The organism is Ralstonia flaminis (assembly GCF_958415495.1).
GTDB lineage: Bacteria > Pseudomonadota > Gammaproteobacteria > Burkholderiales > Burkholderiaceae > Ralstonia > Ralstonia flaminis.
In genome coordinates this window covers 113,546-197,893 of record NZ_CATZLL010000012.1, presented here as the reverse complement: position 1 = coordinate 197,893, position 84,348 = coordinate 113,546, and the positions used below count along the sequence as shown (strand labels likewise).

The 84,348-nt window shown below is 63.8% G+C and carries 77 protein-coding genes and 6 tRNA genes (1 of these 83 running past the window's edge); 26 read left to right on the top strand and 57 right to left on the bottom strand.

The genetic code is table 11. The annotated features are described in order from the left end of the window. A partial coding sequence (locus tag R2N11_RS18785; RefSeq protein WP_316681960.1) for a YadA family autotransporter adhesin occupies nt 1-1,376 on the top strand: 1,376 nt, incomplete at its 5' end. A gap of 120 nt (nt 1,377-1,496) precedes the next feature. Here R2N11_RS18785 and R2N11_RS18780 read toward each other — a convergent pair. After that, nucleotides 1,497-3,305 (bottom strand): methyl-accepting chemotaxis protein, encoded by a 1,809-nt coding sequence (locus R2N11_RS18780; RefSeq protein WP_316681959.1) that lies wholly within the window; start codon nt 3,303-3,305, stop codon nt 1,497-1,499. 89 nt (nt 3,306-3,394) lie between these two features. Continuing rightward, a complete protein-coding gene (locus R2N11_RS18775; RefSeq protein WP_316681958.1) occupies nt 3,395-5,236 on the bottom strand; it encodes a methyl-accepting chemotaxis protein in 1,842 nt (613 codons plus the stop codon). A 208-nt stretch (nt 5,237-5,444) separates the two neighbouring features. Between R2N11_RS18775 and R2N11_RS18770 the strand changes: the two genes are divergently transcribed. Then, entirely contained in the window at nt 5,445-6,335 is an 891-nt protein-coding gene (locus tag R2N11_RS18770; protein ID WP_199027126.1) for a LysR family transcriptional regulator, read from the top strand. A 12-nt stretch (nt 6,336-6,347) separates the two neighbouring features. Here R2N11_RS18770 and R2N11_RS18765 read toward each other — a convergent pair whose 3' ends face one another. Then, complete coding sequence (locus tag R2N11_RS18765) at nt 6,348-6,521, bottom strand: hypothetical protein (RefSeq protein ID WP_316681957.1); 174 nt, start codon at nt 6,519-6,521, stop codon at nt 6,348-6,350. A 325-nt stretch (nt 6,522-6,846) separates the two neighbouring features. Between R2N11_RS18765 and mutS the strand changes: the two genes are divergently transcribed. Continuing rightward, nucleotides 6,847-9,498 carry a DNA mismatch repair protein MutS gene (mutS, locus tag R2N11_RS18760; protein ID WP_316681956.1) on the top strand — a complete coding sequence of 884 codons (2,652 nt, stop codon included), beginning with the start codon at nt 6,847-6,849 and terminating at the stop codon, nt 9,496-9,498. After that, a complete protein-coding gene (locus tag R2N11_RS18755; protein ID WP_316681955.1) occupies nt 9,498-10,580 on the top strand; it encodes a metallophosphoesterase family protein in 1,083 nt (360 codons plus the stop codon). The genes mutS and R2N11_RS18755 overlap by 1 nt, the downstream gene beginning before the upstream one ends. A 51-nt stretch (nt 10,581-10,631) precedes the next feature. Here the strand turns inward: R2N11_RS18755 and R2N11_RS18750 are convergent, their stop codons facing one another. After that, nucleotides 10,632-11,156, bottom strand: coding sequence for an FKBP-type peptidyl-prolyl cis-trans isomerase (locus tag R2N11_RS18750; RefSeq protein WP_199027132.1), 525 nt, complete (start codon nt 11,154-11,156; stop codon nt 10,632-10,634). Nucleotides 11,157-11,167: 11 nt separating this feature from the next. On the opposite strand from R2N11_RS18750, the gene R2N11_RS18745 reads away from it, so the two are divergent. Together R2N11_RS18745 and R2N11_RS18740 are read left to right on the top strand one after the other, a co-directional pair. Next, the gene (locus R2N11_RS18745) at nt 11,168-12,397 is read left to right on the top strand and encodes a ribosomal protein uL16 3-hydroxylase (protein ID WP_316681954.1); all 1,230 of its coding nucleotides are present in this window, start codon (nt 11,168-11,170) and stop codon (nt 12,395-12,397) included. A gap of 238 nt (nt 12,398-12,635) precedes the next feature. Then, a complete protein-coding gene (locus R2N11_RS18740) occupies nt 12,636-12,893 on the top strand; it encodes a hypothetical protein (protein WP_316681953.1) in 258 nt (85 codons plus the stop codon). 135 nt (nt 12,894-13,028) lie between these two features. Here R2N11_RS18740 and R2N11_RS18735 read toward each other — a convergent pair whose 3' ends face one another. The 8 genes from R2N11_RS18735 to R2N11_RS18700 all read right to left on the bottom strand — a co-directional run bounded on the left by R2N11_RS18735 (nt 13,029) and on the right by R2N11_RS18700 (nt 20,171). Next, a complete protein-coding gene (locus tag R2N11_RS18735) occupies nt 13,029-13,814 on the bottom strand; it encodes an MBL fold metallo-hydrolase (RefSeq protein ID WP_316681952.1) in 786 nt (261 codons plus the stop codon). Nucleotides 13,815-13,848: 34 nt separating this feature from the next. Continuing rightward, nucleotides 13,849-15,057 carry an NlpB/DapX family lipoprotein gene (bamC, locus tag R2N11_RS18730; RefSeq protein ID WP_316681951.1) on the bottom strand — a complete coding sequence of 403 codons (1,209 nt, stop codon included), beginning with the start codon at nt 15,055-15,057 and terminating at the stop codon, nt 13,849-13,851. Between the two features lie 49 nt (nt 15,058-15,106). After that, nucleotides 15,107-15,991: a 4-hydroxy-tetrahydrodipicolinate synthase gene (gene dapA / locus R2N11_RS18725; protein ID WP_199033177.1), complete on the bottom strand. Its 885-nt coding sequence runs from the start codon at nt 15,989-15,991 to the stop codon at nt 15,107-15,109. Nucleotides 15,992-16,120: 129 nt separating this feature from the next. Then, the gene (locus tag R2N11_RS18720; RefSeq protein WP_316681950.1) at nt 16,121-16,687 is read right to left on the bottom strand and encodes a class I SAM-dependent methyltransferase; all 567 of its coding nucleotides are present in this window, start codon (nt 16,685-16,687) and stop codon (nt 16,121-16,123) included. An 8-nt stretch (nt 16,688-16,695) separates the two neighbouring features. Next, nucleotides 16,696-17,898 carry a tryptophan--tRNA ligase gene (locus R2N11_RS18715; RefSeq protein ID WP_316681949.1) on the bottom strand — a complete coding sequence of 401 codons (1,203 nt, stop codon included), beginning with the start codon at nt 17,896-17,898 and terminating at the stop codon, nt 16,696-16,698. 21 nt (nt 17,899-17,919) lie between these two features. Continuing rightward, nucleotides 17,920-18,585 carry a site-2 protease family protein gene (locus R2N11_RS18710; protein ID WP_199033109.1) on the bottom strand — a complete coding sequence of 222 codons (666 nt, stop codon included), beginning with the start codon at nt 18,583-18,585 and terminating at the stop codon, nt 17,920-17,922. 65 nt (nt 18,586-18,650) lie between these two features. Further along, nucleotides 18,651-19,274 carry an L-threonylcarbamoyladenylate synthase gene (locus tag R2N11_RS18705; RefSeq protein ID WP_199033110.1) on the bottom strand — a complete coding sequence of 208 codons (624 nt, stop codon included), beginning with the start codon at nt 19,272-19,274 and terminating at the stop codon, nt 18,651-18,653. 36 nt (nt 19,275-19,310) lie between these two features. Beyond that, nucleotides 19,311-20,171 (bottom strand): 3',5'-nucleoside bisphosphate phosphatase, encoded by an 861-nt coding sequence (locus R2N11_RS18700; RefSeq protein ID WP_199033111.1) that lies wholly within the window; start codon nt 20,169-20,171, stop codon nt 19,311-19,313. Between the two features lie 162 nt (nt 20,172-20,333). Between R2N11_RS18700 and R2N11_RS18695 the strand changes: the two genes are divergently transcribed. Genes R2N11_RS18695 through R2N11_RS18680 form a run of 4 tightly spaced genes read left to right on the top strand, consistent with a single transcriptional unit; the run spans nt 20,334 to nt 22,833 of the window. After that, nucleotides 20,334-21,413 (top strand): NAD(P)/FAD-dependent oxidoreductase, encoded by a 1,080-nt coding sequence (locus R2N11_RS18695; protein WP_316681948.1) that lies wholly within the window; start codon nt 20,334-20,336, stop codon nt 21,411-21,413. Continuing rightward, nucleotides 21,414-21,908: a hypothetical protein gene (locus R2N11_RS18690; protein ID WP_316681947.1), complete on the top strand. Its 495-nt coding sequence runs from the start codon at nt 21,414-21,416 to the stop codon at nt 21,906-21,908. Then, entirely contained in the window at nt 21,905-22,447 is a 543-nt protein-coding gene (locus R2N11_RS18685) for a DUF4166 domain-containing protein (RefSeq protein WP_316681946.1), read from the top strand. The genes R2N11_RS18690 and R2N11_RS18685 overlap by 4 nt, the downstream gene beginning before the upstream one ends. Continuing rightward, nucleotides 22,444-22,833, top strand: a complete 390-nt coding sequence (locus R2N11_RS18680) for a thiol-disulfide oxidoreductase DCC family protein (protein WP_199031779.1) — start codon at nt 22,444-22,446, stop codon at nt 22,831-22,833. Before R2N11_RS18685 ends, R2N11_RS18680 begins: the two co-directional genes overlap by 4 nt. Nucleotides 22,834-22,845: 12 nt before the next feature. On the opposite strand, the gene R2N11_RS18675 is transcribed toward R2N11_RS18680, so the two are convergent. Together R2N11_RS18675 and R2N11_RS18670 are read right to left on the bottom strand one after the other, a co-directional pair. Beyond that, complete coding sequence (locus R2N11_RS18675; RefSeq protein WP_316681945.1) at nt 22,846-23,763, bottom strand: alpha/beta fold hydrolase; 918 nt, start codon at nt 23,761-23,763, stop codon at nt 22,846-22,848. Between the two features lie 84 nt (nt 23,764-23,847). Beyond that, nucleotides 23,848-24,717, bottom strand: a complete 870-nt coding sequence (locus tag R2N11_RS18670) for a ferritin-like domain-containing protein (RefSeq protein ID WP_430715453.1) — start codon at nt 24,715-24,717, stop codon at nt 23,848-23,850. A 100-nt stretch (nt 24,718-24,817) separates the two neighbouring features. On the opposite strand from R2N11_RS18670, the gene R2N11_RS18665 reads away from it, so the two are divergent. The 3 genes from R2N11_RS18665 (at nt 24,818) to R2N11_RS18655 (ending at nt 26,870) form a co-directional block, all read left to right on the top strand. Beyond that, complete coding sequence (locus tag R2N11_RS18665) at nt 24,818-25,345, top strand: gamma carbonic anhydrase family protein (protein WP_021194083.1); 528 nt, start codon at nt 24,818-24,820, stop codon at nt 25,343-25,345. After that, complete coding sequence (gene hslO / locus R2N11_RS18660; RefSeq protein ID WP_199031781.1) at nt 25,342-26,355, top strand: Hsp33 family molecular chaperone HslO; 1,014 nt, start codon at nt 25,342-25,344, stop codon at nt 26,353-26,355. Before R2N11_RS18665 ends, hslO begins: the two co-directional genes overlap by 4 nt. Nucleotides 26,356-26,459: 104 nt before the next feature. Beyond that, nucleotides 26,460-26,870, top strand: a complete 411-nt coding sequence (locus tag R2N11_RS18655) for a hypothetical protein (protein ID WP_316681943.1) — start codon at nt 26,460-26,462, stop codon at nt 26,868-26,870. A 57-nt stretch (nt 26,871-26,927) separates the two neighbouring features. On the opposite strand, the gene ftsB is transcribed toward R2N11_RS18655, so the two are convergent. The 12 genes from ftsB to R2N11_RS18595 all read right to left on the bottom strand — a co-directional run bounded on the left by ftsB (nt 26,928) and on the right by R2N11_RS18595 (nt 40,377). Then, nucleotides 26,928-27,263, bottom strand: a complete 336-nt coding sequence (gene ftsB / locus R2N11_RS18650) for a cell division protein FtsB (RefSeq protein ID WP_199031783.1) — start codon at nt 27,261-27,263, stop codon at nt 26,928-26,930. Between the two features lie 98 nt (nt 27,264-27,361). Next, nucleotides 27,362-28,645: a phosphopyruvate hydratase gene (gene eno, locus R2N11_RS18645; protein ID WP_004626133.1), complete on the bottom strand. Its 1,284-nt coding sequence runs from the start codon at nt 28,643-28,645 to the stop codon at nt 27,362-27,364. Between the two features lie 54 nt (nt 28,646-28,699). Further along, nucleotides 28,700-28,990, bottom strand: coding sequence for a DUF1330 domain-containing protein (locus tag R2N11_RS18640; protein WP_316681942.1), 291 nt, complete (start codon nt 28,988-28,990; stop codon nt 28,700-28,702). A gap of 81 nt (nt 28,991-29,071) precedes the next feature. Further along, the gene (kdsA, locus tag R2N11_RS18635; RefSeq protein ID WP_316681941.1) at nt 29,072-29,926 is read right to left on the bottom strand and encodes a 3-deoxy-8-phosphooctulonate synthase; all 855 of its coding nucleotides are present in this window, start codon (nt 29,924-29,926) and stop codon (nt 29,072-29,074) included. Nucleotides 29,927-29,949: 23 nt separating this feature from the next. Further along, the gene (pyrG, locus tag R2N11_RS18630; protein ID WP_199031786.1) at nt 29,950-31,614 is read right to left on the bottom strand and encodes a CTP synthase; all 1,665 of its coding nucleotides are present in this window, start codon (nt 31,612-31,614) and stop codon (nt 29,950-29,952) included. Nucleotides 31,615-31,705: 91 nt separating this feature from the next. Further along, nucleotides 31,706-32,527 (bottom strand): alpha/beta fold hydrolase, encoded by an 822-nt coding sequence (locus R2N11_RS18625; RefSeq protein WP_199031787.1) that lies wholly within the window; start codon nt 32,525-32,527, stop codon nt 31,706-31,708. 28 nt (nt 32,528-32,555) lie between these two features. Next, a complete protein-coding gene (locus tag R2N11_RS18620) occupies nt 32,556-33,455 on the bottom strand; it encodes a proteasome-type protease (protein WP_199031788.1) in 900 nt (299 codons plus the stop codon). A gap of 92 nt (nt 33,456-33,547) precedes the next feature. Next, nucleotides 33,548-34,384, bottom strand: a complete 837-nt coding sequence (locus tag R2N11_RS18615) for a transglutaminase family protein (protein WP_199031789.1) — start codon at nt 34,382-34,384, stop codon at nt 33,548-33,550. 57 nt (nt 34,385-34,441) lie between these two features. Then, nucleotides 34,442-35,392 carry an alpha-E domain-containing protein gene (locus R2N11_RS18610; protein WP_199031790.1) on the bottom strand — a complete coding sequence of 317 codons (951 nt, stop codon included), beginning with the start codon at nt 35,390-35,392 and terminating at the stop codon, nt 34,442-34,444. Between the two features lie 49 nt (nt 35,393-35,441). After that, nucleotides 35,442-36,923, bottom strand: a complete 1,482-nt coding sequence (locus R2N11_RS18605) for a circularly permuted type 2 ATP-grasp protein (RefSeq protein ID WP_199031791.1) — start codon at nt 36,921-36,923, stop codon at nt 35,442-35,444. Nucleotides 36,924-37,032: 109 nt separating this feature from the next. Further along, nucleotides 37,033-39,555 (bottom strand): DNA internalization-related competence protein ComEC/Rec2, encoded by a 2,523-nt coding sequence (locus tag R2N11_RS18600; protein WP_316681939.1) that lies wholly within the window; start codon nt 39,553-39,555, stop codon nt 37,033-37,035. A gap of 9 nt (nt 39,556-39,564) precedes the next feature. Then, nucleotides 39,565-40,377: a TatD family hydrolase gene (locus R2N11_RS18595; RefSeq protein ID WP_316681938.1), complete on the bottom strand. Its 813-nt coding sequence runs from the start codon at nt 40,375-40,377 to the stop codon at nt 39,565-39,567. A gap of 99 nt (nt 40,378-40,476) precedes the next feature. On the opposite strand from R2N11_RS18595, the gene R2N11_RS18590 reads away from it, so the two are divergent. Further along, entirely contained in the window at nt 40,477-40,803 is a 327-nt protein-coding gene (locus R2N11_RS18590) for a DUF2845 domain-containing protein (protein ID WP_316681937.1), read from the top strand. Nucleotides 40,804-40,823: 20 nt separating this feature from the next. On the opposite strand, the gene lolD is transcribed toward R2N11_RS18590, so the two are convergent. Together lolD and R2N11_RS18580 are read right to left on the bottom strand one after the other, a co-directional pair. Then, complete coding sequence (lolD, locus tag R2N11_RS18585; protein ID WP_316681936.1) at nt 40,824-41,552, bottom strand: lipoprotein-releasing ABC transporter ATP-binding protein LolD; 729 nt, start codon at nt 41,550-41,552, stop codon at nt 40,824-40,826. Then, complete coding sequence (locus tag R2N11_RS18580) at nt 41,545-42,795, bottom strand: lipoprotein-releasing ABC transporter permease subunit (RefSeq protein WP_316681935.1); 1,251 nt, start codon at nt 42,793-42,795, stop codon at nt 41,545-41,547. The genes lolD and R2N11_RS18580 overlap by 8 nt, the downstream gene beginning before the upstream one ends. 98 nt (nt 42,796-42,893) lie before the next feature. Here R2N11_RS18580 and R2N11_RS18575 point away from each other — a divergent pair, with 98 nt between their 5' ends. The 5 genes from R2N11_RS18575 (at nt 42,894) to R2N11_RS18555 (ending at nt 46,517) form a co-directional block, all read left to right on the top strand. Further along, a complete protein-coding gene (locus R2N11_RS18575) occupies nt 42,894-43,973 on the top strand; it encodes a hypothetical protein (protein ID WP_316681934.1) in 1,080 nt (359 codons plus the stop codon). Continuing rightward, the gene (gene recJ, locus R2N11_RS18570; RefSeq protein ID WP_316681933.1) at nt 43,974-45,668 is read left to right on the top strand and encodes a single-stranded-DNA-specific exonuclease RecJ; all 1,695 of its coding nucleotides are present in this window, start codon (nt 43,974-43,976) and stop codon (nt 45,666-45,668) included. It begins immediately after the preceding gene. A 170-nt stretch (nt 45,669-45,838) separates the two neighbouring features. Further along, nucleotides 45,839-46,165 carry a ferredoxin FdxA gene (gene fdxA, locus R2N11_RS18565; protein ID WP_021194063.1) on the top strand — a complete coding sequence of 109 codons (327 nt, stop codon included), beginning with the start codon at nt 45,839-45,841 and terminating at the stop codon, nt 46,163-46,165. Nucleotides 46,166-46,254: 89 nt separating this feature from the next. Next, nucleotides 46,255-46,330, top strand: a tRNA-Asn gene (locus R2N11_RS18560). Between the two features lie 96 nt (nt 46,331-46,426). Then, nucleotides 46,427-46,517: transfer RNA gene (locus R2N11_RS18555), tRNA-Leu, on the top strand. A 34-nt stretch (nt 46,518-46,551) separates the two neighbouring features. Here R2N11_RS18555 and R2N11_RS18550 read toward each other — a convergent pair. Further along, complete coding sequence (locus R2N11_RS18550; RefSeq protein ID WP_316681965.1) at nt 46,552-47,286, bottom strand: DUF899 domain-containing protein; 735 nt, start codon at nt 47,284-47,286, stop codon at nt 46,552-46,554. Nucleotides 47,287-47,441: 155 nt separating this feature from the next. Next, a complete protein-coding gene (locus tag R2N11_RS18545; RefSeq protein WP_316681932.1) occupies nt 47,442-48,548 on the bottom strand; it encodes a YeiH family protein in 1,107 nt (368 codons plus the stop codon). 92 nt (nt 48,549-48,640) lie between these two features. On the opposite strand from R2N11_RS18545, the gene R2N11_RS18540 reads away from it, so the two are divergent. Then, nucleotides 48,641-49,552 (top strand): LysR family transcriptional regulator, encoded by a 912-nt coding sequence (locus R2N11_RS18540; RefSeq protein ID WP_316681931.1) that lies wholly within the window; start codon nt 48,641-48,643, stop codon nt 49,550-49,552. A gap of 62 nt (nt 49,553-49,614) precedes the next feature. Beyond that, nucleotides 49,615-49,690, top strand: a tRNA-Lys gene (locus R2N11_RS18535). 103 nt (nt 49,691-49,793) lie between these two features. On the opposite strand, the gene R2N11_RS18530 is transcribed toward R2N11_RS18535, so the two are convergent. From R2N11_RS18530 to gudD, 7 genes are all read right to left on the bottom strand, one after another. Continuing rightward, nucleotides 49,794-52,202: a hypothetical protein gene (locus R2N11_RS18530; protein WP_316681930.1), complete on the bottom strand. Its 2,409-nt coding sequence runs from the start codon at nt 52,200-52,202 to the stop codon at nt 49,794-49,796. A 12-nt stretch (nt 52,203-52,214) separates the two neighbouring features. Continuing rightward, the gene (locus R2N11_RS18525; protein WP_199032323.1) at nt 52,215-53,744 is read right to left on the bottom strand and encodes an SLC13 family permease; all 1,530 of its coding nucleotides are present in this window, start codon (nt 53,742-53,744) and stop codon (nt 52,215-52,217) included. Between the two features lie 225 nt (nt 53,745-53,969). Next, nucleotides 53,970-54,911 carry an aldose 1-epimerase gene (locus R2N11_RS18520; protein ID WP_316681929.1) on the bottom strand — a complete coding sequence of 314 codons (942 nt, stop codon included), beginning with the start codon at nt 54,909-54,911 and terminating at the stop codon, nt 53,970-53,972. Beyond that, the gene (locus tag R2N11_RS18515) at nt 54,911-56,110 is read right to left on the bottom strand and encodes a porin (protein ID WP_316681928.1); all 1,200 of its coding nucleotides are present in this window, start codon (nt 56,108-56,110) and stop codon (nt 54,911-54,913) included. Before R2N11_RS18515 ends, R2N11_RS18520 begins: the two co-directional genes overlap by 1 nt. 96 nt (nt 56,111-56,206) lie before the next feature. Continuing rightward, nucleotides 56,207-58,618 carry a glycoside hydrolase family 31 protein gene (locus tag R2N11_RS18510; RefSeq protein ID WP_316681927.1) on the bottom strand — a complete coding sequence of 804 codons (2,412 nt, stop codon included), beginning with the start codon at nt 58,616-58,618 and terminating at the stop codon, nt 56,207-56,209. 10 nt (nt 58,619-58,628) lie between these two features. Continuing rightward, nucleotides 58,629-59,921, bottom strand: a complete 1,293-nt coding sequence (locus R2N11_RS18505) for an MFS transporter (protein WP_199032327.1) — start codon at nt 59,919-59,921, stop codon at nt 58,629-58,631. Between the two features lie 65 nt (nt 59,922-59,986). Then, entirely contained in the window at nt 59,987-61,339 is a 1,353-nt protein-coding gene (gene gudD, locus R2N11_RS18500) for a glucarate dehydratase (RefSeq protein ID WP_316681926.1), read from the bottom strand. Nucleotides 61,340-61,444: 105 nt separating this feature from the next. On the opposite strand from gudD, the gene R2N11_RS18495 reads away from it, so the two are divergent. Then, complete coding sequence (locus R2N11_RS18495; protein ID WP_316681925.1) at nt 61,445-62,200, top strand: FadR/GntR family transcriptional regulator; 756 nt, start codon at nt 61,445-61,447, stop codon at nt 62,198-62,200. A gap of 326 nt (nt 62,201-62,526) precedes the next feature. On the opposite strand, the gene R2N11_RS18490 is transcribed toward R2N11_RS18495, so the two are convergent. Further along, the gene (locus tag R2N11_RS18490) at nt 62,527-63,228 is read right to left on the bottom strand and encodes a response regulator transcription factor (protein ID WP_316681924.1); all 702 of its coding nucleotides are present in this window, start codon (nt 63,226-63,228) and stop codon (nt 62,527-62,529) included. Between R2N11_RS18490 and R2N11_RS18485 the strand changes: the two genes are divergently transcribed. After that, nucleotides 63,202-63,492, top strand: coding sequence for a hypothetical protein (locus R2N11_RS18485; RefSeq protein ID WP_199030046.1), 291 nt, complete (start codon nt 63,202-63,204; stop codon nt 63,490-63,492). The two genes, R2N11_RS18490 and R2N11_RS18485, sit on opposite strands and share 27 nt — an antisense overlap. 225 nt (nt 63,493-63,717) lie before the next feature. Here the strand turns inward: R2N11_RS18485 and R2N11_RS18480 are convergent, their stop codons facing one another. From R2N11_RS18480 to R2N11_RS18465, 4 genes are all read right to left on the bottom strand, one after another. Then, on the bottom strand, nt 63,718-66,033 hold the full coding sequence (locus tag R2N11_RS18480) for a CHASE2 domain-containing protein (protein WP_316681923.1): 2,316 nt from the start codon (nt 66,031-66,033) through the stop codon (nt 63,718-63,720). Between the two features lie 4 nt (nt 66,034-66,037). Further along, nucleotides 66,038-67,744, bottom strand: a complete 1,707-nt coding sequence (locus R2N11_RS18475) for a FecR family protein (protein ID WP_430715454.1) — start codon at nt 67,742-67,744, stop codon at nt 66,038-66,040. Next, nucleotides 67,728-68,441 (bottom strand): response regulator transcription factor, encoded by a 714-nt coding sequence (locus R2N11_RS18470; protein WP_316681921.1) that lies wholly within the window; start codon nt 68,439-68,441, stop codon nt 67,728-67,730. The genes R2N11_RS18475 and R2N11_RS18470 overlap by 17 nt, the downstream gene beginning before the upstream one ends. A 414-nt stretch (nt 68,442-68,855) precedes the next feature. Next, the gene (locus R2N11_RS18465) at nt 68,856-70,097 is read right to left on the bottom strand and encodes an MFS transporter (RefSeq protein WP_316681920.1); all 1,242 of its coding nucleotides are present in this window, start codon (nt 70,095-70,097) and stop codon (nt 68,856-68,858) included. Between the two features lie 101 nt (nt 70,098-70,198). Here R2N11_RS18465 and R2N11_RS18460 point away from each other — a divergent pair, with 101 nt between their 5' ends. Next, on the top strand, nt 70,199-70,660 hold the full coding sequence (locus R2N11_RS18460; RefSeq protein ID WP_199030049.1) for a winged helix-turn-helix transcriptional regulator: 462 nt from the start codon (nt 70,199-70,201) through the stop codon (nt 70,658-70,660). A gap of 50 nt (nt 70,661-70,710) precedes the next feature. Here R2N11_RS18460 and R2N11_RS18455 read toward each other — a convergent pair. From R2N11_RS18455 to uvrC, 5 genes are all read right to left on the bottom strand, one after another. Then, nucleotides 70,711-70,784: transfer RNA gene (locus R2N11_RS18455), tRNA-Cys, on the bottom strand. A gap of 91 nt (nt 70,785-70,875) precedes the next feature. Then, nucleotides 70,876-70,951, bottom strand: a tRNA-Gly gene (locus tag R2N11_RS18450). A gap of 52 nt (nt 70,952-71,003) precedes the next feature. Then, nucleotides 71,004-71,079 (bottom strand) — tRNA-Gly (locus R2N11_RS18445). A gap of 132 nt (nt 71,080-71,211) precedes the next feature. After that, on the bottom strand, nt 71,212-71,787 hold the full coding sequence (gene pgsA, locus R2N11_RS18440) for a CDP-diacylglycerol--glycerol-3-phosphate 3-phosphatidyltransferase (protein WP_199030050.1): 576 nt from the start codon (nt 71,785-71,787) through the stop codon (nt 71,212-71,214). A gap of 69 nt (nt 71,788-71,856) precedes the next feature. Then, nucleotides 71,857-73,830, bottom strand: a complete 1,974-nt coding sequence (uvrC, locus tag R2N11_RS18435) for an excinuclease ABC subunit UvrC (RefSeq protein ID WP_316681919.1) — start codon at nt 73,828-73,830, stop codon at nt 71,857-71,859. 97 nt (nt 73,831-73,927) lie between these two features. On the opposite strand from uvrC, the gene earP reads away from it, so the two are divergent. After that, complete coding sequence (gene earP / locus R2N11_RS18430; protein WP_316681964.1) at nt 73,928-75,121, top strand: elongation factor P maturation arginine rhamnosyltransferase EarP; 1,194 nt, start codon at nt 73,928-73,930, stop codon at nt 75,119-75,121. A gap of 121 nt (nt 75,122-75,242) precedes the next feature. Continuing rightward, nucleotides 75,243-75,827 (top strand): elongation factor P, encoded by a 585-nt coding sequence (gene efp, locus R2N11_RS18425; RefSeq protein ID WP_199030085.1) that lies wholly within the window; start codon nt 75,243-75,245, stop codon nt 75,825-75,827. A 101-nt stretch (nt 75,828-75,928) separates the two neighbouring features. Here efp and nagZ read toward each other — a convergent pair whose 3' ends face one another. The 10 genes from nagZ to R2N11_RS18375 form a co-directional block, all read right to left on the bottom strand. Next, entirely contained in the window at nt 75,929-76,981 is a 1,053-nt protein-coding gene (gene nagZ, locus R2N11_RS18420) for a beta-N-acetylhexosaminidase (protein ID WP_199030053.1), read from the bottom strand. Then, nucleotides 76,978-77,421 (bottom strand): holo-ACP synthase, encoded by a 444-nt coding sequence (gene acpS, locus R2N11_RS18415; RefSeq protein ID WP_316681918.1) that lies wholly within the window; start codon nt 77,419-77,421, stop codon nt 76,978-76,980. The genes nagZ and acpS overlap by 4 nt, the downstream gene beginning before the upstream one ends. Next, nucleotides 77,418-78,209 carry a pyridoxine 5'-phosphate synthase gene (gene pdxJ / locus R2N11_RS18410; protein WP_199030055.1) on the bottom strand — a complete coding sequence of 264 codons (792 nt, stop codon included), beginning with the start codon at nt 78,207-78,209 and terminating at the stop codon, nt 77,418-77,420. Before pdxJ ends, acpS begins: the two co-directional genes overlap by 4 nt. Then, nucleotides 78,206-79,027: a DNA repair protein RecO gene (gene recO / locus R2N11_RS18405; RefSeq protein WP_199030056.1), complete on the bottom strand. Its 822-nt coding sequence runs from the start codon at nt 79,025-79,027 to the stop codon at nt 78,206-78,208. The genes pdxJ and recO overlap by 4 nt, the downstream gene beginning before the upstream one ends. Nucleotides 79,028-79,071: 44 nt before the next feature. Further along, complete coding sequence (gene era / locus R2N11_RS18400; RefSeq protein WP_199030057.1) at nt 79,072-80,010, bottom strand: GTPase Era; 939 nt, start codon at nt 80,008-80,010, stop codon at nt 79,072-79,074. Between the two features lie 8 nt (nt 80,011-80,018). Continuing rightward, a complete protein-coding gene (gene rnc / locus R2N11_RS18395; protein WP_199030058.1) occupies nt 80,019-80,789 on the bottom strand; it encodes a ribonuclease III in 771 nt (256 codons plus the stop codon). Between the two features lies 1 nt (nt 80,790). Next, the gene (locus tag R2N11_RS18390; RefSeq protein WP_199030059.1) at nt 80,791-81,159 is read right to left on the bottom strand and encodes a DUF4845 domain-containing protein; all 369 of its coding nucleotides are present in this window, start codon (nt 81,157-81,159) and stop codon (nt 80,791-80,793) included. 62 nt (nt 81,160-81,221) lie between these two features. Then, nucleotides 81,222-82,115 carry a signal peptidase I gene (gene lepB, locus R2N11_RS18385; protein ID WP_199030060.1) on the bottom strand — a complete coding sequence of 298 codons (894 nt, stop codon included), beginning with the start codon at nt 82,113-82,115 and terminating at the stop codon, nt 81,222-81,224. A 21-nt stretch (nt 82,116-82,136) separates the two neighbouring features. Further along, on the bottom strand, nt 82,137-83,936 hold the full coding sequence (lepA, locus tag R2N11_RS18380; protein WP_199030061.1) for a translation elongation factor 4: 1,800 nt from the start codon (nt 83,934-83,936) through the stop codon (nt 82,137-82,139). Nucleotides 83,937-84,152: 216 nt separating this feature from the next. Then, nucleotides 84,153-84,348, bottom strand: partial view of a glutaredoxin family protein gene (locus R2N11_RS18375; RefSeq protein ID WP_199030062.1) — the 3' portion only. It continues 80 nt past the right edge of the window; the window shows 196 of its 276 coding nt (coding positions 81-276); its start codon lies off the right edge, out of view; the stop codon is at nt 84,153-84,155.

Here is an 84,348-nt window from a genome sequence, read left to right as displayed (position 1 = left end):
CCATCACGGACATCCGCAACGAAATGAGCAGCGGCACGATCGGTCTGGTGCAGCAAGCAGGTGCCGGTGCAAACCTGACGGTGGGCAAGAACACCGATGGCGCTGCCGTCGACCTCACCAACAACGCGGGCGAACAGCGCAAGCTGATCGGCGTGGCCGATGGTGCGGTGTCGACCATCAGCAAGGAAGCGATCAATGGTTCGCAACTGCGTACCGTGTCTGACAGCGTGGCTTCGGTCATCGGCTCGGGCTCGACGGTCAACCCCGATGGTTCGATCTCGGCCCCGAGCTTTACGGTGGGGGACGGCCACGGCGGCACGACCACCGTCGGCACCGTGGGCGGTGCGGTGGACAACCTTAATACCCGCGTGACAGGCAACGAAACGTCCATCACGGACATCCGCAACGACATGAACAGCGGGTCGATCGGGCTGGTGCAGCAAGCGGGCGCAGGTGCTGAGCTGACCGTGGGCAAGAACACCGACGGCACAACCGTGAACTTTGCTGGCACGGGCGGCGCACGTGTCCTCGCCGGCGTGGCCAACGGCACGGCCGACAGCGATGGCGTCAACTACGGCCAGTTGCGCTCCGCCGTGGGCACCATTGATGACCGCCTGCTGAGCGCCGTCATGTACGACACCGGCACGCCAGACCTGAGCAGCATCACGCTGGTGGGCGGTACCGGCGGCACGTACATCAACAACCTGGCGGCCGGTTTGATCGCTCGTGACAGCATGCAAGCCGTCAACGGCGGCCAGTTGTTCGACCTGAAGGCTGACTTCGACCAGCGCCTTGGCAATCTGTCTGGCCGCGTGGACAACATTGAAGCAGGCGGTGGTTCGGGCGGTGGCGGTGGCGGGTCGGGCAGCGACTACATCGGCACGGGCAAGGGCGAGAACTCGCTCGTGGTGGGTGAAGGTTCGTCGGCCACCGGCAGCGGCTCGGTAGCCATCGGCAACGGCTCGGTTGCAGACCGCGATGACGCCGTGTCGGTCGGCTCGGCTGGCAAGGAACGTCAGATCACCAACGTGGCAGACGGCACGGAAGCCACCGATGCGGTCAACAAGCGCCAGCTTGACGGCGCGGTCAGCGGCCTGCAAAACCAGATCGGCAACCTGCAGAACCAGGTCGAAAGCAACCGTCGTGACGCCGCAGGCGGTACGGCTACCGCTGTTGCCATCGCCAACCTGCCGCAGGCATCGCTGCCGGGCGAAAGCGTGATGGCCCTGGCGGCCGGCTCGTACGACGGTGAATCGGCCATGGCCATTGGCGTGTCCACCGCGCTGAAAAACGGCAAGTGGCTGCTGAAAGCGTCGGGCTCGACCAACACCCGTGGCACGGCTGCCGTGGGTGCGGGCGTGGGCTTCCGCTGGTAAGCGCAAGCGGCGGCGCGCCGATGGTGCGCCGCCAGCCGTCTCGCGTTGCATGAATACACCCTCGCCTTGCGCGAGGGTTTTGTGCCTGCGCGCCCGCCGTGCCGGTGCCGGGCTAGCGCCTTAGAAGGTTTCCCAATCCGCATCGGAGCCACCGCCCGCCACGGCCAACGGCGGCTTACTGGCCGACGAGGTAGCGGCAGGCGCCATGGCGGCCGGTGTGCTAGCCGCGATCTTCGGTTCGCGCTTGCTGGCAGCGATGCGCGTGGGCTTGGCCGGTTTTGCGGTGGCCGTCACTGCGGCCTTGAGAGTCTTGTGGGCCTTGGGCGCTTTCTCGACCTTCGGGGCCGCCTGGGCAAGAAGCTCGGCGCCATCCAGGCGGAACTGCGACACCACCTGCGTGAGGTTCTTCGCCTGCTCTTCGAGCGACTGCGCGGCGGCCGCTGCCTCTTCCACCAGCGCGGCGTTCTGCTGCGTCACCTGCTCCATTTCCGACACCGCCTGGCCGATCTGCATGATGCCCTGCGTCTGCTCAGCCGATGCGGCGGCAATGTCTTCAACGATGTTGGCGACGCGGCGTACGGCTTCCACCGTCTCGGTAATGGTCTCCCCCGCCTGCGCCACCTGCGTATGGCCGGCCTGCACGCGCGAAACCGAATCGTCGATCAGCGTCTTGATTTCCTTGGCCGCGGCCGCGCTGCGCTGAGCCAGCGCTCGCACTTCACCCGCCACCACGGCAAACCCACGGCCCTGCTCACCAGCGCGCGCGGCTTCCACAGCCGCGTTGAGCGCGAGGATGTTGGTCTGGAAGGCGATGCCGTCAATCACGCCGATGATGTCAGCCATCTTGCGTGAGCCCGCGCTGATGTCATCCATGGTGGCCACCACGCCGCGCACGACCTCGCCGCCACGCGATGCCAGATCTGCAGCATTCGACGCCAGTGCACTGGCCTGGCGGGCGCTCTCAGAGTTGTTGCTGACCGTGGACGTCATCTGCTCCATGCTGGCCGCCGTCTTCTCCAGCGATGCCGATTGCTGCTCCGTGCGCGTGGACAGATCCAGGTTGCCGCTGGCAATTTCATGCGCGCCGGTGTTGACCGAATCGGAACTGCTGCGCACCTGGCGCACGGTGTTCACGAGGCTCTCACGCATGCGCGCCACTGCCGCCAACAGGCGACCGAGTTCATTGCGGCCACCGGTTTCGACATGGACGGCCAGATCCCCCTCGGCCACGCGCGAGAGCACCGTCACCGCTTCATTGAGCGGCGTGATCACGAACGCCCTGAGCGCATAGAACACGGCCACGATCAGCGCCAGCGCCATCGCAATACCCAGCGCGACGAACTTGAGGATCGTTTCGTAGCGCGCGCGGCCATCATCGGTCTGGTCCTTTGCCAACTGCTTGACGAGTTGCTGGAAGCGTTCGATCTGCGCCGACCACGCTGCGCCCGTATCCGTCACATCCTTGTAGTTGAGGGGCGCATAGGCTGCGGCATCGCCGGCGCGCAAGACTGCCAGGGCGCGCTGCACGGCTTCGATGTGCGTCTGCGCAGCCTGGACGATGGACTGGCGCAACGCATCGTCGACACCCTCGATGGGCGGCGCGTTCTTGAACGCCTCCACCTGCGCGATGGACTTCTTCAGGCCCTTCTCCGAGCTCTCAAGCGCGGCAGCCTTGGCTGCTTCGTCCATGTTCTCGCGCAGGACGCTGTACAAGCGCGACATGCCGGTGCGCGCGCGCTGCATGTCCTTGTAAGCGTCGTTCAGGAGCATGCTGCGATCCGAGATGTCATGCACACGCGCGGTTGCAGCATTGGTCGTGCGCAGTGCGAGCACACCCACCGCCGCGCCAACCACGATCATCAGCGCGAACGTGATCAGAATCGCCAGCAGGCCAGCGCGCACGCTGGTGTTCTTCAGAACGCGGTCCATCTTTGTCTCCGGGGTCCGGTCAGCACGCGATTGCGCCGCGCCGGAAGCAGGCGTGCAATGCCGCCCGCAGGGTCAGCAAGGTGAATAGGTCAGAAGGTTTCCCAGTCTGCATCGTCGCCGGCAGCCACCAGGGGCTTGGGCTTCGTCAGGCTGGCAGGCACGGCAACCGGTGCGGCAACCACCGGCTTGTCGACTGGTTTGTCAGCCGATTTGCGCAGCAGCGGTGCCTTGCGTGGCGTCAGCTTGGGCTTGGCGGCTTCGGTACTCGGCTTGGCGGGTTCGCGGCGCGGGGCTTCGGCCTTGGGCGCTGCCGGCGCCGCCGGTGAAACCGGTGCAATGGTTGGCTCAATCTTGGCAACCATGGCCGGCGCGCGCAGTGCATGGGCATCGAGGCGGAACTGCGCAACCACTTGCGTCAGGCTCGCCGCCTGCTCTTCGAGCGATTGCGCGGCAGCGGCCGCCTCTTCCACCAGCGCAGCGTTCTGCTGCGTCGCGTCGTCAAGCTGCGTGACCGCATGGCTCACTTCTTCGATGCCCGAGCGCTGCTCCTGGCTCGCGGAGGAAATCTCGCCCACGATATCGGTCACGCGCTTCACGCTGGCGACGATTTCGCGCATGGTGGTGCCGGCTTCTTCCACCAGCGCGCTGCCTGCATCCACGTTGTTGACGGAGTCGTCAATCAACGCCTTGATCTCCTTGGCCGCAGCCGCGCTGCGTTGTGCGAGGCTGCGCACCTCACCTGCCACGACCGCAAAACCACGGCCCTGCTCACCTGCGCGTGCGGCTTCCACGGCGGCATTGAGCGCGAGAATGTTGGTCTGGAAGGCAATGCCATCAATCACACCGATGATGTCGACGATCTTGCGCGACGAGGCGTTGATCGAGCCCATCGTCTCCACCACGCGCGTCACCACATCGCCGCCGCGCACCGCTACGTCCGATGCGGACACGGCAAGCTGGTTAGCCTGCTGCGCGTTGTCGGCATTCTGCTGCACGGTCGACATCAACTCTTCCATGGCCGACGCCGTCTCCTCCAAGGAGCTGGCCTGCTGCTCGGTGCGCGACGACAAATCCAGGTTGCCGCTGGCGATCTCGCGCGTGGCCGTGCCGATGGTGTCCGAAGCGCCCTTGATGCGGCTGATGGTCTGCACCAGCGCGCCGCGCATGCGCCCCATGGCGTAAAGCAGGCTGTGTTGGTCGTCGGCGCGGGTGTTGATCTCAACAGTCAGGTCACCGCCGGCAATGCGGTTGGCCACCTCGGCCGCATAGGTGGGATCGCCCCCCAGCGTGCGCTGCAGGCTGCGGTTGGCGACACCTGCAAGTGCCACCAGCGCCAGTGCCACGAGCACCAGCAGGCCGCCCGTCTGGTACAGCGAGTTCATGAACGCGGCGTTGATGTCGTCCATGTAGACGCCGGTCGAAAACACCCAGTCCCACGGCTCGTAGCGCATGGCGAAGGCGGTCTTGGGCACCGGCTCCGTGCCGCCGACCTTCGGCCACACGTAACTGGTGAAGCCGCCTTTCGGATCCTTTGCGGCGTTGGACAGGCCAACGTAGACGGCATTGCCCTGCGCATCTTTGAAACCGGATTGGTCTTTGCCGATGAACTCGGCCTTGATCGGGTGCATCACCACCACGTTGGTGGAGTTGGTGATGGTGAAATAGCCATCCTTGTCGTAGCGCAGCGCCTTGAAGCGGTCCAGCGCCTGCTTCTGCGCCTCGTCCTTGGTCAGCGCGCCGCTCTTGGCCAGGTCGTCGTATTGCTTGACCAGGTTCATGGCCATGGTGGTCACGCTGACGAGGTTGTTCTTGCGTTCCTCGACGCGGATCTCGCGCGACTGATAGGCGTTGAACACCGAGATCAGGGTCAACGCGATCAGGCTGATGACCAGCGGCAGCCAAAGCTTTTGGCGGAAGCTGAGCTTGCTCATTCCAGAGTCTCCGTAGCGGGAATCGATCGCGTCATGTGCGCAATGCGTCTCCCCATGGTTTTAGCGTTCCGGATGGTCTATCGGCAACATGTTCACCAATCTTGAGCAGCACGCTCAGGCAAGTACTCAGCAAGCCCAAGGCGAGCGCGACTTTGCAAGAAGGTCTGCCTTGGGCAGAATATTCTTGACTGAAAATCGATAATCGACGATGAAGACCACGCTTGAAGAACTGCTCGCCTTCCGCACGGTGGTGGATACCGGCTCCGTGACGGCTGCCGCCGAGCAGCTCGGCCAGACGGTTTCGGGCGTGAGCCGTGCGTTGCGCCGGCTGGAAGAAAAGCTGGAGACCACGCTGCTGTCGCGGACCACGCGCCGCCTCTCACTCACCGACGAAGGCACCGTATTTCTGGCGCAGGCGCGGCAGATTCTGTCAGCCGTGGATGAAGCCGAGGAGCAAATCGCCCTGCGCCGCCAGCAACCCGCCGGGCGCCTGCGCGTGAACGCCGCCATGCCGTTCATGCTGCACGTGATCGCGCCGCTGGTGCCCGACTTTCGTGCGCAGTATCCGCAGATCGAGCTGGAGTTGAACACCAACGACCTGATCATCGACCTGCTGGAAGAAGACACCGACGTCGCCATCCGCATCGGTACGCTGCGCGATTCCACGCTGCGCGCGCGGCTGCTCGGTACACGCCGGCTGCGGGTGCTGGCAAGCCCCGCGTATCTCAAGGCACATGGCCGGCCACGCTCGGTGGCCGATCTGCAGAAACACACGCTGCTTGGTTTCGTTCAGCCCGAATCGCTCAACCAATGGCCCCTGCGCGGCCCGCACGGCGATCATCTGCGTATCGAACCCGCGCTCAAGGCATCCAGCGGCGAGACCTTGCGCCAGCTCGCCCTGCAAGGCGCCGGCATTGTCTGCCTGGCCGACTTCATGACCGCCGAAGACCGCCGCAAAGGCGATCTCGCCCAAATCCTGCCCGATGCCACTGTTGAGGTGCTGCAACCCATTCACGCGGTCTACTACCGCAACACACAACTGGCCTCACGCATTGCGTGCTTTCTGGATTTTCTGGAAGCGCGACTGGCCTCCTCCTGACCCCAGACTTCTTCACATGTGCTGATCCGCCCCGAAGCCCACGCCGACATATCGACCATCGAAGCCGTCACTATTGCCGCCTTCCGCGATGCAGAGCACACAAGCCACAACGAGCCGGACATCGTCCGCGCGCTGCGTGAGGCGGGCGCGCTCGCCGTTTCGCTGGCTGCCGAACGCGATGGGCATTGGCGCGGGCCTGATGCGCGCCGCGCTGGACCCATTACGCACAACACTCGGTGCGGCAGGCTACGTTGTGCTCGGCGACCCGGCCTACTACGGCCGTGCCGGCTGAGTACTTCCAGGCCCTGATCTTCCGGGGCGCGCTGCCCAGCAGCGCAGTCACCTACCACCCGGTGTTCTACACCTGACATTTCGGCCCCGCTTGCTGCGGACAATTCGCCAGGAAGCGGCTGCCCACCTGTGCAACAATTGCGCGATTCAACACCTTCCGCGCGCGATTCCATCGAGTCACATCGGATCGCGCGCCGCGCCTTAGTACTCATTGCACCGCATGGCTGAACACTCCGCTCCAGCTCTGGAGATCGACCCGAAATACGGCCCCTTCGACAAGCACACCCCGATGATGCAGCAATACTTGCGGCTCAAATCGGGACATCCGCACACGCTTGTCTTCTATCGCATGGGCGATTTCTACGAGCTCTTCTTTGAAGACGCCGAGAAAGCCTCGCGCCTGCTCGACATCACGCTCACCGCGCGCGGCAGCTCCAACGGACACCCGATCCGCATGGCCGGCATTCCGTTCCACGCCGCCGAGCAATACCTCGCCAAGCTGGTCAAACTGGGTGAATCGGTCGCCATCTGCGAGCAGATCGGTGACCCAGCCACCACCAAGGGCCCGGTCGAACGCAAAGTTGTGCGCGTGGTCACGCCCGGCACGCTCACCGATGCGGCGTTGCTTTCAGACAAGGTCAACAACCACCTGCTGGCCATCGCACACCTGCCAGGCAAGCGCGGCGCCGCGCCGCTGATCGGCCTGGCGTGGCTCAACCTCGTCGGCGGTGAGCTGCGCATGATGGAATGCAGCCCCGACCAGCTCGAGCGCGAACTCGAACGCATTCGCCCTGCCGAAGTGCTGGCCGATGACGCCACGCTCAACGCCATCGCCTTCGACGTTGCCCGCACGCGCCTGCCCGATTGGCACTTCGACGTGGAAGCCGGCGCACGCCGTCTGCGTGAGCAATTGGGCGTGGCAAGCCTCGTCGCCTTCGGCGCGGAAACGTTGACGGCTGCACTGGCCGCCGCTGGCGCGCTGCTGAACTACGCGGCGGCCACGCAGGGCCAGTCGCTGCGGCACGTGATCGGCCTGACCGTCGAGCACGAGAGCGAATTCATCGGCCTGGACACCGCCACGCGCCGCAATCTGGAACTGACGGAAACGCTGCGCGGGCAGGAGTCGCCCACGTTGTTCTCGCTACTCGACACCTGCGCCACCAGCATGGGCAGCCGCCTGCTGCGCCACTGGCTGCATCACCCGCTGCGTGAGCGCGCGGTGCCGCAGGCGCGTCAACAGGCCATCGAAGTGCTGCTCGGCAGCGATTGGCAGACGCTGCGTGCAACGCTGCGCACGCTGTCGGATGTGGAACGCATTACCGGGCGACTGGCATTGCTGAGCGCCCGCCCACGCGATCTGTCTTCGCTGCGCGACACGCTTGCGCGGCTACCGGAAATCCGCGAGGAGTTGCCGCAAAGCGATGCTGCCCCGTTGCTGGCCGAGTTGTATGCCGCGCTCACCCTGCCCGAAGATGCGCACGCCCTGCTCCAGCGCGCCGTCATGGCCGAGCCCGCGGCGATGGTGCGCGACGGCGGCGTCATCGCCCGTGGCTATGATGCCGACCTCGACGAGTTGCGCGACATCTCCGAGAACTGCGGCCAGTTCCTTGTCGACCTGGAAACACGGGAGCGCGAGCGCACCGGCATTGCCAACCTGCGCGTCGAGTACAACCGCGTGCACGGCTTCTACATCGAAGTCACCAACGGCCAGGCCGCCAAGGTGCCCGATGACTACCGCCGCCGCCAAACGCTCAAGAACGCCGAGCGCTACATCACGCCCGAACTGAAAGCGTTTGAAGACAAGGCACTCTCCGCGCAGGACCGCGCCCTGTCGCGTGAAAAACTCCTCTACGAAGAGCTGCTGCAGAAGCTGCTGCCGCACCTGGCCGAGTTCAAGCGCATCGCTGCCGCGCTGGCGCAGGCCGACGTACTGGCCACGCTAGCCGAACGTGCACACGCGCTGTCATGGTCGCGCCCAACGTTGACGGAGGCCCCCGGCATCGAGCTGGTGCGTGCGCGCCATCCGGTGGTTGAACAGCAGGTCGAACAGTTCGTCGCCAATGACTGCGTATTGCAGGAAGCACGCAAGCTGCTGCTCATCACCGGCCCGAACATGGGCGGTAAATCAACCTTCATGCGCCAGACCGCGCTGGTCGTACTGCTCGCCTACGTAGGCGCCTTTGTGCCGGCGGAGAGCGCCACCATCGGCCCGATCGACCGCATCTTCACGCGTATCGGCGCAGCAGACGATCTGGCGGGCGGGCGCTCGACCTTCATGGTCGAGATGACCGAAGCCGCTGCCATCCTGCACCGCGCCACGGCCAACAGCCTGGTGCTGATGGATGAGATCGGGCGTGGCACGAGTACCTTCGATGGCCTGGCGCTTGCCTGGGCGATCGCGCGCCATCTGCTGTCGCACAACCGCAGCCACACGCTGTTCGCCACGCACTATTTCGAGCTGACGCAACTGCCGCAGGAGTTTGCACAGGCCGCCAACGTGCACCTCTCGGCCGTAGAACATGGCGATGGCATCGTCTTCCTGCACGCTGTGCAAGAAGGCCCGGCCAGCCAGAGCTATGGTTTGCAGGTTGCACAGCTGGCAGGCGTGCCGCAGCCGGTCATCCGTGCCGCGCGCAAGCGACTGGCTTGGCTGGAGCAGCATTCCGCCGACACTGGCGCAACACCACAGCTTGACCTGTTCGCGCTTACTGCAGATACGCCTATCGACGGCGACGACGATGATGCGGATGCCCAAGCACCCAATAACGCATTGACTGATGCGTTGGCAGGCATCGACCCCGACGACATGACGCCGCGTGAAGCGCTTGACGCACTGTACCGGCTCAAGGCGCTGTCCACCCCATCTGCCTGATGACCCGGCCCTGCTCGGTTTCTTGCACACTCAAAGGCATCGCCATCGTGTTGGCGATGCTGGTGCCGGCCGCCGGAGCAGCAGCCGCGCCCAAGGATTCAAAGCCCACCGCACCGCCCGGTTTCACCTTTGCGGTCATCGGCAACGTGCCCGAGCGCGCCGACGAGGAAGGCCCGGCACGCACACTGCTCGATGCGATCGACGCTGAGCATCCGGCCTTTGTGGTTCATCTGGGCAACCTGAAAGGCCGCGATGAGTCTTGTGCCGATCCCCTGCTCGAAGCGCGCCACGATCTGCTCGACAGCCGGAGCGCGCCGCTCATCTACATTCCGGGTGACCACGACTGGAGCGACTGCCAGCGCCCCGCCGCCGGCCGCTTCGACCCGATCGAACGCCTGCTGCGCCTACGCGAGTTGTTCTACCCTGACGACAACACGCTCGGTCAGCGCGCCATGACGATCATGCGCCAGTCCGATCAGGCCAAGTTCCGCAGCTACCGCGAGAACACCCGCTGGGAAACCGGCGGCGTGCTGTTCGTCACCCTCAACGTGCCCGGCGACAACAACAACTACAAGAACGCCGGTGGCCGCAACGGCGAATACGAAGACCGCCTCGAAGCCAATCGCCAGTGGCTGGCACGCGCCTTCGCCGTTGCCCGACAGCGCAAGGCGCCCGGCGTAGTCATCATGATGCAGGCCGACCCGCTGTTCGAAGACGGCTGGGAGCGGCGCCGCGCGCCAAACCTGCTCGACGGCCTGCTGCGCCGCCGCCCGCACGATGGCTATCTGGCACTCAAGCGCCAGTTGCGCACCCTTACGCGCGACTACGACGGCGCCGTCCTGCTCATCCACGGCGCCAGCCAGACCTTCCTGCTCGACCGTCCGCTCAAGGATGAAGACGGTCGCCCAGACCCGCATGTCATGCGCGCGCGCACGTATGGCTCGCCCACGCTCGATCAATGGCTGGAAGTCTCGGTCACGCCGGGCCGCGCGCCGCTATTTCATGTGCGCGGCCGCCGTATCGCCAGCGAACCGCCGCCGGACGCAGTACCCACGCCAGTGCAGCCCATACCAGCGCAATAAAAAACGGGAGCCAAGGCTCCCGTTTCGTATGTGTGCTGCAGAATCAGGCGATCAGTGCAGCGTGTGCGGCTTGTCGTCTTCGTCCTCGTCGACCACTTCAAGGCCGGTCTCGCCATGCACGTGGCCGTGCTCGACCTCTTCGGCAGTGGCTTCACGCACGTCCGTCACCTTCAGATCGAAGCGCAGCGCCATGCCGGCCAGCGGATGGTTACCATCCAGCACAACCTTGTCTTCCGCCACGTCCGTGACGGTGTAGACGACGGCGTCTTCCTCGTCGCCGTCTTCAGGCACGCCTTCGAACTGCATGCCGACTTCGAGCGGCTCCGGAAAGCGATCACGCGGCTCGATCTTGATCAGCTCCTGGTCGTACTCGCCAAAAGCGTCGTCCGGTTCCAGCTGCAGCTTCGTCTCGAAGCCTTGCTCATGGCCGTCCAGCGCTTCCTCGATTTTGGGGAACGTGCCATCATAGCCGCCGTGCAAGTACACCATCGGCTCATCGGACTCCTCGATGACGTTACCCTGCGCGTCGGACAGTTTGTAAGCCACCGACACCACCGTATTCTTCGCGATTTTCAATTGCGCACTCCATGAACGAAGTCTCATTATACGCTGCCGATGGCGGCGTCCAACCCGCTCTTCCGGCGGGGCGTCCGGCACAGTTGCTGGGTGGTCTGTCACCGCGCGATTTCATGCGCACGCACTGGCAAAGGAAACCCCTACTGATCCGCCAGGCGCTCTCGCCTGACGAGATGCGTGCACTGCACTTTCCACTGTCACCCGAACGGGTGCTGGCGCTGGCGCAACGTCCGGACGTCGAGTCCCGGCTGATCGCACAATCACGCGGGCGCTGGTCCTTCACGCAAGGCCCGTTTGACGAGCGCCCCCTTCCCTCGCGCAAGACGCGCAACTGGTCAGTGCTCGTGCAGGGTGCGAACCTCGTGGAACCGGCGGTTGAAGCGCTGATGCAGCGTTTCCGCTTTATTCCCGACGCACGGCTCGACGACGTGATGATCAGCTTCGCGACTGACGGCGGCGGTGTCGGCCCGCATTTCGATTCGTACGACGTGTTCCTGCTGCAAGCCCATGGCAAGCGCCGCTGGCGCATTTCGGCACAGGACGATCTAACCCTCGTGCCGGACCTGCCGCTCAAGATCCTCGCCAACTTCCAGCCCGAAGAAGAGTTTGTGCTCGAACCCGGTGACATGCTGTACCTGCCCCCGCACTACGCGCACGACGGTGTGGCCGAGGGCGACTGCATGACGTATTCGATCGGCTTTCGCTCGCCGTCGTACCGGGAACTTGCCGGCCACTTTCTCGGCTTCCTCTCTCAAACGCTGGAAGACGATCCTAACTTTGAAGGTCGCTACACCGACCCCGAACAGAAGCCCACGGAGCATCCCGGCGAACTGCCTGCCGCCATGGTCAAAGCGCTCACACAGAAGCTCAACGCGCTGCGCTGGACACCCGAGCTTGTCGGCGAATTCCTCGGCGCCTATCTGTCGGAACCAAAAGACCACGTCGACTTCATCACCCAGCCGCGCCTGCCGCTCGCACGCTTCACCGCCCGAGCACGCAAGGAAGGCATCGTGCTGGATGCGCGCACGCAGGCGCTCTACAGCAGTCAGCACTTCTGGATCAACGGTGACACGTTCGAGCCGGCGGGTACGCTGCTTGCGTGGCTGTCCGCGTTGGCGGACCAGCGCGGCGCAAGCGGAGCATCCGTCGATGCAGCGGCCGATCTGCCCGACCTCATGGACACGTTGCATGCCTGGTACGAAGAAGGTTGGCTGCGTCTGGCAGGGCCTGGAGCGCGCTGATTCGCGCTGAAACAGATCGTTACAAAAGCGCATGAATCCCGCCTGCTGTAGGCCGGACTCGGCTACACAGGGTGTGTAAAGGTCGCTATAATCCGACGCTAGCTTGCTGGCCGGGGTTGCTTTTGTGCAGCTCGGCTGGAAGCACAGAAGAAGGTGTAGTTCTAGAGCGATAATTACCGGTAATTATTCATCGCCCTTTCTGTTGTCCGCTTTCCATATTCAGTTTAAGGATCGAAAAATGAAAAAGTCTCTCCTGATCGCCTCGCTGATGGCTGCTGTGGCTCTGGCTGCTTGCGGTAAGAAGGAAGAAGCTGCTGCTCCGGCTGCTGCTCCGGAAGCTTCGGCTCCGGCTGCTGCTCCGGCCGCTCCGGCTGCTTCGGACGCCGCTGCTGCTCCGGCTGCTTCGGACGCTGCTGCTCCGATGGCCCCGGCTGCTTCGGACGCCGCCGCTTCGGCTCCGGCTGCAGAAGCTTCGGCTCCGGCTGCCAAGCAATAATCGCGTTTCTCGCGAGACAAAAAAGCCGACCTTCGGGTCGGCTTTTTTCATGGGCGCGTAACCAGGCAATATCGCTGCCAACTCCACCCGCCACTCAAAGTTGTATCTGAATCTTACAAGGCGCAGTTTTCGACACTAAACCGCGTGCCAGGGTAACCCTTCCTCCTGATCCGCGATCGGCACGTCGCCGGCATCAATACCCAGCGCCACAGCAATCGCCTGACCCGCCAACAAGGGCGTGTTGTTCTGCCTGGACAAATGCGCAGCCACTACGGTCTGCAAGGCAGCATGCCTTACGCGCGTAAGAATCGCGCTGGCGATATCGTTGGCCAAATGACCAAAATCCCCACCGATACGCTGCTTCAATGACCACGGATACGCCGAATTGGCGAGCATCTCCCGGTCGTGATTGCATTCCAGCACAAGCGCGTGCATGTTTTCTAGATGCGCGCACAAGTACTCGGTTGACATGCCAGCGTCTGTCAGCACGCCAAGGTAGCGCGCCCCGTCATTGAAGACGAACTGCAGCGGCTCACGCGCATCGTGCGGCACGGTGTACGGCAGTATCTGCAGGTCACCTACGCTGAAAACGTCGTCGGCACGGCAGAAGCGCACCGCTGCACGATCTGCACCGCGCAAGTTCACGGTGGCGCGATAGGTGCCGTGGCTAGTCCAGACGGGGATGTTGTATTTGGCAGCAACCGCGTAGGCGCTACCAACATGATCACCATGCTCGTGCGTGACGAGAATGGCGTTGAGGGTCTCCGGCGCGCAGCCAAGGCGTTCGAGCCGGCGCACGGTTTCGCGGATACCGAATCCGCAGTCGAGCAGGATGCGCGTGCTCGTCGTTCCATCCGTGGATTCGACAAGCAGCGCATTGCCTTCACTGCCGCTGCCGAGGCTGGCGAATCTCAGTGTCATCGCCCACCCAGGCAGCCGTACCGCATGAAGCCGATTACCGCAGTTGCTCGTCGAGCAGCGACAGAATGCGCTTGCCGATGTCGCCAGTCTGCGCCGAGCCGTCGTCGTTCTGAACCAGCACCGTCGACGAAGCACCGCCGTCCTTGACCACCACGCGATAGCGCTTGGCACGCTTGAGGTCTTCAATCTTCGTTCCCGAGAACAGGCGCGAGAAGAAGCCCGGCGCATTCGCTTCGGCCTTGGTGTCCGCATAGCGGACGAAGTACACGCCTTGCGTGCGGTCGCGGTCATCCACGGTGAAGTTCACGCGATCCAGCGCCAGACCCACGGTGCGCCACGCGCGATCGAAGGGTTCCGGTACGTTCAACACCGGTTGACCATTTGCCTGCGCCAGCAGCGACGGTCCGGCAGTGCGTGCAGCCTGCACACCCTCAGTCGCCTTCGCGCCCGCTTCCACCGGGTGGGCAGCCTGTGTCTGCACGAGCTTCTGCTGCGCAGCTTCCTTGCTGGCGCCCAGACGCTGCATCAGGCGCGAGAGGAACTCAGCTTCCAGCTCAGGATCTGCCGGACGCGGCGTCCATACGGTCTGATCCTTGGAGGAGCCGACCAGTTGTTCCTGCGCGCCACGGTGCGAGATGTAGACCTCGACCGTACCGCTCGGGCCCTTCTCAATGCGCGTGCGGAACTTGTCGCGCTCACCCGTCGAATACAGGCCATCGAACACCTTGCCGACCGTGCGACGGATGATGTCCTGCGGAATCTTCGCGCGATTCTCGGCCCAGTCGGTTTCCATGATGCCGGTCTCGGGCGAGTCGATCACCAGCAGGAAGCCCAGCTCTTGCCAGAACGTGCGCAGTTGCGGCCACAGGGCGTCCGGCGTGGTCTTCACAACCAGCCAGCGTTGATTGCCGTCGCGCTCGATGCGCATGTCCGACACGGCGGGCAGCACGTTGTCGGCGCCCGAGCCGGGCGTCGTAACCTTCGGGGCCGTCGACGTGTAGGCCGACAGCGTGGTCGTACCCGTATCCGGCGCAGCATAACGACGGTCAGCCTGGACGCTGGTCAGGTCAGGCGGGACTTCCAGCGTCGGGCCCTTCTTGGCCTGCGACTTGTAATCGATGCGGTCCGGCTGCATCACCTCATTGACGGTATCGCAACCGGAAATCATGGCAACCGACAGCGCGGCCAGCAACAGTTGAGCGGACGTCGCCACAGCCCCGCGACGGGTTTGGAGCAGTTTCATTGACTTGCGATCCTTCAAACGAGAACGATGGCTTGTAAGCCGGTGAACATCAGGAGAGCAGCCCGGCATCCTTCAGGGATGCACGCACCACTTCGTGATACTGGGGAGCCAGCGGCGTCAACGGCAGGCGGATACCGCCTTCCATCATGCCCATGGCTTGCAGGGCCCACTTGACGGGAATCGGATTCGATTCAACGAACAAGTTCTTATGCACCGACAGCAGTTGCATGTGGATGCGGCGTGCCGTCTCCACGTCGCCGCGCATGGCGGCAGCGCACAACTCGTGCATGGCGCGCGGCGCCACGTTAGCGGTGACGGAGATGTTGCCATGACCGCCCAGCAGCATCAGCGCGATGGCAGTCGGATCATCCCCGCTGTAGATCTTGAACGAAGCCGGAGCACCCTTGATGAGCTGCGCAGCACGGTCGATGTTGCCGGTGGCTTCCTTCACGCCGATGATGCCAGGCACTTCGGCCAGACGCAGCATGGTCTCGACCGTCATATCGGCCACGGTACGGCCCGGCACGTTGTACAGGATGACCGGCAGATCGACCGACTCGGCCACCTTGCGGAAGTGCAAGACCATGCCTTCCTGCGTCGGCTTGTTGTAATACGGCACGACCTGCAACGAAGCATCGGCGCCCACCTGCTTAGCGTAGGCCGTCAGTTCGATGGCCTCCACGGTGGAGTTGCCACCGGTACCGGCGATGATGGGGATGCGCTTGTTGGCCTGCTCGACCGCCACGCGGATCAGCTCACGGTGCTCTTCCACCGACACCGTCGGGGATTCGCCGCTGGTGCCGACGATGACGATGCCGTCGGTGCCTTCAGCGATGTGCCAGTCGATGAGCTTGCGCAGGGACGGGAAATCAAGGCTGCCGTCCTCGTGCATGGGCGTGACGATGGCGACGAGACTGCCGGAAATCTGGGTCATGGTTTCGAAAACAAACAAAAGCGTCAACGTAAACAGTCGGATTGTACCGGAAGGTCAAAACGAATTCGCCACATCGAATGCTGCCAAGAGACGCTCAGGTGACAAATTGGGCCCCTGTACTCAGCAACTTCAAAGTGCATATCGGGGTGCCGCATCCCCTGAGCGCTCGCGTACCGCGCAAACCCGCTGCAAGTAAGCCTCTCGGGGCGACGAGACAAAACCGTCTTCGTAACCGATCACACGCAATTGACCCTGCACGGCACTCAGCAATTCGCCGGGTAGCAGCAGGAATGCCGGATTGGACGGTTTCCCGACAGTTTCGTTTCCGATGGCAAAAGTTTCGTAGATCAGGCGCCCGCCCGGCGCAACCGCCGCCAGCAGCTGCGGCCACAGCGGCCGATGCAGGTAGTTGGTGACAACCACCGCGTCGAATGCGGCATCGGCCGGCAATGGCCAAGGACCACCCTCGATGTCTGCGACCACGGTTTCAGCGATGCCCGCAAGCCCGGCAAGTGCTGCGGCATCCCGGTCAACACCGGTCACGCGCAGACCACGCGCCATGAGCCAACGTGCATGCCGGCCACTGCCACAGGCCACATCCAGCACAGACGCGCCAGCCGGCAATTCAGCCGCCCATCGCGCCACCCAAGCGGACGGCGCGGCGAGCGTATGCGGATCGAGCGCAGCAGTGGTCATCAGCGGCGTCAGCTGTAGGCCAGGCCCATCGCCTCGCGCACCTCACGCATCGTCTCTTGCGTGACCTTGCGGGCATTGTCGCAACCGTCGGCGATGATGGCGCGCAGCAGGGACGGATCGTCCATGTACTTCTGGGCGCGTTCGAGCATCGGCTGCTGCTCGCGCAGGATGCCTTCGATCACGGGCTGCTTGCACTCCAGGCAACCGATGCCGGCGCTGCGGCAGCCCTTCTGCACCCACTCCTTCGTGTCTGCGTCAGAGTAGACCTGGTGCAGTTGCCAGACCGGGCACTTGTCCGGATCGCCCGGGTCAGTGCGGCGCACACGGGCCGGGTCGGTCGGCATGGTGCGAACCTTTTTCTCGACGCTTTCCTTATCCTCGCGCATACGGATCGTGTTGCCGTAAGACTTGGACATCTTCTGGCCGTCGAGGCCAGGCATGCGCGATGCCTCCGTCAGCAGCACCTGCGGTTCGGGCAGGATGATCTTGCGTGCGCCTTCCAGATAGCCGAACAAGCGCTCGCGGTCGCCCATCGAGAGGCTCTGCGATTCGGCCAGCAGTGCGCGGGCCTGTTCCAGCGCTTCGTCTTCGCCGCGCTCCTGATAGGCGGTACGCAGTTCGAGATACAGCTTGGCGCGCTTGCCGCCGAGCTTCTTGGCCGCCTCCAGCGCCTTCTCTTCGAAGCCGGGCTCGCGGCCGTACAGGTAGTTGAAGCGGCGGGCGACTTCGCGCGTCATTTCGACGTGCGGCACCTGGTCTTCGCCCACCGGCACGAAGCCGGCGCGGTAGATCAGGATATCGGCGGCCTGCAGCAGCGGATAACCGAGGAAGCCGTAGGTGGAGAGGTCCTTCTCCTTGAGCTTCTCGATCTGGTCCTTGTAGGTCGGCACGCGTTCGAGCCAGCCCAGCGGCGTGCCCATCGACAGCAGCAGGAACAACTCGGCGTGCTCCGGCACACGGCTCTGGATGAACAGCGTCGCCTGCGACGGGTCAACGCCGGCGGCCAGCCAGTCGATCAGCATTTCCCACACGGACGCCTCGATCACCTCGGGCGATTCGTAGTGCGTGGTCAGCGCGTGCCAGTCGGCGACGAAGAAGAAGCACGGGTATTCGGCCTGCAGCCGGACCCAGTTTTTCAGAACGCCGTGGTAGTGCCCCAGGTGCAGAGCACCGGTCGGACGCATGCCGGAGAGTACGCGGTCAGGAAACATGTGGGAAATGGATTGGGAGACTTAAGAAAACAGCATCTGCAGTGGGCTCAGGATCCACTGCAGCAGTTGAAACAGCAGCGCCATGATCGGGCGCATCCAGACGTTGGTGATGACGTTGGAGATGATCAGCGCCATCACGATAAAGAAGCCGAACGGCTCGATGCGCGACAGGCCCAGCGCCATCCGCGGCGGCAGTAACGCCGCCAGCACGCGCCCGCCATCGAGCGGGGGCAGTGGAAACATGTTGAACGCTGCCATCACCATATTGACCAGAATGCCCGCGCGCGCCATGCCGATCAGGAATGGCTCGTTCACACCGCCCACGGCAAACAGCACCGCCAACACGCCCCAGACAATCGCCTGGATAAAGTTGGAGGCCGGCCCGGCCAGCGCCACCCACATGCCATGCCAACGCGGATCACGCAGGCGGCCGAAGCGCACAGGCACTGGCTTTGCATAGCCGAATACGAACGCACCCTTGGTGGCGAAATACAGTAGCAGCGGCATCGCAATCGTGCCGATGGGATCAATGTGCCGCAGCGGGTTGATGCTGATGCGGCCCATCACATAGGCCGTGTCGTCGCCAAAGTGCTTGGCGACATAGCCGTGCGCCGCCTCATGCAACGTGATGGCGAACAGGACGGGGATCGCGTAAACCGCGATGTTCTGGATCAGTGTGGGGTCCATAGGCGGGCTATTGTAGCAAGCGCGCGCGGCGGCACGCCGGCCGCACATAGCGCATCGGCACGTGCCTACAGGCCAACGCGGGCCGGATCGCCCCGCCCAAGACGCACAAGCTCCGGCTCGCCACTGGTCAAGTCGATAACGGTGGTGGGCTCGGCCGGGGCTGGCCCGCCGTCGATGACGAGTTCGAGCTGCTTCTCCAGCCGCTCGCGGATGGTCTCGGCCTCGTTCAGCGGCGCATCGTCGCCGGGCAATTGCAGCGTGGAGGTGAGCAGCGGCTCGCCCAGTTCGGCCATCAGCGCCAGGGGAATCGCGTGTTCCGGTACACGCAGGCCGATGGTCTTGCGCGACGGGTGCGAGAGCCGGCGTGGCACCTCCTTGGTCGCTTCGAGCAGGAACACGAACGGCCCCGGCGTGGCCGCCTTCACCACGCGGTACTGCTTGTTGTCGACGCGTGCAAATGTGGCCAGCTCAGAAAGGTCCCGGCACATCAGCGCGAGGTGTTGCTTCTCGTCGATGCCGCGTACGCGGCGCAGGCGCTCCACGGCCGACTTGTCGTCCAGATGGCAGGCCAGTGCGTAGCAGGAATCGGTGGGCAGCGCGACCAGGCCCCCCGCGCGGATGATTTCCGCCGCCTGGCGAATCAAGCGCCCTTGCGGCGTGGTCGGGTGAATCTGGAAGAACTGGGACATGCGGGGTGCTGGGGATGGGTTGGGTGGACGATGGGGTTAAGACATCCACCGGCTCCACACCGGCGTCAGGTTGTCGGGCAGCGGCGGAAGCTCGCCCAGTTCAATGCGGCCTTCGCCCGGGCCGTGGAAATCCGAGCCACGCGAGGCCAGCAAGCCATAGCGGCGTGCCACATCGGCGTACAGCGCATATTGATCGGGCGTATGGCTGCCGGTAATGACTTCAACGCCCTCACCACCCAGATCCTTGAATTCGTCGAACAGCGCGCTGTGCTCGACCAGCGAGAGCGTGTAACGGCCCGGATGCGCCATCACCGCGACACCGCCGGCGCCCTTGATCCACCCGATTGCCTCAGTCAGACGTGACCAGCGGTGCGGCACGTAGCCCGGTTTGCCTTCGCCAAGGTAGCGACTGAACACTTCCTGAATATCGCGGCAGTGGCCATGCTCGACCAGGAAGCGCGCGAAGTGGGTGCGCGAGATCATGTCCGGGTTGCCGGCGTAGCCCAGCGCGCCCTCATAGGCATCTTGGATACCCAGCTTGGCAAGCGCCTCACTCATGTCTTCCGCGCGGGCGCAGCGGCCCGAGCGTGTGCGCTCCAGCCCCTGCACCAGCTCGGCGTTGTCCGGGTCGATGCCCAAACCAACGATGTGCAGTGTGCGCCCAGCCCAGGTGACGGAAATCTCCACGCCCGACAGATAGGCCATGCCAAGCGACTCGGCCGCCTCTCGCGCGGCCGCTTGTCCGCCCACTTCGTCGTGATCGGTCAGCGCCCACAGCGTCACACCATGCGCAGCGGCACGCGCAGCCACGTCTTGCGGCGCAAGCAGACCGTCCGACACCGTGGAGTGACAGTGCAGATCAGCGTTGCGGGTGGAGGCAGTAGAAAGATTAGGCATTCCGTCATTTTACTGCTGCGACGCGGAATCGGGGGGCCGCCCGCACCACTCGGCGTCGATCGGGAAAAGACCGGGAAGACCCGACTACTCGTGGCGGTGTTGGCGGCCCATGGCCCGCCGCACGCTATAGTGGCCGCATTGTTTCGTTCTCTTCGCTTTGCCATGACCACCCCAGCCACCCTCCCCGCCAATTCCGCTCAGTCGGTCGAACAGCGCGTCGACGTGCTCGTGGTGGGTGCCGGGCCGGTTGGCCTGTTCGCGGCGTTCCAGGCGGGCGTCCTGGGGCTGTCGTGCGTCCTGGTGGATGCACTGGACCGCCCGGGCGGCCAGTGCACCGAGCTGTATCCGGAAAAGCCGATCTACGACATCCCCGCGCTGGTGTCTTGCACCGCGCAGGAACTCGTCGACCGGCTGATGGCCCAGTGCGCGCCGTTCAACTACCCCATCCTGTGTGGCCGGCGCGCTGAAACGGTGGAAACCATCCAAGGCGAGCACGGCCAGCGGTTCCGCGTCACCACCAGTGCCGGCGACGTCTTCGACTGTGCAGCCGTGCTTATCACGGCTGGCAATGGCGCCTTTGCCCCGCAACGCGTGTCCCTGCCCGAGGCTGCGGCATTGGAAGGTCGCCACGTGCACTACGCCGTGCGCGACACCGCCCGCTTTGCAGGCAAGCGGGTCGTGATTGCCGGCGGCGGAGATTCCGCGCTCGACTGGGCACTGGCGCTGCGCAAGACTGCCGCGCGCGTCACGCTCGTGCACCGGCGTGAAGGCTTCCGCGCTGCCGATGCCTCCGTTGCCGAGATGCGCGCCGCCGTTGCTGCGGGTGAGATGGACTTCGTGCTCGGCATGCTCTCGCGGCTGGACAGTACGCCCGATGGCACGCTCACCGGCGTCGCAGTCCGCGGGCGCGAGGGCGAAGTCACCTTGCCCTGCGATGAGGTGATTGCACTGTATGGACTGGTTTCCGAGCCCGGCCCGATCGCCAACTGGGGCGTGGAAATGCGTGCCGGCCGCATCGCAGTGGAAACCACCGCGTATGAAACTTCACGGCCCGGCGTCTTTGCCGCTGGCGATATCGCGCTGTATCCGAACAAGCAAAAGCTGATCCTCTCGGGCTTCCACGAGGTGGCGATGGCGCTGCGCCGCGCATACCGCTACGCGAACCCTGACAAGGCGCTGGTGCACACACACTCAAGCAACGACGCTGGACTACAAACCAAGCTGCATGTGACGGCGGGTTGAATGGTCGCGCCCCTGCGTGCAGCGCACGTCGTTGTCATCGGCGGCTACGGCTTTTTCGGGCAGCGGCTGGTCGAGCGCCTGTCCGTCCACGCGTCGCTGACGGTGACGATTGCCGGGCGATCACTGACGCAGGCACAGGCCCTGACCGCACTGGTGCGGGCTGGCATCGTCAACGATTGGTCGCGACACACGCGCTGGCTGAAAGCCGTATCCGACTGGTTCCTGCACTGGGGCTCAGATGTGGGCGGCATGCACCTGCGTGTCGAAGGCGGGGATGCCGACGGCACCTTGCACTCGCGCCTGTGGCACCTGCTAGCCGTTCGCGGCGACGGCCCTTACGTGCCGACACTCGCTGCCGCAGCGCTGGTCCGTCGGCTCCTGGAAGGCAAACTGCCGCAGTGTGGAGCAATGCCGTGCGTCGGCTTGCTGACGCTGGACGACTTTGCGCGCGAAACCGATGGCCTGGCGATCACGATGCGTGAGGCGCGGGCATGACCGCCTCGCTCTATGAAACGGTGCTCGGCACACAGTACGCGCAGCTTGCGCCCGCCGTGCAGGCCTTTCATCGGATGGCCGGGCTGGTGACACTGCGCGGCGAGGTCGAGACAGAGCCGCCCGCTACCTGCATGGCACGCGGCCTAGCCTGGTGCATTCGCACACCACGCACACCGACGCGCGGCCCAATCCGTTTCACACTCGACGCCACCGCCACCCAAGAGACCTGGACACGCCATTTCCCGCGCCAGACGATGCGCTCCACGCTGTCGCTGCATCAGGGGCGCATCATGGAGCGGCTGGGCGCAGTACGTCTCTTCTTTGCGCTGGAAGCGGAGCACGGCATGCTGCGGATGCGCCTGGAGGGCTTGCGCTTCCTCGGCATCCCCTGCCCTGCGTGGCTGCGGCCGGCCGTCGTGGCCGAAGAAACCGGCAACGGTGACCGCCTCCACTTCAACGTGCGCGCCAGCGTGCCATTGCTCGGTGTGGTTGCTGCGTACCGCGGCTACCTGGATCTGACAACGAGGGAGCCCGCATGATCGTTGTCTATGACGCGCACTGCCTGCTGTGCAGCGGCTTCACACAATTCCTGCTTCGACACGATCGACAAGGTGTGCTGCGCTTTGCATCGATGCAGGGAGCGACCGGGCGACAACTGCTCGCGCAGGCAGGCGTCGATCCGGACGATGTTGATACGGTGCTCTTCGTGCGCGATGGCCATGCATGGCGCGAAAGTGCCGCCGTACTGCGCATCCTGCATGAGCTTGGCTGGCCGTGGCGGCTGGCGTGGGCGGGTTGGCTGATCCCGGTGCCGCTGCGTGACGCGCTCTATCGCTGCGTCGCGCGCAACCGTTACCGGTGGTTTGGACGTTCAGATACCTGCATCCTGCCGCCACCCGGCGCAGTACAGCGTTTTCTCGACTGAGGCCGGCGCGGTTCAGCCATGCTGACAGAACTCCTCGATCAACATGGCCACCTGTTCCGGCTGATCGTGGTGCAGCATATGGCCCGCCTCGGCGATCAACACTTCGCGGAAATCCGGAAACGCCGCAAAGCGCGTCTTGAATTCCGGCAGCGGTGTCTCGCCCGCAATCGCCTTGAGCGTGGGTGAGTCGACGGCCTCGACGTGCAGCACAGGCGCGGTCACGCGGCGCCAGATTTCCATCACCTCATCCAAGCGATAGAGCTGCGGGTTGATGATCTTGTGCGCAGGATCACCAAGGATTTCCCAGCGGCCGTCGGCGCCCTGATGCGACCAGTGCTGCGCGAGAAATGCGGCCTTGTCCGCCGGCAGGCGCGGGTTGGTCTTCTGCAGGCGCGCGGCAACGTCTTCGACGGTGGCGTATGTGTTCAGGCGCGGCTTGTCCTTCAGTTCATCCAGCCAGCGCGCATACCGGCGCGGCGCCTGCGAAGCCTTGGAAGCCGTCATGCCGAAGCCCTCCAGATCGACCACGCGGCGCACGCGCTCGGGCCGGATGCCGGCGTACAGGCACACCACGTTGGCGCCCAGGCTGTGGCCGACCAGCGTCACCTGCCCCTCCGGCTGGTAGTGATCGACAATGGCTTCCAGATCCGCCAGGTAGTCGGCAAACCAGTAGCACTCGACGCCGGGAGCATCCGTGGGCCGGGCGGTCTCGCCATAGCCGCGCCAATCCGGCGCCACGATGTGCCAGCGCTCGCGCAGCGCATCCACCAGAAACTGGAACGACGCCGACACATCCATCCAGCCGTGGAACAGGAACAGGATGGGCGCGCCCGGCTCGCCCCATTCGCGCACGTGATAGCGCAGGCCGCGTACATCCAGGTAGGTCGAACGGGAAGCTTGGCGCGTAGCCGGCGGCGTGGTCGAGGTCATGGTTTCCGTCATCGAATCAGCAAATAATCGAACGATCGTTCTTTTTCCGATGATTATAGCGATGACTGCCCGACCAGGTGCCGCTTAGAACGAGGCTTCCAGCGCAGCGATCTCGTCGTCGTCAAAACCAGCCTGGCGACGCGCATCGAGGTTGAATGGTCCGCGCAGGCGCGGTGCGCCGTACTGTTCGGCCAGCTTGCGATACGTCGGCAGCGGATCAAGCCCCGCTCGCTCGCACAGATGACGATACCAGCGGTTACCCACGGCCACGTGGCCGATCTCGTCGCGCAGGATGATGTCGAGGATGCCGGCGGCCTCCAGATCACCCGCCTGCGCCAGTTTGGCGCGTATGGGCGGCGAGGCATCAAGCCCGCGCGCCTCCAGCGTGCGTGGCACCAGCGCCATGCGCGCGAGCGGGTCGGCGGCGGTCTTTTCGGTCATCTGCCACAAGCCGTCGTGGGCAGGGTGATCGCCATACCGGCAATCGAGTGTGGCCAGATGCGCCGACAGCAGCGAGAAATGTGTCGCCTCCTCCGCCGCAACGCGCATCCAGTCCTGATAGAACACAATGGGCAAACCTGCGAAGCGCCAGACGGCATCAAGCGCGAGGTTGATGGCGTTGAACTCGATGTGCGCCAACGCATGCAGCAGCGCGGCACGTCCACGCGGCGTATCGATCGCGCGGCGGCGCGGCACCTCGGAGGGCGGCACAAGAACCGGTGCGTCGGGGCGACCAGGGATACCCGTGGCCGGCGCGGCAATCACCTCGTCGGCGCCCCAGGCGGCGGCTTCGGCACGTTGCGCGCGTTCGCCCAGGCGCAAGGTGGCGTCAACTTTGCTTGCAGGATCGGTGAGACACAACGCGGCCAGAGCGGCGTGGCGCAGGCTATCCGTGGGCGATTGGGCGGGGGACTGAAAAACGTTCATCAGCGTACAATTCGGGCTTTCCGCCATTTTAATTCGACGTGTCCGGCCTGCCCCTCTGGCAGGCTTGAAGACGCGCGCTTTTTCCCCACTTATTGGCCCACTGAGGCAGATTCTGGAGACCGATCGCATGGCCCTCTACCAACTCGGCGACGTTGCCCCGACCATTGACGAAAACGCCTACGTGGCCCCCGAAGCGACCGTCATCGGCCGCGTGGAGCTCAAGGCACGCGCAAGCGTCTGGCCCGGCGCCGTCATCCGCGGCGATAACGAGCCGATTACCGTGGGTGAGGCCAGCAACGTGCAGGAGGGCTCGGTGCTGCATACCGACCCGGGCTGCCCGCTGAACATCGGCGACCGCGTAACGATTGGCCACCAAGCCATGCTGCATGGCTGCACCATCGGCGAAGGCTCGCTGATCGGCATCCAGGCGGTGGTGCTTAATCGCGCGGTGATCGGCAAGAACTGCCTGGTGGGTGCGGGTGCGATCGTCACCGAAGGCAAGGTCTTCGAAGACGGCACGCTGATCCTGGGCGCGCCCGCCAAGGCCGTGCGCAAACTGACGGAAGACGACATCGCCAAGATGCACCTGAACACCGAAACTTATGCGGTGCGGCAGGCGATGTACAAGCAGCAACTGAAACGGATCGATGGATGACTGACGAGCTGAAGAAATTCGTATTTGACGCCGCGCCGGTGCGCGGTGAACTGGTGCGCCTGGAAGCAACCTGGCAAGAAATCCTGCGCCGCCGTCGCTACCCCGCCCCGGTCAGCACGCTGCTGGGCGAGATGATGGCAGCAGCCGCGCTGCTGTCGGCCAACCTCAAGTTCAACGGCGCGCTGGTCATGCAACTGCACGGTGATGGCCCAGTGCGCATGCTGGTGGTGGAGTGCAACTCTGACATGTCGATGCGCGCGACCGCCAAGATTGCCGAAGACGCCGAGATTGCCGACGATGCCACGCTGGCCTCGATGGTCAACGTGCACGGCCGCGGCCGCTTTGCCATCACGCTCGATCCGCACGACAAGCTGCCGGGCCAGCAGCCATACCAAGGCATCGTGCCGCTGTCAGACGAAACCGGACCGCTTTCCAACATGACCGAGGTGCTTGAGCAGTATATGCAGGCATCTGAGCAGCTCGACACGCGCCTCTGGCTGGCTGCCGACAATAAAGTCGCTTCGGGCATGCTGCTGCAGCGCCTGCCCTCGTACGGCGGCACCATGGAAGGCCGCCCCGACCGCGAGCCAGCACGGGTCGGAGAGACGGGCCAGCCGCTGCACAAGGACGTGCAGAAGCAGGATCTCGACACGTGGGAACGCGTCTGCCAGCTCGGCAACACGCTGCGCCGCGAAGAATTGCTCGAAGCGTCGATCGACACGCTCATCAAGCGGCTGTACTGGGAAGAGATGGAAGCTGCCGGCATCCGTATGTTCGAGCCATTGGCGCCGCACTTCCGCTGCTCGTGCTCGCGCCTGCGCGTGGGCGCCATGTTGCGCACGCTCGGCCAGCCCGAGATCGAGAGCATCCTGGAAGAGCGCGGCAAGGTGGAGATCGACTGCGAGTTCTGCGGTCAGCACTACAGCTTCGATGCGGTCGATTGTGCGCAGCTCTTCGCGCAGGAGACCGTCGCACAAGCCGTTCAAGGTGCATCCGGCCAACGCCATTGAGCACAGCGACATAGTATGAAGAAGCGTGGCGCGCGGCACTTATGGGTGCCGCCCACGCTCTAAGTCGCCAGTTCCCTCATCTGCCGCCTGCTGCGGAGCGCATCATGTCCAAGCCCATCACCCAGTCATTGAACCTGCCCAGCGCTGGCGCGCTCGTGCTGCCCGTGGTGGCAGCTTTGCTGGCATCGGCATGCGTTGCGGTTCCGCGCGGCCCGGGTGGTACGCCCTACACCGCGCGACTGCCGGCAGACGCCCAAACGCCTGCGCCCGCGGTACTGTCGGCGGAAGATCGCAAGAAACTGGATGATTTGAACGCCAAGGCGCTGCGCGAATCCGACCAGGCAGTCAAGCGCGATGCCGAGGCGCGCGCCTACGCGGCCACCCCCTACTACGCCCCTTATCCGTACCCATACTACGGTGGCTATTCGGTCTACTACGGCAGTGGATGGCGCCACCGTGGTGGCTGGGGAGTCAGCTACGGCGCGCCCGTCTGGGGCTATCCGTACTACTGGTAATTCCGGAAATCGGTTGGAAAGCAAACGCGGCACGAACGGCGCGTTCGCTCTGCACGTTCAATGCCGTTTCTGCTGCCCGGCCGGAGGCGGCGGAGGCGGTGGGGTTTCGCTGGTCTTGGGGGCCGGTGCCACGAACTGCACAAAACCTTCGTCGTCCTTGACCATCCCCAGTTCATAGCGCGCGCGCTCTTCGATAGCGCCCGTGCCCTCCCTCAGGTCCTTCACTTCGCCTTCCAGCTTGGTATTGCGCTGCTTGAGATCAACGTTGTGCTGATTCTGCGCGGTCACCTGCTTCTGCATGTCCCAGACACGTAGCCAACCGCCCTTACCCAACCAGAGCGGGTATTGGATGGCAAGCAACAACAGCAGCAGGAACAGCGTGATCAGGCGCATACAGTCAGGCGTTGGCGGCGGTACAACTCGCAGCCCCAAATACCACGCGACCGCCACAGCGGCGGTCGCACGGCCATCCGAGGCGAAACTGCGAAGGATTATCGCAGGTTATAGAACGCCGACTTGCCCGGGTAGCTGGCGATATCACCGAGGTCTTCTTCGATGCGCAGCAATTGGTTGTACTTGGCCATACGGTCCGAGCGCGACAGCGAGCCAGTCTTGATTTGACCGGCGTTCGTGCCAACGGCGATGTCAGCGATGGTGCTGTCCTCCGTTTCGCCTGAGCGGTGCGAGATCACGGCGGTGTAGCCGGCGCGCTTGGCCATCTCGATGGCAGCGAACGTCTCGGTCAGCGTACCGATCTGGTTGATCTTGATGAGGATCGAATTGGCGATGCCCTTCTCGATGCCTTCCTTCAGGATCTTGGTGTTGGTGACGAACAGATCGTCGCCCACCAGTTGCACCTTCTTGCCGAGCTTGTCGGTCAGGGCCTTCCAGCCGGCCCAGTCGCTCTCGTGCATGCCGTCTTCGATCGACACGATCGGGAACTTGTCAGCCAGGTTCGCCAGGTAGTTGGCGAAGTCTTCCGACGACAGTTGCAGGCCTTCGCCTTCCAGGTGGTACTTGCCGTCTTTGTAGAACTCGGAAGCAGCGCAATCCAGCGCCAGCAGCACGTCTTCTCCGGCCTTGTAGCCAGCCTGCTCGATGGCCGACAGGATGGTGTTCAGGCACTCTTCGTTGCTGGCGAAGTTCGGTGCGAAGCCACCTTCGTCGCCCACGGCCGTGCTCATGCCCTTGTCTGCCAGGATCTTCTTCAGCGCGTGGAAGATCTCAGCGCCGCAGCGCAGGGCTTCGCGGAAGCTCGACTGGCCAACCGGCATCACCATGAATTCCTGGATGTCCAGGCTGTTGTTGGCGTGCGCGCCACCGTTGACGATATTCATCATCGGCACCGGCATCTGCATCGCGCCCGAACCACCGAAGTAGCGGTACAGTGGCAGGCCCGCTTCTTCGGCTGCGGCCTTGGCCACGGCCATCGACACGGCCAGCATGGCGTTGGCGCCCAGGCGGCTCTTGTTCTCGGTGCCGTCCAGGTCGATCAGGGTGCGGTCCAGGAACGCCTGTTCCGACGCGTCCAGGCCCATGATGGCCTCGGAGATTTCGGTGTTGATATGCTCGACCGCCTTGAGCACGCCCTTGCCCAGGTAGCGCGACTTGTCGCCGTCACGCAGTTCGATGGCTTCGCGCGAGCCGGTGGAGGCGCCCGAGGGCACCGCGGCGCGACCCATCACGCCCGATTCCAGCAGCACGTCGCATTCGACGGTGGGGTTGCCGCGCGAGTCCAGCACTTCGCGACCGATGATATCTACGATGGCACTCATGAAAATCCCTCTTGGTGTCTTAAAGCAGGTAACGCTACGAAGTCGGCAGGCGGCTTAGACGCCTTCGACCACGATCATGTTCATGTTGGCAGCCTTGGAGCGCGCTTCGCGGGCAGCGCGATACTCCTCGCTGTCATGGAAGGCCTTGGCCGCGTCGTAGCTCGGGAACTTGAGCACGACGATGCGGGTGGGGCTCCACTCGCCTTCCAGTGATTCGGTCTTGCCGCCACGCACCAGCGGCTCGGCGCCATGAACCTGCATGGCCTTGGTCGACAGCACCTTGTATTGCTCGTATTGCACGGGGTCCGTCACGTCCACGTACGCGAGGATGTAGCCAGCGGCCATGTGTCTCTCTCCGGAAGCTGAATCGAAAACTGAATTGGAAACGACAGCGGCGGCTGGTGGAGCCGCCGGTCGTCGGAAAAATCAGTCGAACTGATTTTCCTGGAAACCGCTGCGCTTGGTGAGCGCATCCAGTTCTTTCAGTACTGACAGCAAGTCTTTCATGCGGCGCAGCGGCACAGCATTCGGGCCGTCTGATTTTGCGCATGCGGGGTCCGGGTGCGTTTCCATGAACACGCCCGCCACACCCGTGGCGATGGCAGCACGCGCCAGCACCGGCACAAATTCACGCTGACCGCCGGAGCTGGTGCCTTGGCCGCCCGGCAGTTGCACCGAGTGCGTAGCGTCAAACACCACCGGCGCGCCCGTCTCGCGCATGATCGCCAGGGAGCGCATGTCCGACACGAGGTTGTTGTAGCCGAACGAGGCGCCGCGCTCACAGGCCATGAAGTTGTCTTCCGGCAGGCCGGCATCACGGGCCGCGTGACGCGCCTTGTCGATGACGTTCTTCATGTCGTGCGGCGCGAGGAACTGGCCCTTCTTGATATTGACGGGCTTGCCGCTCTGCGCACAGGCGCGGATGAAATCGGTCTGGCGGCACAGGAATGCCGGCGTCTGGAGCACGTCCACAACGCTGGCCACCGGTTTGATCTCATCGATCTCATGGATGTCGGTCAGCACCGGCACGCCCACCTGGCGGCGGACTTCTGCCAGGATACGCAGCCCCTCTTCCATGCCCAGACCGCGGAACGAGGCGTCCGACGAGCGGTTCGCCTTGTCGAACGACGACTTGTAGATGAACGGAATGCCCAGGGCACCCGTGATCTCCTTGAGCGTACCGGCGGTGTCGATCGCCATCTGCTCGGACTCGATCACGCAGGTGCCGGCAATCAGGAAGAACGGTTTGTCGAGGCCGACTTCGAAATCGCAGAGTTTCATGATGTTCCCGTGCGCCAGGCGCTTTAAGCGACAGCGCGTTGCGTGTTCTGCTGGTGATGCGCCAATGCGGCTTCCACGTAGGCCTTGAACAGCGGGTGACCGTCGCGCGGCGTCGAGGTGAATTCCGGGTGGAACTGCACGCCGACGAACCACGGGTGCATCGAACTCGGCAGCTCCATCATTTCCGGCAGGTTTTCCGACGGCGTGCGCGCCGAGATGATCATCCCGGCCTTTTCCAGCTGCGGTACGTAGTGGTTGTTCACCTCGTAGCGGTGACGATGGCGCTCGTTGACTTCCGCGCCGTAGATCGTCGCCGCCTTGGTGCCCGATTGCACCGGCACGCGCTGCGAACCCAGGCGCATGGTGCCGCCCATGTCCGAATCGGCCGAGCGCTTTTCCACCGCGCCGTCACGATCCAGCCACTCGGTGATGAGGGCCACCACCGGGTGTTGGGTCTCGTCGTTGAATTCCGTGCTGTTGGCGTCCGTCATGCCGGCCAGGTGGCGGGCAAATTCGATCACAGCCAGCTGCATCCCCAGGCAGATGCCCAGGTATGGCACACCCTTTTCACGGGCGTACTGGATCGCGCGGATCTTGCCTTCCGTACCGCGCTTGCCGAAGCCGCCCGGCACCAGGATCGCGTCCAGCGAATCCAGCACCTGCATGTGGCCCGACTCCAGCTCTTCGGAATCGATGTACTCGATGTTGACGCGCGTCGAGGTGTGCAGGCCAGCGTGGCGCAGCGCTTCAATGAGCGACTTGTACGACTCGGTCAGGTCGACATACTTGCCGACCATGCCGATGGTGATTTCGTGCTGCGGGTTCTCCAGCGTGTGCACCATGTGTGCCCACACCGACAGATCCGCCGGCGGCGCGTCGATACGCAGCTCTTCGCAGATGATGCGATCCAGCCCCTGCTCGTTGAGCATCTGCGGGATCTTGTAGATGGTGTCGACATCCCACACCGAGATGACCGCGTCCTGCGGCATGTTGGCGAAGAGCGAAATCTTCGCGCGCTCGTCGTCAGGAATCGGGCGGTCCGCGCGGCACAGCAGCGCGGTCGGCTGCACACCGATTTCACGCAGCTTCTGCACCGAGTGCTGGGTCGGCTTGGTCTTGAGTTCGCCAGCGCTGGCAATGAATGGCACCAGCGTCAGGTGAATGAACGCCGCCTGGTTGCGGCCCAGGCGCAGGCTCATCTGACGCGCGGCTTCCAGGAACGGCAGCGATTCAATATCACCCACCGTACCGCCGATTTCCACGATCGCCACGTCGGCCTTACCGTCGTGCGAGGCTGCTGCGCCGCGCTCGATGAACGCTTGAATCTCGTTGGTGATATGCGGAATGACCTGCACCGTCTTGCCGAGGTACTCGCCGCGACGCTCCTTGCGGATCACGGATTCATAGACTTGGCCGGTGGTGAAGTTGTTCGACTTGCGCATCTTGGCCGAGACGAAGCGCTCGTAGTGGCCAAGATCGAGGTCGGTTTCTGCGCCGTCCTCCGTCACAAACACCTCGCCGTGCTGCAGCGGGCTCATGGTGCCCGGGTCGACGTTGATGTAGGGATCGAGTTTGAGGAGGGTGACTTTGAGGCCGCGCGACTCAAGAATGGCCGCGAGCGAGGCGGCGGCGATGCCCTTGCCGAGTGAGGACACTACGCCACCGGTAACGAATACGAACTTGGTCATGACCTAGCTTGCCGGGGAAAGCCGGATTATAGCAAAGGTGCCTTGCCCGATCCGTGACAGAACGGTGGAATTTGCCCGAGCGAAGCCTCGCTTATGCCGCGTGCCGCATGGCGCCTGCGTTGGCGCGCATTTCATTGATCAACTGGCGGATCAACTCGGCCGTTTCCAACGGCTTTTCCATCGGATACAGGTGACTGCCTTCGATCCAGCGCAGCTTGCTTCCGACGATGCGCCGGGTTGCACCCAGGCCCACCTGGCGGATTTCCCGCGAACGCGTGCCGGCCACGAAGCTCACCGGAAACGGCGTGCCGCCAGCGACCTTGCGGCCCATGTTGGTCGGCAAAGTACGGTAGATCTGATACTCGATCTCGCGCGAGAAACGTAGCGTGCGCTCGCGCTCGCGGCCAGTCGGCTCGGTGCCGTGCTCGACGTAATCACGCAGCACATCTTCATCCCAGCGATCGAATTTGCGCTTGGCCTTAAAGTGGCTCCAGACGGAATCCAGATCCGGCCAAACGTTGCGGCGATTCTTGGTGGCGGCAGCCGGCGACTGGCTCTCGTCAATGTCCAGCCACTGCGCAACGCGCAGCAGCTTGGCGCGCCAGCCCGCGATGATGGGCGAATCGAGCATCAGCACGCCGCGCACGTGCTCAGGCCGACGCAGCGCCGCCATCAAGCTCAAGAAACCGCCCAGCGAATGACCGACCAGCCAGACAGGCTCAGGTTGCGCATCGATCTCTGCAAGCAACTCCTTGACCAGCCCCGGCCACGACCGCGTCACCGGAAAGCGCGGGTCATGCCCGAATCGCTCAACAGCGTGGATATCGTAGTCGTCACCCAGCACGCCGAGCATCTTGCGATACGTGCCGACTGGAAAACCGTTTGCATGTGAAAAAAGGATCACGTCGCGCATCGAACCCGCTCCCGCCCCGCGCTCAGTGTCATTCCTTCGAAGCGCTACCAGCCACGCGCTGGAGCGTCGACACCTGCTCGAACACCGGGCCGGGCGCACGTTGCGGTGTGGCCGGAGCATCCGCGGCGGGCGGCGCGATGCGCACGGGCCCCACCTCGGTCGACGGATGCCCTTCACGGCGCAGCGGATACGACGGGCTGGTGTCCGTCTCCCAATCCGGGTCATCGATCTCGGCAAACACTTGACGCAGGCGCTTACCCCAGGTGCCGCGGATCATCGCGAAATACGGATTCTCTTCGTCAATTGCCACGAAACGCGTCACGCGCAGCGAATCGGTTTCATAGACCAGCAGATCGAGCGGCAGCCCCACCGAAATATTCGACTTCAGCGTCGAATCCATCGAGATCAGCGCGCATTTTGCGGCCTCGTCCAGCGGCAGCCCCGGGGAGACCACTCGGTCGATGATTGGCTTGCCATACTTGGCCTCGCCGATCTGGAAATAGCAGTTCTCGGGGGTGGCCTCGATGAAGTTACCGGCGGCATAGACGTTAAACAAGCGCGGACGTTCTGTGCCGATCTGCCCGCCAAGGATGATGCTGACGTTGAAATCAATCTTGGCCTTGGCCAGCGCCGCTGCATCCCGGTCGTACACCTCGCGCACGGCTTCACCAACAATGGTGGCCGCCTCAAACATATCGCGGGCGGTCCACAGTGAGCGCGGCTTGTCGCGCGCCTCCGTCAACACTTGGCGCACGGTCTGGCTGATGGCGAGGTTGCCGGCGGTCAGCAGCACCATGACACGATCGCCTTCGCGCTCGAAGACGGTCATCTTGCGGAACGTGGAAATGGCATCGACGCCCGCGTTGGTGCGGGAATCCGACAGGAAGACCAAGCCAGCGTCCAGGCGCATGGCAACGCAATAAGTCATGGGAGCAGCGACAAACGAAATCTATGAGTTAAGAGCATTCTAGCGTGTCGATCGCAACGCATTGACACGCTTGGAAGCGGCGTTCAGTGCACTCAGGCGGCCTCGGCGGGCAACGGTTCGATCGAGATGCTGACGTTCAGGGTCTCGGCGCCGCCCCCCTGGCGGATGCCGCGGATCGGTGCGGCAGATTGGTAGTCGCGACCGACTGCCAGGCGAATGTGACGCTCGTCGGTGAAGCACTGGTGCGTCACGTCGATGCTGCACCAGGTATGCGTTTCAGCATCGAGACAAACATCGGCCCAGGCATGGCTGGCGAGATCTTCCTCGCCAACGGCATGGAAGTAGCCGCTGACATAGCGGGCCGGCACACCGAGCGCGCGGCAGCACGCCACCATCACCTGCGCTTGGTCCTGGCAGACGCCAGCACCCAGGTTGAATGCCTCGGCGGCCGTCGTGCCCACATCGGTGGTATTGGGCTTGTAGCGCACACGCTGCGCAATGGCTCCGGCAAGGCTCAGTGCCGAATCCGCATCACCATGCACCAGCGCATGCTTGCGTGCGAAGTCGACCATCTCAGGCGGCGCAGAAGTCAGCGGCGTGGTGCTCAGGAAGTACAGCGGCGACACACGGTAGCGCCCTTCCCCTGGGGCATCGGTAAAGCTGCGGCTACCCGGTACGGCGCACGGGAAGGCCTCGACAATGCCGCGGGCGTCGATGGTGACGTCGTCCGTGCGGTTGCGCAGGGTGAAGTGGTGCACCACGTTGCCGAAGCCGTCGGTGGCGCGGGTCAGGTTGCCGGGGGCATGGATCTGCCAGCTGTCCACCTGTTGCAGCGGCCCGCTGCGCGGGGTCAATCGCAGCTCATGCACGCTGTGGCGCAGCGGCTCGGCATAACGGTAGACCGTCGTATGTCGAATTTGGTATTTCACGATGGCGCGGACGCCGCCCGTAGGCAACGCCCTGGTAGATACAAAATGCCCCGCGCGTCACACTGCATCGAGCGGCACCAGGAAGTCCTGGCTGATGCCGTTGCCCAGATCGCCAATGCGCTCCAGGAAATTGGTCAGCCACGGGTGCAGGCCAACCGCAAAAATGTCTTCGATGCGGGCATACCGCAGGTCGGCGTGCAGTTTACCAGCGCGTCGCTCCGTCTCCGCGGACTGGCTGTTACGCACGGTGGAGAGAATCGCCACGACTTCGTCCATGCTGGCCAGCAGCGAGCGCGGCATGTCGCTGCGCAGGATCAGCAACTCGGCCACGCGCGTCGGCGTAATCACGTTGCGATAAATCTTGCGGTAGACCTCGAAACCCGACACCGAACGCAGCGTGGCAGCCCAGTGATAGAAGTCGCCCTGCTCGGCCGCCGTTTCATCGCGCGTGGGCGTGGACTGGAATTTCACGTCGAGCAATCGCGCGGTGTTGTCGGCGCGCTCCAGGAAGGTGCCCAGACGCATGAAATGGAAGGCGTCGTCCGTGAGCATGGTGCCGACCTGCACGCCGCGCGACAGGTGCGAGCGGAATTTAACCCACTCGAAGAACTGCGACGGATCATCGCGCAACATGCCCTCGGCCATCAGGCGCTGCACGTCCAGCCAGGTGGTGTTGATGGTCTCCCACACTTCGGTCGTGATGGAGCCGCGTACGGCCCGTGCGTTCTCGCGCGCGCCGCGCAGGCAGCTCATGATCGACGACGGATTGGTCATGTCGCGGACCATGAAGTCGATCACGTCATCGCGCGAGAGCAGGCCGTAGCGCTCATCAAATACCTGCGTGAGTTCAGAGATGTCGAGCATCGCCCACCAGCCCTGCTCGGCCACTTCCGCCGATTGCGGCAGCAGCGAGGTCTGGTAATTGACGTCGAGCATGCGGGCGGTGTTCTCGGCCCGTTCGGTGTAGCGCGCCATCCAGAAGAGGTGGTCTGCGGTGCGGCTGAGCATGGCGTTCCCTGTCCGTATTCGGTTATGTCGGTTGCGAGATATCGACGCGTTAGCGCTCCAGCACCCACGTGTCCTTCGTCCCGCCGCCCTGCGACGAGTTGACCACCAGCGAGCCCGCCCGCAACGCCACGCGCGTCAGGCCGCCCGGCACCATGCGCACGTCCTTGCCAGACAGCACAAAGGGCCGCAGATCAATATGGCGCGGCGCGATGCCAGCTTCCACATAGGTCGGGCAGGTCGACAGCGCGAGCGTCGGCTGGGCGATGTACTGATCGGGGCGCGCCTTCACCACCTCGCGGAACGCCGCGATCTCGTCCTTAGTAGCCGCGGGGCCGACCAGCATGCCGTAGCCGCCCGCACCGTGCGTCTCCTTGACCACCAGTTCGCCCATGTGGTCGAGCACGTACTGCAGGTCGTCCGGTCGGCGGCACATGTAGGTCGGCACGTTATTCAGGATCGGCTCTTCGCCGAGGTAGAAGCGGATCATGTCGGGCACATACGGGTAGATCGACTTGTCATCCGCCACACCGGTACCGATGGCATTGCAGATGGTGACGTTGCCCGCGCGGTAGACCGACAGCAGCCCCGCCGCACCCAGCGAAGAATCCGGGCGGAATACCAGTGGATCGAGGAAATCGTCATCGACGCGGCGGTAGATCACGTCAATGCGCTGCGGGCCCTGCGTAGTGCGCATATAGAGGTGGTCGTCCTGCACGAACAGGTCGTGCCCTTCCACCAACTCCACGCCCATCTGCTGGGCCAGGAATGCGTGCTCAAAGTAGGCCGAGTTGTACATGCCCGGCGTAAGCACCACCACGGTCGGATCGGCAATGTTCTGCGGCGACACACTGCGCAGCATGTCCAGCAGCAAGTCTGGATAATGCGCGACCGGCGCCACACGATTGCGTGCGAACAGTTCGGGAAACAACCGCATCATCATCTTGCGGTTTTCCAGCATGTAAGACACACCCGACGGCACGCGCAGGTTGTCTTCCAGCACGTAGAACTCGCCCTCACCGGCACGCACGATGTCGATGCCGGCCACGTGCGCGTAGATGTCGCGCGGCACGTTCACACCGAGCATGTCGGGGCGGTATTGAGCATTGTTGTAGATCTGGTCGGGCGGAATGACACCGGCGCGCAGGATGTTCTGCTCGTGATAGATGTCGTGCAGGAAGCGGTTAAGCGCGTCGACCCGCTGGCGCAGGCCGCGCTCGAGCGTGGCCCACTCACTGGCCGGGAAAATGCGCGGAATGATGTCGAACGGAATCGTGCGCTCGGTACCGCTATTCGATTCGTCCTTGTCACCGTACACCGCAAAGGTGATACCCACGCGTCGGAAGATGAGATCGGCCTCGGCGCGCTTGTTCTGCAGCGTGGTGGCGGACTGCGCGCCCAGCCATTCGGCGAAGCGTCCATAGTGACTGCGCACCTCGCCCTGCTGGACGAGCGCTGCTGGGGCCGGTTCGGCAGCATGCGAGCTGCGCTCGCCATGCCAGTTGAGCATTTCATCGTAGAACCGGACTGCCATGCTTTTCTCCCCTGACGGACTGTCATGCACGCGACGGCACGACGTGTGGTTTTTATAGCACGCCGGTTTCGGGCACCACAATGGGGCCAACCCGCGATGCAACCAAGTTTTACGGCAGCGCATCAATCCCGTCTGCGGCTGTCGCCAGGGCTTCCACTTCCAGCGCGGAGGACCAGTAACGCGGCCGCATCGACCGCGCCGTCTGCACTTCCAGCGCATCGCCGTTCGTCGCGATGACGACGGCACCCGTCTCGTCGGTCCGCAGTCGCTCAATGTCGCGCGCCACATAGCGTTGCCACACTTGGCGGTGCGGATGCCCGTACCGGTTGCGGTAGCCGACCTGGAAAACTGCCACCTGCGGTGACACTGCGTCCAAGAACGCACCGCTGGAGCTTGTCTTGCTGCCGTGATGGGGTACTAGCAAGATGTCTGCCATCAGCCGCTCCGGCGCCTCCCTGGCGACGAGCGCCGCCTCCTGCGCGGCTTCGATATCGCCGGTCAACAGCGCGGCATGCCGGCCGTTGCCGACGCGCAGCACGCAACTGCGGGCGTTGCTCGACACGCGCGCACCGTCGGCGGGCTGCTGCATCGGGTGAAGCATCTCGAACGTCACACCATCCCAAGTCCATGCTTGCCCAGCCAAGCAACCGGTCAAACCAACATCGTGTGCAGCGGCCACCTTGTATAGCGCATGCCCGCTTGGCAGAGACGCCAACATGGTGCGTACCGGCATCGCGTCGATCACCGTTTCGGTGCCGCCAGCGTGGTCGCTGTCTTCGTGACTGACGACCAGCGCGTCCAGGGCTTCGATTCCGTGCCCTCGCAGATAGGGTGTGATGACGCGGGCAGCCGCATCGGCGTGGTCGCCGTAGCGTGGGCCTGTATCGAACAGGAGGCGGTGGTTAGCCGTTTCGACCAGCGTGGCGGCACCCTGGCCGATGTCGAACGCAACGACGCGAAACTCGCCCGGCAACGGCACCGGGACACGTGCCAGCAGCATCGGCACGAGCAGCAATGCGCCCTGCACGCGCCATGCCCAAGCGCGATGCGCCCCCGGCACCAGCAGCAGCGCCACCCCACCAATCGCCAGCAGCAACGCCCATGTGGGAGCGGCAGGCGCCACCCAGATCGACCAGCTCGGCCGGGCCAGCCAGTCCAACCAGACGACCAACCAGCCGAAGCTCATCTCCGACAGGGACAGCACCGGTTGTGCGAACGGCGTTGGCAGCGCCGCGCCAATCAACGCCAGCGGTGTGGTCACAAAGCTGACGACTGGAATTGCCAGCCCGTTGGCCGCAATCGAAACAACCGATGTCTGCTGGAACAGCAGCAACGTCAACGGCAGCAGCCCAAACGTGACGGCAAATTGAATGCGCGTCGAGCTGGCAAACCCGCGTTGGTAACGCCACCACCACCTTTCCGACTCACGATTGCGCGGCCCGTTGAGCGCCATCTGCGCCGCCAGAAAAATGATCGCCACCGCGCCAAACGACAGCCAGAACCCCGCTGACATGACGGACCAAGGATCGACCACTGCCACCACGGCCGCCGCCCAGCACAGCGACAGGCTCGCCGGCACATTGCGATCGGTCAGCCGCGCAATCGCAACAGTCGACAGCATCAGCAGCGTGCGCTGCGCCGGCACGCCCATCCCGGCAAGCAGGCAGTAGGCGAAAGCGCCAAGCATGGCGGCAATCGCGCCCGCTCGCGGCGTCGGCATCCGCAGTGGCAACGGCGTGCGCAACCAGCGCGCCAGCCCGAACGAGCGGCGCCATAGCGCCATCGACAACGCAGCAAACAATCCGGCAATCATCGTAATGTGCAGGCCGGAAATGCTGACAAGGTGGCTGATGCCGGTGCGGCGGAACAGCGCCCAATCTTCACGGGCGATGCCGCTCTGATCGCCCACCACGAGTGCGACAACAACGGGGGCATAGCGCGCGTTGGGCAACACAGCGAGGATGTGGCGCCGCACGGCAGTACGCCAACGCTCTACGTTGACCGCCAAGCCGGCGTCGGCCTCGCCCAGTGCGATGTTTTGCACACGCTTGCCGGTGCGCACGTAGCCGGTGGCGCGAATGTCGTCGGCGAGCATCGCGTACTCGCCATCGAAACCGCCAGGGTTGATCAGGCTATGCGGACGTTTGACGCGCAACGTCAGTTGCCAGCGTTGGCCGGGCTGCAGGTCGGGGATGCCAGCACGGCGATCCGGGCCAGCGCCCTCCTCGTCCTGCCCGCCCCAATTGCGTGTGCCGTACCAAGACAGGCGTACGCGCGAGGGCGCAGCGTCGCCGGCATCGCTGGATTCGATCTGGAAAAGAAAGCGCGTGGCATCTTCGGTGACCTGCGGAAGTTCAGCCACGACGCCTGTCGCAATGATGTCCTGACCTTCCCACGCTGGACTGAGCACGACAGACAATCGCTGTTGCGCACGCCAGTCGCTCCAGCCAAAGCCAGCAACGAAAGCACTGGTGACCAGCAAGACGGAAAGCAGGATCGGCGTGCGACGCGCCACAAGGGCGAGCAGCAGACACAGCACCAGCACTACAACCGTTTGCCACGCAGGCATGAGCGCGGCCTGCATCTGCAGCGCCATGCACCCGACAACGAACCCAACCAAGCCCAACCGCATGGGTGGACTTCAGGATGCCAACAGCGCAGCCAGACGAGGAATGGCTTCGATACTGTTCCGGCGCGCCTGAGCGGCCAACGCTTCGATGGAGATGCCGCGCAGTTCCGCCATGGCGGCGGCAATGCCTGCGACCTCGGCCGGCGCATTGCGCGTACCGACCTGCTCGCTGAACTGATCGTCGGCCAGCCATGCCGGGGCGAGGTCTGGGGCGTCGGTTTCCAGCACGATCGATTCGATCGGCATGTCGGCAGCGAGCCTGCGGACACGGTTGGCGCGCGAGAAGGTGAACACACCGCCGAAGCCAAGCTTGAAGCCCGAATCCACGTAGCTACGCGCCTGATCGGGGCTACCGTTGAATGCATGCGCGATGCCGCGCACGCCTGCCTTGGCGGCTGCGCTGCGCACTTGGTCCTGCGACTTGCGCACGTGCATCAGCACCGGCAGATCAAACTCGCGCGCGATGCGCAGCTGCTCCTGGTAGACGGCGTTCTGCCGCTCGACATTCGGATCGGGGATGAAGAAATCGAGCCCGATCTCGCCAATCGCAACAAAACGCGGATCGTCCATCGACGCTGCGACTTGGCGTCGCAGTTCGGCCAGATCCTCATCGCTGGCCTGGGCGGCGCACATCGGGTGAATGCCGAGCGCATAGCTGCAGCCCATGTGCCGATGCGCCAGTGTGCGCACCGTGTCGAAATTCCAGCGGGCCACGGCTGGCACGACGATGTGGTTCACGCCCGCCGCGTGCGCCTGTGCGACGACCGTGTCACGGTCTGCGTCGAATTCGCGGGCGTCGAGATGGCAATGGGTGTCAATCCACATGATCGGCTCAGGGCTATCGAAAAGCGGCAACGTACCGGAAAGACAGGCGTTCTAGAATCCGCTTTTTCTGATACTGGGTGCCTCCGCCCGCACAATGCAATGAAAACAGCCTACCTGACTTGCGCCGTACTCACCGCACTCCTGACCGCCCTGCCCGCCAGCGCTGAAACGATGCGCTGCGGCAGCGGCTACATCGTCCGCATCGGCGACAACAAGTCAGACGTCCTGCAGAACTGCGGCGAGCCCGTGATGCGCGACACCTTCTGTGCCACCACAGGCACCGGCAGCACGCAGCCCGCCATCAACGGTGCCTGCAGCAATGTCGACGAGTGGACCTACAACCCCGGCACCGGCCAGTTCATGACGACGCTGCGCTTTGTCGAGGGCCGGCTGCAGTCCATCCGTTACGGCAGCCGGGCCCGCTAACACGCGGCGTCGCGCGGGCATCAACGCTCTATATGCAGGTGGCCGTCGCGCAGGCGCAGGATGCGATCGCAACGGCCGGCCAGCTCGATATCGTGCGTGACGATGACGAAGCTGGTGCCCAGCGTGCGCGTGAGTTCCAGCATCAGGTTGAAAACTTCACCGGCGGTGTGGTCGTCGAGGTTGCCGGTGGGCTCATCGGCGAGCACGCAAGCGGGTGAGCCGACCAGCGCGCGCGCAATGGCCACACGCTGACGCTCGCCGCCGGACAGCTCGCCCGGACGGTGCGCCGTGCGCGGGCCCAGCCCCACGCGTTCGAGCGTCATCTGGGCGGTGTGGCGTGCCTGTGCCTCGTTCACGCCGCGAATGCGCAGCGGCATCGCCACATTGTCCAGCGCGGTGAACTCCGGCAGCAGGTGGTGGAACTGGTAGACAAAGCCCAGCGCTTGGTTGCGCAGCGTGTTGCGCTCACGCTCCTTCATGTCGGTAAAGGGCTTGCCGAGCAACGAGACGCGACCTGAACTCGGCTCGTCCAGCCCGCCCAGCACATGCAGCAGCGTGCTCTTGCCCGAGCCCGATGCACCGACGATCGCCACCTTCTCGCCCACACCGATGCGGATGTCGACGCCCTTGAGCACGTCGACATTCAAACCACCCTGCTTGAACGACTTGGACAGCCCCTCGGCCTGCAGCACCGCACCCACGCGGGCATCGGCCGGCGCATCCATGGAAGTCATGACAGCCTCACTCATAGCGCAGTGCCTCCGCCGGGTTCACGCGTGAGGCGTGCCAGCTCGGATACAGCGTCGCCACCGAGGCGAGGATGAAGGAAATGATGCCGATGGTCGCAATGTCGTTCACGCGGGGGTCCGAGGGCAATTCGCTAATGAAGTAGATGTCCTTTGGCAGGAACTGCACGCCAAAGAGGTGTTCGATAAAGGGCACGATCACGTCGATGTTGTAGGCGATGAGCGTGCCCAGCCCCACGCCCAGCAGCGTGCCCATGAAGCCGATCGCCACGCCCTGCACGATGAAGATCTTCATGATGGAGCCCGGCTGTGCGCCCATCGTGCGCAGGATGGCGATGTCGGCCTGCTTGTCCGTCACCGTCATCACCAGTGTGGAAACCAGATTGAACGCCGCCACGGCAATGATGAGCGTGAGGATGATGAACATCATCTTCTTTTCGGTCTTCACCGCCGCAAACCAGTTGCGGTTCTGGCGCGACCAATCGCGGATGTAGAGCTCGCCGGTGAGCGTGCGCGAGAGCGCCTCGGCCACCTGGGGCGCGCGATCCATGTCGGTCAGCTTCAGGCGCACGCCGGTCGGGCCGTCCAGGCGGAACAGGCGCTCGGCGTCTTCCATGTTGATGAGCGCGAGCGAGCTGTCGAACTCGTAGTGCCCCGATTCAAACGTGCCGATCACGGTGAACTGCTTCAGGCGCGGCAGCACACCCGCCGGGGTGATGGTGCCCTGCGGCGCCACCAGGGTGACCTTGTCCCCCGGGCGCACGCCAAGGCCCTGGGCCAGTTGACTGCCCAGCGCGATACCGAATTCGCCGGGTTTCAGGTCGTCGATCGCGCCGGACTTGAAGTCCTTGGCGATGTCCGACACCTTCGGCTCATCCGCCGGCGACACACCGCGCAGCAGCACGCCGCGCACGGCGTCATCGCGCGTGATCATGGCCTGCGCGCCCACGTACGGCGCCGCACCGATGACTTCCTTGTTCTGCATCGCCTCGTTGGCGGTGCGCTGCCAGTCAGGCAGGCTGCCCGGCGCCATGACCTCGATGTGCGCGAGCACGGACAGCATGCGGTCACGCACTTCCTTCTGGAAGCCGTTCATGACCGACAGCACGATGATCAGCGCCGCCACGCCCAGCGCAATGCCAAGCATGGAGATGAGCGAGATGAAGGAAATGAAGCTGTTGCGGCTGGCACGCTTGCCCGCGCGCGTATAGCGCCAGCCGATCTGCCATTCGAATGGAAATTTCAAAGGGGCATCCCCGTGTGGTGTAACCGTGTGATGTGACGATGCTGTGTGACTTCGCCGGCGCACGCGCCGGGCTGCCGGAAGTTTACAATCTCGGAGCCATGATCCCTGAACTCTTTCTGATTGTCCCGTTTTGCGCCCCCGCCGCCGAGGTGGCGGACGACGCTTACCGTCAATTGACCTTGCCGGGCCTGGAAAGGTTGCTTGCCCGCGCGCGGGAGACGGAACGCGAGCGCCACGACGACGCCTATCTGCCCACGCTGCCGCACGAACGCTGGCTGGCAGCGCGCGCCGGGCTGCCGGTCGCGCCGTTACCGTCCGCCCCGTATATGCGCCTGGCCGACGGCAGCACCGCCGACACGCGTACCTGGGCCTGCCTGCAACCGGTGCATATTCACGCCGCGCGCGACCATTTGGTGATGCTCGACCCGGCGCAACTCCGGCTGGAAGCGGCCGATGCCGACGCGCTGCGCGCCGCCATCGCCCCGCTGCTGGCCGACATGAACTTGCACCTGGACGCCCCGCACGCTGCCCGCTGGTATATCCCGGATGCGCCGTTTGGCGACCTGATTGCCGCGGCCCCGCAACGCGCCACCGGCCACAATATCGACATCTGGATGCACAAAGGCGAGCAGGAACGCGCCTGGCGCAAGTTCCAGAACGAAATCCAGATGACGTGGTACGACCACCCCGTCAACCAGGCCCGCGAAGCGCGCGGCCTGCTGCCGGTCAACTCGGTCTGGCTGTTCGGTCAGGGCACGCTGGTTGATACGCGCCCGATTGCCGAGCGCATGATCGGCGCCGATCCGTTCTTCGCGGGCCTGTGCCACGCCGCCAATGCCACCGAGCTGTGCGCCGAAACGCTGGCCGCCCTGCCGGCTGACGGCACCAGCGCTGCCGTACTCCTCAACGACGCCGGCAAGCCCTACCTTTGCGCCGACTGGTACGACTGGATCGAAACCCTACGCGCCTACGACCGCGACTGGTTCACCCCTGCTGCCGACGCGCTTGCCGACGGCCGTATCGATGCCATCTCCCTCATCCTGACCGGCGATTCGCACTACGCCCACTACCGCGTCACCCGCCGCGAACTGGCCAATGGGCCGTTCGGCTGGCTGCGGCGCTTACGGCCCGCACGCACCTTGCGCGATGCGCTGTCCCCGCTTTCCATGGCTGCCTGAATGACCCGTATCGCTGTCCGTTCGCACTCCGCCGAGGCCGCCAACACGCTGGCCGGCCACGGTATCCATCCCGTATTGGCACGGATCCTGGCCGCACGCGGCGTCGCCCGTCCCGATGAGCTATCGACCGAGCTGACCGACCTGCTGCCACCGGCGCAACTCAAAGGCATCGACGATGCGGCGCGCTATCTTGCCGACGCCATCGCCGCCAACAAGCACCTGCTGATCATTGCCGACTACGACTGCGACGGCGCCACCGCCTGCGCCGTCGGCGTGCGCGGCTTGCGCATGCTCGGCGCGCAGGTGAGCTACATCGTCCCGAACCGCTTTGAATACGGCTACGGCCTGTCACCCGAGATCGTGGCGCTGGCCGCGCGCGAGAAGCCGGACGTGCTGGTCACGGTCGACAACGGCATTGCCGATGTGGCGGGCGTGGCAGCGGCCAATGCACTGGGCATCGACGTGGTCGTGACGGATCACCACATGCCGGGCGCGCAGTTGCCCGAGGCACGCGTCATCGTCAACCCGAACCAGCCGGGCTGCGGCTTTCCGAGCAAGAACCTGGCGGGCGTGGGCGTGATGTTCTACGTGCTGCTGGCGCTGCGGGCGGAGTTGCGCAACCGGGGCGTGTTCACGCCGCAAGAGCAACCGCGCCTCGATGCGCTGCTCGATCTCGTGGCACTGGGCACCGTGGCCGACGTGGTCAAGCTCGACGCCAATAACCGCCTGCTGGTCGCGCAGGGCCTCAAGCGGATGCGCGCCGGGCGGATGTGCCCGGGCATCGCCGCGCTTTTCCGCGTGGCTGGGCGTGAAGCGCGACGCGCGTCGACGTTCGACCTCGGCTTCGGCCTGGGCCCGCGCCTGAACGCCGCCGGGCGGCTGGCCGACATGTCGCTCGGTATCGAATGCCTGCTCACGGATGACTACGACCGCGCCATGGCCATCGCCGCAGAACTCGACGGCATGAACCGCGAGCGCCGCGAAATCGAAGCCGGCATGCAGCAGGAAGCGCTGGCGATACTCGACAGCATGAGCACCCTGGACGGCGCGAGCCGCCACACCATCGCCGTGTATAACGAGACATGGCACCAGGGCGTGATCGGCATCGTCGCCTCGCGCATCAAAGACAAATTCCACCGCCCCGTCTTCACCTTTGCGCCGGGCGACGATGGGGTCATCAAGGGCTCGGGCCGTTCGATTCCCGGCTTCCACTTGCGCGACGCGCTCGATGCCGTGCACAAGCGCAGCCCCGGGCTGATCGTCAAATTTGGTGGCCACGCCATGGCGGCCGGCCTCACGCTGCGCGAAGACGGCTTCGACGAATTTGTCGCCACCTTCGAAGCCGTTGGCCGCGAATGGCTGACCGAGGCCCTGCTGTCGCGCGTACTGGAAACCGACGGCGAGGCCGACCCCGAGTGCTTCTCCCCCCAGTTCGTCGAGCTGCTCGAAACCCAGGTCTGGGGCCAAGGCTTTCCGGCCCCGAGCTTCTGCGGCGAGTTTGACGTGCTGTCACAGGCGGTGCTCAAGGACAAGCACCTCAAGCTCAAGCTCGGCCGCGGTAAACAGCATTTCGATGCGATCTGGTTCAACCACGCCGAGCCGCTTGGCGCTTCAGCCTATGTGGCCTACCGGCTCGACAACAACACCTTCAACGGCATCACGCGGGTGCAGATGGTGATCGAACACGCGCAATAGCCGCCTGCCCAAACCTTGCGCCAGCGCATAAACACATGCCAAAACTGTCTGACGGTGCGCAGATGGCGCAGCCGTCGGACACGGCGACTGCGTTACAATGCAAGATTGTCGGCTTGGCGCCTGCCATGACCGCGCACCCCACGAATTCCTAGCATTAACTTCCAAGCGAAATGACTCACGTCGTTACCGAAAGCTGTGTCCGCTGCAAGTACACCGACTGCGTGGACGTCTGCCCCGTCGATTGCTTCCGCGAAGGCCCGAACTTCCTGACCATCGATCCGGATGAGTGCATCGACTGCGCCGTGTGCGTGGCCGAGTGCCCGGTCAACGCCATCTACGCTGAAGAGGACGTGCCTGCCGATCAGCAGAAGTGGATCGCCATCAATGCCGAACTCTCGACCATCGGCTGGCCGTCCATCACCAAGACCAAGCAACCCCTGCCCGACGCCGACGACTGGAAAGACGTGAAGGACAAGGAGCAGTACCTCGAACGCTGATCTCCACTTTTTTACCGGCAGCCCCAAAAAAGGTGTTGACGGAGAGATCAGAAACTAGTTAGAATTCATTTCTTCGCTGCTACAGCGATTCCCCGATAGCTCAGTCGGTAGAGCGCCGGACTGTTAATCCGTAGGTCCCTGGTTCGAGCCCAGGTCGGGGAGCCAAAATAACAAAACGCCTCGCTTCGTGCGGGGCGTTTTCATTTGTGGCATCGGTGTTGTCGTCGCCGATATCGTGTACCGTCTTGGACCGATCGTCTTGCCCGAGTGGTGAAATTGGTAGACACCGCGGACTTAAAATCCGCTGCGCCCTCACCGGCGCGTGCCGGTTCGATCCCGGCCTCGGGCACCAATCCCCTTCTCTTCTTTTTCTTGCTCCCGCTGCCTCACGAAGCGTGGCACGCGTGCGCCTTCGGTGCGTCGTCGTATTCATCGTGACGGCGTACCCATGACATAGGGCCGGTCTCGTTGCGACCCAGCGGCGCACGATCGAGCAGCAGCAACGTGCCAACCATGTCTTCCAATCCACGCGCGTAAGTCGAGTACGTGTGAAACACGTTGCCGGCCTCGTCCTTGTAGAACGCGCTCATGCCAGGCAACTCGTCGTGGGCCTCGGCGCTTGGGGTGGCAGTGTAGTTGTAGTCGACTGCCCCGCTCGCCAACTCTTCGGGCGAGAAGCTCACGCGGTAGTCGTGGTTGAACGTGGTGCCGAACGAGGACACCCACAGAAAATGCCAGCCCATGCGTATCTTGTAGGCGGCGATCGCCTCCATCGGTGCGCGCGACACGGCGACCAGTGTCACATCGTGATGATTCAGATGCGGCAGCATGCCGCCTAGATGATCTGAGAGAAACGAGCATCCGGGGCAGCCCGCTTCCCAGCCCGGCCCGAGCATGAAGTGATAGACCACCAACTGACTGCGTCCGTCGAACAGCTCAGCCAGCGTTTTCTTGCCATCCGGCGTATCGAACACGTACTGCGCATCGACCCTCACCCACGGCAGTGCCTGGCGCTCAGCGTTGATGGCGTCGCGCAGGTGGATCGCCTCTTTCTCTCGCGTCAGCAATTCACGACGCTTGATGAGCCATTCGTCTCTTGAAACCACGGGATGCGGTTGCATGATGAAGCCCTCGTCTACAGCAGCCAGACAGAACTTCATACTAGGCCGCCTCTCGCGAATGAAAAGGCGCGGCGCGCAAGTCGCGATTCAGGTGCGACTTGCGCGCCATGGAAGCGCATCTGCAGCCTCTACGCGCCCGGCCTCAGGTGTCGAGATCAGCCCATCAGCCAGCGCACGCCAACGTTGATCAGTGCGCCACCCACCACCAACCCGACCCACAGCACGGCCGCACACAGCAGCGGGCGCACACCGGACTTCAGCAGCATCGGCACATGCGTCTGCGTGCCGATGGCGAACATCGCGCAGGCCAGCATCGCCGTGTCGATCGCGTCGATCGGGGCGTGCCATGCGGCCGGAATCGCACCTGCCGAGTTCAGCAGCGTCACGCCGAGCAGGCCGACCGCAAACCACGGCATCGCCTTCCATGCGTGACCTGCAGCCTTGCGCAGCGCACCCTCACGGGATTGCGTGGAGACGGCACCATCATCGGCAGCGGGCGTCGTGCAAGCCAGCACCACCAGCAGCGGCGCCAGTGCCAGCACACGCACCATCTTGCTGACGACCGCCGCATTGGTGGCGTCGTCACCCAGCGGCTTCGCAGCCGCAATCACTTGCGCAACCTCATGCATCGTCGAACCGATGTAGACGCCAAAGTGTTCCGGCGTCACTGCCATGCCCGCATGCGCCAACAGCGCGTAAAGCCACGGATACAGGAAGATGCCGACGGTGCCGAACAGCACCACGCTCGCAATCGCTACGGCCGTCTCACGCGGTTGCGCCTTGACTGCCGGCGCCACAGCCAGCACCGCCGCCGCACCACACACAGCGCTGCCCGCTGCCACGAGCACGGCCTGCGTGCGGGCAAGGCCGAACCAGCGCGTGCCGATCCAGATGCCGGCCAGCATGGTCAGCGCCAGCACCAGCAGCGGAATCGCCACGCCGGAAGCGCCCAGATCATGAATCTGCGCCAGCGTCAGCCGGGCCCCATAAAGAATCACCCCGGCACGCAACAGCGTGTGGCGCGCAAACTGAATCGCGCCGGGCGTCAGCCACCGCTGGTGCCCCGGCACATGCCCCATCACCATGCCGAGCAGGATGGCCAACGTCAGCGCGCTCAAACCCAGGTGGCTCGCCCAGCCCATTCCACCGAGCACCACCGCCACCCCAGCGCATCCGAACAACACCCCCACACTCAGCAGAGTGCGGCCATCAAACCCGGACACCACACCCTGGGGGGTCAACTGTTTCTGTGCAATTGTCATCACATCCGCCTTGCTTATTCGTTATACGCATAACGATATGCGGCGCGTGATAACATGTGAAACGGGTAATTTTTCTAAGAATGACCAGTTTTATGGATAACAAGGCTCCCCGTGTCACGCTGCGCCAATGGGCTGTCTTTGCCGCCATCGCGCAGTGCGAGACCACCACTGCTGCCGGCGAGCAACTCGGCCTATCGCAGTCGGCGGTGAGCGCGGCGCTGGCCGAACTGGAATCAGCGCTCGGGCACCCACTGTTCGACCGGCACGCACGACGCCTCCATCTGAATGCGCTGGGGCGGCAACTGCTGCCACAAGCCCAAGCCCTGCTCGACCACGCCGGCGCCCTGGAGCACGCCACCGTGCAGCCCAACGTGCGCCTGAAGCTGGCCGCCAGCAGCACGATCGGCAACTACGTGCTGCCTGCCCTGCTCGCGAGCTTCCAGCAGCAGATCGCCCCCGACAGCCAGCTCGACGTGCTGATCGGCAACACGCAGGACGTGGTCGATGCGGTGCAGCGCTTCGAGGTGGACATCGGCCTGATCGAAGGCACATGTCGTGGAGAAGCACTGGAAATCGAAACGTGGTTCGACGACGAGATGGTGATCGTCGCGGCGCCGCGGCATCCACTCGCGCAAGGGCCCGTTTCACACGCGGCACTGCGCGAAGCCAGCTGGCTGATGCGCGAACCGGGCTCTGGCACACGGGAGTTGATCGACAGCCGCATTGCCTCGGTCGTCGGGCCCCTGCATGTGGCACTCGAACTCGGGCACTCGGAGGCGATTCAACGTACGGTAGCGGCAGGCTACGGCATCAGTTGCCTCTCACGCCACGTGGTGGCCGATGCGCTGCGCGACGGCCGGCTGGTCGAGGTACAGAGCGACTTGCCTCGCATCGCTCGTCCATTGCTTATCGTGCGCCATCGCGACAAGCATCCGACGCACGGCCTGACGCAATTTATCGACGCGCTACACAGCCACGCGAGCCTGCGCTCGGACGATTCGTAAAAAAAATCGCACAAAGGACTAGCGCGATCCAAGAAAGGTTGATATAGTCTCATTTCTTCGCGGGGGCGTTAGCTCAGTTGGTAGAGCAGCGGACTCTTAATCCGTAGGTCGAGTGTTCGAGTCACTCACGCCCCACCAGAATATGAAAGGCCCGACAGGCAACTGTCGGGCCTTTTTCATTTCTGCGATTTCCATCGCGAAGACATGGATCCGTGCAGATCCATGTCCGGGTAGCGCGCCGCTATTCCGCCTCTGCCACAAACGATACGAACTGCGCTGACGACCACACCTTCTGGTCGCCCCGCTCCCGCCCGTGGAAGTACACCGGCCGGAAGCCAAATGGTCCATTGACCGGCTCGACCTCCAGAGCCCCGCTCACGTCGACTGGCAAGGGCCGCTCAGTAAGCCGCTCCACCGCAATGAACAGCTCGGTACCGCCGAGCTCAAGGCGCAACCCGTCCTTGGCAAGCAATTCGGCCCCACTGATCTCCCAGTGGAAATCCGGCGCATGGGCAAACGGATTGCGCTGCAGCGGATCTCCGACCTTGATGTAGCTGTCGATGTGTCCTTCGATCACGATCCGCGCGGCGGCGAGGTTGCCGATGTCGATCTCGACGCTGTCGGCATCGCCATAGGTGTCGCTGCGAAAGCCGATGTCGGTGGTGCCTTCTCGCCAGCAGGATTCCTCCAGGTGCTCGAAGCCATGGCCGCCAAAACGGTGGATGGTGCCGTTGAGAATGCGGATGCGCCCCTGCCAGGCAGCCCAGCGGTAGCGATCCCGGATGCGGGCGCCGCCCCAGCGTATGCGAATCAGCCGATCGGAGAAGCCGGCCTCCTGATGCAGGTTGCGCTCCCAAATCAGGCCGGTGTGGTCGTACGCGGCGAGGTATTCCCAGCCGGCCTGGCCCAGGAACCGGTAGTCAAAGCGCGCGGGGCCTTGATGTGTAAAGGCGTCGCCCTGGATATGCTTGCCGCTGCGTACCAGCAGCGCCGTGTGTTCACCAGTGCTGGCCCAGGTGTGGCGTGCACGCAGGGCTCGGCCAATCGATTGGCGGTCGAGCCGCTCAGCCAGCACACCCGTCAGGCCGCCACGCACACCGAACACCTGCACACCGGGCGCACCACCAGCGGGCCGCCCGCGATGCTCATCGCCGCTGGCGGCCACGCCGAGCTGGTAACCGCGCGCGATCACGTCACGGTACAGCCAGTCGAAGTGCCCCCAACTGGAGGCGATCTCCACGAGCCGCTCGAGCTGCGGGTGATGCCAGTCCGGGATATAACGGCGCCCGCCCACGTGCGGCATGATCAAGTGCTGCTCCGGTGCGTCGATGTACGCGTCCCACAGTTCCTCGATCGGCCAGCGGCCAAGTTCTGCGGCGCTGCCCTTCATGTCTTCATTCCACACCAGCGTGCGGTTGTGCTCGCCGCGCGCGTTGTAGGGGAAGCCCGGCGTTTCATCGCCGAGGAAAACGACGTTGTGGTCACCGCCGGCGGTGGAGCTGCCGCACCACTCCTGCACCGGATACGCGACAAAGCGGCCCGGCTCGTTGAAGGTGTTCACCGCATCCAGCCCGAGCCTCCAGTTGGCATCGGTGATCTGGAAGTCGTTGACGGTGTAGCCGAACACATCAATGCCGCCGATGTCGCGCGCGTAGGCGGCGTTGTATGCAGGGCTGTTGGTGCCGACGGTGTCGTGGGCGTGCACGTGCAGGTCTGCATAGAACGCGCGCGGCGCGTTGGGTGCATCGAAGATCGACAACCAGGCAGTGCCCTTGCTCACGTGGGGCGCGTTCAGCAAGACGGCCTCCAGTCGAAGCGTGCCGGTGCCCGTGGGCAAGTCATCGATGCCGAGCGTGGCCCAACCGCCCTCCGGTACCGGGTAGTCGCGCTGATGCACAGGCGTATCGCCATCCCAGGCCGTCACGCGGATCGCACCGCCCACATTCGAACTGATATTTCCCCACCGGTCGAGCAATGACGTGCGCACCGACAGTGGCGTGCCCGGCCGAGCAAAGCGCGGCGCCTGGAGCAACACCTGTGCGGGCTGTCCCGCGTGGATGTCGATCACCACATCGCCCGGCACGGCCACAAAGCGCGAGGTACCCAGCGGGTCAACGTACAAGCGGAAACGAAAGCTGTCTTCGATGAAGGTCTGCACACGCGTGCCGGGCCCGCCGCGCCGCCGGTCGCCCAGGCGGATCAGGATGTGGTCACCCGCGTTCAGGTAGCCGTCGAGCACGTCGACGATGATCGCCTTCTGGAACGGCCGCTCGTGGCCCTTCTGCTCGAAGCGCACGCCCAGCGCCTGAACGGTCGCAGGGCTTTGTCCAGGCACCAATGGGCCGGCTTGGTATTCGGCACTGAGGTAGTTGGCGCCGGTCGGGTCGGTGGTCTGAAACAGCGCCCAGTCGGAATAGAACTTGAAAGTAGTTTTCAGCCACGCGCCATCGGCAATGCCCGAGGCTCCGACTTCATAGTCGATCAGGATCTCGGCCCACTCGCCCGCCTCCAGCCGGCTCACCGAGCAGGTGGCCCGGCCAGCAAACGGCAACGCCTTGTTCTTTTCATACAGGCCAGCGGGCGCGTGATGCTCGCCCAGCCGCTCCCGCAGGGCGGCATAGCCCAACGCCGGGGATGCTCGGTCGTTCATGGAAGACTCCGATCAATGGAAAGGCCACGGTGCACCCGCGTCCCATACGGGCATGCCGAGATGCGCGTACCACGGCGCCATCACGAACACGCCATAGACAATGCCGATCAGCACGGACACCACACCCACCTTTGCATAATCCGCGGTGGTGAAGGTGCCGCTGCTGTAGGCGACCACGGCGGCGGTGATCTGCGTGGGGAGGATGTAGGCAAAGCTGTCGCTATCGCACACCAGCAGCGTGAAGGCCACGGGATGCAGCCCCAGCTTGGGCGCGAGCGCCAGCATGATGGGGGCGATCATGGTGACGGCAGCCACGTTGGAAAGCATGGCGAGCCGCGCCACATGCGTGCCGATCATCACGATCAGCAGCGCCAGCCACCACGGGTGGCCTTGCGCGAAGCGATACAGCCAGTCGGCCACCCAAGGTGCGAGGCCGGTCTCGCTGATGGCGGCAGACAGGCTGAGCGCACCCGCCAGCAGGAAGAACGTGCCCCAGATCGTGCGGTTCTGAATGTCCTTCCAGCCCAGCCCGGTCAACCCCGGCACGAACAACGCCGCCAGACCGAGCAGTGCCACGATCTCGGAAGGCTGGCCGTGCCACGACTCGGTGGCCCATAGCACAGCCACCGCCGCGAACACCAGCAGAATGGCCTTGGCATGACCGCCTGCCGGCGGCAACGCGGCACGCTCAGCCGCAATCGCGGCAGTGCCGCCGGGCAGACGCACGGCGCGCGACTTGAAGTAGAACTGCACCCACAGTTGCGTCAGCACGAACATGCCCAGGTAGGGCCACTGCAGTTTGAACCAGTCGAGATAGGACAGATGCAGGCCGAGCTGCTTCTGCAGCAAGCCCACAATGACCAGGTTAGGCAAGTGCGCGGTCAGGATGCACATACCGCTGATCATCGAGCCATAGACCAGCGACTGGATGACAATGGCCTTCTTGGCGCTACGCTCGCGCGGCGTGTCGCCAAACAGATCGGCGATGCCATTGACCACCGGCAGCAGCGCCGCCGCACGCGCATTGGCCGCCGGCACCAGAAAGCTCAGCACAAAGTTGATGGCAAACATCGACCAGATCACGCCATTGGCGGTGCTGGTCTTGAGCTTGTCGAGCAGCCACAGCGCAATGCGGCGGTCCAGCCCAGCGCCCTGCATGATCGACGAGAAGAGGAACGCGGTCAGGCACAGGAACACTACCGGTGTGGCGAAGCCGCTGGCGGCCTTGGAGAAGGGTGTAACGGCGTGCGCAAGCACCAGCAAGGCTGGAATGAGAATGCCGCTCACCCCCACCGGCACCGCTTCGCTCATCCAGATCACGGCAGCCCAGGCCACCACGGCCAAGGTGGCACGCCCCGCAGGCGACAGCCCCTCTGGCTGCGGCAGCACAAACAAGACAAGCAAAAATGCCGCCCACGCCGCCACAAAACCGAGGCGCGCCTTGAGCAACGGGTTGAGCCGGAAGCGAACACCTGTGATCGCCTGGCCAGATTGCCAGCCAGACTGCGAAGACAGCGATGACGGATTGACTGGACTGCTCACGATGACCCCATGACGGTTTGCTGGATGCACAAAGACGCCATGCTGGTCAATCTGCTCCCCTTTCAGGGCAATGCTACGGACTTATGCCGGGCCGCCAACGAATCAGTTCGCATATCGTCATGACCCGGCTGTCGAAGCGGATCAAGCCGCAACTAGCCGCGGCCGGTCGATACCGTAATCAGGGTTGAAGCGCACCGCGCTGCGCGGTGCGCCACTTCACCGAGGTCAGCTAACAGTGGCCTCGATGCGCAATTGCATGCGCAAGCGCAGCGTCTGGCCGGGCATCAAAACGCGTAGCCCTGTCCCCTTGCAGCCCTGCTCGGCCAGATTGACCGCATCCGCCACGTGCGAGACCGGCTCCATACAGAAGTAAGGCTGCCCACTCGGCGCATGCAGGATGAAATGATCGAGGGGATCGTCAGCGCGCAACGTGAGCGTTGCCCCGTCGGCGCGTGACACAACGGCCTGTTGCTGCCAGTTGCTGTAGTAGACGCTGAGGGCGTCGCCTGGCAATGCACGTGCATTGCTGAAATCTTCGCGCGCCGTGATCGGCTCGCTACGGATGGCGACCTCGCCGGCATCCGTCGGCCACATCGTCTCGGCAGCAAACCGCACATGCATGCCCGGCGTGCGAACGAAGTATGGGTGAAAGCCGCCACCGGCGGGCATGTCGTCGCTGCCTTCGTTGCGCAGGGTCAAGACGGCCTCAAGCCCCTCCGGGCTCAGCACCAGCGTTTGCGTGGCGGTGAATGCCCAAGGCCAGTTGTCGACTTCGGGCACGTAGCGCAGGCCGAGCACGATCGACGACGCTGTCAGTTGCTCAACCGCCCACGCACGCGCGTGCGCGACACCGTGCATGGCATGCGGCTGGCCCGGATGCGGCGTGAGACGAATCTCGCGGCCGGCCCAGACAAAGCGGCCATCGCGGATGCGGTTGGAGAACGGCAACAGCGGGTAGCAGCCCGTCTTGGGCCATGCCAACCCGTCGAAGCCATCACGCAGGCAAGCCTCGGACATCGGCGCCAGCCAATCGATGCGCTGGCCGCCCTCGCCGGCCGAAGCCAGCGAGGCAATGCGGCCACCCGCCGCCGGCGCGACAGTCATCGTCAGCGCGCCGGCGCGCAGGGTGTGCACCGGCCCCGGTGCGAGCCAGGTCTGACTTTGCATCAGAACGAGTGACGTACACCCACCATGCCAACGAACTGGCTACGCCCATTGGACGGCGTACCGTTCTGCGAGTCGCCCACGGATGCCACCGCATCGACGATGGCGCCGTTTGCGAGCCGCTGACCGCTGGCGCGCTGGTAGCCTTGGATCGCATAGAAGGCCGTGCGCTTGGACAGCGAGTACAACTGCTCCATCGTGAACTGGTTGTACTTTGCCGGAGAAGTGATGCCGTTGCGCGCTTTCTCAGCCGTGTAGCTGTAGCCAACGGCCCAACGGAATGCCGGCGTCAGGTCATAGGTGGCAATCACGCCCACCGTGTTGAACGTGGCGGATTGCGTAAACGATGAAAATGCACCCGGCTTGTACTGCACGTTCGAGTAGTTCAAACCCACCATCGCCTTGCCGAACGTATAGCGCGCCGCCGTAGCAATGAGTTGCGCCGAGTCAGCAGACGCGTACCCCGCATTGACCGGCGAATTGATGGCGAAGTCTCCGACATTGCCGAAGCTGGCCGTCTTGTTGGCTGTCGTGTTATCGGCAAGGTTCTTCAATCGCGTATAGCCCACACCCCAGCCGAAGCCTTGGTAGTCATAGCGCAGACCGGCGCTCACGCTGCTGCCGTTCGAAATGCTGCCCGCCTGTTCACCCAAGCCGTATTGCACACCCGCCTGCAGGCCGCCGAACACGGGCAACGTATAGGTAATGGAGTTTTGCATACGCAGGGTGGTATCCAGCGCATCCACGTCGCCCGGGTGCGCGCCAACTGCGCCGGTCAGCACATTGGTCGGCCCCAGTGAAGCCACATACTGGAAGTACGGCGTATAGGCGCGGCCCAGGATGACCTGGCCATAGTTCGTGTTGCTCAGGCCAACATAGGCTTGGCGATTGAACATGTAGCCCGACTTGCTCTGCGCGCCCGTGGCAGCGTTGATGCCGCTTTCCAGCCGGAACAGCGCCGTGTTGCCACCGCCCAGGTCTTCCGTGCCGTACAGACCGAACTTGCTGGCCAGCAAGGCGCCCGAGTTGATGTAGGTATTGGAATGCCCGCCCTGGTTGCTCGAATACGCAAATGCGTTGTCGACCACGCCATACAGCGTGACCGACGATTGTGCCGATGCGTGCATCGACACCCCTGCGCACAGCAGCGCGGCGCATGCACAGACAGGTTTGACAGAAAATTTGGCTCGTGTGGTTTTCATCGTTGTTATCTCGGTTTTGGTTATCTCCAGCACCTTGGGGAAACCGTGCATCTCCGGGCTCTCCGCGCCCGGTTTCGATGCACGGTGGATGCGGCACTAGGCCAGCAACTGCAGCGTCAGACGGCGCCAGCCGCCTGCAACGTTGTCTTCAACAATACGGGCCTGTGAGGCCTGCACCTGCCGCGCCTCGGCAGCGGGCAAATGGATCTCGATGGTGTCTGTCGGCACCGGCATGCGGCCTTCGCGCGAGACATGCAGCGTGACGGTCAGCGCGTCTGACACGGCGCGCACGTTCCAGTGGCCCTGCTCGCCGTGGCGCCAGGCCTCGGTCTCGCCGTCGTCCTCGATGCAGCCGCCAACGGCCTCGCCGGCACCGCTCGTGGGTACCACAAGGAAGGCACGCTGATCGGCACGCCGGTCGAAATGCTGCTCGGCCACGTTCAGCGCAACCACGCCGCCTTCGCGAATCAACATCACCGGTTGGTCCCACGGCGAAGGCAGCGTGACGGTCTGCCCGCCCTCGAATGCCTCACCGCTCCAGTACGACACCCAGCGCGCGCCGGCGGGCAGGTAGACCTTGCGCTCGACCTGCCCTTCCTCCACCGTCGGCGCCACCAGCAGCGACGCACCCAGCATCATGTCGTCGCTTTCGTCATAGCAGCGGCGGTCCGTCGGGAACTCGGCAAAGGTCGGGCGCAGCACCGGCTCGTACGCCTGTGTCGACTGCCACAGCAGCTCGTACAGATACGGAATCAGGCGGTAGCGCATCTTGATGAGCGACGCGATCTGCGCGGTGACCTGCGGATACATCCATGGCTCGTTGACAGTCTTGTCGTCATTCCACGAGTGGATGGAGAAGCGCGGCATGAACACGCCAAACGCCACCCAGCGCACCAGCAGTTCCGGCGAAGGGGCCGGGCCAGAGAACCCGCCGATGTCGTGACCGATGTTCGACACGCCCGAGAGCGAGAGCCCCAGGCCCATCTTGAGGTTGTAGCGCAGCGTTTCCCACGAGGTGTAGTTGTCCCCCGACCAGGTCTGCACATATCGCTGCATGCCGACGCCACCCGAGCGCGACACCAGGAACGGCCGGCGCTGTGGCGCGTATTCGACTTGTGCCTCGCGCGAGGCACGCATCATCAGCATGGTGTGCAGCACCTTGGCTTCGCGGATCGGCTGCTTCTTGCCAAACCCCTGCGCAAAGGCATCGGGTGACCACACCTCGAACTCGTTGTTGTCGTTCCAGGTGGAGACCATGCCGTATTCGAGGAGCGTGCTTTTGACGTTGGCCTTCCACCAGTCGAGCGTTTTCGGGTTGGTGAAGTCGAGATACGCGCCCACCTCGTCCCAGAACTGCACCCAGGCCGGTTCACCACTCGCATCGCACACCAGCAGGCCGGCTTCCTTGGCTTCCGCAAACTTGGGGTGATCCTGCAGCAGGCACGGCTTGATGTTGGGGCACAGGCGAATGCCGGCATCCATGTAGCTCTGCACGAAGCCGCGCGCGTCTGGGAACTTGTCGGTGTTCCAGTTGAAGACGTAACGCTTCGGGCCAATCGACGTGTAGCCCGACGACAGGTGAAACGAATCGCACAGGATGTCGTGCTCGCGGCAACCCTTGATGAACTCGCCCATCTGCTCCTGTGCGTTGGGCGCGTCGGTGTACGTCATGGTCGAGCCGGAATAGCCCAGACCCCACTTCGGCATCCATGCCGGACGACCGGTCATCCACGTAAAGCGGCGCGTGGCATCGAGCGGTGTATCGGGCGAGGCGATGAAGTAGTAGTCGAGATCGCCAAACGGCGCCGCAAAGTACCGATAGTGGCCGTGGTAGTTGTCCAGCTCGCGGCCCATGTCAAAGCTGCAGTCGGACAGCGTGTCGTAGAACAGGCCGAAGCCCGTGCCGTTCTCCGGGTGCCACGTCACGTAGAAGGGGATGTGCTTGTACAGCGGATCGGTCGTACGTGCGCTGTAGCCCATCGCATCGATGTTGCGCATCTCGTAGCGCTGGTGGGCACGATTGAGCTCGCCGGCGCGTTCACCCAGGCCGAAGTACATCTCGCCCGGTTCGCGACGCACGTAGTGATAGACCTGATCGTCCCAGTAGCCAAAGTTGTAGGCCTGGGTAGCGCGATCGTGCAGCACCGCCTGCCATTGGCCAGCGCGGCTGATCTCCCACGTACAGAAGCCGCCCACGAGTGCAATGCTCAGGCGGACCTTGCTGGTCTGCACGCGCAATGTGCTGGCGTCAGACTGCAGCGCAAATGCCGGCAGCGAGAACCCGCTGAGGTCACGACGGTTGCGCCCTTCGAGCGGCGTATCGTCGGCGCCCGGCGCAATCGACCACGTGGCCGGGCCGCGCAAGTCACCGTGCGGCAATACCAGCACACGGATGATGTCCTCTTCAAGCACGAAGACTTCAATCGCAGCGCCAGTGCTGCTGGTCAGGCGAAGGCGGTTGCCTTGTTGCGCCTGGAGTTCGAATCGGGGGGGATGCAGCATGGACATCGGTTTCAATTCAATTTGAAGCGGAGAGTTTCATCTGGCGTGCAGCACGCTCTTCCTGAGACTGACCGCGGATCAGGATGATCAGCAGCACGGCGGCAATCACATCAAACGCACCCAGCAGGCTGAACAACGGGCCATAGCCCACCGTATCAGCCAGGGCACCCACCACAGCAGTGAATGCCAGACCGCCAATCCAGCCGGACATACCGGCAAAACCGCTGGCTGTACCCACTTCTTGCGGATCGAACACGTCTGCGCTGAGCGTATTGACTGACACGGAAATCATCTGGTGCGCAAAACCGCCCACGCAGAACAGCGCAATGGCCACATAGGGCGACGCCACCAAGCCCACGCATGCCGGGCCGATCATCATCAGCGCGCCCAGTACCACGCCGCCCACACGCGACCACACCAGCGGAAGGCGACCATACTTCATCAGCAGCGGCGACAGATAGCCGCCAGCCATGCCACCCAAGTCCGCAGCGAGGAACGGCAGCCACGCAAACATGGCGATCTGCTTCAGATCCATGCCGCGCTCCTTGAAGAAGTACAACGGGATCCAGAAGCTCAGCGTCTGCCAGGCAGGCTCGGTAAAGAACCGCGCCAGGGCGATCGCCCAGAAACGGCGCGACAACACGATCTCGGAGATCGGCCGCTTCTCGTGCTTGCCCCCCGCCGAACGCAGTTGCCCGTCGGTGATTTTTTTCAGCTCTTGCTTGGACAACCGCGGATGCTCGTTTGGCGAACGGTAGAAGGCAAACCACAATGCCGCCCAGAAGAAGCCCAGCGCACCGGTCACCACGAACGCGGCTTGCCAGCCGTGCCGCATGGAGAGGAACAACACCAGCGGCGGTGCCAGCATGGCACCAAACGACGTGCCCACATTGAACCAGCCCGTCGCCACCGATTTTTCCTTGTCCGGGAACCATTCCGCCACGGCCTTCATGCCCGACGGAATGGCCGCTGCCTCCGTCAAACCCATCAACGCACGAAAGCCTGCCAGTGACAGCCAGCCCGTCGCGCCTGCGTGCAGCACACCGGAAAACGACCACAGCACGGCAAACAGCGCAAAGCCGATGCGCAAGCCGATCAAGTCGACGATGAAGCCGCAGACCGGCTGCATGAGCGTGTAGCCAAACTGAAACGCCATCACCACGTAGCCGTACTGCTGCGTGGTCATGGACAGATCTTCCTTCAGCGTGGGCGCCAACACGCCGAGTGAATTGCGCGCCAGGTAGTTCATGATCGTGCCCAAACACACCAGCACGATGATCCACCAGCGCAAACCCTTGATGGTCTTCAAAGTTCGTCTCCAGACATTTTTTGTTTTTTGAAGGGCGGCCTCACACCGCCCCGGGTCTATCTACTTCAGCGCACCAGACACGGACGCTTGTTGTTGAACTTCCAGTCCGGCACAAGGTATTGCATGGCGGCGGCATCGTCGCGTGCGCCCAGGCCGTGCTGCTTGTACAGCGCGTGCGCCTTCTCAACCTGCGCCATGTCAAGCGTCACGCCCAGGCCCGGCACGGCGGGCACATCGATCTCGCCGCCCACGATCTGGAACGGCTCGCGCGTCAGACGCTGGCCGTCCTGCCAGATCCAGTGCGTGTCGATGGCGGTGATGTTGCCGGGCGCGGCAGCAGCCACATGGGTGAACATCGCCAGCGAAATGTCGAAGTGGTTGTTGGAATGCGAGCCCCAGGTCAGACCCCAGTCGTCGCACATCTGCGCCACACGCACGGAACCCTGCATGGTCCAGAAGTGCGGGTCAGCCAGCGGGATGTCGACCGAGTGCAACTGGATGGCGTGTCCCATCTGGCGCCAGTCGGTGGCAATCATGTTGGTGGCAGTCGGCAGGCCGGTGGCACGGCGGAACTCAGCCATGACTTCGCGGCCGGAGTAGCCGTTCTCGGCACCGCACGGGTCTTCGGCATATGCCAGCACGTCGTGCTTGTCGCGGCACAGGCGGATCGCCTCTTCCAGCGACCAGGCCCCATTCGGGTCCAGCGTGACGCGCGCGTCGGGAAAGGCCTCGGCCAAAGCGGTGGTGACAACCATTTCGTCGTCGCCGCTCAGTACGCCACCCTTGAGCTTGAAATCCTTGAAGCCGTAACGGGCGTGCGCGGCCTTGGCCAAGCGCACCACGGTTTCGGGCGTCAGCGCTTCTTCGTGGCGCACGCGGGTCCAGTCGTCGGTGGCGTCACTGCCGTCCGCATAGTCGAGGTTGGTGCGCTTGCGGTCGCCCACGAAGAACAGGTAACCCAGCACCGGTACCTTGGCACGCTGCTGCCCCTGCCCCAGCAAGGCGGCCACGGGCACGCCCAGGTGCTGGCCCAGCAAGTCCAGCAAGGCGCTTTCCAATGCTGTAACTGCGTGCACTGTCGTGCGCAGGTCAAAGGTCTGCAGCCCACGCCCGGTCGCATCGCGATCAGCAAACTGCCGGCGCACGGTATTGAGCACGTTGTTGTATGCGCCGATCGGCTGCCCCACCACCAGCGGCGTCGCGTCTTCAATTGTCTTGCGGATCGCCTCGCCGCCCGGCACCTCGCCCACGCCGGTATGGCCATCGGAGTCTTCCAGGATGACGATGTTGCGGGTGAAGAACGGACCGTGCGCGCCGCTCAGGTTCAGCAGCATGCTGTCGCGGCCCGCCACGGGAATGACCTGGAGGCGAGTGATGCGCGGCGTGCGCAGGGTGGATTCAGCAGAGTTGTGGTTCATGGCCGTCACGTACGTTATCAGTCGTCATACAACATGGAGCGGAATATAATGGACGCATCCACGCAGAACCACCCCTGGTAAACCCGAAACCCGTCCGGAGACAGCATGCCCACCCCAGGCTCCCCCGCAACGCTTGCGCGCCGCACCCAAAGCCTGGCGGAAGTGGTGGTTGATTACGTCAAGCAGCGCATCGCCACCGGCGAACTACGTATCGGCGACAAGCTGCCCACCGAGTCGGAATTGATGGAAGCACTGGGTGTCAGCCGCACCGTGGTGCGCGAGGCCACTTCACGCCTGCAAGCCAAGGCGCTGATCGAGACTCGTCACGGCATCGGCAGCTTTGTGCTGCCCCCGCGCCAGGACAACACCATCCACTTGGGTGCCGCCTCCACGCTGCACGACATCCTGGCCATGCTGGAGTTGCGAGTGGCGCTGGAAACCGAATGTGCGGGCCTGGCCGCCCAGCGCGCCACGCCGGAGAATCTCGCCACGCTGCAGCAAGCGCTCGACGCCATCGAAGCAGACCAGGCCGCCGGCCGTGACAGTGCGGCGTCCGACCTACGCTTCCATCTGACCATTGCGCGCGCCACCGGCAACCAACACTTCGTGACGGTGCTCGACCAACTGGGCAAGACGCTGATCCCGCGCAGCCGCATCGACGCATCGCAGGTTGGCTACTTGAACTCGCAGGAATCGCGCACCACCGTCAACCGCGAGCACCACAGCATCTTCGAGGCGATCTCCCGCAAGGAGCCGGAAGCCGCCCGCGCGGCCATGCGCATGCACCTCTCGAACAGCCGCGAACGACTGCGCCGCGCACACGATCTGGCCGCCCCCGCAACCCCCGAGGCCTTTACCTGAGCCAGCCGGCGCTTGAATCGGTGGGTCGGCTCCTTGTTGTACGACGTCTTATAACAAATCGACACACATTCAGCGCTACCGTACCCAGATGCGTGTTGATAAAGATTTGCATTGTGTCGGCGCCAGCCACGTAACCTGAATAGGCACCGACCCCTCGTGGGTGCGCTCCGGTCGCGGAAGAGAGAGCCGCGATCTACTTGGCCCTGATGCTGCTGTCCCGAGTATCAGGGCGCTTTTCTTTGGGCGCTCCCATTCGAGCAACAAAAAAGCCCCGACAGGCGGGGCTTTGTTTTGTGTGGGGGGGGGCTTTCAGCGCTGCTGCGTCATCAAACGACGCTTTCCATCACGCGCTCCAAGCAGAAACCCTGTCCGTAGATCGCCCGCAGGCGCAGGCCATTCTCAGTGCCCAGCAGCAACTTCTTGCGCAGGCGGGAGACGTGCGTGTCAAGCGTGCGTGAGTACGGGCTCAGCTCACGCCCCCACAACGCCAGTTCAATATCTGCACGAGACAGCACACGCCCGGCATTTGCAAACAGCAGCAACGCCAACTCAAACTCGCGAGCGTGCACCGCCACCTGAGTATCGCGCAGGCGGATCGAGCGGTTCTGTCGGTCGATCGTGTAGGGCCCCAGGCAAATTTCGGAGGCGCGCACGGCACGGCTGACGGCAAAGCGGCGGATCAGCGCATCGAGACGCGCCAGCAGCTCCGGCGGGCGAATATCGCCCTGGAAGCACAGATCTGCGCCGTGGTTCAATGCGTCGGCGGTCTCAACATCGGCCTGACCGTCAGCAAGATAAACGATGGCCATGCCAGGCCCCACACGCTCGCGCACTGTGCGCACCAGCGACAGCCCCGGCATGTCATGTGCATTTGCACCCACCATCAGCAGGTTGATGCCGTGCACATCGATGGCCTCGAACACCTGACGGGAGAGAAACAGCGGCACGCATTCGAAGCGCGACGGCTGCAGCGCGGAGTGAATTGCCTGTTGGCGGGCGATATGTGTGTCGATCAGGCCGATCTTCATGGCTCGGTCTCTTTCTGGATGGGCCGCGAAGCACAGCATGCAACTGCTTCACGTAAATCAACTGCAAATGACATCGCGCTGGCGCGCATCAACCCGACCGATGCCCTCGTCGCGCGAAGCGAACAAACGCCGACCAGCCAGCCAGACCTGTGCATCCTGCGGCAGATTCCCGTTGCCGCGCAGGGCTTGGTGCAGTTGCATGCGAAGGTGTTCGTATTCGCATTCGTTCAGCACATCGGTTGCGGTCTTGCTCAACATACGTAGCACCTTGGGTCGCCGGTCATTCCTGCGTGGTTCGCTTCTGCCTGCGCTTCCGGTTCTCGCCCAGGTACCGCCGTCTCTCGACCGGGTGCATCACCCGAGTACGTTGTGCTGGTCGGCAAATGAACTGTAGGGCCGCCAGACAAGCGGATTGCAAATGATTGAAAAAGGAAAGTGGCAGAAGCCGCACCGTGTGTGCGGTTGCCGAAAGAGCAAACGCCTGCGTGGTCAGGCGTCTTGGTGAAGCGGCCCGCGCGGCAGCCAGACTGTGAAGGTGGAGCCCAGCCCCGGTACGCTCTGCACGGTGATGCGACCGCCATGACGCTCAATGGCAGTCTTCACGAAGACGAGGCCGAGGCCGCTGCCCGATGGGGCGTTGGCTCCCGTCTCATGCAAGCGGTGGAATGGCTGGAACAGCCTTGGCTGATCCGCCAGCGCAATGCCAGCGCCCTGATCGGCCACGGCCACCGTGAATGCCCCTTCGTCGGCCCCCACCGATACCGTCACCAACGAACCCTGCGCGCTGAACTTGATGGCGTTGTTGAGCAGGTTAACCAAGGCACGCACCAGCAGGCGCGGCTCGCCGCGCACGGGCGCTTCGATGTCCGCCTCCACGCGCACCTCGACCTGATGGCGATTCGCCAGGGCCCAGACCTCGTCGGCAGCATCGAGCACCAGCCCAACCAGATCCACGTCCACCAGTTTGAGCGCCTGGGATTCGGCGCGTGCCAAGTCGATGAAGGCGTCAGCCAGCTCCAGCGTACGTGACGAAAGTTGCTCGATGCGGGAGAGCAGCACCTCTCGATCCAGCGCGCGCGAGGCATCGCGCTGCAGCTCAATCAGCGCCAGGATCGCGCTCTGTGGCGAGCGCATGTCGTGCGAGATGAAGCGCAGCGCCTCTTCACGATGGCGCTCGGCTTGGCGCACGGGGGTGATATCGGCAAAGCTGACGATGATGTCAACGGGGCGACCGGCGTCGTCGCGCAACGCGGCGGCGTGCATGAGCACCGAACGGCCATCGTGTGTATGCAGCTCGACAGGCTCCAGCTTGGCGTCGGGGTCAGCCAACCATTGCGCCCAGTAACGTTGGCCCGCAGTCGGATCGGAAAATGCGCGCGTCAACAGGCTCGGCAGGTCACGCAGCGCCGCGGCGCGGTTCTGGCCCGGCGTGCTCAGTTGGCCGGTGAGCCCCGCGCTGCGGCCGTTGGCAAGGCGGATCGCTCCGTCCGGTGCGCAGATGACCGTGGCATCGGGCAAGCTTTCCAGCGCATCGGCCAGGAAGCGGCGCAGCCCGCGCAGCTTGTCGATGAGCGAGGCCACCGCATCCATGTGTGCACCGAGCGTGCGGCCCGTGCGGGCGAGCGGTGCAGTATCGGTCAGTACACCGGGTTCGCGCGCGAGGCGATAGAGTTCGGCGCGCAGGAAACGTAAAGCGGCTTCCTGCTGGCGCCAGCTCCACAGCGGGTACAGCACCAACGGCCCGACCAGCGCGGCAAACGGCGGCAGCCAGCGGTTGCCAAGCACCAGCACAGCGACCACACCCAGCAGCAACACTGCTGCACTCGCCAGCGCCACGGCCAGCGCCATGCGTGGCGTGAACCAGCGGACTGCGCACGCGGTCATCAGCAGCGGCAGCAACGTCATCACCCAGAACACGCCGTTCGGCACCGGCAGGATGGCGTTGCCGTCGAGCACCGTTTGCGTGGCGTTGGCCAACACCTCGACGCCGCTCATCGTGCGCGACGTGGGCGTGGCGAAAATATCCGACACACCCGAAGCCGTCGCGCCAATCAGCACCAGCTTGCCCGCGAAGACTTCGGGCGGCACACGACCATTGAGCACATCCAATGCAGGCACATGCCGAAAGGTACCGGCCGGCCCGGCAAAGTTCAGGCGGATATGCGCCTGTCGCATCCACCCACTGGCGTCAGTTTCCAGATCGAGCGTGGCTGGCGTTGACACGGGCGCTTGTGCCGCCAGCCGCGCAAGTTGAACCGCCAGGTGGTCGAGCATGTGCCCGCGTGGGCCTTCGGCCAGATACATGCCGCGTACCACGCTATCGGCATCGGCCGCGGCATTGATATGGGCGACAGTGGCCTCGATGCCGAGGAACGGATAGTGATACACGCGCCCCTGCTCCGTTCGTTCCGGCAGCGCAGGCAGGATGACGTGACCGGCCTGGGCGATGGCCGCAGTCAAAGCGCGATCGCCCTCGGGGTGCGCGAGGTCCGGTTCGATAAACAGAATATCGACGCCGATTCCGCGCGGGTGCGCCGCCCCTACACGTGCCAGCAGATCGGCCAGACGGCTGCGCGGCCACGGCCAGCGGCCCACTGCATCCAGGCTCTGATCGTCAATGGCGACGATGACGATGTCGTCGCGCGCTGGATGCCCATGCAGCGTGATCACTGTGTCATACAGCGCCGAATCCAGCCGTTCGACCACACTCCAGCGCACTGCACCGATCGTCAGCAGTGCAGCCAGCAGCACCAGCACGCCCCACTCCGCCAAAGAGCGCAGCCTGCCATGCGGAGCTGTTCGCATCGGGTCAGCGAGGGTTGGTACGACCGGACCAGTCATTGAGCAAGAGATTGCCGCCGCCGCTCTGCACGGGGTTGCGCGACGAATCGCCGACGAACGCACCAACGTCGATGCGCTGCGGCTTGGCATACATAACCGATGCCGGGTCGCCCAGGTCAACGCCCGTGCGGATGTAGTACGTACCGGCTGGCGGCTGCGGAATGGCGGCTTCGCTGCCGTCACTCACGATGTCGGCAACCGGTTTGGCAAAGGTCGGCTCGCTGGCAAGCTGCACGCGCGTGCGCGCGCCGGCTGCTGCCAGTTCGGGCGCGAGTGCGGGCCAGTGGGCGTGCAGCATGCCGTCGTCGCCTGCATCAACGGAGGCTGGGGGCACAGCACCCGGCGGAATATCGAGCGCCTGGAAGCGCAGCGCATCGCTCCACGGGCCGGTCTTGCCGTCTTCAGCCACCGAGCGCACGCGCCACCACCAGGAGCCTGCGCTCAACGCCTTGGTCACGCGCACATCCTGCCCGCGTTGCTGGACAACGGGCGACGCAAAGGTCTCCGTGTCGCCTACTTCTACATCGTAGCTGCGCGCATCCGACACCGTTGCCCATGAGAACACCAGCTCACCGCTGCGATAGGTTTTTCCGCTCGCAGGCTGAATCGTGTATGGCGCCTCCGGGTGCAGGCGCACCGTAAAGGGTCGCGTGGCCGACGGGCTGGTCAGGCCAAGCGCGTCAATGCTCTGCACAACCAATGTGTAGTCGCCGTCTTCGTCACCGCACAGGGTAGCGCCCGGCGTCTTGCTGTGCTGATAGGCACTCAGTTCGGTCAAGGCGGCGTCACGCGCAACGGCCGCACGATAGGCAACCGCCCCTTTCACCGGCTGCCACGTCGCCCGGAAGCACGGCCGCTGCACCAGATCCGGAATGGCGTCGAGTTTTGGCGCCGCAGGCAGCGCCGCGCGCTTGAGGTGTCCGCCTGAGACCTGTACGCCAAACCCGGCTTTGACTCCCTGCGTTCGGCGGCCGGCCTTGGTGGACACCTCCCCTTCGAGCACGGAGCTGGTCGATACGGACTCGCTTGCCTGCACGCGGAAGCGCGTGCCGCGTACCCCCGTCACGAGCGAAGGCGTAGAAATCTCATAGCGGCCCACACCCGTTTTCCTGGGCGAAACGTTCGACTCGGCCTCGCCCTGCTTCACGTGCACACGCACGTCGATCAGCCCCGCGCGCGCAAACGCACGCACACGCGACAGCGCCACGCGGCTGCCCGGCGGCACGGTCACGCGTGTGCCGTCATCAAATGCGAGCGTGACGGCGCCCTTGTCGCCGGTTTCGATCTGCGCGTCTTCTGCGAGCTTCATGCCGGCTTGCAGCGGCTTGCGGTCGGCAGTCGTGGCGTCGCGCGCAAACACGACCTGCGCCGTGGCCGGCACCACCGGAATGCGATCAAAGGGAATCCGCAGCACAGAGCCCGGCTGCAGGCGGTACGGATCCGCGACGTGGTTGCGCTGCTGCAGCAGGCGCCACCCCTCGACGCTATCCAAGTAGCGGTCTGCCAGGGCGATCAGCGTGTCGCCGGGCTGGACGCGATAGAGGAAATCGCTGCCGTCTGCGCCGGAAGGCTGTGCAACCGCCGCCTGCCAGACGCCCCCAAAAACAACAAGCGCGCCGACAACCGCGGCGCGCCCGAGCCCTTTGCGTCGAAACATTTCAACCTGCTTCGCCATCGTCTTGTGTGGTTTCGAGTCGATAGCCATGCGAGTACACCGAGACAAGCCGCACGCCATTCTTCTGATTGAGATCCAGCTTGAGCCGCAGCTTGGAGATGTGGGTGGCGAGTGTGCGCGAATCCGGGCCGATGCTGCGCCCCCAGACGGCTTGCTCGATCAGCTCGCGCGGCACCAGCTTGCCGACATTGCGGAACAGGTACAGCCCCAGGTCGAACTCCCGCGGCGACAGCTCGACCTGCGAGCCATTCAGCGTCAGCACACGTCCGATCGGGTCGACAGCATACGGACCCACGCGGATGCGCTCAAGCGATTCGCTGGTGCGCGGCGCGGCGCGGCGCAGCAAAGCGCCCACGCGTGCCACCAGTTCAGCGCGGCGCACCGGTTTGATGACGTAGTCATCCGCGCCGGCAGCCAGCCCGCGCACCACGTCATCCTCGAGTGAACGGTTGGTCAGAAACAGCACCGGCAGCGCAGGGCCGACCGTCTGCCGCACCCAGCTCACGAGCTGGATGCCGCTGATGTCCGGCAACTGCCAGTCAAGCAGCAGCAGGTCGAAGGTTCGATCCCGCAGCGCCTTGACGAAGGCATCACCACTATTGAAAGACTCGCATTCGTATCCGGACGAAACCAGGATCTCTCGAATCAACTCCGATTGCGCCTGGTTGTCTTCTACCGAGGCAATTCGTATCGCCATCTGGACTGCCTTTTCCCCGCTCCGGGCCCGGCTGTTCAGCCGGCTCCCGCCGCCGCTACATGGGACGCCGGCTCGCTCCCTTTGTCGTTGTGATCGGGGTCCCGGACCAGCGCATCATGGTTTGATCCGCCGGTCACCTCCGGCGCGGCACCGACTCCCGCGCAAGACCTTACCCAGGCCACCAACATGCCTTACATGTCGACTTGAGCCCAGGTCATCCTAAAAGGCCAACCCTGTCATATTGCAAACAATTGTGAAAACCTAGGCGCAGAGCCAAAGTTCTGTCGTGTTCTATCATTTTTCACCACGTCAGAACAAGGCAGACCCCTTCGAAAAGTATAGGACTCGGCTTATCGAATGGCAGGCCCGCCGGGTATACACCGGTCTAGCACACCCCTCGAAAGAGGGGAATTGCTAGCGCGCTTCCACCTCCAGCCGGCGCGTCCACGCCGCGGTTGCCGCCCAGAACCCCAGCGCCGCCACGCTGATGCCCGCGCCCAAGAGGCACACGCCCAACCACCCCGTCCACGCATACACCGCTGTTGAGGCCATTGCCCCCAGCCCACTGCCGGCCGCGTAGAACAGCATGTAGGCACCGACCAGTCGGCTATGCGCGTCCGGATGCAAGCGGAAGATCAAACTCTGGTTGAGCACGTGAACGGCCTGCCCACCCAGATCAAGCAGGATGACGCCAACAATGAGCCAGGCTAGATGCTGCAAACCCAACCCCAACGGCACCCAGGCGATCAGCAGCAACCCCAGCGCGGCGGCAGTGGCCGGCTGCGCCCACCCGCGGTCTGCTAAGCGCCCCGCACGTACTGCCGCCAGCGCACCTACCGCCCCTACCAGCCCGAACATGCCGATACCCGCCGTCGAAAACGCATACGGCGGCGCACTCAACGCCAATGCCAGCGCGCTCCAGAACACGCTGAATGCTGCAAACATCAATAGGCCGATCAACCCACGCACCTGCAGCACGCGTTCGGTCAGCAGCAATTGCCACATCGAGCGGAGTAGCGCGCCGTAGCGCATGGGCACAGCTGCTATCGGCGGTGCTGGCAGCCAGCGCCACAACACAGCCAGCATCGTTACCGAGATCCCCCCCGACACGGCATACACCGCTCGCCAGCCCCAGGCATCTGCGATGATGCCCGCCACCGCCCGCGCGACGAGCAACCCGATCACCACGCCACCTTGCACCACGCCGAGCACACGGCCGCGCTCTTTCACCGAGGCCAACGCAGCGGCACAGGCGATCAAACCCTGCGTCATCGCCGTCCCCAGCAGGCCAACGCCCAGCATGCCCAGCAACAGCGGCCAACGCGCTTGTGCGAGGCACACACACAGCAGCGCCGCAGTCAGCAATACAAGCTGAACAAGCAACAGTGGCTTGCGTGGCCAGCGGTCACCCAGCGGCACCACCAGCGCCAACGCCAGCGCGCATCCCGCCTGCGTTGCGCCGATGATGCCTCCGGTCCAGGCATCGCTCAGCGCAAAGTCGCGGGCCAACGCATCGAGCAACGGCTGCGCGAAGTAGACGTTGGCCACGCTGACCGCCGCACACATCGCCAGCATGGCAACCCAAGCCCGTGGCAAAGCGCCCACGGGAGCAATCTTCTCCCCGGGCGAATCAGCAGCAAGAGAATCGACAAGCATGCATACCCCATCTGGTTTTAAATTAAAACCAGATGAGTCTAGGCAGACTTGTTTTATCATGCAACCACTTGACCGACGCGGCCATTCGCCGCCCATGGACCATGGTTCAACGCAAACGCTTTGACGACTCCACCTGCCCTGTCGCGCGCGCACTCGATGTGATCGGGGACCGCTGGATGCTGCTAATCGTGCGCGATGCTTTCGACGGCCTGCGCCGCTTCAGTGAATTTCAGAAGAGCACCGGTGCTGCGCGCAACATCCTGGCCGACCGCCTGCGGCTGCTGGTCGAGCACGGCATCTTTGCCGTGGCCCCGGCCTCCGACGGGACGGCGTATCAGGAATACGTTCTGACCCCCAGGGGCGAGGCGCTCTTCCCGCTGGTCGTGGGTCTGCGGCAATGGGGGGAAGCGCATCTGTTTGCGCGGGGCGAGAGGCATTCCGTACTGGTCGACAAGCAAACGGAACAGCCGCTCGCGCCGATGCAGCCCGTGGCCCGAGACGGCCGTACGATTCGGGCAACAGAAACAGAGGTGCGCAAGGTGGCGGTCAAAGCGCGCGGCTAGGCGCGATACCAAAGAAAAAGCCCCGAACCAGTCGGGGCTTTTTTGCATTCTGGAGGCGGAGGCCGGAATCGAACCGGCGTACACGGCTTTGCAGGCCGCTGCATAACCACTTTGCTACCCCGCCAAGGGCTGAGCACCGTATTGTAGCAATTCGTGAAGAACTGCGTTGTGCCGTGCCGATAAAGAAAAAGGGAAGCAAGGCTTCCCTTCGGGATTGGAGCGGGAAACGAGGCTCGAACTCGCGACCTCAACCTTGGCAAGGTTGCGCTCTACCAACTGAGCTATTCCCGCGTAACCGGTTATGCCGCCGTGCACCACATCAACACGGCCACATATTTCAAACTGGAGCGGGAAACGAGGCTCGAACTCGCGACCTCAACCTTGGCAAGGTTGCGCTCTACCAACTGAGCTATTCCCGCATTTTGGCTATCAGCACTGCCGTACAACTTTTGTGCTGCCAGACCGTTTCGTCACATCGCTGCAACGAGAAAGAGATTATGGCAAAAAAGAATCGCGCTCGTCAACACTTTTGCGCGAGAGTTTTTGCAGGCTCACTTTGCGCGCTCGCGGATCTGCGGCCAGGCGAGCTTCATGTAGTAAGCCATCGACCACAGCGTGAGCACCGCTGCCACGTAAATCAGCCAGGTTCCCCACATATGCGCGTCGATCACGTCGAGCAGCTTGCCCTCGAACAGCAGCAGCGGAATCGCGATCATCTGGAAGGTCGTCTTCAGCTTGCCGAGCATGTTGACGGCTACGCTCTTTGACGCGCCGATCTGCGCCATCCACTCGCGCAGCGCCGAGATGGTGATCTCGCGGCCGATGATGATCAACGCGACGATGTCCGAGACACGGCCCAACGCCAGCAATACCAGCAGCGCTGCGGCCACCATTAGCTTGTCGGCCACCGGATCGAGAAAGGCGCCGAACGATGAAGTCTGGTTCCAGCGGCGCGCGAGAAAGCCATCGAACCAATCGGTCAGTGCCGCGACGATGAAGAACACCGCGGCCGTCAGATTCTTGGCGGGCAGCGCCATCCAAGTGTCCGGCAGGTAGAACACGCCCACCACCAGCGGGATCATGGCCACACGCAGCCAGGTCAGGAGGATCGGGAAATTGAAAGGCATGGCAAGTCGAGAAAACAACTACTGCGCCGGGTCATGCGCCGGCGCGGCAAGATGGGGCATTGTCGCCGATCAATGCAGCTGGCGGTAGATTTCTTCGGCCAGGGTCTGGGAGATGCCTTCCACCGTAGCCAGCTCATCCACGCTGGCAGACATCACGCCGCGCAAGCCGCCAAAGCGCGCCAGCAGCCGCTGCCGGCGCTTGGCGCCAATGCCCTCGATCTCTTCCAGCCGCGAGGTATTGCGTGCCTTGGCCCGCTTGGCGCGCATACCAGTGATCGCAAAGCGGTGCGCTTCGTCACGGATTTGCGCGACCAGCATCAGCGCGGCGCTGCCCTGCCCCAGCTCCAATGAAGACCGGCCGTCAGCGAAGATCAGCGTCTCCAGACCAACCTTGCGGCCTTCGCCCTTGGCTACGCCGACCAGCAAGCCGATGTCGAGCCCCAACTCTTCAAACACCTGCCGCGCGACTTCCACCTGCCCCTTGCCGCCGTCGATCAGCACGATGGTGGGCATGTTGGGTGTGTCTTCGCCCGCCTGCTCGACGATCTTCTGGTAGCGGCGGGTCAGGACCTGGCGCATGGCGGCATAGTCGTCGCCGGGGGTGATGTCCTGGATGTTGTAGCGGCGGTATTCGCCGTTTTGCATGGCGTGGCTGTGGAAGACCACGCACGAGGCCTGCGTGGCCTCGCCGGCGGTGTGGCTGATGTCGAAGCACTCGACGCGCAGCGCGGCAAGGTCTTCGAGATCGATACCGATGGTCTCAGCCAGTGCGCGCGTGCGGGCCTGCTGGCTGCCTTGCTCTGACAGACGCCGCATCAATGAAAGCTCAGCACCCTTCTCGGCCATCTCCAGCCACGCACGGCGCCCGCCCTGCGGCTGACGCACGACAGACACGCGGCGCCCAGCCTGCTCGGCCAGCGCGTCGATGAGTTCCGTTGCATGGATCGGGTGACTGACCACCAGCACGGGTGGCACGAACTGGTCCAGGTAGTGCTGCGCGACAAACGCTTCGAGGATGTCGCTGGCCATGCGCTCCGGATCGCGCGCCAATTCCGCTGCGGAAGCACCCTCGGCTTCCACGTCTTCCCCAACGATGGCGGCACCATCCTCCACGTGAGTCGGAAAGTAGGCCTTATCGCCCAGATGCCGGCCGCCGCGCACCATCGCCAGGTTCACGCAGGCGTGACCACCCTTGATGGCCACGGCCAGGATGTCGATGTCGCTGGCCTGCCCCACCTCTTCCACCGATTGCTGCGTAAGCACGGTCGACAGCGCGCCGATCTGGTCACGTACGACGGCGGCCTGCTCAAACTGAAGCGCTTCTGAATAGCGCTGCATCTTGTCCTGCAGCGTCTGCATGACTTCGTCCTGACGACCTTGCAGGAATCCGGCCGCGTTGGCGACGTCGCGGGCGTAGTCCTCAGGGCTAATCGCCTGCACACATGGGCCACTGCAGCGATGGATCTGGTGCAGCAGGCACGGGCGCGTGCGGTTGTTGAAGACGGTGTCTTCGCACGTGCGGAGCTGGAACACCTTCTGCAGGATCTGCATGCTCTCGCGCACCGCATGCGCACTCGGGAACGGACCGAAGTACTGGTGCTTGCGATCCGTCGCGCCGCGGTAGTACGCCATGCGCGGATAGGCGTGCTGCGTGAGCTTGAGATACGGATACGACTTGTCGTCGCGAAACAGGATATTGTAGCGCGGCGCCAGCGCCTTGATGAGGTTGTTCTCAAGCAGCAGCGCTTCGGCCTCGCTGCGCACGACGGTGGTGTCGATGCGCGCGATCTTCGCCACCATCATCGCAATGCGCGGCGAGAGCAGCGTCTTGTTGAAGTAGCTGGAGACACGCTTCTTCAGGTCACGCGCCTTGCCCACGTAGAGCACATTGCCCTGCGCATCAAAATAGCGATACACGCCGGGCAGGTTGGGCAGGCGCGCGATGTACGCTTTCGCATCGAAATCAGGCACATTCGCGGGCGCGCTGGACTCGGCGCTCTCAGGCGTCTCAGGAAAATCGGGTGGCGTGGGGTCGGACGGCATGACGTTCGCAGGCTCAGAGGGCGTCAGTGTAGAACAAGCCGCCGACTACAATGTCGGCCCACCGCCTTTCCCGCCCGACTCGCCTTTCTCTTTCTGTATGCGCACCATCACGTCCTGGGATCTCTTCTGCCGCGTCGTCGACAACTATGGCGACATCGGCGTGTGCTGGCGCCTTGCCCGGCAGCTTACGCAGGAGCACGGCCACACCGTGCGGCTGTGGGTCGATGACCTGCGCTCATTCGAAAAGCTCTGCCCCGCCGTTGACGTAACCGCCGAGGCGCAGCGCGTCTCGGGCGTCGATATCCGCCAGTGGGGCGATGATGCGCAGGTGGCCGCATTGCTCGCCGCCGATGCGCACGCCACGCCGCATGATGTGGTGATCGGCGCCTTCGCGTGCGCCGTTCCGGAGCCGATGCTGCAGGGCATGGCCGCGCTGGCATCGCAGGGTACGGCGCCAGTCTGGATCAACCTGGAATATCTCAGTGCAGAGAACTGGGTGGCCGAGTATCACGCGATGCAATCGCCACATCCACAACTGCCGCTGGTCAAATACTTCTTCTTCCCGGGTTTTGCGCGCAACACGGGCGGTGTGCTGCGCGAAACGCATCTAGGCGCCCAGCGTGCAACGTTCAACGCCAGCCCGGCGGCCCACCAAGCGTTGTGGCACCGGCTCGGCGTGGACGATCTGATGCGCGAACACCCCGACGCCCTGCGCGTAAGCCTGTTCGCATATGCCAACCCGGCATTGCCGACGCTGGTTGCCCAATGGGAGGCCTCCCCGCTGCCGGTGATCTGCCTGGTGCCCGAGGGCTTGGCCGCCACGCAAATCGCCGAGTTGCCGGGCAGCACCGGCGCCGCCAAAGCAGGTGCCCGCTGGTCGCGCGGCCAACTGACGGTCGCGGTGGTGCCGTTTGTTCCCCAGGAGCACTACGATCCACTCTTGTGGGCCTGCGACATCAACTTCGTGCGCGGAGAAGATTCCTTTGTGCGCGCGCAGTGGGCGCTGCAGCCATTTATCTGGCACATCTATCCGCAAAGCGACGATGTGCACCTGACCAAACTGGATGCCTTTCTGGCGCGCTACGCCCCCGCCCTGCCCGAAGCGCAAGCCAATGCACTCCGCACGTTCTGGCACGCCTGGAATGGGAGGCCAGACACGCTCGACTGGCCTGCTCTTGTGGCCGCCGCACCGACCCTGCGCAACCGCGCGATCACCTGGGAGCACACCTTGTTGCATCTGGGTGATCTTGCCGCGAATTTGGTGGCATTTTGCGAAAAACAGGTAAAATAGCGGGCTGATCTTTGTATGCGGCCCCGGCTTTGACCTGGTTCGCGCGACCCGAGGGTATCGCGCGGTGCTTCGTTGCTTGGCGCGCATCGAACCCTCTTCTCTCAGGAAATGTGAAATGGCTTTGAAAATCGCGCAAGAACTCCGCGCTGGCAACGTGTTCATGTGGGGCCCCAACGGCAAGGAAGCAGAGGCGATGGTCGTGCTCAAGACTGAGTACAGCCGCTCGGGCCGTTCGGGCGCCGTCGTCAAGATGAAGTACAAGAACCTGCTGTCGGGCGCAGGCGGTGAATGGGTGTTCAACGCCGACGACAAGCTCGATCAGGTCATCCTGGACAAGAAGGAAGCCGAATACTCCTACTTCGACGGCACGATGTACGTGTTCATGGACCCGGTCACGTATGAACAGTACAACGTCGAGCCCGCCGCCATGGGCAGCGCGCTGAACTACCTGCAAGACGGTATGAAGGTCGAAGTGACGTTCTACAACGAGAACGCCATCTCGGTGGAACTGCCGACCACGGTGGTTCGTGAAATCGTCTACACGGAACCGGCTGTCAAGGGCGACACGTCGTCGGGCAAGGTTCTGAAGGCCGCTCGCATCAACGACAACGAAGAATTCACGATCATGGTGCCGCTGTTCTGCAACATCGGCGAAAAGATCGAAATCGACACGCGTACGGACGAGTACAAGAGCCGCGCCAAGTAAGCTGGCGCAGCACCAACAAAAAAGGCAGCTTCGCGCTGCCTTTTTTGTTGTGTCCGTGAAAAGCGAACCGGGCAAGCGGCCCGCCATCGCCTCTCTACGCTTTACGCAATCAGCCGGGCCTCACGCAGGGTACGCAGGGCCTGCTTGTAGGCCGATTGCTGTTGCAGCTTTGACCAATCCTTGATCGCCCTGCCGCCAAACAGCCGGCGCACACGTCGCTGGGATGCTTTGCCCATCGCCACGTCCAGTTCCCCAAGCAGGCGATCGGCCTTGTCCGGCGCATTGCAGATCAGCACCATGTCGCAGCCCGCAGCCAGTGCCGCACGAGCACCATCCACCACGGAGCCGGCGACGCTCGCGCCTTCCATGCTCAGATCGTCGCTGAAGATCACGCCGTCGAAATTGAAGTGCGCACGCAGCATGTCCTGCAGCCAGAAGCGCGAGAAGCCAGCCGGATTCGGATCGACCGCCGAATAGATGACGTGCGCCGGCATCACCGATTGCAGGCCGAGGCCCATCCAGCCATACGGCTGCGCATCGTCAGCAAGAATGGCCTCAAGTGGGCGATCATCCACTGGCACCGCAACGTGCGAATCGGCCTGGACATAGCCGTGCCCCGGGAAGTGCTTGCCGCAGTTGGCCATGCCGGCCAAGCGCAGGCCGAGCGTCAGGTGGTTCGCGAGCATGGTCACGACGCGCGGGTCGCGATGGAAAGCACGATCGCCGATGACGCTGCTGGTGCCGTAGTCGAGATCGAGCACGGGCGTGAAGCTCAGGTCGATGTCGCACGCGCGCAGTTCAGCGGCCAGCACGTAGCCGCATGCGGTGGCAGCGCGCGTGGCGGCCAGCACGTCGCGGTCCCACAGTTTGCCCAGGGCGCCCATCGCGGGCAGGTGCGTGAAACCATCGGTCTTGGCGCGCTGCACGCGGCCGCCCTCGTGGTCGATACAGATCAGCACGTCATCACGGATGGCGCGGATCGCCTGCGTGAGCGCCGTCAGCTGCGCGCGCGACTCAAAGTTGCGGGCAAATAGGATCACACCACCCGTCAACGGATGCGCGATGCGACGGACATCGTCAGCCCCGAGTTGGAGGCCCGCAACGTCGAGAACGATCGGACCGGGGCGTTTCTGCGTCTTTGCTGTGGAATTCATGCGGTGGGTTTCGTTTGCAACTCGGCGACGGCAAAGGCGACAGCGTAGTCGCGCTCGTCCGTCACGCTGATCTGAATATGGAGGCCATGCTGTGCAATCCAGTCGGCCAGTTCGCCGCTGTAGCGCACCACAGGTTGCCCGGAGGGTAAGTTGAGCGTCTGCACTGCGCGCCACGTCATCGGCCAGCGCATGCCCAGGCCGATGGCCTTGGACACGGCTTCCTTGGCGGCAAAGCGCGTCGCCAGAAAGGCCAGCCCGCGGCGCTCGGAGCGCGCCTTACGGGCGTGGTAGACACGCAGTTCATCGGGCCCGAGCACCTTTTCGGCAAAGCGGCCGTTGGTCCGCTGCATCACGCCCTCGACACGCTCGATCTGGATGATGTCGGTCCCGATGCCGTAGATGGCACCGGACACCGTGGCGGCGGCAGCCTGCTCGCTCATACGGGCACGCCCGGATGGGCCGCAGTGGGCGTCATGGACGACAAGCGCGCCGCCACCATGATCGCCTTCATCTCGCGCACCGCGTTTTGCCAGCCGGCAAACACAGCATGCGCCACAACGGCATGGCCGATGTTCAGCTCGTGGATGCCCGCGATGGCCGCGATCGGTTGCACGTTCGTATAGTGCAGGCCGTGGCCGGCATTCACGCGCACGCCCCAGCGGATGCCCTCTTCCACGGCCGTTTCGATGCGGACGAGTTCCGCCTTCAGCTCGGCATCGTCGGTGGCTTCGGCATAGCGCCCCGTGTGCAGTTCGATGACGGGTGCGCCAGCGGCAGCTGCGGCTTCAATCTGTGCCGCATCCGGATCGATGAACAGCGACACGCGGATGCCCGCATCGGCCAGTTGCTTGCACGCTGCCTGCACCTTGGCAAAGCCGCCCACCACATCCAGGCCACCCTCGGTGGTCACCTCCTGGCGGCGCTCCGGCACGAGACACACGTCTTGCGGGCCGATATCGCAGGCGATGTCGAGCATCTCCTGCGTGACAGCACACTCCAGGTTCATGCGCGTGCGAAGTTGCGGGCGCAGCGCACGCACATCGGCATCCTTGATATGACGACGGTCTTCGCGCAGATGCAGCGTGATGAGATCAGCGCCGGCCTCTTCCGCCAGCAACGCCGCTGCAATCGGATCCGGATAGGTGGTGCCGCGCGCGTTGCGCAACGTGGCGACGTGGTCGATGTTGATGCCCAGGTCGATAACGCCCGGCGAAGCATGAAAGATCATAGTTTCTGCAAGTCGATCAGGATCTGGCGCGTCGAAAGCGGCGTGCCGTGCAAATGATAATGCAGCAGGAAACGCATCAGGCTGCGGCTCTGCTGGGCAGTTGTGGCGCGTGAGGCGTAGTCGTCGCGCTCCATGTCGATCAGTGTCTGACCGCGCAGCACAGGCCAGGAGGAGGGATCGCTCGGCAACGCGCGGCGGATGCCGCGTTCAGGGTGATAAACGTAGTCGCCCTCGGCCTGCACCGGCTCACCGTCAATGCAGCGGTCGAGCTGGGCAGCAAAGCCGGTTTCCCGCAGGAGCACACGTTCGAACGCGCGCAGTGTCAACGCAGCGGGCTCACCGTGCGCGAGTTTATTGAGTGTTTCGACGTAGTGCGCGAACAGCACCGGGTGGCCGTCTTCGCGGGCAACGAACTTGACCAGCAGCTCGTTCAGATAGAAGCCCGACAATAGCCCTTCGCCACCGAGCGGGACCATGCCGCCAACCCACTCGGCGCGGGTCAGCGTACGCACATCACCGCGGCCACTCCATGACACCGACAGCGGCTGGAACGTCTGCAGCACCGCACGCAGCGCCGAATGCGGTCGCTTGGCGCCCTTGGCGACCAGCGCCATGCGGCCGTAGTCCGGCGTGAAAACGTCGATGATGAGGCTGGTCTCGCGGTACGGGTAGCTGTGCAGCACGAAGGCCGGCTGCGCCGCAACGCGCGTCTCCGAGCGCCCGGCAGGAAAGCTCCTGCGCGGCGCGGCGCCGGCAACGCCTTCCTCTGCCAGCCATTCCGCAGCCTCGTCCGGAATCGGATCGGATCGTCCCGCCATCGAGCGTGTGTGGAGTTGCCAGCTAAAGGCAAACGGTTAGGCGGCTACTCGTAGCCGTAGGCGCGCAGGCCGGCTTCGTTGTCGGCCCAGCCGCTCTTGACCTTGATCCAGACCTCCAGATACACCTTGCCGTCGAACAGTTTTTCCATGTCCATGCGGGCTTCGGTAGAGATCTGCTTGAGCTTGGCACCCTTGGCGCCAATGATCATCGCCTTGTGCGCGTCACGGTCCACCAGAATGGTGACGAACACGCGGCGCAGGCGGCCTTCGGTCTCGAATTTGTCGACGACGACGGTGCTGGAGTACGGCAATTCGTCCCCGGTCCAGCGGAAGACCTTCTCGCGAACAATTTCTGCGGCCAGGAAGCGCTCGCTGCGGTCAGTCAACGCTTCCGGGTCGTACATCGGCTCGCCTTCCGGCAGGTACGGGCGCACGATGCCGAGCAGGCGGTCGATGTCATCGCGGTTCTTGGCCGACATCGGCACGATTTCGGCAAACGGAAACACCTGCGCCATGTCTTGCAGGAACGTAGCGACCATCTCGGCACGCGTGTAGCCATCCAGCCGATCGACCTTGTTGACGATCAGGATCACGGGCGTCTCGCGCGGCAGCAGTGAGAGTACCTTCTCGTCGTCCGGGCCATAGCGACCAGCTTCGACCACGAACAGCACGGCATCCACCGACGTGAGCGTGGACGTGACCGCGCGGTTAAGCGAACGGTTCAGCGCGGTGGCATGGCGCGTCTGGAAGCCCGGCGTATCGACGAAGACGAACTGCGCGTCGTCCGTGGTTTGAATGCCGGTGATGCGATGACGCGTGGTCTGCGCCTTGCGCGACGTGATGCTGACTTTCTGGCCCACCAGGGCATTCATCAGCGTGGATTTGCCAACGTTCGGGCGCCCAACGATGGCGACCATGCCGCAGCGGAACCCCTCCGGGGCACCAGATTCTGGTTGCGGAGGCTGCAATGGGGTGTCGCTCATTTACCTGATTATTCCTTCAACCTGAGAGACAACTGCGGATCGGGCGGTGTGGCCTGCTTGCGCGTCTTGCCTGTGCGCTCGGCGCGGCTGCGCTTGACGAGCTGCGGCACCAGGCGATGCGCTTCATCCAGGGCCAGTTTGGCCGCCGATTGTTCGGCCGCGCGCCGCGATGCCCCACTGCCGGAAACGCGAATCTCCAGCTTCGGAATCGTGCACTCGACCTCGAACTGCTGATTATGCGCCGCGCCGTGGGTGGCAACCACCGTGTACAGCGGCAGCGCAATTTTGTGACCTTGGAGGTACTCCTGCAGCAGCGTCTTGGCATCCTTGCCTAGCGTGCGCGGGTCGACCTGCTCCAGGATCGGGATATACAGCTTGCGGATCAGCGTGCGAGCGGCATCGAAACCGCCATCGAGAAACACCGCACCGAAGATCGCCTCCAACGCATCCGCCAGGATGGATGGCCGGCGGAAGCCACCGCTCTTCAACTCGCCCTCGCCCAAGCGCAATGCGTCAGGCAACTGCAACATCTGAGCAATCTCGTACAGCGCCTGCTGCTTGACTAGGTTGGCCCGCACGCGCGAGAGATCGCCCTCATCCAGCTTGCCGAACATGCCGTAGAGCATGTCTGCGACAGCGCAATTCAGGATCGAATCCCCCAGAAACTCCAGGCGCTCGTTATGCATCGCGCTGTGGCTGCGATGGGTGAGCGCCTGCTGCAGCAACTCCGGTTTGCTGAAGCGATAGCCAAGGCGTTGCTGCAATGCATCCAAACTCATGTCAACGCTGGGTTCCCGAATAGGTAATCACCAAGCCGATCGGGCCGTACAGCGGAATCTCGCGCTTGTACGAGAAGCGCACTGCCTGAATGGAGCCACCTGCATCCAGCACGTCCAGATCCTCGCCCTTGATCGACTTGATGTCATCAATGGCGGCCTGCTTGTCGAATGCATTGGACACCTCTTCACGCGTGCTAGCACGCTCGCGTGCCTGCTTCACTGCGCGGGTAATCGCTTGATACTCCATCAGGCTTGGAACGGACCGGATTGCTGGCAGCACGAACGTGATCAACACAATAATGCCGATCAGGATGCCGAACATCGAAATCCCGCGCGACTGGCGTTTCAGACCGGCCTGACGAATCCGCATTGCATTTCCCCCGTTGTGCAATTGCCGAGTTTCAATAAGAGAATTTTGAGTCACTTACCGGATCAATGGAAGCTGCCGATCCGCTTCAGGTCACCCAGGTTCATCCAGATGAAGAACGCCTTCCCGACGATGTTCTTGTCCGGCACGAAGCCCCAGTAACGGGAGTCCGCGCTGTTGTCGCGATTATCACCCATCATGAAATAGTGACCTGCAGGTACCTTGCAGGTAAAACCGGTCTGATTGTAAGTGCAGTTTTCGCGGAACGGAAAATCGTCCGGACCCGACACGTAGGCCGGACGATCGGCGTCGTTGAGGATGTTGTGCGAGACGGTACCGAGCGTCTCCTGGTACTGCTTGGAGTACGTTAGGCGCTCGCCGTCGAGGTAGTCGGACTGCGGCGCATAGGTGGCAGGCTGGCCGTTCACCGTCAGGCGCTTGTTGTCGTATTTGACCACGTCACCCGGCACGCCGATCACGCGCTTGATGTAATCCATCGACTCGTCTTTCGGGTAACGGAAGACCATCACGTCGCCGCGCTGCGGCTGGTTCAGATCGACAATCTTCTTGTTCACGATCGGCAGACGAATGCCATACGTGTACTTGTTGACAAGGATGAAATCGCCGATCTGCAGGGTCGGGATCATCGAGCCCGACGGAATCTTGAACGGCTCGATCACGAACGAGCGCAGCAGGAACACTGCCGCGATTACCGGGAAGAAGCTTGCGGTGTACTCAAGCCACCAGGGCTGGCGCAGCTTGTCTTCGGCCAGTTGCAGACGCGCTGCGCCGATGTCGCCACCACCGCCGTACTGCGCCTGCACTTGTGCGCGCGCATCGAATTCAGCCAGCGCTGTCGCCGCAGCCGCTTGGCGCTGGCGTTGGAACACAAGCTTGTCAGCCACCCAGGCAATCCCGGTGATGACAACGAGAACAAACAAAATCAGGGCGAAGTTCATGTGTGAGAGATTCGTCCGGGGTTATTTTTCTTCGACGCGCAGGATGGCGAGGAACGCCTCTTGCGGAATTTCAACAGTGCCCACCTGCTTCATGCGCTTCTTGCCCTCCTTTTGCTTCTCGAGGAGCTTCTTCTTGCGCGAGATGTCGCCGCCGTAGCACTTGGCCAGCACGTTCTTGCGCAGCGCCTTTACGTTTTCACGTGCGATCACGTTGGCGCCGATGGCAGCCTGGATAGCCACGTCGTACATCTGGCGCGGAATGATTTCGCGCATCTTGGCGGCCACTTCGCGGCCACGGTAAGCGCTGTTGGAGCGGTGGACGATGATGGACAGCGCATCGACCTTGTCACCGTTGATCAGGATATCGACCTTGACCACGTCAGACACGCGATATTCCTTGAACTCGTAGTCCATCGACGCATAGCCGCGCGAGACCGACTTCAGGCGATCAAAGAAGTCCAGCACGATTTCGCCCATCGGGATCTCGTACGTCAGTTGAACCTGGCGCCCGTGGTAGCTCATGTTGATCTGCGAGCCGCGCTTCTGCTCGCACAGCGTGATCACGGCGCCCACATATTCCTGCGGCATGTACAGGTTGACCGTAACGATCGGCTCCAGGATCGCCTCGATCTTGCTCGGGTCCGCCGGCATCTTGGCCGGGTTTTCCACCTGCACCATGGTGCCGTCGCGCTGCTGCACCTGATAGACCACCGTCGGCGCGGTGGTGATCAGGTCCATGTCGAACTCGCGCTCCAAACGCTCCTGCACGATCTCCATGTGCAGCAGGCCAAGGAAGCCACAGCGGAAGCCAAAGCCCAGCGCCTGCGAGACTTCCGGCTCGTACTGCAGCGAAGCGTCATTGAGCTTGAGCTTCTCCAGCGATTCACGCAGCGCTTCGTACTGGTTGGCCTCCACCGGATACAGGCCGGCAAACACCTGCGGCTTGACTTCCTTGAAGCCTGGCAGCGGCGCCTCGGCCTTGCGCGGGGCCACGTGGGTGATGGTGTCGCCCACCTTGGCAGCCTTCAGCTCCTTGATACCCGCGATGACAAAGCCAACCTGACCTGCCGACAGCGATTCACGCGGAACCGACTTCGGCGAAAACACGCCCACCTGCTCCACCAGATGCTGCGCACCCGTGGCCATCAGCAGAACCTTGTCCTTGGCGCGCAACGTGCCGTTCACCACGCGCACCAGCATCACCACGCCGACGTAGTTGTCGAACCACGAGTCGATGATCAGCGCCTGCAGCGGCGCATCCGGATCGCCCTTGGGCGCAGGCACCCTGGCGATCAACGCCTCAAGCACGTCCGCCACACCCACACCGGTCTTGGCCGAGCAGCGCGTCGCATCCGTCGCGTCGATGCCAATCACATCTTCGATTTCCTGGATCGCGTTGTCCGGGTCGGCTGCGGGCAGGTCGATCTTGTTGAGCACCGGCACCACTTCCACGCCCAGCTCAATGGCGGTGTAGCAATTGGCGACTGTCTGCGCCTCCACGCCCTGCGACGCGTCCACCACCAGCAGCGCACCCTCGCAGGCGGACAACGAGCGGCTGACTTCGTAGCTGAAGTCGACGTGCCCCGGGGTGTCGATCAGATTGAGGTTGTAGATCTTGCCGTCCTGCGCCTTGTAGGACAGCGCGGCGGTCTGGGCCTTGATGGTGATGCCGCGCTCCTTCTCGATGTCCATCGAGTCCAGCACTTGGGCTTCCATCTCGCGGTCGGAGAGGCCGCCGCACAACTGGATGATGCGATCGGCCAGCGTCGATTTGCCGTGGTCGATGTGGGCGATGATCGAAAAATTGCGGATATTGTCCATCGAATGCGTCGAAAAGCGCCCATCCCAGGGGCGCGTTGCCGGGCCACGTGTGGCGAGTCCGGCATAGCCGGCGCGCTCAGGACGGCACCGGCAGGAGAATTGGATTTGAAGCCAAGGTTGCGACGCAAAATCATGCGATGCAAAAATCGGCGCTAACAGTCGATTTTACCGGATTTCAGGGGGCCTCCCGCGCCTCTTTTTGCGGCGCTGCCGAGATCAGGCCCGCGTCGTCTGTGCGGCCAGCCAGCCCTGAACGGCAGGCACATCCACAAAGTAGTGGCACAACTCCTGCGCTCCCCCCAACTGCGAGTCAGGCGCGCCGGTCATGAGCACCGGCACCAGTTCGCCAAAACGCGCTTCCAGCGCCGGATCGCTGTCGACGTCCACCTCGTGCAAAAGAAAAGAAAAATCA

Coding starts and splice junctions, on each gene's coding strand:
- R2N11_RS18780 (WP_316681959.1), bottom strand. CDS start 3,305: ATGGACCGCGTTCTGAAGAACACCAGCGTGCGCGCTGGCCTGCTGGCG.
- R2N11_RS18775 (WP_316681958.1), bottom strand. CDS start 5,236: ATGAGCAAGCTCAGCTTCCGCCAAAAGCTTTGGCTGCCGCTGGTCATC.
- R2N11_RS18770 (WP_199027126.1), top strand. CDS start 5,445: ATGAAGACCACGCTTGAAGAACTGCTCGCCTTCCGCACGGTGGTGGAT.
- R2N11_RS18765 (WP_316681957.1), bottom strand. CDS start 6,521: ATGCCCATCGCGTTCGGCAGCCAGCGAAACGGCGAGCGCGCCCGCCTC.
- mutS (WP_316681956.1), top strand. CDS start 6,847: ATGGCTGAACACTCCGCTCCAGCTCTGGAGATCGACCCGAAATACGGC.
- R2N11_RS18755 (WP_316681955.1), top strand. CDS start 9,498: ATGACCCGGCCCTGCTCGGTTTCTTGCACACTCAAAGGCATCGCCATC.
- R2N11_RS18745 (WP_316681954.1), top strand. CDS start 11,168: ATGAACGAAGTCTCATTATACGCTGCCGATGGCGGCGTCCAACCCGCT.
- R2N11_RS18740 (WP_316681953.1), top strand. CDS start 12,636: ATGAAAAAGTCTCTCCTGATCGCCTCGCTGATGGCTGCTGTGGCTCTG.
- R2N11_RS18735 (WP_316681952.1), bottom strand. CDS start 13,814: ATGACACTGAGATTCGCCAGCCTCGGCAGCGGCAGTGAAGGCAATGCG.
- bamC (WP_316681951.1), bottom strand. CDS start 15,057: ATGAAACTGCTCCAAACCCGTCGCGGGGCTGTGGCGACGTCCGCTCAA.
- dapA (WP_199033177.1), bottom strand. CDS start 15,991: ATGACCCAGATTTCCGGCAGTCTCGTCGCCATCGTCACGCCCATGCAC.
- R2N11_RS18720 (WP_316681950.1), bottom strand. CDS start 16,687: ATGACCACTGCTGCGCTCGATCCGCATACGCTCGCCGCGCCGTCCGCT.
- R2N11_RS18715 (WP_316681949.1), bottom strand. CDS start 17,898: ATGTTTCCTGACCGCGTACTCTCCGGCATGCGTCCGACCGGTGCTCTG.
- R2N11_RS18710 (WP_199033109.1), bottom strand. CDS start 18,585: ATGGACCCCACACTGATCCAGAACATCGCGGTTTACGCGATCCCCGTC.
- R2N11_RS18705 (WP_199033110.1), bottom strand. CDS start 19,274: ATGTCCCAGTTCTTCCAGATTCACCCGACCACGCCGCAAGGGCGCTTG.
- R2N11_RS18700 (WP_199033111.1), bottom strand. CDS start 20,171: ATGCCTAATCTTTCTACTGCCTCCACCCGCAACGCTGATCTGCACTGT.
- R2N11_RS18695 (WP_316681948.1), top strand. CDS start 20,334: ATGACCACCCCAGCCACCCTCCCCGCCAATTCCGCTCAGTCGGTCGAA.
- R2N11_RS18690 (WP_316681947.1), top strand. CDS start 21,414: ATGGTCGCGCCCCTGCGTGCAGCGCACGTCGTTGTCATCGGCGGCTAC.
- R2N11_RS18685 (WP_316681946.1), top strand. CDS start 21,905: ATGACCGCCTCGCTCTATGAAACGGTGCTCGGCACACAGTACGCGCAG.
- R2N11_RS18680 (WP_199031779.1), top strand. CDS start 22,444: ATGATCGTTGTCTATGACGCGCACTGCCTGCTGTGCAGCGGCTTCACA.
- R2N11_RS18675 (WP_316681945.1), bottom strand. CDS start 23,763: ATGACCTCGACCACGCCGCCGGCTACGCGCCAAGCTTCCCGTTCGACC.
- R2N11_RS18670 (WP_430715453.1), bottom strand. CDS start 24,717: ATGGCGGAAAGCCCGAATTGTACGCTGATGAACGTTTTTCAGTCCCCC.
- R2N11_RS18665 (WP_021194083.1), top strand. CDS start 24,818: ATGGCCCTCTACCAACTCGGCGACGTTGCCCCGACCATTGACGAAAAC.
- hslO (WP_199031781.1), top strand. CDS start 25,342: ATGACTGACGAGCTGAAGAAATTCGTATTTGACGCCGCGCCGGTGCGC.
- R2N11_RS18655 (WP_316681943.1), top strand. CDS start 26,460: ATGTCCAAGCCCATCACCCAGTCATTGAACCTGCCCAGCGCTGGCGCG.
- ftsB (WP_199031783.1), bottom strand. CDS start 27,263: ATGCGCCTGATCACGCTGTTCCTGCTGCTGTTGTTGCTTGCCATCCAA.
- eno (WP_004626133.1), bottom strand. CDS start 28,645: ATGAGTGCCATCGTAGATATCATCGGTCGCGAAGTGCTGGACTCGCGC.
- R2N11_RS18640 (WP_316681942.1), bottom strand. CDS start 28,990: ATGGCCGCTGGCTACATCCTCGCGTACGTGGACGTGACGGACCCCGTG.
- kdsA (WP_316681941.1), bottom strand. CDS start 29,926: ATGAAACTCTGCGATTTCGAAGTCGGCCTCGACAAACCGTTCTTCCTG.
- pyrG (WP_199031786.1), bottom strand. CDS start 31,614: ATGACCAAGTTCGTATTCGTTACCGGTGGCGTAGTGTCCTCACTCGGC.
- R2N11_RS18625 (WP_199031787.1), bottom strand. CDS start 32,527: ATGCGCGACGTGATCCTTTTTTCACATGCAAACGGTTTTCCAGTCGGC.
- R2N11_RS18620 (WP_199031788.1), bottom strand. CDS start 33,455: ATGACTTATTGCGTTGCCATGCGCCTGGACGCTGGCTTGGTCTTCCTG.
- R2N11_RS18610 (WP_199031790.1), bottom strand. CDS start 35,392: ATGCTCAGCCGCACCGCAGACCACCTCTTCTGGATGGCGCGCTACACC.
- R2N11_RS18605 (WP_199031791.1), bottom strand. CDS start 36,923: ATGGCAGTCCGGTTCTACGATGAAATGCTCAACTGGCATGGCGAGCGC.
- R2N11_RS18600 (WP_316681939.1), bottom strand. CDS start 39,555: ATGCGGTTGGGCTTGGTTGGGTTCGTTGTCGGGTGCATGGCGCTGCAG.
- R2N11_RS18595 (WP_316681938.1), bottom strand. CDS start 40,377: ATGTGGATTGACACCCATTGCCATCTCGACGCCCGCGAATTCGACGCA.
- R2N11_RS18590 (WP_316681937.1), top strand. CDS start 40,477: ATGAAAACAGCCTACCTGACTTGCGCCGTACTCACCGCACTCCTGACC.
- lolD (WP_316681936.1), bottom strand. CDS start 41,552: ATGAGTGAGGCTGTCATGACTTCCATGGATGCGCCGGCCGATGCCCGC.
- R2N11_RS18575 (WP_316681934.1), top strand. CDS start 42,894: ATGATCCCTGAACTCTTTCTGATTGTCCCGTTTTGCGCCCCCGCCGCC.
- recJ (WP_316681933.1), top strand. CDS start 43,974: ATGACCCGTATCGCTGTCCGTTCGCACTCCGCCGAGGCCGCCAACACG.
- fdxA (WP_021194063.1), top strand. CDS start 45,839: ATGACTCACGTCGTTACCGAAAGCTGTGTCCGCTGCAAGTACACCGAC.
- R2N11_RS18550 (WP_316681965.1), bottom strand. CDS start 47,286: ATGCAACCGCATCCCGTGGTTTCAAGAGACGAATGGCTCATCAAGCGT.
- R2N11_RS18545 (WP_316681932.1), bottom strand. CDS start 48,548: ATGACAATTGCACAGAAACAGTTGACCCCCCAGGGTGTGGTGTCCGGG.
- R2N11_RS18540 (WP_316681931.1), top strand. CDS start 48,641: ATGGATAACAAGGCTCCCCGTGTCACGCTGCGCCAATGGGCTGTCTTT.
- R2N11_RS18530 (WP_316681930.1), bottom strand. CDS start 52,202: ATGAACGACCGAGCATCCCCGGCGTTGGGCTATGCCGCCCTGCGGGAG.
- R2N11_RS18520 (WP_316681929.1), bottom strand. CDS start 54,911: ATGCAAAGTCAGACCTGGCTCGCACCGGGGCCGGTGCACACCCTGCGC.
- R2N11_RS18515 (WP_316681928.1), bottom strand. CDS start 56,110: ATGAAAACCACACGAGCCAAATTTTCTGTCAAACCTGTCTGTGCATGC.
- R2N11_RS18510 (WP_316681927.1), bottom strand. CDS start 58,618: ATGTCCATGCTGCATCCCCCCCGATTCGAACTCCAGGCGCAACAAGGC.
- gudD (WP_316681926.1), bottom strand. CDS start 61,339: ATGAACCACAACTCTGCTGAATCCACCCTGCGCACGCCGCGCATCACT.
- R2N11_RS18495 (WP_316681925.1), top strand. CDS start 61,445: ATGCCCACCCCAGGCTCCCCCGCAACGCTTGCGCGCCGCACCCAAAGC.
- R2N11_RS18485 (WP_199030046.1), top strand. CDS start 63,202: ATGTGTGTCGATCAGGCCGATCTTCATGGCTCGGTCTCTTTCTGGATG.
- R2N11_RS18490 (WP_316681924.1), bottom strand. CDS start 63,228: ATGAAGATCGGCCTGATCGACACACATATCGCCCGCCAACAGGCAATT.
- R2N11_RS18480 (WP_316681923.1), bottom strand. CDS start 66,033: ATGCGAACAGCTCCGCATGGCAGGCTGCGCTCTTTGGCGGAGTGGGGC.
- R2N11_RS18475 (WP_430715454.1), bottom strand. CDS start 67,744: ATGGCGAAGCAGGTTGAAATGTTTCGACGCAAAGGGCTCGGGCGCGCC.
- R2N11_RS18470 (WP_316681921.1), bottom strand. CDS start 68,441: ATGGCGATACGAATTGCCTCGGTAGAAGACAACCAGGCGCAATCGGAG.
- R2N11_RS18465 (WP_316681920.1), bottom strand. CDS start 70,097: ATGCTTGTCGATTCTCTTGCTGCTGATTCGCCCGGGGAGAAGATTGCT.
- R2N11_RS18460 (WP_199030049.1), top strand. CDS start 70,199: ATGGTTCAACGCAAACGCTTTGACGACTCCACCTGCCCTGTCGCGCGC.
- pgsA (WP_199030050.1), bottom strand. CDS start 71,787: ATGCCTTTCAATTTCCCGATCCTCCTGACCTGGCTGCGTGTGGCCATG.
- uvrC (WP_316681919.1), bottom strand. CDS start 73,830: ATGCCGTCCGACCCCACGCCACCCGATTTTCCTGAGACGCCTGAGAGC.
- earP (WP_316681964.1), top strand. CDS start 73,928: ATGCGCACCATCACGTCCTGGGATCTCTTCTGCCGCGTCGTCGACAAC.
- nagZ (WP_199030053.1), bottom strand. CDS start 76,981: ATGAATTCCACAGCAAAGACGCAGAAACGCCCCGGTCCGATCGTTCTC.
- acpS (WP_316681918.1), bottom strand. CDS start 77,421: ATGAGCGAGCAGGCTGCCGCCGCCACGGTGTCCGGTGCCATCTACGGC.
- pdxJ (WP_199030055.1), bottom strand. CDS start 78,209: ATGATCTTTCATGCTTCGCCGGGCGTTATCGACCTGGGCATCAACATC.
- recO (WP_199030056.1), bottom strand. CDS start 79,027: ATGGCGGGACGATCCGATCCGATTCCGGACGAGGCTGCGGAATGGCTG.
- era (WP_199030057.1), bottom strand. CDS start 80,010: ATGAGCGACACCCCATTGCAGCCTCCGCAACCAGAATCTGGTGCCCCG.
- rnc (WP_199030058.1), bottom strand. CDS start 80,789: ATGAGTTTGGATGCATTGCAGCAACGCCTTGGCTATCGCTTCAGCAAA.
- R2N11_RS18390 (WP_199030059.1), bottom strand. CDS start 81,159: ATGCGGATTCGTCAGGCCGGTCTGAAACGCCAGTCGCGCGGGATTTCG.
- lepB (WP_199030060.1), bottom strand. CDS start 82,115: ATGAACTTCGCCCTGATTTTGTTTGTTCTCGTTGTCATCACCGGGATT.
- lepA (WP_199030061.1), bottom strand. CDS start 83,936: ATGGACAATATCCGCAATTTTTCGATCATCGCCCACATCGACCACGGC.